Source organism: Mycobacterium sp. IDUB_5, assembly GCF_055419565.1.
Genome location: NZ_JBVAXX010000004.1, coordinates 56,996 through 168,811, shown reverse-complemented (window position 1 = coordinate 168,811; position 111,816 = coordinate 56,996). Strand labels below are relative to the sequence as shown.

The window sequence follows — 111,816 nt, the reverse complement described above, 5'->3', positions numbered from 1 at the left end:
GGAGTGTTTTGGGTGCACGCCACGCCCTGCCGTAGACTCGTCCCGCCCGACCAGGCCGCCTTAGCTCAGTCGGTAGAGCGATTCACTCGTAATGAATAGGTCGGGGGTTCGATTCCCCCAGGCGGCTCCACATTTCTCGTCGTCGTTCCCTGGCGTCCACGGCCCCCGTGGGGTCAGCCCAGGGCGGCCATGATCTCCGGAATCGGTCGCAGGTGCTCGTCGAGCAGGGTGCTGACCAGGTCGACGTCGTTGTCGGCCAGCGCCGCGACGATGGCGCGGTGCTGAGCGTCGATCTCCGGTGCGCGTTGCGGGCGAATCTGCATGGCGCGCACCGCAACTCGTTGCTGGCGTGAGCGCAGCGCGTCGTACAGTTCCACCAGCACCGAGTTGCGGTGTGCATCGACGATCGCGCGGTGGAATTCGCGATCCAGTTGGGCGACGGTGAACCAGTCCTGCTCGCGGCCGGCCTCTTCGATCGCCGTCGCCAGGGTCGGGAGGGTGAGGGGTGCGCCCGCGCTCGCGGCGCACAGTGCGCGTGCGGCGTGGCCTTCGATGAGCCGCCGCGCCGCGTAGACCTCTTCGAGTTCGCGGCCGGTGACACTGCGGACCTGTGCGCCGCGGCGAGGGAGAAGGTCGATGAACCGTTCGGAGTGAAGGCGGTGAAACGCCTCCCGCACCGGCGTGCGGGACGTCCCGACGGATTCGGAGATCCACGCCTCGTCGAGGAACCTCCCCGCGGGCAGGGTGCCGCGGATGATCTGGTCGCGCACCCATTCGTAGGCGCGCTCCCGCGCGGACTGATTCGAGCTGGGCTCGCTGACTGTCATCGACACTGACAACCTCCTCGTGACCGTCCACATTAATGGACACACGACGTATACCTGTGTATACAACAAATGTACGCAAGGACCGTGCCGGCCGCCGCAGCGTGGTCACGAGGAAGGAGAACCGACCCGATGTTCCAGACGACACCTCCCGATCGCCGCTACGCCGTGTGGTTGTCCGGTCCGAACACCGCCGCCGCTGAGATAGCCCGTCAGGTGGGGTACGGCGCGGCCGTGCTGGACATCGAACACGGCACCTTCGACCTCGCTGCGCTCGAACACTTCATCCCGCTGTGCAAGGCCATCGGTCTCGAGGTGATCGCCAAGGTGCTCGGTCCCGAGCGCGGCCCGATCCAGCAGGCCCTCGACTTCGGCGCCGATGTGGTGGCGATCCCGCACGTGGAGAACGCCGCCCACGCCCGCGCCGTCACCGCCTTCGCGAAGTTCCCGCCGCTGGGCGACCGCAGTTTCGCCGGGGGCCGGACATCGGCCTACGGTGGCTTCACCGACGACTGGGTGCGTGAACAGGACTCCCGCACCCGGTGCTACCCGATGATCGAGGACGCAGGGGCCATCGAGCAGATCTCCGACATCCTGGCGCTGGACACCGTCGACGGAGTCTTCATCGGCCCGTCGGATCTGTCCCTGCGCCGCGGCCGGGGCGCCTACACCCGAGACGACGGCGACTTCGCCGACCTGGCTCGGGTCGCGACGGCCGCGAAGGCAGCGGGCAAGCCGTGGCTACTGCCGGCCTGGTCGTCGGCCGAGAAGCGGTTCGCCGTCGAGAACGGCGCCGATCAGCTGGTCCTGACCATGGAGCACGGTGCGCTGCTGGCCGGCTTCAGCGTCGCCCATGCCGAGGCGGCCGACCTCGATCGCGTGCCGAGCCTCGCCGGGACGGCGCCGTGACCGAGATCCGGGAGGGCACAGACGCCGCCACCGCGGCGCCGTCGGGGATCGGCCGCACCCGCTGGTACATCGGCGGGCTGCTCGGTGCCGGCATGTTCGTCAACTACATCGACCGGGTCAATCTGTCGGTCGCCACCCCGGCGATCATGGCCGACTTCGACATCTCGGCCGCGCAGATGGGCGTCGTCGCGTCGGCGTTCCTGTGGACCTACGCGATGCTGCAGATGCCCATCGGCACGATCGTCGACAAGATCGGCGTGCCCTGGGTCAACCGCGTCGGCGTGTTCCTGTGGGCACTGGCCTCGTTCCTGTCCGCGGCAGCCGGCGGGCTCGGCCTGTTGATCGTCGCTCGGCTGCTGCTGGGCATCGGCGAGGCGCCCGCGGTCCCGGCGGGCTGGAAGGCGATCGGTCAGTGGTTCCCCAAGCACGAAAGAGGAACTGCTACCTCGATTTTCGACGGCTGCGCCAAGCTGTCCAATGTCATCGGCATCCCGATCATGGCCTTCCTCGTCTCGACGTGGAGCTGGCATGCTGCGTTCCTGTTCACCGGCGTCCTGAGTGTCGTGTACCTGGTGGCGTGGTGGCTGCTGTACCGATCGCCGGCCGCCGCGGTGGCCGAGGGCAAGATGTCGACCGCCGAACTGGCCTACCTGCGCGCGGGTGAGGCCGAAGACGAGAACGCCCAGGGCGCAGGGTCGCTGGCCGGGGTGGGATACCTGCTGCGTCGCCGCAAGACCTGGGGACTGGCCCTGGGCTACGCCTCCTACACCTACGCCTACTACGTGCTCCTGACGTGGCTGCCCGGCTACCTCGAGAAGGAATTCGGGGTGAACCTGCTCAAGGGTGGCATCTACAGCATGATCCCCTGGTTGGTCGCGGTGCTCGCCCAGTTCCTCATCGCGGGCGTCCTGATGGATCGATGGACGCGGCGCACCGGTGACATCACCAGGGTGCGACGGATCGTGCTGGTCACGAGCATGCTGGCCTCGTTGGCCGTCACGGGTGCCGCCTACGCCGACACCATCGAGGTCGCGGTCGTCTTCCTGTCGATCGGCGCCGCCGGGCTGGCGGTCTCGGTTCCGGCGGGCTCGAGCATCGTGTCCTTGATCGCGCCGCACGGTTACACCGGGTCGTTGGCGGGCATCGTCAACTTCGTCGCCAACCTGATCGGCATCGCGGCGCCTATCGTGACAGGTATGGTCGTCGACCGCACCGGCTCCTTCGCGGGCGCCTTCATCGCCACCGGGGTGATCCTGGTCGGCGGAATCTTCTGCTACACACTGGTTCTCGGCCGTATGGACCGGATGTCCGCGCCCGAGTCAGGAGACAAGGAGTTCTCATGACGACGTCGGTCACCGTTGCCGTGGCGCAGTTCGCGCCCGGTGAGGACAAGGACGCCAACCTCCAGGCCGTCACGGGCTACGTCACAGACGCAGTGGCCCACGGCGCGAACCTGGTGGTGTTCCCCGAGTACGCGATGTTCACCGCGCCCGCCATGGACGAGAGGTTCCTCGCCTCGGCCGAGTCGCTGGACGGTCCGTTCGTGGCGGCGCTGCAGGACCTCGCCCGGCGCGAGGGCGTGACGGTCGTCGCGGGCATCAACGAAACCACCGACAGCGCCGATCAGATCCACAACACCCTGCTCGCCGTCGACGACGGCGGCAAGGTCGCGGCCACCTACCGCAAGCTGCACCTGTACGACGCGTTCGGCTACACGGAGTCCAGCTTCGTGCGCGCCGGAACCGTCGCCGCGCCCGAGACCTTTCGCGTCGGCGCCCTCACCTTCGGTATGCAGACCTGCTATGACCTGCGCTTTCCCGAGGCGACTCGGCGTCTGGTCGACGCCGGCGCCGACGCCGTGCTGATCCCCGCGGAATGGGTGCCCGGCCCGCTGAAGGAGAACCACTGGACGACGCTGGTGCGTGCGCGGGCGATCGAGAACACCATCTACGTCGCCGCCGCCGACCAGTGCGGTGCCCACGGTGCGGGCAACAGCATGATCGTCGACCCGATGGGTGTGGTGCTGGCCTCGCTCGGCGAGGACGCCGGGGTCGTGTCCGCGGCGTTGAGCCCGTCGCGTATCGAGCAGGTCCGCGCGAAGAACCCGGCGTTGGCCCTGCGCCGGTTCAGCATCGTCGAACGCTGAGGGGTCGAACGCTGAGGGGTCGAGCGCTGACTCCTCAGCGCGGCGCGAGGAACCCGACCGGGCCTGCGGCCACGCACACCGACAGCGCCGCGGTGTTGGCGTGCACGGTGATCGCGTCGCCCGCGCCGGGCAGCCGGACGAACACTCGGTTCAGTCCTGGCCGCACCGGCACCTTGACCTCGTCCCCCTCGCTGAGCCGAACCAGCATCGAACCGTCGGAATTGGCAAGGTAATTCAGCTCCACGGTCCAGTCCGCCGGCAGTAGCGGTCCGTCCAGCGGCATGCGGACGGGAAAATCGGGCTGTGCCAGGTATCCGCACCGGGGATCCGGGCCGGGCCGGATGCTACGCACCCACGTGACGACAGCGTCGACGAGCCGGCCTGAAGAATCGAGCATTCTCAGATCCGTTGTCGACGAACTGAACTCGGGGCGATCGGGCAGTAGTGCGAACATGTGCGAAGTCAGGTTCTCCGGAAACGCCACCCGCTGCAGCACCAGCGGATCGACTTCCTGGTCCAGCATCGGCGCACTCGAGGAGGCCTGCGCAGCGGCCAGCCCGGCACGGGCGTTGAGCAGGTAGGCCTTGGTCGGATTGTCGCGCCAGCTGGTCAGGAACGTCGACGTCGAATAGAGGCTGCTGGCCACGAAAAGCGTTGCCGCGCAGACAACCACGGGCCGCCGCCACCCTGCGGCCGGTCGGCGCGCGGGTGCCAGCAGCCCGATCGCGGCCAACAGTGCCAGCACCACCACCAGGTCGGGCAGATAGCGCAGCGTCTGCGCGAGTTCCAGCGCGGTGAAGCGCGAGGACCGCATCAGATAGATGGGTACCTGGCAGGCCACCGCGTAGCCCAGCGCGACCGCCCACACCACGCCCATGCGGTGCCGACGCGCCACCGTCACCGCCACCACGGCGGCCAGCGCCACCCATCCGAGCACCATCACGGTCACCGGCGGGGTGGCCCACGGCGAGGCAGGCGCCCACCGCTGCCACTGCCACGGGCCACCCACCAGGCCGGGCACGATGCCGTGAGTCATTGAGCGCCACAGCAGATCCCACGTCATCGCGAGATCGAAACTCCACCGCTGCTGGTCGACCACCGCGAGGTAGACACCGACCCAGGCCGCGGTCAACGCGAGGCACGCCAGCCACAGGGGTCGGGCGCGGCGCCACACCTGCGCCACATTCGCCTCGGCGGTCACGTGGCCGTACACCGCGGCGATCGCGAACGCCGCGAACGGGATGATCGCCGCCTTCTCGAAGAACAGCAGCCCGCCGAAGAACGCGACGGTGCCGGTCACCGCGTAGCGGCGGGGGCCGGTGCGCACCAACTGGATCGCATCGGCGCACACCCATGCCAGCGCGGCCAGCATCGGCAGCGAGTTCAACCCGGCCGCCCACCACGCGAAGCTCGGCACCGCCAACGGGGTGAACAGCGCGAACGTCAACGGGAGCAACAGTGCCGGACGCCAGCCGAGGATCACGTGCAGCGCACGCAGCAATGCGAGCGAGGCGACAAGCGCCAGTACCACCAGGCTCAGGGCCGGGCCGATCCAGTCCAGCGGCGCGATCCGCGTGATGAGCCCGGCCACCAGGAATGCGCCGGGCATGACGTGCCCGTCGTGGTCGTCGAACAGGTATTCGGGCGAGAGCAGCGGCTGGGTGCCGGCGCGGCCGACGAGGATCAGGTCGTCCCAGTAGAAGTAGCCGCCGAACGCGAGCACCGCGCGGACGGCCAGATGCAGCGCGATGAGGGCGACGGCAGTGCGGGCGACCCATCTCATGACGACTGCGACTGTAGGTGATGCGCGGGATCCGAAGTCGCCGCCGGTATGGTGACCCGGTGCGCACACTGGTCACCGGGGCCGCCGGTTTCATCGGATCGACACTGGTCGACAGGCTGCTGGCCGAGGGCCACTCGGTGATCGGGCTCGACGATCTGAGCTCCGGGAGCAGTGAGAACCTGGGCCCGGCCGAGCGCAGTAACACCTTCGACTTCGTCAAGGCCGACATCGTCGACGCCGACCTGGTGGCGCTTCTGGCCGACGTCAAGCCGGAGGTCATCTTCCACCTGGCCGCCCAGATCTCGGTCAGCCGCTCGGTCACCGAGCCGGTGTTCGATTCCAGCGTCAACGTCGTCGGGACGGTCCGCCTCGCCGAGGCCGCCCGGCTGGCGGGCGTCCGCAAGGTCGTGCACACCTCGTCGGGCGGGTCCGTCTACGGCGCCACGCCCCGCTATCCCACCGACGAGAACAACCCCCTCGACCCGGCGTCGCCGTATGCGGCCAGCAAGGTCTGCGGTGAGGTCTACTTCGGCATGTTCCGCAACCTGTACGGCCTGGACTGCAGCCACATCGCACCCGCGAACGTGTACGGGCCGCGCCAGGATCCGCACGGGGAGGCCGGTGTCGTGGCGATCTTCTCCCGAGCGCTGCTCGCGGGACGGCCGACCAAGATCTTCGGCGACGGCAGCGACACGCGCGACTACGTGTTCGTCGACGACGTCGTCGATGCGTTCGTGCGCGCCGCCGGGGAGGCAGGTAGCGGGCAGCGCTTCAACATCGGCACCGGGGTGGAGACCTCGACGCGGCAGCTGCACACCGAGATCGCACGTGCGGCCGGCACATCCGATGAGCCCGAGTTCCACCCGCCGCGCCTGGGCGACGTGCGCCGGTCCTGCCTGGACAACAGACGCGCCGGCGAGGTGCTCGGCTGGCAGCCGCGGGTACAGCTCCGCGACGGGATCGCCCGCACTGTGGACTACTTCCGCAGCGAAATCTGATCGCCCGGTTCATTCACTTCCGGGTTCGCGCGCGTTCTGCAGTGCCACGGCGCGGGCCAGCCGGGTGTACTTCAGCTCGATGTCCTTGAACCGCATGTAGGTCGACAGCGTCGTGAACGCGAACGCGATGATCAGCACGTACTCGAGCAGATCGGTGCCGCGGTCCACGCCGAGCCAGTTCGCGACGACGGTGGTGTCGTCGGGGCGCAGGATCGCGTAGATGCCGGCGATCACGAACAGCACGTAGCCGACCTTCACCCACGCCTTGGACCGGGCGCTGGAGCGTGAGCGCAGCAGGTACACCAGCAGCGCCAGCACCGACGCGATCAGCAGGACCTGAATCCAGTTCATCGGGTGGTCCTCCTGCGCAGCAGACCGTCGAAGACGATGTTGACCCCGTTCAGCAGCGGCTGGCCCTTGGCCTTCGAGTAGTCCGTGTACCGGATGTCGACGGGCACTTCGGCCACCCGCCAACCCTTTTCGTGGGCCAGTGCGATGAATTCGCCGGCATGACCCATGCCGCTGATGGTCAGGTCCAGTTCGTCGGCGACGCGCCGGTTGAACACCCGCAACCCGTTGTGGGCGTCGGTCAGTCCGAGGCTGCGGCTGCGGCGGCTCAGGGTGGCCGCGCTGCGCAGGATCAGACGCTTGAGCGCAGGGGTCTGGGTCGGGCCGCCGGCGAAGCGGCTGCCGACGACCAGGTCGACGTCTGCGGCGCGCAGGCGGTCGATCATCGCGACGACGTCGTCGACGCGGTGCTGCCCGTCGGCGTCGAACGTCGCGAACAGCGCGGCCCCGGGCCGGGCTCGGGCGTACTCCACACCCGTCTGGATGGCCGCGCCCTGACCGAGGTTGACCGGGTGGGTGACGACGTGCGCGCCGGCGCTGCGCGCGGCGTCACCGGTGCCGTCAGTGCTGCCGTCGTCGACGCAGACCACGTTCGCGAACACGGCGCGGACCTCACCGATGACGTCGGCGATCACGGTCGCTTCGCGATAGGCGGGGATCACGATCCACACATCGCGGCACTGCTGGTCGGAGGTGTCCGGAGACATGATGGGCAACAAAGTACACGCCCTAACGTGGCGGAACCTTGGCAAGGGCGACCAGGTGAACGGCGATGCCCAGCAGCGGGCCGCACAGCAGTGCCACCACGGTCCGCACCTCGAGCTCGAGCGGGAGAGCCAGCAGCGCCGCCGCGGCGACCGTCGCCGATACCCAGCCGATGGCGTAGGCGCGGTGCAGGGCCGCGGCGACCGCTGCGGCCCCGGTGAGTGTGAGCAGCGCGATCATCACCGCCGCGGCGGTCAGCCAGCCCAACAGGACACCGTCGGCCACGTAGTCGGCGCCGAAGGCCTCCCGCAGCAGCCACGGACCGAACGCCGCGGCCGCGGCCACGCCGATCGCGCCGAGCACCAGCACGGCCGCTGCGGGCACGACCAGTGCCCGCAGTCGGTGTGCGCGCTGGTCCACGAAGTGGGCGATCAGGTTGCCCTGCATCGCGGTCAGCGGCACCAGCAGCGGTGCGCGCGTCAGCGTGACCGCGAGGATCACCACGCCGCCCGCGGCGCCGAGATCACCCGAGGTGGCCTTCAGCAGCACCGGAAAGCCCATCACCAGCACGGCGCTGGCGCCCGCCGCCGCGATCGAGTGCCCGGCGCCGCGCAGGAACGTGGCGGTGGTGCCGGGGGTGTGGCGCCGTGCGGCGGCACGTGTGACGGGGGAGGTGGCGAGCATCAGCAGCCAGCCCACCGATCCCGCGACGGTCGCCCACAGGTAGCCGCCGAGCCCCCAGCCGAGCGCGAAACTGCCGGCGGCGACCGCAACCCGCAACAGCGCGTCGGCGACCATCAGCGCGCCGTACTCCGACCAGTGGTCGCTCCCGGCGAGCAGGCCCAGCAGCGTGGTGTGCACGCAGAACCCCGCGAGCCCGACAGCGAGCAGGACGACGCTGAGTAGCCGCGCGTCGGCGAACACGTGGCCGGCCCACAGCGGTGCGGTGACGGCGATCGCGGCCGCGGCGGTCAGCCCCACCCCGACGCCGATGCGTACCGGGCGGGTGCGCTGCCCGCCCGGGGCGGCTGTCCTGGCTTGGCGCACCTCTCGCGTCGTCTCCTGCAGGAGTCCGAACGCGGCGCCGCTGGCGAGGCCGAAGGCGCCCCAGAACACCCCGAACACCGAGAAGCCGGCGGGCTCGAGGTCGCGGGCGGCCAGGTAGAGCACGGCGTATCCGCACATCGCGGACACCGCGGTGGCCGCCCCGACGCGCACGACGCTGCTGCGCGTGACGGCGCCGGGGCCGACGGTGGCGTCGGTCACGGGTCCAGGGGCGGTACGTCGGTCTCGTACAGCCATGCCGTCCACAGCGGGCGCAGCGATGCGTCGGTGTAGCCGGCGGCAAGGCCGATGAAGTCGTCGGTGACCACGCTCGCGTGCCGGTGCTTCGTCGCCCAGTCCTTGAGCAGGGCGAAGAAGTTCTTGTCGCCCAACCTCTTTCGCAGAGCGTGGAGGGTGAGGGCGCCCCGCTTGTAGACGCGGTCGTCGAACATGTCACGCGGCCCGGGGTCCGCGAGGACCAGATCCTGCGGGGAGTGGGTCAGCCGGTGATGGTAGTGCCGGGCCCACTCGTCGGCGCTGCGCTGCCCGCAGTGTTCGGACCACAACCATTCGGCGTAGCAGGCGAACCCTTCGTGCAGCCAGATGTGCCGCCACCGCTGCACCGTGACGGAATTGCCGAACCACTGGTGGGCGAGCTCGTGGGCGATCAGCCGTTCCGCGCCCCGCTCGCCGTCGCAGTGGTTGGCGCCGAAGATCGAGATGCCTTGAGCCTCCAGCGGGATCTCCAGCTCGTCGTCGGTGATCACCACTGTGTAGCCGGTGTCGAGTGGGTAGGGGCCGAAGAGCTTGGTGAACAACTTCATCATCTGGCCCTGTCGACCGAAGTCGTGGGCGACGGTGTCGCGCAACCGCTCCGGGGCGACCGCGTGGATCGAGGCCCCGTTCTTGGCGATGCGGTGCCGCTCGTAGGGCCCGATCTGCAGCGTGATCAGGTACGTCGACGTCGGTTCGGTCTGCTCGTAGGTCCAGGTCGTCATCGCCGCGCGCACCCGCTTGTGCAGCAGCTTCCCGTTGGCCAACGCGAAATACGGGCTCTCCGTGCTGATCTGGATGCCGAAGCTGGCCTTGGCGCTGGGGTGGTCGTCACAGGGGAACCACGACGACGCGCCGTTGGGCTGGCCCGCCACCAGCGCACCCTCGGTGAGTTCCTCGAATCCGACCTCACCCCACAGGGATCGGACCGGGCGGGGGGTGCCGCCGTAGCGCACCACGATCGTCATCGCAGCGCCGGCGCGCAGACGGTCGGACAGGCTGATGTGCAGCTTGCCGTTGGACGTGCGGAAGTTGTTGGGCCGCTTGCCGTTCACCGTCACCTTGGACACCGACAGCGCCGCAGACAGATCGAGGGTGAAGGTCTGCAGTTCGGCGAGCGTGACCGCGGTGATGGTGGCCGTGCCGGTCAGCCGGTTGATCGCCACCTTGTACTCGAGGTCGAGCTCGTAGCGCGAGACCCGGTAGCCGAAGTTGCCGGTGCCGGGCAGGTACGGGTCGATGACCGGCGGCGACCCCGACTTGCGCGCCTGCTTGCGTGCCCTCACGCCGCAGCCGGCTTCTTCGCCTTGCCGCCGGTGTCCGCGCGTTTCTTGCGCGGCGGCAGCCACGGCGCGATCGGGTTGCCCTGCCAGCGTGTCGACGGCGGCACCTCGTCACCGCGCACCACCAGCGACGCCGGGCCCACGGTGGCGCCCGCGCCCAGCCGCGCCGCGGGCAGCGCCACACAGTGCGGGCCGAGCGTCGCGCCCGCCTCCAGCACCACCGTGTCCATCCGCATGATCCGGTCGTGGAACAGGTGCGTCTGCACCACGCAGCCGCGATTCACCGTCGCGCCGTCGCCGAGTGTCACCAGATCGGCCTCGGGCAGCCAGTACGTCTCACACCACACTCCGCGTCCGATCGTCGCGCCCAGTCCGCGCAGCCACAGGTTCATCACCGGTGTACCCGACGCGGCACGGGCGAACCACGGCGCCGCGACCGTCTCGACGAAGGTGTCCGACACCTCGTTGCGCCAGACGAACGAGGACCACAGCGGATGTTCGATCGCGGTGATGCGGCCCACCAGAAGCCATTTCGCTCCGATGGCGATCCCGCCGGCGACCGCGCCCGCGACCAGCAGCACCAGCCCTGTCAGGAGCGCGGCGCCCAGCCAACCGACCGTCCCCGCCAGCGCCTGCGCGGCCACCAGCACGCCGACGCCGATCGCGAACGTGACGACGACGGGCACGAACCGGAACGTCTCGACCACCGCGCGCAGGATGCGTAACCGCGGCGACGGATGGAACGTGCGCAGCGCGTCGGCTGCGGTCGGCTGGCGGCGCAGCCGCATCGGCGGACTGCCGAGCCACGACGAGCCGGCCTTCGCCTTGTGCGGGGTCGCCGAGAGCACCGCGACCAGCCCGTCATCGGGCACCCGCCGGCCCGGCTGGGTGATGCCGGAGTTGCCGAGGAATGCGCGCTTGCCCACGGTCGCCCGGGCCACGTGGATCCAGCCGCCGCCCAGCTCGTAGGAGGCGACCATCGTGTCGTCGGCGAGGAACGCGCCGTCTTCGACGACGGTGAAGTTGGGGATCAGCAGCGCGGTCGAGATCTCGGTGCCCTTGCCGATCTTCGCCCCGAGCAGGCGCAGCCACCACGGCGTCGCCAGCCCGGCGTAGATGGGGAACAGGTAGGTGCGCGCCCCGTCCATCAGTCGCTCGGTCGCCCACAGCTGCCACCCCGACCGGCTGCGCACCGGGTGATAGCCCTCGTGCAGGCCGACGGCGAGCAGGCGCACTCCGACCACGGTCAGCGCGGCGTAGACCAGCATCGCCGCCGCGGTCGCCGGTACCGTCCACGCCAGCGCGGGCAGCAGTGCGTCGCGCACGGTCGCCGTGCCCTGCACGGCCCAGCCGATCACGGCGAGCCCCGCGGCGAGCGCCGCGAGCGGCAGCGCGCCGAGCAGCATCGAGGTCACGCCGTAGACCGCCACCCACACGGGGGCACGCGGCGGGCGATGGTCGGGCCACGGGTGCTTGGCCTTACCGGACTTGACGGCCGGCGAGCCCTTCCAATACTGCCCGTTCTTGACCTTGCCGACGACACCGGAACCCGGCGCCACGTCGGCGTTCTTGCCGACGACCGCGCCGGGCAGCAGCGTCGTGCGCGCGCCGATCGTCGAGTCGTTGCCGATGGTGATGGGGCCGACGTGGAACAGGTCGCCGTCGATCCAGTGCCCGGTCAGGTCGACCTCGGGTTCGATCGAGCAGCGGTGCCCGATCCGCAGCATCCCGGTCACGGGCGGCGCGGAATGCAGGTCGACCCCGTTGCCCACCGAATTGCCCAGGGCGCGTGCGTAATACACCAGCCAGGGGGCGCCGGCCATGTTCTCCGCGCCGCTGGCGTCGGCGAGCCGCTCGGCCAGCCAGACGCGCAGGTGCACCGATCCGCCGCGCCGGTAGGTGCCCGGTGTCAGCGTGCCGACGAGGACGCGCGCGCCGAACACCGCGATGCCCATCCGCCCGGGTGGGGAGACGAACACCAGGAAGCCGGCGAGGATCCACCACCAGCTCAGCGGCCGCGCCCATCCCACCAGGTCGATCGCGACGGCAAGGTTGTTGGCCGCCGCCAGCCACACCACCCACTGCATGCCGGTCAGGATCGCCAGCGGCACTGTCAGCGCCACCTGGATCGCCTGGGTCACCCGCGCGACGGGACGCACGGTGCGGATCTCCACGGCCGGCGGCGGTTCCAGCTCGTCGAGGTACCCGGCGAGCGACCCGAGGCGGGGATGGTCGTAGAGGTCGGCGACGGTCACCTGCGGGTAGCGCTGGCGCAGCACCGCGATCAGCTGAGCGGCCGACAGGGAGCCGCCGCCGAGGGCGAAGAAGTCGGCGCCTGGACCGTCGACCGGGGCGGCGAGCACGTCGCGCCACAGTCCGGCGAGCCAGCCGAGTGTGCCGCCGAGCTCGGCCGTGGTGTCCTCCTCGCCCCCGCCCACCGGCCAGGGCAGTGCGTCGCGGTCGACCTTGCCGGACGTGCGGGTCGGCAGCTCGTCGACGACCACCAGCCGGGGCACCAGCGCGGCGGGCAGTGACTCGCTCAGCCGGGCACGCGCGGACGCCAGGTCGAATGCCCCTCCGGGGGCGGCGACGACGTAGCCGACGAGCAGCGGGGTGCCGCTCGCGGTGCGGCGGACGGCCGCCGCGCCTCCGCTGACCCCCGGCAGGTGCACGAGCGCGGTGTCGACCTCGCCGAGTTCGATGCGCCTGCCGCCGACCTTGACCTGGTCGTCGGCGCGTCCCATGAAGTAGAGCCCGTCGTGTTCGAGCCGGACCAGATCGCCGCTGCGGTAGGCGCGGCTCCACGCCAGCGTCGGGAGGGCGCCGTACTTCTCGGCGTCCTTCTCCGGGTCGAGGTAGCGCGCCAGCCCGACCCCGCCGATCACGAGCTCGCCGACCTCGCCGGGGCGCACCGGGTTGCCGTCGGCGCCGACGACCGCGAGATCCCACCCGGGCAGCGGCAGCCCGATGCTCACGGCGCCCAATGCCCTCCCCGAGTCGCTGCGCTCCTGCCCGCCGGTGCCGGTCAGGCGCGCCGCGCAGGCCACGACGGTCGCCTCGGTGGGGCCGTAGGTGTTCCACACCTCCCGGCCCTCGACCGCGAGGCGCGCGGCCAGCTCCGGGGGACACGCCTCACCGCCGAAGATCAGCAGCCGCACAGCTTCGAGCGCCTCGGCCGGCCACAGCGAGGCCAGCGTCGGCACGGTGGACACCACCGTGATGTCGCGTGACACCAGCCACGGCCCCAGGTCCATACCGCTGCGCACCAGCGAGCGCGGCGCGGGCACCAGGCAGGCGCCGTGTCGCCACGCCAGCCACATCTCCTCGCACGAGGCGTCGAACGCCACCGACAGCCCGGCCAGCACCCGGTCGCCAGGCCCCAGCGGGTTGTCCTGCAGGAACATCTCGGCCTCGGCGTCGACGAAGGCGGCCGCGTTGCGATGGGTGACGGCGACACCCTTGGGGGTCCCGGTCGATCCGGACGTGAAGATGATCCAGGCGTCGTCGCGGCTGAGCGGGGCCGCCGCGCGCCACCCGCGTGACGTTCCGGGACCCCGGATCAGGCCGCGCTCGGTGATCACGCCGACGACCTCGGCTTCGGTGAACACCAGCTCGGCACGTTCGGGCGGGTCGTCGGCGTCGACGGGCACGTAGGCCGCGCCCGCGGCGAGGGTGGCCAGGATCGCCACGTAGAGCGCGTAGGTGCCCGACGGCATCCGGATGCCGATCCGGTCGCCGCGGCCGATGCCGCGCGCGGCCAGCCACGCCACACTGTCCTCGACGTCGGCGATCAGTTCGGCGTAGGTGAGCTGCACGGTGCCGTCGTCCAGAGCGGTGGCGTCGGGATGGCGTCGCGCGGTGTCGTAGAGGACGTCGATGAGCGTGCGCGCCGGCGGAGCCTGCTGGGACAACAGGTACTGCCGGGGGATCTCCGAGGTTGGATCCGGTGCCGTCACGGGTACAAACTACTCACTGCGCGAGGCCACTTCTCGCCGTCGGGTGGCCGCTGATTCGCGTGTCGACGGCACGACTGGCAGAATCACCCGCTTGGAGGGGAGTATTCCTTTCGCCACAGTGTCGTCATCACGTCGCCCGCATACGGGCGACCGGTGCTGCGGGCCGGATGCCGGAAGCGGTGACGGTGGAAGAGACCTCCGGCGTTGACTCGACGACCGGAGGTTAGATGAACGTCAGTGCTCTCGAGTGGGGGATCACGCTCAGCGTGACCATCGCGATCCTGCTCTTCGATGTGATCGTGATCGGGCGCCGCCCGCACGAGCCGTCCCGCCGCGAGACGGGCACCGCGCTGACGATCTACGTCGGCCTCGCGATCGCGTTCGGGATCTGGACCTGGTTCTTCCACGGCAGCCAGTACGGCGTCGAGTTCTTCGCCGGCTGGCTCACCGAGTACAGCCTGTCGGTGGACAACCTGTTCATCTTCTTGATCATCATGGCGAGCTTCAAGGTGCCGCGGGTGTATCAGCAGCAGGCCCTGCTGGTCGGCATCATCCTCGCGCTGATCTTCCGCGGCATCTTCATCGCCCTCGGCGCTGTCGCGATCGAACAGTTCTCCTGGGTCTTCTACCTGTTCGGCGCGTTCCTGGTCTACACGGCGATCAAGCTGGTGCGCGACACCGACCATGACGACGACGGCGAGAACGGCGTGGTCCGCTTCGCGCAGAAGCACCTGAAGTTCACCGATCAGTGGGACGGCCTGAAGCTGTGGGTGAAAGACAGTGGCGCCGGACGTCTGATGACGCCGATGTTCCTGGTCATCATCGCCCTCGGTACGACCGACCTGCTGTTCGCGCTGGATTCGATCCCGGCGATCTACGGCCTGACTCGCGAGCCGTACCTGGTGTTCGCGGCCAACGTGTTCGCGCTGATGGGGCTGCGGCAGCTGTACTTCCTGCTCGGCGATCTGCTCAAGCGGCTGGTGTACCTGTCGCAGGGGCTCGCGTTCATCCTGGGCTTCATCGGCGTGAAGCTGCTGCTGCACGCGCTGCACGAGAACGAGGTGCCGTTCATCAACGGTGGCGAGCCGCTCAAGGTGCCGGAGATCCCGACGCTGGCCAGCCTCGGCGTCATCGTCGTCACGCTGGCGATCACCACCGTGGCGAGCCTCTACAAGACCCGGGTGCACGATGTCCGCAAGAACGGCGACAGCGCCGGCGACGAGACAGCCGAGGAGACGGCCGGAGAGACCCCGGACCCTGCGGATCCGGCGGCCGGCACGTCCCGGTGATTCCCTTGGGATCGCGCTGATCGCAACGGGGACGGCCGCGTGCGGCGGTGGTTAGCGTGGCCCGATGCGGATCTTCCTCGAAGACGACGACGCCGGTCTGCGGGAGCTCACCGATGGTGGGCGGCCGGTCATCCGCGTGTCCGCGCCCGACCTGCAGCGGGCTCGGCAGGTCCGGTCGCGGATCCGGTCGGGCCCGGGTGACGCCGCGGTCATCCTCGACGTGATGGTCGCGGTCGGCCGGGACTTCCGGGCGGCGCGCGGCGCGTTCGGTGAGGCGGGGGCCCAGTCCGGCGACACCATCCGCTACGCGGGCACCGTCGCTGGGCTGGCAGGACTCATCGGCGACATCGAGACGGCCGGGGTCGCCGACGGGGTGACGCTGATCGGCGCGTCAGCGCAGCAGGATGTCGAGCGCATCGGGCGCGAGGTACTGCGGGCCTTGGCGGCCGGCCATCAGGCCCGCGCGTCCTGAAGCGCCTCGTCGATGAGCCGGGCGTAGCGCAGGGAGCGGGTGGTGCCCGTCGTCCCCGCACCCATCTTGTTCATCACGTAGGCGAAGGTGGCCCGTCGGTCGAGGTCCATCACGACCAGCGAGCCACCCCAGCCACCCCACCAGCAGACCCTGCCCGCGGGGACAGCGGGCACGCTCTCGGGCGTCGGCAGTCCGAAACCGAGTCCGAAGCGCAGCGGGATGCCGAGCACCAGGTCGGTGCCTTGCGACTGCTCGACGAAGATCTTCTCGATGGTGGACGGAGAGAGGACCCGGACGCCGTCGACGGTGCCGCCCAGCGCGATCGGACGCAGCGCACGCACCAGACCGCGCGCGTTGCCGTGGCCGTTGGCACCGCCGATGTCGGCGCGCCGCCAGGGCTCGGTCTCGGCGACCGCCACACCGTAGGCGCCGGGCGGGAACGCCGCGAACGTCCGGACCGCAGGGTGGTCGGGGCCGAGCCGCTCCAGGCCGCGGTCGCGAGGCGGAGGAGCGACCAGTTCGGCGATGCGCGGCTCGTCGGCTTCGTGCGCCCCGATCTGCACGTCGGCGTGCAGCGGCTCTGACACGCGTTCGCGGACGACGTCTTTGGGAGTGCTACCCGTGATGCGGCGGATCACCTCGCCGATCAGGTGGCCGTAGTTCATCGCGTGGTAGCCCGACGCGGTGCCCGGCTGCCACCACGGGGCCTGATCCGCCAGATGGGCGGTGGCTTTCTCCCAGTCGTAGATGTCCTCGACATCGAAGGGCACCTGCCAGCCCGACACTCCCGAGGTGTGCGCGAGCAGGTGGCGGACCTCGATGCCGCCTTTGCCGTTGGCGCCGAACTCCGGCCAGTACCTGGTGACGGGCGCACCGGGATCGAGGTCGCCGGTGTCGACGAGCAGCAGTGCGGCCAGCGCGGTCAGCGTCTTGGTGCACGACCAGAAGTTGACGATCGTATCGTGTTGCCAGGCTACGGTTTCGGCGCGATCGGCGAAGCCGCCCCAGATGTCGGCGACCAGTTCACCGTCGACGTCGACAGCCAGCGACGCACCCAGCTCCTCGCCCGTCTCGAGTTCCTCGGCCAGAGCGGCGGCGAGGCGGTCGAAGCGGGGCTCCCAGTGACCGTGCACGGCACCACGCATAGGGGCGAGCCTAGGTGGTGGCCCCGGTGATCCCAATGGTCACCAGTTGTCGTAACCGCCCTCGGGTCCGAGCATGCGTTCCAGCCGGGTGCGGTTGATCCGGGCCAGTTCGTTGCGCACGATCTTGCGCTCGGTCTCGTAGTCGTTGAGCAGACGGTCACCCATCGTGGCCAGCACGGTGTCGGCGCTGTAGCCGTTGACGTACATCACGAAGCCGAAGCCGAAATGGTCCAGATAGGTCTTCGAGGCGTCGGCCAGCTGGGCCATCATCTCGGGCCGCGCGTCGGCGATCGCGCACTGCTCGGCCGCGGACTTCTCGCTGCCGGGCCGGCGGCCGACGTCGGGGTAGGCCTGCAGGATCGAGTCGATCGAGTCCTCGCCGAGGGCGAAGAGCAGCGAGTCGGCGCAGCGGAACAGTTGCTCGTGGGACTGGAACGGACGCTGCCGGGCCAGGTCGGCAGCCAGCGGCACGCTGCAGCAGCATTCGTACACGGCGTGCACGGCACGGCGCATCGGCAGCGCGTTGAACGCCTCCAGACCGATCCCCTGATGCAGCAGCACACCGCCATGATCGAACGGGCAGACGGCGGGCACGTAACGCCGTGTTACAGGCAGGTCAATTCCGGCGAGAAGACACGAACTCGGGTGTTTCTCCGCGTGTCGGCGGGAGTTCGCGTCTGGTCGCGGCAGAAAAACTCGCCCGGAAGAACTAGTGGCCCTCGGTCGTGAACCGCTCGATCGACCGGTTCACCTCGGCCTCGGCCTCCTCGCGGCCCACCCAGTCCGCGGCGTGCACGAACTTGCCCGGCTCGAGGTCCTTGTAGTGCACGAAGAAGTGCTTGATCGCGTCGAGCTCGAACTCCGAGACGTCCCCGATGTCCTGGATGTGGTCCCACCGCGGGTCGGCGAGCACACAGAGCACCTTGTCGTCGCCGCCCTTCTCGTCGGTCATGCGGAACATGCCGACCGGGCGGGCTTCGACGATGCATCCCGGGAACACCGGCTCGGGCAGCAGCACCAGCGCGTCCAGCGGATCGCCGTCCTCGCCGAGGGTGTCCTCGATGTAGCCGTAGTCGGTCGGGTAACCGAACGCGGTGAACAGGTAGCGGTCCAGTTTCACCTTGCCGCTGTCGTGGTCGACCTCGTACTTGTTGCGTGAACCCTTCGGGATCTCGATGAGAACGTCGAACTGCACCGGGGAGGCTCCTTACGCATGGCGGGCGATCAACAGGCCGGAACCACCTTAATGGGGAGCGATACCCTGCACTACGGGGGTGGCTTCGGTAATCGAGCGACAGGGGAACTATGCGGCCGACTCGATGGCGGCGGTCCACGTACGCCCTGGTCGGCCTCGCGGTCGTGGTCGTGGTGACCGGTCTGGTGGTGGCGGCTGCGCTGATCGTCGGCCGGCAGCCGTCGCAGGCCGTGGCCGTCAAGGCCGCACCGGCCCCCGCGTCCGCCGATCCGGGCGTGGTCCCCGTGCCCGACACCGCTGACGTGCCGACGCCCGCCGGACTGGCCACTGTGCTGCGCCCGGTGCTCGCCGATCCGAACCTGGGCCAGTTCACCGGACGTATCACCGACGCGATCACCGGTGACGAGCTGTGGTCCCAGGGCCCGCACGTGCCGATGCAGCCCGCGTCGACGAACAAGCTGCTCACCACCGCGGCGGCGTTGTTGACTCTGGACCGCGACGCCCGACTGACGACGACGGTGATGGCCACCTCGCCGGGGACGGTGGTCCTGGTCGGCGGTGGCGATCCGACGCTGTCGGCCGCGCCGCGCGGCACCGACACGTGGTATCGCGACGCCGCCCGGATCGTCGACCTCGCCGACCAGGTGCGCCGCAGCGGCACCACCGTGCGCACGGTCGCGGTCGATGTCAGCGCCTACAGCGGCCCGACGATGGCGCCGGGCTGGGATCCGCTGGACATCGACGGCGGTGACATCGCCCCGATGGAGTCGGTGATGCTCGACGGTGGCCGCACCCAGCCCGTCACCGTGGACTCGGCGCGCTCACGAACCCCCGCGCTGGACGCCGGGCGTGCGTTGGCCGTCGCTCTCGGGGTCGACCCGCAGAGGGTGACGGTCCTGCCGTCGGCCGCTCGCGGCCGTGAGATCGCCTCGGTCCAGTCGCCCCCGCTGATCCAGCGGCTGCGCGACATGATGAACGCCTCGGACAACGTGATGGCCGAGTCGACGGGCCGGGAGGTCGCCGAGGCAACGGGCCGCCCGCAGAGCTTCGCCGGCGCGGCCGGCGCTGTGCTCGACGCCCTCGACGACGCCGGGATCGACACCGGTGAGGCGCACCTGTTGGATTCCAGTGGGCTCTCGGTGGACGACCGGCTGACCGCCGAGACGCTCGACGAGGTCGTGGGCGCGGCCGTCGGCGACGATCACGCCCGGCTGCGCCCGCTGGTGGACCTGCTGCCGATCGCCGGCGGCAGCGGCACGCTGTCCAACCGCTACCTCGACACTCCGGCCGGCCGTGATGCCACTGGTTACCTGCGCGCGAAGACCGGTTCGCTGACTGCGACCAATTCACTGGCCGGCTTCGTGACCGACTCCAACGGCCGGGTGCTGACGTTCGCGCTGCTGTCCAACCAGGCCGGCCCGAGTGGACGCACGGCGCTCGACGCGTTCGCCGCGACGCTACGGTCGTGCGGGTGCCGCACATGAGTCAGACGTTCTCGGTTGGCAGCGCGGTGGACTGGAACCTCGCCGCCTCGTTCGGCGGCAAGCTGGCCCGCCCCGAGCCGCCGGCCTCCGAATACACCCGCACGCAGGTGATCGCGCAGCTGGCAGATGCGGCGCGCGCGGCCGAGGTTCCGGTGCGTGAGGTCACAGGTCTGGCCGAAGGTGCGGACATCCCGGAGGCCCGGATCGTCAACCGGCCGGAGTGGATTCGCGCGGCCGCCCGTTCGATGCGGGCGATGACGGGCGGGGACGCCGACTCGAAACCGCGCGCGATCAGCGGGCGGATCGCCGGGGTGCAGACGGGCGCGGTGCTGGCGTTCGTGTCGTCGGGGATTCTGGGGCAGTACGACCCGTTTGCTTCCGGAGGGCAGGAGCGGGGGGACCCCGCCCGAAGGGCAGGGGACGACCCGGGAAATGACACAGCCGGCGGCGAGCTGCTGCTCGTCTATCCGAACGTCATCGCGGTCGAGCGGCAGTTGCACGTGCAGCCCGCCGACTTCCGGATGTGGGTCTGTCTGCACGAGGTCACCCACCGGGTCCAGTTCCGCGCCAACCCGTGGCTGGCCGGCCACATGTCCGACGCGCTCGGCGTGCTGACCCAGGATGCCGGCGACGACGTGACCCAGGTGGTGGGTCGGCTGGCCGACTACGTCCGCCAGCGGCGTTCGGGCGATGCGGCAGAAGCGAATTCGGCGGGCATCCTCGGTCTGGTGCGTGCGGTGCAGTCCGAGGCCCAACGTGAGGCGCTGGACCGGTTGCTGGTGTTGGGCACGCTGCTCGAAGGCCACGCCGATCACGTGATGGACGCGGTGGGGCCTGCGGTCGTGCCGTCGGTGGCCACCATTCGCCACCGGTTCGACCAGCGCAGGCAGCGCCGTCAGCCGCCGGTGCAGCGGCTGCTGAGGGCGCTGCTCGGGATCGACGCCAAGATGGACCAGTACACGCGGGGCAAGGCGTTCGTCGATGCCGTGGTGTCGACGGTGGGCATGGCCCGGTTCAACACGATCTGGACCGGCCAGCACACCCTGCCGCTGCCCGAGGAGATCGACGAGCCGCAGCGATGGATCGACCGGGTGCTGTAGCGCAGCTGCGCCTTGCGCTGCGCCGGTTCGTGGCCGAGCACGATCTCGAGGGCGAGCGCTGGTGCGTCGCGCTGTCCGGCGGGCCGGACTCGCTGGCGTTGGCCGCCGTCGCCGCTGAGCTGCGACCGACCACCGCGCTGATCGTCGACCACCGGCTGCAAGCCGGCTCCGACACCGTCGCCGCGACGGCCCGCGAGCAGGCTTTGTCATTGGGATGTGTTGATGCGCAGGTACTTTCGGTCGATGTCAGGTCCAAGGGCGGGCCGGAGGCGGCCGCACGTGCCGCGCGGTACGAGATGCTGGAGCAGGCGCGTGCGGGGGCGCCGGTGCTGCTGGGCCACACGCTCGACGATCAAGCCGAGACCGTGCTGCTGGGGCTTGGTCGCGGATCGGGCGCCCGCTCGATCGCCGGCATGGTGCCCTACGACGCGCCGTGGTGCCGGCCCCTGCTCGGTGTGCGCCGCACCGTCACCCACGCCGCGTGCGCCGAGTTGGCGCTGACTCCGTGGCGGGACCCGCACAACGAGGATCCCCGGTTCACCCGGGTGCGGCTGCGGACCGAGGTGCTGCCGCTGCTCGACGACGTGCTCCAGGGCGGGGTCGCCGAGGCGCTGGCTCGTACAGCCACTGCGCTGAGGGAGGACACCGACGCACTCGATGCGATCGCCACCGATGTCGCTACGGACATCGCGATCGGCCCCGATCTGGCGGTCGAGACGCTGACGGTGTTGCCCGCCGCGGTGCGCCGCCGCGTGATCCGGCACTGGCTGCTCGAGGGGGGTGCGGCGGGCCTGTCCGACGCGCAGATCCGGTCGGTCGACGCGCTGGTGAGCGCGTGGCGCGGGCAGGGCGGGGTCGCGATCCCGAGCGAGATGACACGACGCCGGTTGTTCGCGGGCCGGCGCGGTGGGGTGCTGACGCTCTACCGCGAGCCGGTCGCCGACTGAGCACCGCTAGGCTCTAGGCGTGCCAGTTCATGGTGGGGAGATGTATCCCGGGGACATCAAGTCGGTGTTGCTGTCGGAGGAGCAGATCCGCGCCAAGACCGCCGAGCTCGCCGACCTGATCGCCGCCGACTATCCGACGCCGGGTGAGGGGCAGCAGGATCTGCTGCTGATCACCGTGCTCAAGGGTGCGGTCATGTTCGTCACCGACCTGGCCAGGGCGATTCCGCTGCCCACGCAGCTGGAGTTCATGGCGGTCAGTTCGTACGGCTCGTCGACGTCGTCCTCAGGTGTGGTGCGCATCCTCAAGGACCTCGATCGCGACATCAACGACCGCGATGTGCTGATCGTCGAGGACATCGTCGACTCCGGGCTGACGCTGTCGTGGCTGCTGCGCAACCTGGCCACCCGTGGGCCACGGTCGCTGCGCGTGTGCACGCTGCTGCGCAAGCCCGAGGCCGTGCGCGCCGACGTCGACATCACCTATGTCGGGTTCGACATCCCGAACGAGTTCGTCGTCGGCTACGGCCTGGACTACGCCGAGCGCTACCGCGATCTGCCCTTCATCGGCACGCTCGACCCCAAGGTCTACGCCGACTAATCCGCCCAAACCAACGTTCGGGCGGGAAAGCGCGAGAAGTTCTCGCCATTTCGTCGATCTGGACGCAGGATCGAAGCCATGACCGACACCGCGTTGCGCATCTGCCCCTTCTGCGAAGCCACCTGCGGCCTGACGCTGACCATCGACGCCGACCGCGTGGTCAGCGCCCGGGGCGACCGCGACGACGTGTTCAGCGCCGGATTCATCTGCCCCAAGGGTGCGAGCTTCGCCGAACTCGACAACGACCCCGACCGCTTGCAGACGCCGCTGGTGCGACGCGACGGCGTGCTGACCGAGGCGACGTGGGAGGAGGCGTTCGCCGCGGCCGCCGACGGGCTGGGTGCGGTGATCCGTGAGCACGGCGGCGCGTCGGTGGGCATGTATCTCGGAAATCCCAACGCGCACACGGTGGCCGGCGCGCTGTATCCGCCGCTGATCATCCGCGGGCTGGGCACCCGGCAGGTGTTCTCGGCGAGCACGCTCGACCAGATGCCCAAGCACGTGTCGCTGGGCCTGATGTTCGGCAGCCCGGTGGCGTTCACGGTGCCCGACCTCGACCGCACCGACTACCTCGTGATCATCGGCGCGAACCCGCTGGTGTCCAACGGCAGCGTGACCACCGCCCCCGACTTCGGCGGCAAGATGCGCGACATCCGCCGCCGCGGCGGCCGGATCGTCGTCATCGACCCGGCCCGCACTCGCACCGCGGAGCTCGCGGACCGCCACCTCGCGCCCCGCCCCGGCACCGACGCCGCACTGCTGTTCGCCGTCGCCCACGTGCTGTTCGAGGAGGACCTGGTCGACCTGGGCGACCTCGCCGACCATGTCGCCGGACTCGACGACGTGCGGGCCGCGGCGCGCGACTTCGCCCCCGACGCCGTCGCCGACTACTGCGGCGTCGACGCCGACGAGATCCGCACGCTGGCCCGTGAACTCGCCGCAGCACCCAGCGCGGCCGTCTACGGCCGGATCGGCACGTCGACCGTCGAGTTCGGCACCCTGGGCAGCTGGCTCGTCGATGTCGTCAACATCCTGACCGGCAACCTGGACCGGCCCGGCGGTGCAATGTTCCCCTGCTCCCCGGTGGCGCCGGCCCCGCGCGGGCACCGGCCCGGCAAGGGGTTCCGCACCGGCCGCTGGCACAGCCGCGTCTCCGGCCGCCCCGAGGTGCTCTCCGAACTGCCCACCACCGTGCTCGCCGAGGAGATCGAGACCCCGGGGGACGGGCAGATCAGGGCGATGATCACGATCGCCGGCAACCCGGTGCTGTCCGCGCCCGACGGCGACCGGCTCGGCAAGGCACTCGACAGTGTCGCGTTCATCGTCAGCGTCGACCCCTACCTGAACGAGACGACCCGGCACGCCGACGTCATCCTGCCGCCCCCGCCGCCGTCGCGGTCCCCGCACTTCGACGTCGCGCTGAACGCGCTCGCGATCCGCAACAACGCCCGCTACTCACCTCCGGCGCTGCCGCTCGACGGCAGGCCCAGCGAGGCCGAGATCCTGTCCCGGTTGGCCCTGGTCGTGTTCGGTATGGGCCAGGACGCCGACCCTGCGTTGGTCGACGAGCAGGTCATTGCCACCACTCTGGCCAAGGAGACCGCCGACCCCGGTTCACCGGTCGCCGGCCGCGCCGTCGACGAGCTCACCGCGATGCTGCCCGCCGGCCCCGGGTACGAGCGCCGGCTGGACATGATGCTGCGCCTCGGGGCCTACGGCGACGCGTTCGGCGCCCACCCCGACGGCCTCACCTTGCAGCGGCTCAAGGACGCACCGCACGGTGTCGACCTGGGCCCGCTGCAGCCGCGGCTGCTCGACGTGCTGCGCACGCCGTCGGGCCGGGTCGAACTGGCGCCGCCCGCCCTGATCGACGACGCGGCCCGGCTGCGCGAGGCCATGGCCCGTCCCGCCGAGGGGTTCGTGCTGATCGGACGCCGGCATCTGCGCAGCAACAACAGCTGGATGCACAACCTGCCCGCACTCTCAGGCGGCACCAACCGGTGCACGCTGCGGATGCATCCCGACGACGCCGCGGAACTCGGCGTCACCGACACCGCGGTCGTCAAGGGCTCGGGCGGCGAGCTGGTGGTGCCCGTCGAGATCACCGACGGCATCCGGCGCGGGGTGCTGTCCCTGCCGCACGGCTGGGGGCACGACCGTCCCGGCACCGGGCAACAGCTGGCCGCCGATCAGCCGGGCGTCAACGTCAATCAGCTCAACGACGGCTCGCTGCTCGATCCGCTGTCGGGCACCGCGGTGCTCAACGGCGTGCCCGTCACCGTCGGACCGACTGACTCTGATCCCACCTAGCCGAGCTGCCACACCACCGTCACGGAGAACCCGACGGTCTGCTGACCCGGCTCCAACGGCACCGAGGCCTCCATCGCGCGCGGCATCGCGGGCATCGGCACCGGCGGGGTGGGCGAGGCGGCCTCGGAGATCGAGATGACATCGCCGAGGTCGAGCCCCGACAGTTGTGCGTACTGGTTGGCGCGGTCCTTGGCGTCGTTGAACGCGCGGGCGCGGGCGTCGCGGACCAGCTGGGAATCGTCGTCGATCGAGTAGTTGATCGAGTTGATGCGCGTGGCGTTGCCGCCGGTGCTGACGATCAGGCCGAGCGCATCCGACGCCTTGGCCAGATCGCGGAGCGTGACGGTGATCGAGTTGGTGGCGCGGTACGCGGAGATCGTGGTGCTGTCGCTGCCGTACTGCGGCTGCAGATCGGCTGCGGTGGTGGCGATGTCCTTGCGGTCCACCCCGGCGCCGACAAGGGCGTCGATGACGGCCTGCTGGCGTTCGTTGGTCTGGCTCATCGCGCCGGTGGCGTCGGCGGCCTGGAATTCCATGGAGGCGTTGACGGTCAACGTGTCCGGGGTGCCCTTGACCTGACCTTCACCGACGACGGTGACCTGCCGAGCATCGGTGCCGGGCGCAGCGGCCGGGCCGGACCGGGAATCGCAGGCGGTCGCCGATGCCGCGACGACGCCCGCGGCGGCGACGGCGAGAACACTCCGGACTACGTGGGCGCGGACTGAGTGAGGCATGGCTGGCACACTAACCCGCCACGCGTCGCATCCGGTGTCACTCGTCGCGGTGGCGTCCCCAGCCCTTGCGTGTCTTCTTGGTGGGTGTGCTGGCCGCGGCGCCGTCGCCCGCGGGTGGGGCGGTGACCGCGGGCGTGTCGACGGCGGACGTCGGCTGGGCGTCGTCGGACCGGTCCGGCTTCTGTCGAGGAGTGTCCTCATCGTCTGCTGAAACATCCTCGGCGACAGCGTGTTTGGCGAACAACGTGCGGCGCTTGGGAGTCACGGGCTCGGGTGCCGATTCGGTGGCCGCGAGGACCGTCTTCTCGGGTTCCGGCGCGACGACGGGCGCAGGCTCGGGGGAGTCCAGATACGGTCGGTCGTAAGCCTTTTCGATGATCTCGGTGAGCGGCGTGTTCAACTTCGCAGCCAGCTCGTCGAACCCCAGGGCGCGCAGCGGTTTGAGCAGCGGCAACTCCGTCGTCGGGACGAAGACGTAGGTGGTGTTGCCCTCGGTCCACACGACGTTGTTCGGATCGTCGAGATCCACGCCGCGGTAGTCCAGATGCATCGGTGAGAGCATGCCGGCCGCGACGTTGGCCAGCGCCAGCAGGTTCAGCCGGTCGGGGAAGTCGGCCATGGGGTCGTACTGCCGGACGATGTCGATCACGTGGTAATCCGTCGGCTCGATCGGCGGCATCAGGCCGCCGTAGGCCCGTCGCGGATTACCGATCAGGACGAACGACACCTCGTCCGGGGACGGCGCGCCCACGACGCCGGCGTGCTCGGCCATCCACTCCTCGGCCACGCCGGCGCCGTTGCTGAAGCCCAGTACGACGGTCGGACCGGCGCCGGTGGCCTGCGACGCCGACGTCAACTGCGACAGCTGCCGGTCCAGCGCCCGCACCCCGTTGCCCGTCGCGAACGGCACATAGTCCAGCCGGTTGCACGTGCCGGCGGCGCACAGCGACCCCTGCAGAGCGGTGTCGAGTGACCAGATCGGCCACAGCGGGCTGATCGTCACCACCGAGGAAGGCGCGGCGGGAGGCGGGTCCACCGACGCGGCGGTCGACGGGGGTGCCGCGGCCAGGGAGAACACCGCGGCCGCCGCCACGGCCGGTGGGACGACGTATCGCGCGGACAGGCGCGGAAAGCGCAAGGGCGGGCGGACGGCCGGTTCGGGCTCGCGCAGCGACTGTTCGAGATCGTCGAGGACCGCGACGAGCAGCCCGTCACGGTCGCCGAAATGGCTGTACAGGTCGTCGGTGCTGACCCCTGCCGCGTCGGCGATGTCGGCCATGCTCGCGGTCGGCCCGAGATCGGCGAACGTCTGACGCGCCGACGCGACGAGATCCCCGCGATCACGCCGGTCATCGACACAAGAACGCTTTGCTGTGAAGTTCACGTCAATTTCCCCCCGGTGGCGCGGCGCCCCAACCCGCAGCAAACATACCCGTCACTATCGGAAATCACACCTCAAACCGCAAGGAACTCGATCAACAATTGGCTCAGCTGCTCCGGCCGCTCCTCGGTCAGCCAATGCCCGGCCCCGTCGAGCATCACCTCCCGATAGGGTCCACTGACCAGTTCGCTGGCGCGGTGCCGCGGGGTGTACTTCAGGGTGGCGTCGGCGCTGCCTCCGACGAACAGCGCCGGCACGGCGATCGTCGCCGCCGGCGGGTCCGCGGTGAGCTCCCAATTGCGGTCGAAACAGCGGTACCAATTCAGCGGCGCGGTGAATCCGCCGCGCGTGAACGCGGCAACGTAGACGTCGAAATCGGCGTCGTCGAGCCAGCCCGGCAGACCGCCCGGTTCGGGGAGGCGGTCCAGGAAGCCGGCGGGTCCGGGCTCGAGCATGCGCAGGGCGCTGGCCTCGTCGTCGGCGGACGGCGTCGCGAACAGCTTGCGCATCGTGGTCGCGGGGTCGCGGGCGAGCTCCACGTCGGCGGGTCCGGGCTCCTGGAAGTAGAGGATGTAGAAGAAGTGGTCGCCGAACAGCTTCCGGAACGCCTGCGTGGTCGGGACCCGGGGCCGCGGCACAGGCGGCAGGCTCACCCCGGCCACGGCGCGGAATCGGTCCGGCGCCAGCAGCGGCGCCGCCCACGCCACCACGGCGCCGAAGTCGTGGCCCACCACTGCGGCCTGCTCGGAGCCGACGTCGTCGAGCAGCCCCACCACGTCGCCGACCAGCGCGTCGACGGCGTAGGCCTCGACCGCGGCAGGTTTGTCGGAGTCCCCGTAGCCGCGCTGATCAGGCGCCAGGACGTGGAAGCCGGCATCGGCGAGCGCACGGATCTGGTGACGCCACGAGTAGGCCAGTTCGGGGAATCCGTGCAGCAGGACGACGACGGGTGCGCCGGGGTCACCGGCCTCGGTCACCTGCAGCGTCACCCCGTTGGTGTGGACTCCTCGTGTGCGCACGGCGTCCAGCTTGGCGCGAAGGTGCGCTCAGCGTCGTGCCAACCGCGTAATCACGACGGGGAGAGCACTCTCGCGATCTGGGGAACGCTCGGGAACTCCCGGGGCTGCCGAACGTTGGTCTAGCGGTAGCCTTGAGGTTTCCAGCTGGCGTTATTGGAAGGATTTCGGCCGGGTTCTGTCTCCCGGCTGCACACACATCGATGAACCGGACCAACGCATGAATCGTAAGAATGTGATCCGCACGCTCACGGTGATCGCCGTGGTCCTGCTGCTCGGGTGGTCTTTCTTCTACTTCAGCGACGACACGCGCGGCTTCAAGCCCGTCGACACCTCGGTGGCGATGTCACAGATCACCAGCGGCAACGTGACCAGCGCGCAGATCGACGACCGCGAGCAGCAGCTGCGGCTGGAGCTCAAAGACGGCAACGGTGACACCGAGAACAGCACCAAGATCATCACCAAGTACCCGACCGGGTACGGCGTGAGTCTGTTCGAGGCGCTGCAGGGCAAGAACGTCAAGACCAACACCGTGGTCAACCAGTCCAGCGTGCTGGGCTCACTGCTGATCTACATGTTGCCGCTGCTGTTGCTGGTCGGTCTGTTCGTGCTCTTCTCCCGGATGCAGACCGGCGGGCGGATGGGCTTCGGCTTCGGCAAGTCGCGCGCCAAACAGCTGTCCAAGGACATGCCCAAGACCACGTTCGCCGACGTCGCGGGCGTCGACGAGGCCGTCGAAGAGCTCTACGAGATCAAGGACTTCCTGCAGAACCCGACCCGCTACCAGGCGCTGGGCGCCAAGATTCCCAAGGGTGTGCTGCTCTACGGCCCGCCCGGAACCGGCAAGACGCTGCTCGCGCGCGCCGTCGCCGGCGAGGCGGGCGTGCCGTTCTTCACGATCTCGGGCTCGGACTTCGTCGAGATGTTCGTCGGTGTCGGCGCCTCTCGCGTGCGCGACCTGTTCGAGCAGGCCAAGCAGAACAGCCCGTGCATCATTTTCGTCGACGAGATCGACGCGGTCGGCCGCCAGCGCGGTGCAGGACTCGGCGGTGGGCACGACGAGCGTGAGCAGACGCTCAATCAGCTTCTCGTGGAGATGGACGGCTTCGGTGACCGCCAGGGCGTCATCCTGATCGCCGCGACCAACCGGCCCGACATCCTCGATCCGGCGCTGCTGCGGCCGGGCCGCTTCGACCGCCAGATCCCGGTCTCCAGCCCCGACCTGGCCGGCCGCCGCGCCGTGTTGAAGGTGCACTCGCAGGGCAAGCCGATCGCCCCCGACGCCGACCTCGAAGGGCTGGCCAAGCGGACCGTCGGCATGTCGGGTGCCGATCTGGCCAACGTCATCAACGAGGCGGCGCTGCTGACCGCCCGGGAGAACGGCACCGTGATCACCGGACCCGCGCTCGAAGAGGCGGTCGACCGTGTGGTCGGCGGGCCGCGCCGCAAGAGCCGCCTGATCAGCGAGCACGAGAAGAAGATCACCGCCTACCACGAGGGCGGGCACACGCTGGCGGCGTGGGCGATGCCCGACATCGAGCCCATCTACAAGGTGACGATCCTCGCTCGCGGGCGCACCGGCGGCCACGCGATGGCCGTGCCGGAAGACGACAAGGGTCTGATGACGCGCTCGGAGATGATCGCGCGCCTGGTCTTCGCGATGGGCGGCCGCGCGGCCGAGGAGCTGGTGTTCCGCGAGCCCACCACCGGCGCGTCGTCGGACATCGACCAGGCCACCAAGATAGCCCGCGCGATGGTCACCGAGTACGGCATGAGCTCCAAGCTGGGCGCGGTGCGCTACGGCAGCGAGCACGGCGACCCGTTCCTGGGCCGCACCATGGGCAACCAGGCCGACTACAGCCACGAGGTCGCCCAGATCATCGACGACGAGATCCGCAAGCTCATCGAGGCGGCCCACACCGAGGCGTGGGAGATCCTCACCGAGTACCGCGACGTCCTCGACGTGCTGGCGGGCGAGCTCCTGGAGAAGGAGACGCTGCACCGCAAGGAGCTGGAGCAGATCTTCGGCGACGTGAAGAAGCGCCCGCGGTTGACGATGTTCGACGACTTCGGTGGCCGCGTGCCCTCGGACAAGCCGCCGATCAAGACACCCGGCGAGCTGGCCATCGAGCGCGGTGAGCCCTGGCCCAAGCCGGTGCCGGAGCCCGCGTTCAAGACTGCGATCGCGCAGGCGTCCCAGGCTGCCGCCGAGGCCGCACACCGGAACGGCGGCAACGGGACCAACGGTGCGCACGGTGTCGGTCAGGGCGGCCCGACCCAGCCCGACTACGGCGCCCCGGCAGGGTGGCATGCCCCCGGCTGGCCGCCCCCGCCGCAGCAGCAGGGCGGCCCGCAACAGCCGCAGCAGCCGCAGCCCGGCTACTGGTATCCGCCGTCGGGATATCAGGGCGCACCGGCGCACCCGCAGCCGCCGTACTATCCGCCGTATCAGCAGCAGTATCCGCAGCCTGCGCCGCCCGACCAGAACGGCGGTCAGGACCACGGCGGGCACGGCCACAGCGGTCAGGAGAACGGCCGTCACGACAGCGGCCGAGGCGAGAACGGGCACGGCACCCCGCCGGGCAACGGGTAACGGAGGAGACCTCGATGACGCGGTCGCAGGACGCATCGGCCACGCTCACCACCCCGGAATTCGATCAGGCCCGCGCGGAGGCCGCCGTGCGCGAGCTCCTGCTCGCCATCGGTGAGGATCCGGAGCGGCACGGCCTGCTCGACACCCCGGCGCGAGTGGCCCGCGCCTACAAGGAGATGTTCGCGGGCCTCTACACCGATCCCGACGAGGTGCTCAACACGACGTTCGACGAGCAGCACGACGAGCTCGTGCTGGTCAGGGACATCCCGATGTACTCGACGTGTGAGCACCACCTGGTGTCCTTCCACGGTGTCGCGCACGTCGGCTACATCCCGGGTAAGGACGGCCGGGTGACCGGTCTGTCCAAGCTGGCCCGCGTGGTCGACCTGTACGCCAAGCGGCCCCAGGTCCAGGAACGACTGACCTGCCAGGTCGCCGACGCGCTGATGCGCAAGCTCGATCCTCGCGGAGCGATCGTGGTGATCGAGGCCGAGCACCTGTGCATGGCCATGCGTGGCATCCGCAAGCCCGGCGCCCGCACCACGACGTCGGCGGTGCGCGGTCAGTTCAAGACCGACAAGGCCTCCCGCGCTGAAGCTCTGGATCTGATCCTGCGTTCGTGAGCGCCTCCGACCTTCCGCCCTCCGCACCGGCCGGCGTGGCCGTGATGGGGGTCGTCAACGTCACCGATGACTCGTTCTCCGACGGCGGGTTGTTCCTGGATCGGGACCGCGCGGTCGCCCACGGTGTCGAGCTGGTGGCCCAGGGCGCGGCGATCATCGACGTCGGTGGCGAGTCCACCCGGCCCGGCGCCACGCGCGTCGACGCGGAAGTGGAGACCGCCCGCATCCTGCCCGTCGTCGCCGAGCTCGCCGCCCGCGGCATCACCGTCAGCGTCGACACCATGCACGCCGGCGTGGCCAGCGCCGCCCTGGAGACCGGGGCCCGCATCGTCAACGACGTGTCGGGCGGCAGGGCGGATCCGGACATGGTGCGGGTGGTCGCCGACGCGAAAGTGCCCTGGGTGCTGATGCATTGGCGCTCGGTCGACAGTGAGCGACCGCACGAGCCGCCCGCCTACGGCGACGTGGTGGCCGAGGTGCGCGACGAGTTGATGGCCGGTGTGGATGCCGCCGTGGCTGCCGGCGTGGACCCCGATCGGCTGATCCTCGATCCGGGGCTCGGTTTCGCGAAGACGGCGCAGCACAACTGGGCGCTGCTGGCGGCGCTGCCGGAGTTCGTCGCCACCGGAATCCCGATCCTCGTCGGCGCGTCGCGCAAACGCTTCCTCGGCACCTTGCTCGCCGATGACGACGGGACGCCGCGGCCGCCGGGCGGCCGCGAGACCGCGACAGCGGCCATTTCGGCGCTGGCCGGGTGGCATGGGGCGTGGGGTGTGCGGGTGCACGACGTGCGTGCGTCGGTGGACGCGCTTGCGGTGGTGTCTGCATGGAAGACGGCGGGGCAGGATGGCTGATCGAATCGAGTTGCGCGGCTTGCGGGTTCGCGGCAATCACGGGGTCTTCGACCACGAGCGTCGCGATGGGCAGGACTTCGTCGTCGACATCACGGTGTGGATCGATCTGGCCGACGCCGCGGCCAGCGACGACCTGGCCGACACACTCGACTACGGATCGCTGGCTCAGCGGGCCGCTGCCATCGTCGCCGGCCGGCCGCGGCAGCTGATCGAGACGGTGGCCGGGGAGATCGCCGAGGACGTCATGTCCGACGAGCGGGTACATGCCGTCGAGGTGGTCGTGCACAAACCGGCCGCGCCGATCCCGCTGGACTTCGCCGACGTCGCGGTGGTCGCGCGCCGTTCGCGCCGCGGCGGGCGCGCGGCGGAGCCGCGATGACGTCGGTGGTGCTGTCGATCGGGTCGAATCTCGGTGACCGGTTGGCGCATCTGCAGTCGGTGCTCGACGGACTCGGCGACTCGGTCACCGCGGTGTCGCCGGTCTACGAGACGGCGGCGTGGGGTGGCGTCGAGCAGGGTGCCTTCCTCAACGCCGTGGTGCTGGCCGACGACGCGTCGATGGGTCCCCACGACTGGCTCCACCGCGCGCACGAGTTGGAGGCCGCCGCCCAGCGTGTACGTGAACAGCATTGGGGGCCAAGGACACTCGATGTCGATCTGGTGGAGGTCCGCGACGGCGACCGCGAGATCACCGTCGACGACGACGTGCTGACGCTGCCGCACCGCTACGCACACGTCCGGGCGTTCGTCCTCGTCCCCTGGCTCGCCGCCGTCCCCGCAGCCACGGTGACGGTGGAGGGCCGGCCCACCCCCGTCGCGGAGCTACTGGCCGCCCTCGATCCGGCCGAACGCGCCGGTGTGCACCGTACGGAGCATGCCCTGACGGTGCAGACACCCCGCTGATGGGACCGACTCGCACACGCGATCTCGTCGCCGGGGCCGTCGCGGCCGCGGTGCTGGGTTATCTGCTGGTTCGCGCCACCTACCGGTACTTCCCGCCGATCACGGTGTGGACGGGTGTGTCGCTGCTCGGTGTCGCGGTCGCGCTCGCGGGCTGGGGCTTCTACGTCCGGGCCCGCATCCGCGATGGTGAGATCGGTGTCGGGCGCAGCCGGCTGCACCCGCTGGCGGTGGCCCGTTCGGTGGTGATCGCCAAGGCGGCGGCGTGGATGGGCGCGGTCGTGCTGGGGTGGTGGGTGGCGGTCTCGGCCTACGTGCTGCCACGCCGGGACGCCCTGCGGGTGGCCGCCGCCGACAGCCCGGGAGCAGTCGTCGCGGGCCTGTGCGCGTTGGCGCTCGTCGCGGCGGCACTGTGGCTACAGCATTGCTGCCGATCACCCGAAGACACTCCGCCCGACGCGGATCCGGCACCCGGCTGAGGCTGCCCGCGGCTTCGTGACCGAATCGCCGCAAGGGTCGACACGCGTGGCGACCTGTGGCGGGTACAGTCGCCCCATGACCGAACCGACCCGCGGCGCCCGCATGCGTCGGGGCGGTCGGCGGCCCGGTTGGATCTTGATGACGGCGTTGCTGGTGCTTGCCATTGCCGCCAGTTCTGCCTTGGTTTTCACCGATCGCGTGGAGTTGCTCAAGCTTGCTGTGATCCTCGCTCTGTGGGCTGCGGTGGTCGCCGCGTTCGTGTCGGTGATCTACCGCAGACAGAGCGACAGCGACCAAGCGAAGGTGCGGGATCTCAAGCTGGTGTACGACCTGCAACTGGAACGGGAGATCTCGGCCCGCCGCGAGTACGAGCTGACCGTCGAGAGCCATCTGCGCCGCGAGCTGGCGGGTGAACTCCGGGCGCAGTCGGCCGACGAGGTGGCCGCGCTGAGGGCCGAGTTGGCCGCTTTGCGGGCGAACCTCGAGTACCTGTTCGACACCGACCTGTCCCATCGGCCGGCCATCGAGAACGACCGCGCCGAGGCGGCTTCACTGCCCGCCGCCGGACGGGTCAGCAGCAGCCGCATCGACACCGAGGACGCCGACGCCCGCCGCGCAGCACTGCGGATGGACGACACCGACGAGCACTCCCCGGATACGGAGGAGAGCCCGATCATCGACGTTCCCGCCGAACCGCACCCGGACGAACCCTGGCCGCGGGTCCCCGAGCCGGCCGCACAGGCCGGTGGTGCGCACCGGCGCGCGGGGGAGCCGACCGGGCCCTGGGTGCCTCCGACACCCCCGACAACGCCTCAGCAGGCCGGCCCGCAGTTCCCGTGGCTGCCGCCGCAGGCCGCACCGCGGCAGCCGCCACCGCCGCCTCAACCGGCGCACCAGAACGGCCCCGCGTCGTCGGGATCATGGCGGCCCGCGCCGGCCGAAGGACGGTTCATTCCCGCTGGTCAACCGGGTTCGCACTGGTCGTCCCCTCCGCCACCTACGCCGCAGCCTGAGCCTGAGGCTGAGCCGCCGCAGCCGGAGACCCAACCGGAGCCCGAGCCGGCCCCCGAGCCCCAGCCCGACACCGCATCCGGGTACGTGGGGCGTCGACGCGCGCCGGATTCGACCGACGCGCCGTCCGAACCACCCCGGGGCCGGCATTCGTCGTCATCGGAACCGGAGCCGCCCGTCCCCGATGTCCCCGATGTCTCTGATGTCCCCGATGTCTCCGACGTACCCGAGGACCAGGACGAGGACGAGAACGGCGGCGCGCACGCCGGTGGTCAGTCGGTCGCCGAACTGTTGGCTCGGTTCCAGGCGACCCCGTCGGGTGGAGGACGGCGCCGCCGCCGCGAGGACTGACCGCCGCGCTGGGCTAGGCTGTGCCCGACCGGTACCCGCCGAGCGGGACCGGACCGACGTCAGAATTCAGCGAGGGCGAACGCGATGGTTGCGATGGTGCAGCCCCCGATCGGTGGGAGTGCTCCCCATGACGGACTCCGCCCCGCCCGGCTGACCGTCGGAGTCGTCTCTGCAGGCAAGGTGGGCGCCGCGCTGGGCGCGGCACTGGAACGGGCCGAGCACGTGGTCGCCGGGTGCAGCGCGGTGTCGCGTGCCTCCCGCACCCGGGCAGCCAGATGGCTGCCCGACACCCCGGTGCTGTCGGTCGACGACGTCGCAGCGCGTGCCGAGCTGCTCCTGATCGCCGTGCCCGACGCCGCGCTCGCCGATGTGGTGAGAGGACTCGCGGCCTCGGGCGCGGTGCGATCCAACACGATCGTCGCGCACACGTCGGGGGCCAACGGCATCGGCATTCTGGCGCCGCTGGCCGAGCGCGGGTGCATCACGATGGCGATCCATCCGGCCATGACGTTCGCCGGCACCGACGAGGACGTGGATCGGTTGCGCGGCACATGCTTCGGCATCACCGCCGCTGACGAGATCGGCTATGCGATCGCCCAGTCGCTGGTCCTCGAGGTGGGTGGTGAGCCGTTCCGGGTGCGGGAAGACGCGCGCACGCTGTATCACGCGGCTCTGGCCCACGGCAGCAACCACGTCGTCACCGTCGTGCTCGATGCGCTGGAGGCGCTGCGGGCCGCTCTGGCCGGGCAGGAGCTGCTCGGCCAGGACATCGTGGCCGAGCACCCCGGCGGGCTGGCCGAGCGGATCATGGGTCCTCTCGTCAGGGCCTCAGTGGACAACGCGCTGCAGGCGGGTCAGCGTGCGCTGACCGGGCCGGTGGCCCGCGGGGACGCCGACGCGGTGGCCGGTCACCTGGACGCCCTCGAAGAGGTCAATCCTGCTCTGGCGCAGGCGTATCGATCGAATTCCCACCGGACGGCGCAGCGTGCCGACGCACCCCGCGCCGTCTTCGATGTACTGGCGGAGGCCGAGTGACCACCCGAAAACCGACGTTCTCACCGAGTGAGCTGAACATCTACGCCCGCCCGCACGAGGTGTCCGACGTGACTCGGGCGTTGCGGGCCACCGGGCGCCGCATCATGCTCGTCCCGACGATGGGCGCCCTGCACGAGGGCCACCTCACGCTGATCCGCACCGCCAAGCGGGTGCCGGGTGCGGTGGTGGTGGTGTCGATCTTCGTCAATCCCTTGCAGTTCGGGGCCGGTGAGGACCTCGACGCGTACCCGCGCACCCTCGCCGCCGATCTCGACGCAATGCGCGCCGAGGGCGTGGAGATCGCCTACACCCCGACCGCTCAGGACATGTATCCGGAGGGTCAGCGCACCACCGTGGTACCGGGACCGCTCGGCGCCGACCTCGAAGGTGCCTCGCGGCCAACCCATTTCGCCGGGGTGCTGACCGTCGTCGCCAAGCTGTTCAACATCGTGCGTCCCGACCGGGCGTACTTCGGGGAGAAGGACTACCAGCAGCTGACGCTGATCCGGCAGATGGTCACCGACCTGGATCTCGGCGTGCAGATCCAGGGCGTGCCGATCGTGCGCGAGGCCGACGGCTTGGCGATGTCCTCGCGCAACCGCTACCTCGATACGGTCCAGCGCGAGCAGGCCGGTGCCCTCTCGGCTGCCCTGCTCGCCGGTATGTACGCCGCGGCCGGCGGCGTGCCCGCGGCACTGGATGCCGCACGCGCCGTCCTCGACGAGGTGCCCGCGCTGATGGTCGACTATCTGGAGGTGCGCGACCCGATGCTCGGGCCCGCACCCGTCGAGGGGCCGGCTCGAATGCTGGTGGCCGTCAAGCTCGGAACCACCCGGCTGCTCGACAACATCGCGATCGACGTCGGCGCCAGTGCCGGCATCGACGGTCACCCTCGCACCCCGAGCGGTGCGAGCCACGAGCTGCCCTGGAGAAACTGAGTGCTCCTCGTCATCGACGTCCGCAACACTCACACCGTCGTCGGGCTGATCTCTGGAGCCGGCGATCACGCGAAGGTGGTGTCGCACTGGCGTATTCGCACCGAGTCGGAGGTCACCGCGGACGAACTGGCGCTCACTATCGACGGGCTGATCGGTGACGACGCCGAACGGCTGACCGGTGCGGCGGGCCTGTCCACCGTGCCGTCGGTGCTGCACGAGGTCCGCGTGATGCTCGAGCAGTACTGGCCCTCGGTGCCCCACGTGCTGATCGAACCGGGGGTGCGCACCGGTATCCCGCTGCTGGTCGACAACCCGAAAGAGGTGGGTGCCGACCGCATCGTCAATTGCCTTGCGGCATATCAGAAGTACGGTACCGCGGCGATCGTCGTCGACTTCGGGTCGTCGATCTGTGTGGACGTGGTCTCGGCCAGAGGCGAGTTCCTGGGTGGTGCCATCGCGCCCGGTGTGCAGGTGTCTTCCGATGCAGCAGCCGCCCGCTCGGCGGCGCTGCGGCGGGTGGAGCTGACCCGGCCCCGGTCGGTGATCGGCAAGAACACCGTCGAGTGCATGCAGGCGGGCGCGGTGTTCGGGTTCGCCGGTCTGGTCGACGGCCTGGTCAGCCGGGTGCGTTCGGACGTCGACGGTTTCGGCGGCGACGACGTCGCGGTGGTGGCGACGGGACACGGTGCACCGCTGGTGCTCGCCGACCTGCGGACGGTTCAGCACTACGACCGTCATCTGACACTCGACGGGCTGCGCTTGGTGTTCGAGCGCAACCGCGACGGCCAGCGCGGCAAGCTCAAGGGCGCCCGCTAGCCCATCTGAGCGAATTCGGGGGCGGTGGGCTGGTCATTTAAGCTGGCACGTCGTGACCGACGAATCCGGCAGCCCCGATCTCGACCGTGACATCGCCACGGACATCTCGGACGACATCCCCGAGCAGTTCCGGATCCGTCAGGCGAAGCGTCAGAAGCTGCTCGACGAGGGTCGGGACCCCTATCCCGTCGAGGTGGCCCGCACGCACACCCTGGCCGAGGTGCGCCAGGCATTTCCCGACCTGGCCGCCGACGAGACCACCGGTCAGGTCGTCGGGGTGTCGGGCCGCGTCATCTTCGCCCGCAACTCCGGCAAGCTGTGTTTCGCCACGCTGCAGGAGGGAGACGGGACCCAGCTGCAGGCGATGGTCAGCCTGAATCAGGTGGGCCAGGAGTCGCTGGACGCCTGGAAGGCCGATGTCGACCTCGGGGACATCGTGTTCGTCCACGGCGAGGTGATCAGTTCCCGCCGCGGTGAGCTCTCTGTGCTGGCCGACTCGTGGCAAATCGCCGCCAAGTCACTGCGCCCGTTGCCCGTGGCCCACAAGGAGATGAGCGAGGAGTCGCGGGTCCGGCAGCGCTACGTGGACCTGATCGTGCGCCCGGAGGCCCGCACCATCGCCCGGCAGCGCGTCGCCGTCGTGCGCGCGGTGCGATCGGCGCTGGAGCGGCGCGGCTTCCTGGAGGTGGAGACGCCGATACTGCAGACCCTGGCCGGTGGCGCGGCGGCGCGGCCGTTCGTCACGCACTCCAACGCGCTCGACGCCGATCTGTATCTGCGGATCGCGCCGGAACTTTTTCTCAAACGGTGCGTGGTGGGTGGATTCGACAGAGTCTTCGAGATGAATCGGGTGTTCCGAAACGAAGGCGCGGATTCGACGCATTCGCCCGAATTCGCGATGCTCGAGACATATCAGGCATACGGCACTTATGACGATTCCGCGGTCATGACGCGCGAGCTCATTCAAGAAGTCGCCGACGAGGCGATAGGGACGCGGCAGGTTCCATTGCCAGACGGCAGCACCTATGACCTGGACGGCGAATGGGACACGATTCAGATGTATCCCTCATTGTCCGACGGGCTCGGTGAGGAGATCACGCCGGCGACCAGTGCCGAACAATTGTGGCAGATCGCGGACCGGCTCGGTGTGGAAATTCCGCGCGATCGCGGTTACGGCCACGGGAAATTGGTGGAGGAACTGTGGGAGCACGTGGTCGGCGACACATTGTGGGCGCCAACCTTCGTCCGGGATTTCCCCGTGGAGACCACGCCGCTGACCCGCGCCCACCGCAGTATCGAGGGGGTCACCGAGAAGTGGGACCTCTACGTCCGTAATTTCGAGTTGGCCACCGGATATTCGGAATTGATCGACCCGGTGATCCAACGCGAACGTTTCGAATCGCAGGCCCGCGCGGCCGCCTCGGGCGATGACGAGGCGATGAGCCTCGACGATGATTTCCTTTCCGCCCTCGAGTACGGGATGCCTCCGACCACCGGAACGGGAATGGGCGTGGATCGCTTGCTGATGGCACTGACCGGCTTGTCCATTCGGGAGACGGTTTTGTTTCCGATTGTTCGGCGGCACAGTTAGACGCCGGTCTTAGGCGGCCCAGTTCGTCGATCCGTCTACTACGCCGTCGATTCACGCGGTGTCTCGCGTTGTTGAATGAAAAGCGCATTTATGGCACATTGATGCCGGGGTTCGGGGTTCGAATAGCAGCGGGGCAGCGCAGAGAAGGGCACTGAGCCATGGCGAAAAAGGTCACCGTCACTCTTGTCGATGATTTCGACGGTGAAGGCGCTGCGGACGAGACCGTGGAATTCGGTCTCGACGGAGTGAGCTACGAGATCGATTTGTCGGCCAAGAACGCCGCCAAACTCCGCAATGATGTGAACAAGTGGGCCGAGGCAGGCCGCCGTGTCGGTGGCCGTCGCCGTGGCCGGTCGGCCGGTACGGGTCGGGGCCGCGCCGCCATCGACCGTGAGCAGAGCGCGGCGATCAGGGAGTGGGCGCGCCGCAACGGGCACAACGTCTCCACCCGCGGTCGCATCCCCGCCGACGTCATCGACGCCTTCCACGAGGCCACCTAGGAGGCGACCGGCGGCAACGGCGCACGCCGTTGCCGGGGTCCATCCCGCCCGGTTCGTTCGCTATCGGCGAAGCCGCCGACCCTGCTCCCTCGAAACGATTCCGCCCGTCGCGGCGTTGCATCTACACAGCGTCAGGCCGTCACGCTCCGTTCAGCCCTCGGAGAACCCACTCCTTCACGGGCAGACAGGCGGGGCACCTGAGGCCGCCGCCCATTACAGTGGACGGCAGGTGCGGGCACGTCTTTTGCGTGCGGCACCCATCTATGCGATGGAGAGCAGGTAACCACGGATGTTCGAAAGATTCACCGACCGTGCACGTCGGGTTGTCGTCCTGGCTCAGGAAGAAGCCCGGATGCTCAACCACAACTACATCGGCACCGAGCACATCCTGCTGGGACTCATTCACGAGGGTGAGGGAGTGGCCGCCAAGTCACTCGAGTCGCTGGGCATCTCCCTCGAGGGTGTGCGCAGCCAGGTCGAGGAGATCATCGGTCAGGGCCAGCAGGCGCCGTCCGGGCACATCCCCTTCACCCCGCGTGCCAAGAAGGTTCTGGAACTGAGCCTGCGCGAGGCGCTGCAGCTCGGCCACAACTACATCGGCACCGAGCACATCCTGCTCGGTCTGATCCGCGAGGGTGAGGGCGTCGCCGCCCAGGTGCTCGTGAAGCTCGGCGCCGAACTGACCCGGGTGCGCCAGCAGGTCATCCAGCTGCTGAGCGGCTACCAGGGCAAGGAAACCGCCGAAGCCGGCACCGGTGGGCGTAGCGGCGAGGCGGGCAACCCGTCGACGTCGCTGGTGCTCGACCAGTTCGGCCGTAACCTGACCGCCGCCGCGATGGAGGGCAAGCTCGACCCCGTCATCGGCCGCGAGAAGGAAATCGAGCGGGTCATGCAGGTGCTGAGCCGCCGCACCAAGAACAACCCCGTCCTCATCGGCGAACCGGGCGTCGGCAAGACCGCCGTCGTCGAGGGGCTGGCCCAGGCGATCGTGCACGGCGACGTGCCCGAGACCCTCAAGGACAAGCAGCTCTACACCCTGGACCTCGGTTCGCTGGTCGCGGGCAGCCGCTACCGCGGTGACTTCGAGGAGCGCCTGAAGAAGGTGCTCAAGGAGATCAACACCCGCGGCGACATCATCCTGTTCATCGACGAGCTGCACACGCTCGTCGGTGCCGGTGCCGCCGAGGGCGCGATCGACGCGGCGAGCATCCTGAAGCCGAAGCTGGCCCGCGGCGAGCTGCAGACCATCGGCGCGACCACTCTCGACGAGTACCGCAAGTACATCGAGAAGGACGCCGCTCTGGAGCGCCGGTTCCAGCCGGTCCAGGTCGGCGAGCCGACGGTGGCGCACACCATCGAGATCCTCAAGGGTCTGCGCGACCGCTACGAGGCGCACCACCGCGTCTCGATCACCGACGGTGCGATCGCGGCCGCCGCCACGCTGGCCGACCGCTACATCAACGACCGCTTCCTGCCCGACAAGGCGATCGACCTGATCGACGAGGCGGGCGCCCGGATGCGCATCCGCCGGATGACCGCGCCGCCGGACCTGCGCGAGTTCGACGAGAAGATCGCCGACGCGCGCCGGGAGAAGGAGTCCGCGATCGACGCGCAGGACTTCGAGAAGGCCGCGAACCTGCGCGACAAGGAGAAGCAGCTGGTCGCCCAGCGCGCCGAGCGTGAAAAGCAGTGGCGCTCAGGCGATCTCGACGTGGTGGCCGAGGTCGACGACGAGCAGATCGCCGAGGTGCTTGGCAACTGGACCGGTATCCCGGTCTTCAAACTCACCGAGGAGGAGACCACGCGTCTGCTCCGCATGGAGGACGAGCTGCACAAGCGGATCATCGGCCAAGAGGATGCAGTGCGTGCTGTCTCCAAGGCGATCCGCCGCACCCGTGCCGGTCTGAAGGACCCCAAGCGTCCGTCGGGCTCGTTCATCTTCGCCGGCCCGTCCGGTGTCGGTAAGACCGAGCTGTCGAAGGCGTTGGCCAACTTCCTGTTCGGCGAGGACGATGCGCTCATCCAGATCGACATGGGCGAGTTCCACGACCGCTTCACCGCGTCGCGGCTCTTCGGTGCTCCTCCGGGATACGTCGGCTACGAGGAGGGCGGCCAGCTCACCGAGAAGGTGCGCCGCAAGCCGTTCTCCGTGGTGCTGTTCGACGAGATCGAGAAGGCCCACCAGGAGATCTACAACAGCCTCCTGCAGGTCCTCGAGGACGGTCGTCTCACCGACGGTCAGGGCCGCACGGTCGACTTCAAGAACACCGTGCTGATCTTCACGTCGAACCTCGGAACGTCCGACATCTCCAAGGCGGTGGGCCTCGGCTTCACCCAGGGTGGTGGCGAGAACAACTACGAGCGGATGAAGCAGAAGGTCAACGACGAGCTGAAGAAGCACTTCCGCCCGGAGTTCCTGAACCGTATCGACGACATCATCGTGTTCCACCAGCTGACACAGGACGAGATCATCAAGATGGTCGACCTGATGATCGGCCGGGTCGGCAACCAGTTGCGGGCCAAGGACATGACGATGGACCTGACCGATCGGGCCAAGGCGCTGCTGGCCAAGCGCGGCTTCGATCCGGTGCTGGGAGCGCGTCCGCTGCGGCGCACCATCCAGCGCGAGATCGAGGACCAGCTGTCGGAGAAGATCCTCTTCGAAGAGGTCGGACCCGGCCAGCACGTCACCGTCGACGTCGAGAACTGGGACGGCGAGGGTCCGGGCGAGGACGCGGTGTTCACCTTCCAAGGTGGGCCGAAGCGCGCCGAGCCCGCCGAGGCGGACCTGGCTCAGGCCGGCGCAGCCGAGTAAGCAGCGCGCCGAAGAAGCGACACACGAACGGGCGGTCACCTGCGGGTGGCCGCCCGTTCGTCGTTCCTGGCCTCCCTGCGAGTGTGCGGTGTCCTTCGCGACTCGCCGTCCCGGGCGGATGGCGATTCACACTCGCGTGGCGGTCGGCGCCCGCGGTGGACCCGGGCGCACTATGATCCGTATGTCAATCGACGGATGTCGGAATCTGGTGAGAATCCAGAACGGTCGCGCCACTGTGACAGTCAGACCCGACGCCGTCGGCACCCGCCGACTGGGACGCGACATCCCGGAAAGGACCCCTCATGACCACTCCTGAAGCTCCTGGAACACGGGCCGCACACCCACGGGCGACGCCGATCGACTTCTCGGCCACCAAGGCCGCGCTGTGGCTGTCGCTGACCGCCTTCCTGGCGCTCGTCGTGCTGTACTTCGTCGGCCTCGACCAGGGTGCGACGTCTGTCTTCGGTGCCAACACCGACATCCACGAGTTCCTGCACGACGCCCGCCACCTCCTCGGCTTCCCCTGCCACTGATGGAACGCCAGATCATCGGGCGCGGCCTCCTGGCCGGCGCCATCGCAGGTGTGCTCGGATTCCTGTTCGCGCGTGTGTTCGTCGAACCCCAGATCCAGAAGGCGATCGCCTACGAGGAGGGGGTGGGCGAGGCCCACGAAGCCATGGCTCACGGCGGCCACAGTCACGGTGAGGCCGGCGGCGGGTTCAGCCGCGCCATCCAGATGAACATCGGGATGGGCCTGGGCGTGCTGCTGTTCACTGTCGCGGTCGGCGCGTTGTTCGCCATCGTGTTCGCGGTGGCCTACGGCCGGGTGGGCGATATCTCCGCCCGGCTGCTGTCGCTGGCGATCGCCGGCGGCATGCTGCTGTGCCTCTACGTGGTGCCGTTCCTGAAGTACCCCGCCAGCCCTCCTGCGTTGAGCCTGGACGAGACGATCACCCAGCGCACCCTGCTCTACCTGCTGATGGTGGCGGCCTCGGCGGCGCTGCTGATCGGTGCGGTGGTGCTGGGTCGGCGGCTCGTGGGCAGGCTGGGGACCTGGAACGCCACGCTGGCTGCGGCCGGCGCGTACGTGGTGGCGATCGCGGTGGTCATGCTGGTGCTGCCGACCATCGACGAGACGCCTGGTCCGCTGATGGGAGACGACGGAACCATCCTCTACGACGGCTTCCCGGCCGACGTGCTCTACGACTTCCGGTTGTATTCGCTGGGCACCCAGGTCGTGGTCTACACGGCGCTGGGGCTGGTGTTCGGCGCGTTGACGGCCCGGTTGTTCGAACGGAAGCAGGTCGTCACCGCATCGTGAGTGAGGTCGTCCGGCTGACCCTCGTGTCGCACGGTATGACCGACGCGATGGCAGCCGGACGATTTCCGACCGACGAACCGCTCAACGCGCTCGGCCGCAAGCAGGTGGCCGGTGCGCGCGACGGCGTCAAGACCGCCGATCGGGTCCACTGCGGCCCGGAGGCGCGCGCCATCCAGACCGCCGACCTGCTCGGTGTGCGAGCCGACGTCGAGCCGAAGCTGGCCGACCTGGATTGCGGGCGGTGGCGCGGTGAGGTGCTGGGCCGGGTCCAGCCCGCCGAACTGGCGATCTGGCTGACCGATCCCACCCAGGCTCCGCACGGCGGCGAGCGCATCATGGATCTGATCGCCCGGGTACGGACGTGGATGGAGTCGCTGACCTCCGAGCACGTCCGCGTCGTGGCCGCGACGCATCCTGCCGTCATTCGCGCGGCCATGCTGGTGGTCCTGGATGCGCCGCCGAAGTCGTTCTGGCGCATCGACGTCGCGCCGGCCAGCGCCACGGTGCTGCACTTCCGCGGGCACGCCTGGACGTTGCGGACCTGAGCCCTGAGTCGGGGTCGGACTCTCAGGGTTGAACCAGGCCGAACATCTGCCGCGCGATCGACAGCAGCCAGGACGCCGCGGTCGAGCTGCGGTACTGCGACCAGTTGGTCTGCATGCTGACCACCCAGCTCTGGCCGGTGCGGTCGGTGGCGAACCAGCTGAACGTCAGGTCGCCGGGCAGGTTGCCCGCTTTCGCCGCGATGTAGGGCCACACGGTGCGGTCCAGGTCGATGCCCGGCACCGCGGAGAGGATGTCGTGCACCGGAGCGGCCTCGGCGGTCGCGTTGCGCTGCAGCGCGGCGTGCAGGCGGCAGATGTCAGCGGCGCTGGCGTACCACTCGGCGCCGATGTCCGACGCCGGCATGTGGGTGCGCTGCGGATCCGGTTCGTAGGGCCGCGAATTGGTCTGCCGCAGCAGCTGTGCGCGCCCGGCCGGGGTGGCCTGCTTCCACTGCTCGCGCAGGTTCGGCTCGCCCCAGCCCACGGAGAACATCTCGTGCATCGTCGGGAACGGTGTCATGCTCGACGGGTCATGGTGGCCGGCGGCGACCAGCGCTCGCTCGATCGCGCCCGGGCCCAGCCGGCCGATCAGCAGATCAGTGGCCATGTTGTCGCTGGCCGAGATCATCTGCTGGGCCGCATCGCGCACCGACACCGTCGAGCCTGGAGGCAGTTTGTCGAAGCCGGACGAGCCGACGGCCTTGGCCTCTGCGGTGATCGTCAGCGGATCGGTCCACGACACTGTGTGCGCTTTGACCGCATCGGAGAGTGCATAGAGCACGTAGAGCTTGAAGATCGACGCCAACGGCAGCGACATCTCGGTGTTTGTCCCCGCGACCTTCTCGCAGCGGCCGTCGATCACCTTGGACACCTGATAGGAGTACTTCGCGCCCGTCTTGGTGATCTCGGAGTCGACGTCGGAGAAGGACGTGATCCGCGGCGGCACGAGTTCGACGGAGAAGCGGTCCACCATGCCGGCGTCGTCGGTGCGTAGTTCGATGGTCTGCGCGACCCCGTAGGAGGTGAGGATGTGCAACGTCGCGTTGCCTGCGCCGACGTCGATCTTGGTGACGGTGAAGGGGCGGTCCCACCACATCCGGTCCATCGTCACGCCGACGGCTTCGACGACCTGGGGGGCGGCCAGCGTGCGGATGCCGGTTTCCCCGATGGGCCAGTCGCTGTTGAGCATGTCCATCGTCTGCTTGGCGCGCAGGCCCTGCGGGGTGTTGATCTGGATCGGGACGCCGTAGGCGGCGTCGGCAGGAGCGGGCCGGGTGGCGGCGCAGCCGTTCACCAGCGCTGCGACCGCGATCAGTGCGGTCGCGCAGGTGAGCGCTCTACGTCGCGCCCCGGCGCTCCTACGCCTGCGTGCGGGTTCCTGCAACGTCGAGCACAACCTCGAACTCCAGCAGTGACGCGCCCTTGGCCACCGGATTGGCGCGTTCCCCGGCGTGCGCCTCGATGGCCGGTCCGGTGGCCCAGGCCTGGAACGCCTCTTCGGACTCCCACTGGGTGACGACGAAGTACCGGTCGTCGCCCTTGACGGGGCGCAGCAGCTGAAACCCGAGGAAGCCGGCCTGGTTGTCGACGGCGTGGGCGCGGTGGGCGAACCGCTTCTCCAGCTCTGGTCCGGCACCGGGCGGGACCTCGATCGCGTTGATCTTGACCACCGGTGTGGTGTTCACGTTCTGCTCGGACATGGCGTTCAGGCTACCGCGCGCTCGAGGGCATGATGACCGCATGGAGCTGCTCACGGCCCACGGTGGTGCGGGGCGCCCGCTGGTGCTGGTACACGGGCTGATGGGGCGGGGCACGACGTGGTCGCGGCAGCTGCCCTGGCTCGCCGAGCACGGTCGGGTTTTCACCTATGACGCTCCGTGGCACCGGGGGCGTGAGGTGCCCGACGCCCACCCGATCTCGACCGAGCGTTTCGTCGATGACCTCGCCGCCGCGGTGTCGGCGCTGGGCGAACCGGCGGTGTTGATAGGACATTCGATGGGCGGTCTGCACGCGTGGTGTGTGGCAGCCCGGCGTCCAGAGCTGGTCGACGCGGTGGTGGTCGAGGACATGGCGCCGGACTTCCGCGGCCGCACCACCGGTGCGTGGGAGCCGTGGCTCTACGCACTTCCGGCGGAGTTCGAATCGGAGGCGCAGGTGGTCGCCGCGTTCGGGCCGGTCGCGGGGCGCTATTTCCTGGAGGCGTTCGATCGCACCGCCACGGGATGGCGGTTGCACGGAGAGCCGGCCCGCTGGATCGAGATCGCGGCCGAGTGGGGGAGGCGGGACTACTGGACGCAGTGGCTGGCCGTCGACGTGCCGACCCTGCTGATCGAGGCGGGGGACTCGGTGACGCCGCCGGGGCAGATGGCGGAGATGGCGCGCACGGGCAGGCAGACGACGTACGTCACGGTGCCCGGTGCCGGTCACCTGGTCCACGACGACGCCCCGATGAAATATCGGGGCGCCGTCGAGACGTTTCTATCGACGTTCACCGGTGGCGGTTGAGCTGGGCCAGCTCGGGTTCCGTTCGAAGCGGGTCCGGATGGCGTCGACGTCGTGCGTCACGCGGGTGAGGTCACGGTCGTCGGTGAACAGCCGCCCCGCCAGCGGTGCGGCGATGCGGAATTGCTCGCGGTGCAGGCGCAGCACGCCGGTGCGGTGGGCTGCCCAGGTGAGACCCGCAGCGAGGGCGAACGGTGCGGCCAGGATCAGGAAGGTCAGTGCGATACTCATGGCAGTAATGCTCCGCCTACGAAAGATCATGCCACCAGTGGCAGAAGTGACATCTGCCATTAAGATGCTGCCATGACGATACGGACGGTGTCGGCGCTGGTCCTCGACGGGCTGGCGGTGTTCGAGTTCGGCGTGATCTGCGAGGTGTTCGGCATCGACCGCTCCGCCGACGGTGTACCGAACTTCGACTTCAAGGTCTGCGGACCCGAACCCGGCAAGCCGCTGCGCACGTCGGTCGGCGCGACGATCATTCCCGACCACGGCCTCGACGACCTCATCGGCGCCGACCTCGTGGCTGTTCCCGCGATCGGTGGCGGTGACTACCTGCCCGAGGCTCTCGACGCGATCCGCCGGGCCGCAGAGTCGGGGTCCATCATCCTGACCGTGTGCTCGGGGGCGTTCGTCGCCGGCGCGGCCGGTCTGCTCGACGGGCGGCCCTGCACCACACACTGGATGCACGCGGACGAGCTCGCGCGCATGTATCCGACCGCTGAGGTGGACCGCAACGTGCTCTTCGTCGACGACGGGAACCTGATCACCAGTGCGGGCACCGCGGCGGGTATCGATGCGTGCCTGCACCTGGTGCGTCGCGAGATGGGCAGCGAGATCACCAACAAGATCGCCCGCCGAATGGTGGTGCCACCGCAGCGCGACGGCGGCCAGCGGCAGTACATCGATCAGCCGATTCCGGTGCGATGCTCCGAACGCTTTGCCCCGCACCTGGATTGGATTCTCGCCAACCTCGATAAGCCGCACACCGTGACGTCGCTGGCTCGCCGGGCCCACATGTCGGGCCGCACGTTCGCGCGCCGCTTCGTCGACGAGACCGGCCGCACCCCGATGCAATGGGTGACCGACCAGCGTGTGCTGTTCGCCCGCCGGCTGCTCGAGGAAACCACTCTGGACATCGACAACATCGCCGAGCAGTCCGGGTTCGGCAACGCCACGCTGCTGCGCCACCACTTCCGGCGCGTCATCGGCGTCACCCCGTCGGACTATCGACGACGATTCGCTTCTGCCGCAGCAGAATCCGAGGTAGCCGCCACTGCCTGATTGCCGGCTTCGCCGGCTAGCGCGCACCCTCGCCGGGGAGGGCGAAACTGCCGTCCTCGGTCTGCTCCACCAACCCGTCGACCAGCAGCGAATCCAGGCAGCGGTCCCGCTGAGCGGTGTCCGTCAGCCACGCCACGTCGAGTTGCGCGCGAGTGACCGGTGTGTCGCTGCCGCGCAACACATCCAGCAGCTTGCCCCGCACCTGACGGTCGGTGCCTGCGAACTTCTGCACCTTGCGCGCCGGACCGGTGCCGGCGGGAAAGCCGAGCGAACGCCACGTGCAGTGCGACAGCGGGCAGACACCGCACTTCGGGGAGCGCGCCGTGCACACGATCGCCCCCAGTTCCATCAGCGCCACCGAGAACGTCGGCGCCCGCTCGTCGTCCGGCAGCAGCGCCGCCACGTCGTCGAGGTCGCGCACCGATGCCGCCGCGGCGTCGTCACGCCCGTGCACCGCCCGCGCGACGACGCGGCGAACGTTGGTGTCCACCACGGGCACTCGTTGCCGGTAGGCGAAACAGGCCACCGCCCGCGCGGTGTAGGTGCCGATTCCGGGGAGCGAGAGCAAGGTGTCGACATCATCGGGAACCACGTCGTCGTACTCGGTCGCGATCACGGTCGCGCATTCGTGCAACCGCTTGGCCCGCCGCGGGTAGCCCAGCTTGCCCCAGGCGCGCAGCACGTCGGCCGCACTTGCTGCCGCGGTGGCCGACGGCGTCGGCCAGCGGGCGATCCAGTCCCGCCAGATCGGCTCCACCCGGGCGACGGGCGTCTGCTGCAGCATGAACTCGCTGACCAGGATCTGCCACGCCGAGACGCCCGGTTGTCGCCACGGCAGATCGCGCTGCGCGAGGGCATACCAGTCGAGCAGCTCACCCGTGTCGATCATCGGTGCAGGTTGGGGCAGAATGACGGCCATGCCGAACACGAACCCGTTGACCGCGTGGAAAGCACTCAGAGAGGGTAACGAGCGCTTCGTCGCCGGGAAGCCGGAGCATCCGAGCCAGAGCATCGAGCACCGCGCCAGCCTGGCCGCCGCACAGAAGCCGACCGCGGTCGTGTTCGGGTGCGCAGACAGCCGGGTGGCCGCGGAGATCATCTTCGATCAGGGTCTCGGCGACATGTTCGTGGTGCGTACAGCCGGCCACGTCATCGACAGCGCTGTGCTCGGCTCGATCGAGTACGCGGTCGCGGTGCTCAACGTGCCGCTGATCGTCGTGCTCGGACACGACAGCTGCGGCGCGGTGGGGGCGACGCTGAAGGCGCTGGACGACGGTTCGCTGCCCGGCGGCTACATCCGCGACGTCGTCGAGCGGGTCACGCCCTCGATCCTCGTGGGCCGCCGCGAGGGCCTGACCCGGGTCGACGAGTTCGAGGCCCGCCACGTCACGGAGACGGGCAGGCAGCTGCGCAGCCGCTCGACCATCATCTCCGACGCGGTCGCCGAGGGCCGGCTTGCGATCGTCGGCTTGACCTACCATCTGGCCGACGGCCAGGTCGTGCTGCGCGACCACATAGGCGACATCGGCGAAAACTGAAAGGCAACACGCCGGGTGGCGTCGAACAAAGTCACCTGAGCTGGCCTTACCGTGATGTGGTGCTGGATTTGGAACCGCATGGGCCGCTGCCCCAACAGATCTACTGGCGACGCCGGATGTTGGCGCTCGGCGTGTCCGTGCTCGTCATCGGGATCATCGCGGCTGTCGTCGCGGTCGTCGTGATGAACAGCACCAGCACCGAGCAGCCCACCGCGAACGAGAACCAGGCCTCGCAGGCTGCCGCGCCGCCGACGCCGCTACCCGGTGACAATCCGCAGGTCAAGACGCCCATTCAGCCGCCTGCTCAGCAGGCGCCGCCCCCGACCGCGACCCCCACGGCTGCCGTGGTGCCGCCGCCGATCCTCAAAGAGGGCGACGACTGCCCGGACTCCACGCTCGCGGTCAAGGGCATCACCAACCAGCCGCAGTACGTCGTCGGCGATCAGCCGAAGTTCACGATGGTGGTGACCAACATCGGGCTGGTCGCCTGCCAGCGCGATGTCGGTGCGGCGGTGTTGGCCGCGTACGTCTACTCGCTGGACAACCAGCGGCTCTGGTCGAACCTGGATTGCGCGCCGTCGGCCGAGACGCTGATCAAGACGTTCCAGCCGGGTGAGCAGGTGACCACGGAGGTGACGTGGACCGGGATGGGTTCGGCGCCGAACTGCCCGCTGCCCCGCCAGCCGATCGGGCCGGGCACCTACAACCTCGTCGTCCAGCTGGGCAACCTGCGTTCGGCGACCGTGCCGTTCGTTCTGGCCCCGCCCCAGCAGCTACCGCCGGGCGCACCTGCCGAGGTGCCGCCGCCGGCTCCGGCTCCCGCGCCTGCCGGCTAGCCGATACGCCGGTGCTGGCGCTGCGCCCACCGCCGCACCGCTGAGGGCCGCAGCGGCCCGCCGTGGCCGACGTGGATCACCGAAAGGTCGTGCCGCAGAACAGCATCGAGGCTCGCGAGGTTGAGTCGGCGATCCTGGTGGAACGGCGGATCGGCGGGTTTGCGGCGGATGGCACCGAGGAACGACCCGGCTATCAGGTCGGCCGCGATGAGCTCTCCGCTGCCGGTGAGGACCGATATCGACCCTGGCGTGTGGCCGGGAGTCAGCAGGATGCGGGCGTCGACGCCGTAGTCCTCGAGGGAGATCTCGGTGTCGACGACAACGTCGGGCGAGAACCCCTCCGTGCGGGCATGGGCGGGCGGGAGCGCGCCGAACAGTCGGCCGAACGGGCCTGTCGGGCGCAACGATCCTTCGAGGCTGCGGCCCGAGGCGTAGGCCTTGGCGTCTGCACCATGGGCGAGGATCGGCACCCCCAGCGCGTCCCGTAGTGCGACCGCCGAACCGAAATGGTCGATGTGCCCGTGGGTCACGACGATCGCCGTGACGTCGGCCCGGTCGACGCCGAACGTGTCCATCGCCGCGAGTATCCGCGGGCCGCTGCCCGGCACACCGGTGTCGACCACCACCGTTCGACGACCCACGAGCAGGAACACATTGACGATCGCCCTGCCGGTGACCGGCACGTGCACCACTCTCGTTGGCGTCACGACGCCCTGTCGCCCCAACCGGCATCGTCGACCAGATCGAAGAAGGTCGCTGCGGGCCCGCCCGTCACCATGGTGTGCAGCAGCCGGGGGAAGGTCAGCGGTGGACCCTTCTGCGGGTTCTGCTCGACGTGTGCTGCGATGACATCGGCGAGTGCGACGCCCAGCTTCAGCCGCGGCCATTGCGTGTGAACCTGGTCGACGAACGCCGGATCGAGCAGCTCGCGGCCCACGCCCACGACGTCGGTGGAGATGCCGAGGTGCGCGACAGCAGCGACCGGTCCGAACCGGTGCGCGATCCCCACGCTGGTGTGCAAGGCGATGGCCTGCCACACCGTGGTGATGCGTTGCTCGTCGACACCCTGCTCACGCAGGAAATGCGCGGCGGCGTCCGCGCCGTCCACCTCGAAGCGCTGCTCGCCGTTGGCGTGGTCGGTGAGTCCGAGATCGTGCAGCACGCAGCTCAGGTAGACCAGCTCGTCGTCGTAGTCGACATCGGCATGCAGCCCCTTGGCGGCGGCGCCCGCGCGGGCGAACAGGTAGCTGCGCACGGCGTGGTTCGTCACGACGGTCGGCGATACCGATGCCACGAATCGGTGTGCAGCGACCGCGAGTTCGGAGTCCGGCAGTGTGGGCAGCGTCGACGTCATACCGTCACCCTGCGCCCGCGAGAGTTCGACGACCAGTGGCCAGATCGACATATTGCTTTAAGATCTGGCCATGATCGTCGCGGTGCTGGCACAAGACGGTGTGATGGGCTTCGAGCTGATGATCCCGGGCATGGTGTTCGGGATGGCCAACGACGCGGCTGGGACGTCGCGCTACGAGGTGCGGGTGTGCAGTCGTGGGCGCCGCGCTGTCACCGCGGCGCCCTGGGGCGGCGTCGAATTCCGGACCGAGCACGGGCTCGACGGGCTCGTCCGCGCGGACGTGGTGATCGTGCCAGGCGTGGAAGCGTGTCTGGAACCGCCGCACCCTGCGGTGGTGACGGCCTTGCTGGCTGCTTCCGCGTCCGGCGCGCGCATCGCCTCGATGTGCGTGGGCGCGTTCACCCTCGCCGCGACGGGCTTGCTCGACGGCCGCCGCGCGACCACCCACTGGCAATGGGCCGACGAACTGGCCCGCCGTTTCCCCGACGTCGACGTCGACCCCAGTGTGCTGTTCATCGACGACGGGCCGGTGCTGACAGCCGCCGGGGTGGCGTCCGGCCTGGATCTCTGTCTGCATCTGATCCGCAGTGACGCCGGCCCCGCGCTGGCCGGTGCGGCGGCCCGTCGGGTGGTGATCCCGGCGTGGCGCGACGGCGGGCAGGCGCAGTACATCGAACACGCCGCCCCCGCCGGCGCCGGTCATCCATTGCAGCCGACCATCGACTGGATGCGAGAGCACGCCACCGAGGCACTGGACCTGTCGACCATCGCCGCGCATGCCGCCGTGAGCGTGCGCACCCTCAATCGGCAGTTCCGCGACCACGTCGGCACGACCCCGCAGGGCGTGCTGACAGCCATGCGGGTCGACCTGGCCCGGCGGCTGCTGGAGGGTACTGCGCTGCCGGTCGACCGGGTCGCCGAGGAGTCCGGGTTCGGTTCGTATGCGTCGCTGCGCCATCACTTCCTGCGCACCGTCGGGGTCTCGCCGCAGAAATACCGGCAGAACTACCGTCGGCACCAGGTGAGCGACCTGGATGCGACAGCCTGATCAGGCCAGCCGGTCGGCGATCGTCGACTCGGCGAGCTGCGACAGACCTTCCCGGATGTGGCGCGCCCACATCGAGCCGATCCCGTCGACCGATTGCAGATCGCTCGCGCTCGCCGCCAGCAGGCCCTGCAGGGAACCGAAGTTGCGGACCAGCAGGTCGACGTGCGCGAACTGCAGGCGCGGTATCCCCGACATGGCCCGGTAGCCGCGGGAACTCATCGCCGAGTCCTGCGCCTCGGCCGTCGACGGGTACCCGAAAACCCTTGCCAGCGTGGTGAAGTCGAGCAGCTCGCTGTCGGAGAGCCCGTCGAGCTCCTCCAACGTCGCGGTGACCTGCGCCGCGGTGGGCGGGTCGGGGTTGGCGTGGTAGTCGCGCACGATCAGCTCGCGGTCGATGTCGTTGTCGCCCACCAGCTCATCGAGCTGCAGCTTCAGCTGCCGGCCGTCGGTGCCGAGTTCGACGACGTCGGAGTCGATCTCGAGGCTGATGCGACGCACCATCTCGAGCCGCTGCACCACGGTCATCACGTCGCGCAGTGTCACGAAGTCCTCGATCTCGGCCATCGAGAGCTGCTTGCTGACTTCGTCGAGGCGGGTCTTGTAGCGCTCCAGTGTGTCGATGGTCTGGTTGGCCCGCGACAAGATGGTCGCCGATTCGGGGACGACGTGCCGCTCGCCGGCCACATACACCGTCACGATGCTCATCGAGTGGCTGACCGAGATCACGGGGTAGCCCGTCTGGATCGCGCTGCGCTCGGCGGACCGATGCCGCGTTCCGGACTCCTCGGTCGGTATCGACGGGTCGGGCACCAATTGCACGTTGGCGCGCAGGATTCGGCTGCCGTCGCTGGAGAGCACCACGGCGCCGTCCATCTTCGACAACTCACGCAGCCGGGTCGGCGCGTACCGCACGTCCAGGGAGAAGCCGCCGTCGCAGATGGCCTCGACGCTGTCGTCGAACCCGATGACGATCAACGCGCCTGTCCGCCCTCGCAGGATGCGCTCCAGGCCGTCGCGCAGCTGAGTTCCCGGCGCGAGCCGGGCGATCGTCTCCCGCATCGTCGGACGGGCCAACGGCACGACCGTGCGCGTGCTGCGTCCCGTCGATTTCACGGCCATCCGATCCCCTCGAGAAGTGCCTCAGTTCGCGTCATTCTGGCTGATCTGCCGCAACACCTGCAATGCCGAGGTGATGTTGTCCGCCTCGAAGGTCCTCAAGCCCGCGGGTGCCGACGTCAGGCCGGCGGGCACGACGGCGGTGGTGAATCCGAGTCGGACCGCTTCGGCCAGCCGGCGATCCATCCCTGTCACCCGCCGCAGGTCACCGGCCAAGCCGACCTCGCCGATCGCGATCGCCGACGTCGGCATCGCCAGATCGGTGAACGCCGAGGCGATCGCCAGCGCCACCGCGAGATCCGATGAGGAATCGGTGAGCCGCATGCCGCCGACGGTCGACAGGTAGATGTCGTTGGCGCCGACGGGCAACCGCGCCCGTTTCTCGAGCACCGCGGTGATCATCGCCGCGCGGGAGGAGTCGATGCCGCTGACGGCGCGGCGCGGGCTGCCGCTGGCCGGGGACCCGATCAGCGCCTGCACCTCGCCGATCATCGGGCGTTTGCCGTCGAGCGTGACGGTCACCGACGTGCCGGGCACCGGCTTCGGGCGCTGGTCCAGGAACAGGCCCGACGCATCCGCCACACCCTCGATTCCGTTGTCGTGCAACAGAAAACAGCCGACCTCGTCGGCGGCTCCGAACCGGTTCTTGATGCCTCGCACCATCCGCAACGCCGAGGCGCGGTCCCCCTCGAAGTGCAGCACGACGTCGACGAGGTGCTCCAGCGAGCGGGGTCCGGCGATCGCCCCGTCCTTGGTCACGTGGCCGACGAGCAGCATGGCCACCCCGGTGGTCTTCGCCGTCATGGTCAGGGCCGTGGTGATCGCACGAACCTGGGTGACTCCGCCGGTGACACCGTCGGCCTCGGTGGTCGACATGGTCTGCACCGAGTCGACGATGACCAGCGACGGCGACACCGCGTCGATGTGGCCGAGCGCGGTCTGCAGGTCGGACTCGGCGGCCAGGTACACCTCGTCGTGGGTGCATCCGGTGCGCTCGGCGCGCAGACGGATCTGACCGGCCGACTCCTCACCCGAGAGATACAGCGCACGGCGGCCCGTCTGCGCCCAGCGGTGGGCGACCTCGAGCAGCAGCGTCGATTTCCCGACGCCGGGATCGCCGGCGAGCAGCGTCACCGACCCGGGCACCACGCCGCCGCCGAGAACACGGTCGAGCTCGCTGATGCCGGTGTGGAAATGCCGCGTGGTGCCCGGGTCGATCGAGCTGATCGGCACGGCGGGGGAGGTGGGTGCGATGGCGCGCCGGATTGCCGTCCCGCCGACGGAGGCAAGGGCTACCTCGTTGACCGTGCCCCATGTCCCGCAGTCAGGGCAGCGACCCACCCATTTGGGCGTTTGGTGGTGGCATTCCGAGCAGCGGTATTGCGAACGTGTTTTCGAAGGCCGGGCCACGGATGCGACGGTATCGGCCCGCACCGACAACTGGTGGGCGCGGCGCGCCCGTGTCGGACGACTCAGTGTCCGCCGGAGTGCTCGCCCTCGGAGACGGCTGCGCCGCTGTCGGAGACCTCCCGGCGCGGGGCCTCGCCGGCCGAGATCGGCACCGTCACCGTGGTGTCGCCGGCCTTCTCGAAGGTGAACGTGAAGTCATAGGTCAGGCCGTTGGTGATCGGCTTGGACAGCGCGACACGCGCCGCGGACGCGTCAGCGGGTTCGACGGCCTCCAGCGGCGTGGTCTGTCCGTCCGGGGTGCCCACGACCAGGACGCCGTTGGCGGGCAGGTCCTTGCCGCCGGTCAGCGATACGGTGCCGACATCGGAGGTGATGCTGACCAGCTTGTCGTTCGTGTCGGGCGAGGTGTTGGCCGCGGTGAAGATCAGCTCGACGTCGCTACCCGGGCGGATGTAGTCCGACGACTGCTGGGCACGCAGGTGGACGTTGCGCAGCGCGATCGGGCCGGCTGTGGCACTCGTCCCGTTGATCGCCGGCTCCTGGGTGGCCGTCTGTGAGACCTGACCAGCACTGCAGCCGCTCAGCACGGCGGACAGCGCGATCGCGGCCGTCGCCACGGCGGTCGTGACAGAAGTGCGCCGATCCAAAGGGTTCACTCAGGTGCCTCCTGCTCGGCCGGCAACGCGACGTGACATGCCGGTCTCCATCGTTCGACTATGCAGAGTAGTAGGTCGCGATGACGGGCGGTAGCGCAGGGCGCTCGAGGCGCCCGCCTTGCACGGAATCGGCGGCCTGTCAACCCCCGATGTTGCCCGTCTGTGCCCCTGACCTGCAATGTTGGCGCACCCCCGAAGAGTGCGCGTGTTAAACTCGTCATGTGAAAGGGGCTCGAAACTGATGATTTTTAAGGTCGGAGACACCGTCGTCTATCCACACCACGGTGCTGCGTTGATCGAAGCGATCGAAACCCGAACCATCAAAGGCGAGCAGAGGGAATACCTCGTCTTGAAGGTCGCCCAGGGCGATCTGACGGTCCGCGTGCCTGCGGACAACGCCGAATACGTGGGTGTGCGTGACGTTGTCGGCCAGGAAGGCCTCGACAAAGTTTTCCAGGTTCTGCGCGCGCCGCATACCGAAGAGCCGACCAACTGGTCGCGCCGGTACAAGGCCAACCTCGAGAAGCTGGCTTCCGGGGACGTGAACAAGGTCGCCGAGGTCGTTCGTGACCTGTGGCGTCGTGATCAGGAGCGCGGCCTCTCGGCGGGTGAGAAGCGGATGCTCGCCAAGGCGCGCCAGATCCTGGTCGGCGAACTCGCGCTGGCCGAGAACACCGACGACGCGAAGGCGTCGATCATTCTCGAAGAAGCTCTCGCCGCCGCATCCTGACGTGATTCCTCGCGTCGGTCTCGGCACCGACGTCCATCCGGTCGAAGCGGGGCGGCCCTGCTGGCTGCTGGGTCTTCTGTTCGACGACGCCGACGGTTGTGCTGGTCACTCCGACGGTGACGTCGCCGCCCATGCCCTCTGTGACGCGCTGCTGTCCGCAGCGGGCATGGGCGACATCGGTGGAGTCTTCGGCACCGATCGTCCCGAGTGGCGAGGCGTGTCCGGCGCCGACATGTTGCGTCACGTGCGGTCGCTGCTCGAGGGGGCGGGACTGCGCGTCGGGAACGCCGCGGTGCAGGTCATCGGCAACCGTCCCAAGGTCGGCCCGCGTCGGGCGGAGGCCCAGGAGCTGTTATCCGAGCTCGTGGGCGCGCCGGTGTCGGTGTCGGCGACAACGACCGACGGGCTCGGGTTGACGGGGCGTGGAGAGGGTCTGGCGGCCCTGGCGACGGCCCTCGTTGTCAGCGATGCGGGTTCTGCCTGATCGGGCCGGTAAGCTGGCCCGTCGTGACCGAACGCCCTGCCGCGTCGATGCGGCTGTATGACACCCTGTCTGGCGGTGTGCGCGATTTCGCGCCACTGCGGCCCGGCCACGTGTCCATCTACCTCTGCGGTGCCACCGTGCAGGGTCTGCCCCACATCGGCCACGTGCGCAGCGGTGTCGCGTTCGACGTGCTGCGCCGCTGGCTCACCGCCAAGGGCTATGACGTGGCCTTCATCCGCAACGTCACCGACATCGACGACAAGATCCTCAACAAGGCCGCCGACGCGGGCCGGCCGTGGTGGGAGTGGGCGGCGACCTACGAGCGTGCGTTCTCGGCCGCCTACGACGCGCTGGGCGTGTTGCCGCCCTCGGCTGAGCCCAGGGCGACCGGGCACATCACCCAGATGGTCGAGCTCATCGAGCGCTTGATCGAGCGGGGTCACGCCTACACGGGCGCGGGTGACGTGTACTTCGATGTCGCGACGCTGCCCGATTACGGAAAGTTGTCGGGCCACCGCATCGACGACGTGCACCAGGGCGAGGGTGTCGCGACCGGTAAGCGGGATCAGCGCGACTTCACGCTGTGGAAGGGCGCCAAGCCCGGTGAGCCGTCGTGGCCGACGCCGTGGGGTAGGGGCCGGCCCGGCTGGCACACCGAGTGTGTGGCGATGGCTCACGAGTATCTCGGCGCCGAGTTCGACATCCACGCCGGCGGCATGGATCTGGTGTTCCCGCACCACGAGAACGAGATCGCCCAGGCCGAGGCGGCCGGTGACGGCTTCGCCCGCTTCTGGCTGCACAACGGCTGGGTCACCATGGGCGGGGAGAAGATGAGCAAGTCGCTCGGCAATGTGCTCGCGATTCCCGCTGTGCTGCAACGGGTTCGGGCCGCCGAGCTGCGCTACTACCTGGGCAGCGCGCACTACCGGTCGATGCTCGAGTTCTCCGAGACCGCGCTGGCGGACGCGGCGAAGGCCTACACCGGTATCGAGGATTTCCTGCACCGGGTGCGCAACCGCGTGGGTGCGGTGGTTCCGGGCGAGTGGACGCCCAAATTCGGCGCTGCCCTCGACGACGACCTCGCGGTGCCGATCGCGCTGGCCGAGGTGCACGCAGCCCGCGCCGAGGGTAACCGCGCGCTGGACGCCGGCGATCACGAGACCGCGCTGACGCACGCGATGTCGATCCGCGCGATGATGGGCATCCTGGGCGCCGACCCGCTCGACGAGCGCTGGGAGTCGCGCGACGAGACCTCCGCGGCGCTGGCGGCGGTGGACGTCCTCGTCCAGGCCGAGGTGCGACGCCGGGGTGAGGCCCGGGCGCGCCGTGACTGGGCCGAAGCAGATGCGATCAGGGACCGGCTCAAAGAGGCCGGTATCGAAGTGACCGACACCGCCGACGGTCCTCAGTGGTCACTCGTTGACGGAACGGACAAGTAGATGGCGGGCAACTCCCAGCGCCGCGGCGCGATACGCAAGTCGGGCACGAAGAAGGGCCCGACGGTCGGCTCCGGCGGGGTCCGCAGGCGCGGGCTCGAGGGCAAGGGCGCGACTCCGCCGGCACACGAGCGGCCCCATCACCCCGCGGCCAAGCGTGCCGCGAAGGCGGCGCGCCAGGCTCAGGGCAGGCACAAGAAGACCGACGACACCGAGACCGTCCTGGGCCGCAACCCGGTGGTGGAGTGCCTGCGTGCAGGCGTGCCCGCGACGGCGTTGTACGTCGCTCTCGGAGCGGACTCCGACGAGCGCCTCACCGAGGCCGTGCAGACCGCGGCAGACCGGGGCATCGCGATCCTCGAGGTGCCCAAGCACGATCTCGATCGGATCGCCGCCAACGGTCTTCACCAGGGCATCGCGCTGCAGGTGCCGCCGTATGCCTACGCCCACCCCGACGATCTGCTGGCGCAGGCGAAAAAGGACGTGACGCCGCCGCTGCTGGTGGCGCTCGACAACATCTCCGACCCGCGCAACCTCGGTGCCATCGTCCGTTCGGTCGCGGCGTTCGGCGGACAGGGTGTGCTGATCCCACAGCGCCGCTCGGCGTCGGTGACGGCGGTGGCGTGGCGCACCAGTGCCGGCGCGGCTGCGCGCACCCCGGTCGCGCGGGCCACGAACCTGACGCGCGCGTTGAAGCAGTACGCCGACGCGGGCATCCAGATCGTCGGGCTCGACGCCGGTGGTGACACCGAGATCGACGAGATCGACGGCACGGGCCCGATCATGGTGGTGGTCGGTTCCGAAGGGAAAGGCCTGTCGCGGTTGGTGCGGGAGACCTGCGACGCCATCGTGTCGATCCCGATGGCCGGACCCACCGAATCGCTCAACGCGTCGGTGGCCGCCGGAGTGGTGCTCGCCGAGATCGCCCGGCAGCGCCGCCGCGCTTAGGCGCCGATCACCTGCAGTCCCGCCCACAGCGCGACCACGGCGGCGACCAGCGTGAGCGGCGTGGTGACCAGCCCGACGCGGCTGAACTCGGCGAAGCTGGGGTTCATGTCCCGGCGGACGACGCTGCGCCACAACAGGTTCGCCAGCGATCCGACGTAGGTGAGGTTGGGTCCGATGTTGACGCCGATCAGCACGGCCAGGACCGCGGCCGGGCCGACCGGTGCCGCCAGTGGCAGCAGCACCAGCACCGCGGGCAGGTTGTTGACGATGTTCGACAGCACGGCGGCCACCGCAGCGATCCCCAGCAGTGCCAACAAGCCCTGACCGTCGGGCAGCACTCGGTGCATCGCCGGCTCCAGACCGTTACGCATCACCGCCGCGACGACCACACCGAGGCACAGCACGAACGCCAGGAACGGCAGGTCGATCGCCACGGCGATCCTGCGGACGGAAGTGCGGCGGGTGACGAGTCCACGCACGCCGAGGGCCACCGCCCCGGCCAGGGCCGCCCATGCCGGCGACAGGCCCACCAGCGAGGTGACGGCGAACCCGACCAGCGTGAGCCCGACGGTCACCAGGGCGAACAGGGGTAGTTCGACGGGTTCGCGAGGCGCCGGTTGCGGCTCGACGGCGAGGTCGGTGCGGAACAGCAGGCGCAACAGCACGTATTCGACCGCGATGGCGGCCAGCCACGGCAGCGACATCAACGCGGCGAAATGCAGGAAGGTGACCCCGGCGGCGCTGAACGCCAGCAGGTTGGTCAGATTCGACACAGGCAGCAGCAGCGAGGCGCTGTTGGACAGGTGCGCGGTCGCGTAGGCGTGCGGCCGCGCGGGTACCGCCAGCGTGCGCGCCATCGCCAGCACCACCGGGGTGAGCAGGACGACCGTCGCGTCCAGGCTCAGGATCGCGGTGACGGCGGCAGATACTCCGAACACCGAGAGCAGCAGCCGGTGCTGGCCGCCGGAGGTGGCGCGGGCCATCAACACACCGGTCGCGTGGAACAGGCCCTCGTCGTCGCACAGTCGCGCCAGCACCAGGACCGCGGCGAGGAAACCCACGACCGGTGCCAGTTCGCGGACCTCGGTCCACGCTCCCTGCCAGCTGATGGCGCCGGTGACGATGACGAGTACGGCGGCGGGCACGGCCACCACGGCCTCGGGCCAGCCGTGTGGACGCAGCAACGCGAAACCCAGGACCGCGACGAGCGCGGCCACCGACAGGATCAGAGCCACGGGTCGGCGCGCTGCCAGAGGGTTGGCAAGTGCAGGGGGACATCGTCCTCGGCGGCGAGCCTGCGCAGCACGCGTACGGACGCGTCGAGGTCGTCGACGGCGTAGGGCAGCGCCCGCAGAGGCTGGTCGAGCGGGCGGAAGAAGTCGTCCCAGTGGATGAGCACGACGCGGCGTGCCCCGACGGTCCGCACGGTCTCGGTCCAGTACTCGACGAGATAGCTCTCCGGTTGCAGCCCGAGTTGGCCCACCCCGAGGTAGGCGACATCGGCCCGCCGCCCGGCGAGTGCGCCCCGGCGGTAGCCGGCGCTGCCGACGACCAGCAGGGTCCGTCCGGCGGGGCGGTGGGTGATCAGCGTGGACCACGCTTCGCCGCAGCGGTACGCCGAGGCGCGGACCGGCGGCCGGACCGGCGCGGTGATCTCCCCGGGGAAGCGGTCGGGCGGGCAGTGGTGGCCCTCGATCAGGGTGACGTCGAAGGCTCCGGCGGTGACGGGTTCACCGGGCGTGACGACGTCGACGCGGTCGAGGTCGGCGCCGCGGCCGATCTGGGCGGCCGACGTCCCGCCGAGCAGCCGGGCCCCGGTTCTGGCGGCGACGACGGCGGAGTCCATCGCGTGGTCGAAGTGGGTGTGGACGGGGGTCACCGCGTCGAGGCGGGTGATGCCGAGCCGGGCGAGTGCGTCGCCGATGCGCGACGGCGACGGACGCAGGGGTCGGGTCGCGACGGTGAGCAGCCCCGGCCGGGAGAAGAAGCCGTCGGTGAGCACGGCGGACTGTCCATCGTCGACGAGGAGGGTGGTCACGCCGGCCCAGGTGACCGTCACGGCAGAGCCGGTGGTCGCCGCGGGTACGTCGAACCTGTCGGCGTAGGCGGCGAGGTCGGGCCTGCCGAGCTTGAGACGCATGACGGCCACCCTAGGGGGCGAGGCTGGGTGCGTCAGTAGCTGTACGTGTTCTTCGGCGGCGGGATCTGCTCCGCGGTGTAGATCGCCATGGTCGGGGTTGCGGCCGGAGTCGAAACATCTTGTGCGACGGGCACTGTGCCCTCGACGCGGATCCACGCGCCGTCGGGCAGACGGTCGACGGCCGCTGCGGCAGGTCCGTCGAGATCGATACGGGCCAGCTGGGCGTCGGCCGCACAGCAGATGATCACGACACGCCCCAGGGCGACACGGTCCCCGTCTTTCATCGTGAAGCCGCTGACGCTGACCACGCGGTCGCGCAGCGTGTCGGCCGAATCCTGGGCCAGCCGGATCAGCAGGTCCGGTAGCGACAACTCCGGGGCGCGGACATCGGGCAGCGGAGGAAAGGGCCGCCGCTGTGTGGTGTTCTCGCTCGCCGCGGTGGTCGGTCGGGCGGTCTGGGGGCCGATGGCGGGCGGAACCACGATGGCCAGCAGCGCAATGGGGACGAGCAGCAACCACGCGACGCCGGGGCGGTGTCGGTGGCCGTGCTCGTGGTCGGGGGCCCCGGAGCCGCGCCGGATGTCGCGGACGATCGCGGCGATGGCCAGCAGCGCCAGCACCACCCCGGCTGTGAGCAGCCATGGTTGCAGCGCGGGCTTGACGTAGCGGGTGTACGCGCCGCCTGCGGTGATGAGGACCGTGCTGACACCGACGAGCAGGAGTAGCGCGTTCTCGGTCTCGCGGCTCACCGGTTACCGACCACCAGCAGGCCGACGCCGGACGCCACCAGCGTCGCGACCGCGAACGTCAGGGGCGCGAAACGCACGGCGAAGGCGCGGCCGAACATGCCGACCTGCATGGCGAACAGCTTGAGGTCGATGGCGGGCCCCACGACCAGGAACACCAGGCGCGGCAGCAGCGGCAGCATCGACAGGCTGGCGGCCACGAAGGCATCGGCCTCCGAACACAGTGACAGCACCACGGCCAGCACAGCCATGACGGCGATGCCGAGGATCAGGTGGCCGGCGAGATGGTCGTACATCCAGCTGGGCACGACGATGTGCAGCGCCGCGGCCGCGGCCGCACCGAGGACGAGAAACGATGCCGCCTGCAGGAAGTCGTGCCGAGCCGCCTCGGTGAACACCGCCCAGCGCGACCCAACGCGCGCGTGCAGATCCGGTGTCCTGCGGGTGATCCAGCCTTCTCGCCCGAACCGCGCCCACAGCGCTCCCATCGTCACAGCCGTGAGGAATGAAGCGGCGCAGCGGGCGAGCACCATCGCAGGCTCACCGGGGAACGCGACGGCGGTCGCCACGAGCACGACGGGGTTGACCGCCGGGGCAGCCAGCATGAACGTCACTGCAGCGGCGCCGACGACGCCGTCGGAGTAGAGCCTGCGCGCGATGGGCACCGAGCCGCATTCGCATCCGGGCAGTGCCGCTCCGCCGACCCCGGCGGCCAGGATCGCCGCGGCAGGTCTGCGGGGCAGCCACCGCGCCAGCCGGTCGGGAGTCACGACCGCGGCGACGAGGCCGCTGACGAGAACCCCGAGAACGAGAAAAGGTAGTGCCTGCACGAAGATTCCGCAGAACACGGTGGCCGCGGTGGCGATCAGGGGCTGGGTAGCGACGACGTCGCGCAGCGCGGTGCCGGCGAGTGTGAGGGCCACGATCGTGAGCACGAGCACGTGCATCGAGGTGATGCGCCGACCTACCGGCTGCGTCCCGACGGTCACGCCGACAGTGTGCCAGCGGCGATCGTGATCACCCTGACCGTCACCGAGGAATCAGCTGCGGGCTGACTGTTGGCGCAACCCCGCCGCCGCGGCGGCCAGGCACGCCGCGGCCACTGCTCCGGCGAACCACGGGAACACCGCGGCCAGATCCCAGCGGGTGGCGGCCCACCCGGCGACCAGCGTCGGCACCGCCATCGCGGTGTAAGCCGCCAGGTAGAACGCCGACATCGTCTCGCCGCGTCGGCCGGCGGGCACCACGTCGGACAGGTGACGCAGCGACCCGCCGAAGCCGAGCCCGAACGTCGCGCCGAGCAGAGCTGCGGCCACGAACACCAGCTGCGGCTGGTGGGTGAGCAGCACCGGAATCGTCAGCAGCAGCGATACGGCCATCCCGATGTCGCCGATGATGGCCGAGTACTTGGCCGGCAACCGCGTTGCGGCGAGTTGGGCCAAGGCGGCGGCGAACGCGGTGCTGCCGACGACAGCTCCGCCGAACACCAGGTTGTCGATGTGGGTCTGGCGCGCGGCGAGCGACGGATACAGCGACAGCAGCACACCGAGCACCGACCAGGACGCCATCGCGCCCATTGCCGAGAACCAGAAGTCACCCCGGATCTCTTCCGGAACAGCGGGTTTCGCGATGCGGATGGGTCCGGCACTTCGGGCGGTGTGCGGCTCGCGCAATGCCAGCACACCCACGCCGACGATCAGGCACACCACCGCGACCACCGCGTAGGGGGTGCGCAGCGGATGCGGCGCGTACTGGGCGAGCAACGCGGAGCCGAGGATCGACACCGTCATGCCGACGTTGAAGCTGATCCCGGACAGCTGCCCGCTGCGGACGCCGTGGTCGGGGCGCAGGTCCAGCAGGGCGGCCGCGCCGGCGACGACGATCGAGCCGACGGCGGCACCGTGGATGGCGCGGGCGAGCAGCAGCAGGGCCATGTTGTCGGCGACCAGGAACACGCCCAGCCCGACGAGCAGCGCGATCAGCGCGCCGACGAGCACGGGCTTGCGTCCCACCACGTCGGAGATGCGCCCAGAGACCAGCACCGCGCCCAGCGCGGCGACCGCGTAGACGGCGAACACGATCGTGGTGGCCAGTGGCGACAGGTGCCAGTTCGACTCGTAGATGCCGTACAGCGGTGCGGGAACGCCGGAGACGCCGAGCGCCACTCCGCTGAGTACCAGCAGCAGCGGGTAGGCCCAGCGCTGCGTCTCGGTGACCGGACGGTCGATCGCCACCATGGGAGCCCTTCCTGCGTCGAGTACAGTACGACGGACATCGAACCCGCTCGAGCGTACGCTGGGTTTGACGATGATCAAACCCGACGTGGTGAAGGACACGCCATGCGCGTAGACACGCAACCGGTGGCCCCGGTGCAGCAGGTGCTGGCCGCCCTGCACGATCCGGTCCGGCTGGAGATCGTCCGCCGCTTGCACAACGCCGGCACCTCTGTGCAGTGCGGTGCCCTCTACGACGGCATCAACAAGTCGACAGCGACGCACCACTTCAAGATCCTGCGCGAGGCCGGGGTGACCGAGCGGCTGGTCGTGGACGGGCTGACCTACCAGCGCCTGCGCATCGACGAGGTGGAGGCCGCGCTGCCCGGTCTTCTGGACAGCATCGTGCGCGGCGCCAACCGCGCCGTCGGCGTCAGCTGAACGCGCTCAGCGCCACGCCCTCAGCCACCAGTCGTTCCCGAACGGCGGTGGCGATCTGCACCGCGCCGGGCGAATCACCGTGCACGCACACCGATTCAACTGAGATCGGGATCGTCGAACCGTCGACCGCGGTCACGCGTCCCCGCGTCACCATCGCGAGCACGCGATCGGCGATCTCGTCGGGATCGTGCAGCACCGCGTTGCGTTCACGCCGGGACACCAGCTGCCCGTCCGGGCGGTAGGCCCGATCGGCGAACGCCTCGGGCACCGTCCGGACGCCCGCCTCCTCGGCTTCGGTGAACAGCACCGACCCGGCGAGCCCGAGCACCGGCAACGCCGGGTCCACCGAATGCACCGCGGCGATGACTGCGCGGGCCTGCTCGCGATGGGTGACGACGGCGTTGTACAGCGCGCCATGGGGTTTGACGTAGGACACCGTCGAACCCGCCGCCGCGGCCAGCGCCGACAGAGCACCGATCTGGTACACCACGTCGGCGGTCAGATCCTCGGGCGGCACATCGATGAACCGGCGGCCGAAGCCGGCGAGATCCCGGTAGCTGACCTGCGCGCCGATCTGCACACCGCGCTCGGCGGCCAGCCGGCACGTGCGGGCCAGGGTGGCCGCGTCGCCGGCGTGGAAACCGCATGCCACGTTGGCGCTGGTGACGATGCCGAGCATCGCGTCGTCGTCGCCGAGCTGCCAGACCCCGAAGCTCTCGCCGAGATCGGCGTTGAGGTCGACGGTGCGGGTGGGTTGGCCTGGCACGCCTGCCAGCCTAGCGACGGCTGCCGATCAGCCAGCAGATCAGGAAGATCGCGAACGAGATCGTCGTGACGAACACCGACACCGGGACGCCGGGTGCCAGCGAGAGCACGAGGCCGCCGACGGCAGCTGTCTCGGCGAACACCACCGACGCGACCATCGCCTTCACCGGCGACGTGCACACCCGCGCCGCCGCGGCGGCGGGCGTGATCAGCAGGCTCATCACCAGCAGTGCCCCGACGATCTGTACGCCCTGGGCCGCCGTCACACCGACCAGCGCCGCGAACACGATGCCCAGTGCGCGCACCGGCACCCCACGTCCTGCGGCCACCTCGGGGTCGACGGTGGCGAACAGCAGCGGTCGGTAGCAGACGGCCAGTACCGCGATGACGACCACGGCGACCACGGCGAGTAGCGCCAGGCCGGAGTATCCGACGCCGACGATCTGGCCGGTCAGCAGCGCGAAGCTGGTTCCGGTGCGGCCGGGGTAGAGGTGGATGAACAGCACCGCCAGGCCCAGGCCGAAGGCCATCACGACGCCGATCGCGGAATCCCGCTCGCGCACGCGCTGGCCGAGGAAGCCGAACAGGATGGCGGCCAGAACGGAGCCCACGAGTGCGCCCACGCCGATGCTGAATCCGGTGAGCAGCGCGAAAGCCGCACCGGTGAGAGACAACTCGGCCGATCCGTGCACCGCGAACGACATCTGCCGCATGACGATCAGCGGGCCGATGACGCCCGAGACCAATGCGAGCAACATCGACGCCAGCAATGCCTGCTGAACGAAGTCGCGGCTCAGCAGGTCCGCGGTGGTCGAGAAGTCGAAGAAGTTGGCGAGGACCGCGGAGAGCTTGTCATTCACCGGGGTGCTCCACACGGTCGCAGTGGTGGTGTTGGTACTGGCTCTGGTCGCCGACGACGATGTAGCGCCCGCCGACCTCGATCACCTCGATGTCGGCGTGGTAGAGCTCGCTCAGCGTCGCCGAGTTCATCACCTCCGGCACGGTGCCCACCCGGAAGCGACCGTCGACGAGGTACACGACTAGGTCCACGTACGGCAGTACCGGATCGAGTTCGTGGGTGACGAACAGGACCGCGGTGCCTGCGTCGCGGCGGCGCCGGTCGATCAGCGCGGACACCAGGTTGGCGTTGGCCGGATCGAGGTTGAGCAGCGGCTCGTCGCAGAGGAGGAGTACCGGATCGGTCACCAGTGCCTGGGCCACCCGCACCCGCTGCAGTTCGCCGCCGGACATGACCCCGACCGAGGTGTGGGCGAGCGTGCCGCCGTTGACCTGGTCCAGCGCGTGCGACACGGCATGGCGACGGGCCTTGCGCGCGGCGGCGCCCCAGCCGGCGAAGCCCCATCGGTGTCCGTCGTATCCGAGCCCGACGAGGTCGCTGCCGCGCAGGGACAGGCCACGGTCCATCGAGCGGTGCTGAGGGACGTAACCGATCTGCCGGCTGCCTGCCGTCACGGCCTCACCGGCGACCGTGACGCTGCCTGCGCTCAGAGGAACCTGGCCGAGCAGCACCTTGAGCAGCGATGTCTTGCCGGTGCCGTTGGGGCCGAGGACGGCGATGAACTCGCCGGCGTGCACGGTGAGGTCGATGTCGTCCCACAGGGTGCGGTCGCCGAAGGCGAGGCGTGCTCCCTTCAGTTCGACGACGTCAGCTGTGGTCACGAGGGGTGATTATCGGCTGGGCGGGGCTGGACTATCCAGCGCGGCGGCCATGTCGTCGACGACCTTGCGCTGCCACTGCAGGTAGTCCATGCCCTCGGGCAGGGTTTCGGTGACGGTGACGACGGGGACCACCGCGCGTCGCGCCGCTTCCGAGAGCTGCTGGGTGACCGGGCCGGAGGTCTGGCTGTTCACCACCACGGCGGAGACCTCGCGCTTGTTGATCAGGTCGAGCACGGTGGCCAGGTCGGCCGGCGACGGGTCGCCGCCCTCCTCCATGGCGTTGGCGAACGACGGCGGTGTCTTGTCCGCGATCCCTGCGTTGCGCAGCGCGTAGTAGGCGACGGGCTCGGTGGACACCACCGAGGAGCCCGGATGGGCCTGTCCGATGCCGTGCTGAGCGAGGATCAGCGTGTCCAGATCCGAGCCGAACTTGTCGGCGTTGGCGCTGTAGTCCGCGGCGTGCTCGGCGTCGCTCTTGCCCAGTGTGTCGGCGATGTTCTCGGCGACGATCTTGACGGTGGGGAGGTCGTAGAACAGGTGCTCGTTCGCCGGTGGCTGGTCGGGTGACAGCGAGGCCGCGTCGATCGTCGGGATGTCGTGCGAGTCCTTCAACACGTCTTCCATCCAGTGGTCGTAGTGGTCACCGTTGTAGACGACCAACGAGGCGTCGGCGATCTGGGCTACCTGCGCGGGGCTGGCCTCGAAGGAGTGCGGGTCCTCCACGGTGCCGGTGACGATCGATGCCACGGTGGCGTGGTTACCGACGACGGTGGCCGCGACGCTGCCCCAGACGTCGGTGGACGCGACGACGTTGAGGGTGCCGTGTTCGGTGTTCGGGGGGCTCTGCGAACAGCCGGTCAGGGTGAGTAGGGCGGCCATCGCGACTGACGGCACGGCAACGAGGGCTCGCATGGGCAACTCCTGATACAAATGAAAATCGTTTCCAATAACCGGGGACCAATGTAGCGCATCGGCGCCGGTGCGTGCACACCGCCGGGTGGACGGTGATCCCACTAACTACGGCGATCCACTAACGTCTGAATGCATGTCCAGGTCTCCGGCGCCGCGCCGACGGGCGACCCTGGCCTCGCTGGCCGCCGAGCTCAAGGTGTCGCGCACCACGGTCTCGAACGCCTACAACCGCCCCGATCAACTCTCGGCCGAACTGCGGGAGCGCGTGCTCTCGACGGCCAAGCAGCTCGGTTATCCCGGGCCCGACCCGGTGGCTCGTTCCCTGCGGACCCGCAAAGCCGGTGCGGTGGGCCTGATCATCACCGAACCGCTGAACTACTCGTTCTCCGATCCGGCCGCGCTGGACTTCGTCGCGGGTCTCGCCGAATCGTGTGAGGGGGTCGGGCAGGGATTGCTGCTGGTGGCGGTCGGCCCGAACCGAAGCGTCAGCGACGGCACGGCCGCGGTGCTTGCCGCGGGCGTGGACGGGTTCGTCGTCTATTCGGCCTCCGACGACGACCCGTACCTGCCGGTGGTGCTGCAGCGTCACCTGCCCGTCGTCGTCGTCGACCAGCCCAAGGACGTCGCCGGGGCGTCGCGGGTCGGTATCGACGACAGGGCTGCGATGCGCGGCCTCGCCGAGCACGTGCTCGAACTCGGGCACCGCGAGATCGGGCTGCTGACCATGCGGTTAGGCCGCGACTGGCCACACGGTGACGTCCGGCCGGCTGTCGCCGACCCGGAGCGGGTCCGCAACCCGGAGTTCCAGGTGCAGAGCGAACGCATCCTCGGGGTCTACGACGCGTTGGCGGCCGCAGGTCTGGACCCGGGCGCGCTGACCGTGGTGGAGAGCTACGAGCACCTGCCGACCTCGGGCGGTGCGGGCGCCGACGTCGCGCTGGAGGCCAATCCCCGGATCACCGCGCTCATGTGCACCGCCGACGTTCTCGCCCTCTCGGCGATGGACCGGTTGCGGGCCCGCGGGGTGTACGTGCCGGGACAGATGACGGTGACGGGTTTCGACGGAGTGCCCGAAGCGCTGTCGCGTGGGCTGACCACGGTGCGCCAGCCGAGTGTCGAAAAGGGCAGGCGCGCAGGCGAATTGCTGCACCATCCGCCGCGTTCGGGGCTGCCGGCGGTGGAGATCCTCGACACCGAGTTGGTGCGCGGTCGGACGTCCGGGCCCCCGGCCTAACCTTCCGCGCGAACCGACAGCAGATACGCCAGCGCGGCAGCGACGTCCTCGGGCGCATCCACCCGGTACGCGGCTGCGGTCTCGCCCGGACCCACCTTGACCCCGATGTCGCCGTCGGTCAGCCGCCGGAACGCCTTCTCGTCGGTCACGTCGTCACCGAAGAACACCACGGCGTCGGCGCGGTGTTCGGCGCGCAAGATGTCCAGCGCCTCACCTTTGTCGGTGTCGATGACGGCGAACTCCAGCACCGCTTTGCCCGTCGTGACGTGCACGTCCCAGCTCTCGGCGGCGTCCCACGCCGCGGCCAGCGCCGCCTCGCCGTCGGCATCGGAGGCGTTGCGGACGTGCAGCGCGACGCTCGCGGGTTTGGTCTCGACGGTGACGCCCGGCTTGTCGGCGGCGACCGCCGACAGGGTCTCGGTGATGGTGGCCAGCAGGTCGGTGTCGATGTCGTGGGCGAACCCGGCGTCGAATTCCGCGCCGTGGCTGCCGACGAGGTGAACCTCGGTGGGCATCGACGAGAGCGTGCGCAGATCCCGCAGCGCGCGCCCGGAGATCAACGCCGCCTCGGTGTCCGGCAGCGCTGCCAACGCGATCAGCGCGTCACCGGCAGCGGGCAGCGGGCGCGCGTCGGCGGGGTTCGAGACGATCTCCGACAGCGTGCCGTCGAAGTCGGAGGTGACGAGCAGGCGCGGCGAGCGCGCAGCGGCGTCGAGGGCGGTGGACAGCTCCGGCGGCAGCACGCCTTCAGATCCTAGGTTGCTCGCCGTCTCCGATGAGCAGCCGCATCGCGAGGTCAAGACGCTTGCTGACGTCAGTGGCCGAGGCGCGGCGGGTCAACCAGGCCAACAGATTCGACAGCCACACATCGGAGATCACGCGGGCGATGTGGTACTGATCCTCGGTCGGCTCACCCTCGCTCATCGCCCGGGCGAACATGGAGTCCATCAGCTTGCCGACGTAGTCGACCTCCCCGGCGGCCGAGGCGTCGGCGAACACGAACGCCCGCGTCATCGCCTCGGTGAGCAGGGGGTTGCGCTGCATGGCGCGGTTGAGCTTGCCGACCATGATGTTGAGCCGCTGATAGGGCGTCGCGCCGGCGGCCAGCACGGAGCGGTCCGTCTTGGCGTCGATGCGTTCGAATTCGCGGCCCAGCGCGGAGACCAGCAGGTGGACCTTCGACGGGAAGTAGCGGTACAGGGTGCCCACGGCGACGTCGGCACGTTCGGCGACCGCCCGCATCTGCACGGCCTCGTAGCCGCCTTTCGAGGCGATCGCCAGGGTTGCGTCCAGGATGCGCTTGCGGCGTTCGCGCTGCGCCTCGGACCCCAACTCCGACTCCGCCAGCACGGCGACATTCATCACCTGTCGGGGGCGGGCGTCCGCTCCCGCACCGTCAGCGCGTGCCGACGGCCCTGTAGCGGACTGAGACGACCCGGACATGTGGCGTGGCTCCTTCGGTGTTCTGCTGTGGTGCGGCCTGCGATGCGACCGAGGAAAACGATACGCACACCAGTCGCGACTTTCTCGCCGCCCACCAGTGCCGCCAACGATCTGGTCTGCTGCGATGGCGGTCGACTTGACTGCCGAACGCTGGCACTATTAGAACACGTTCTAGTGGGAAGCACGGGGTTCTCACCCAAAGCCTAGGAGTCACGGTGCCGGCAACCATCAGCGACGATCAGTCCGCCGCACGGGAGCTGGTGCGCGATTGGGCGTCGGGGTCGACGTCGCTGGAGGCCGCTCGCGACGTCGAGCAGGGCTCTCCCGATGCGTGGCGCGCGCCCTTCGAGGCGCTGGCGGCGCTGGGCATCTTCGGGGTGGCACTGCCCGAGGATCTCGGCGGCGCCGACGGCACGATCTCCGATCTGTGCGCGATGCTCGAGGAGGCCGCCGCCGGTCTGATTCCCGGCCCGGTGGCCACGACCGCGCTGGCCACGCTGGTGCTCGACGGCTCCCACGGCGAGCTCGTCGAAGCGCTGGCGGCAGGAGCGCGGACGGCCGGTGTCGCGCTGCACGCCGAGCTGACGCTGACCGGCGAGACGGTGTCCGGCGTTGCTCCGACGGTGTTGGGCGCGACCGCCGACGGCGTGCTGCTGCTCCCTGCCGGTGAGGTGTGGGTGCTGGTCGATGCGGCGGCCAACGGGGTCGTCGTCGAACCGGTGAAGGCCACGGACTTCTCGCGCCCGCTGGCCCGGGTGACGTTCGACGAGGCGCCCGCCACGGTGATCGCCGTACCGGCGGGCAGGAGCGAAGCGACACGGGGAGTGGTATCTGCGCAGCGCGTGGTGGACCTCGCCGCGACGGTCGCGGCCGCCGAAGCCGCCGGGGTGGCCCGCTGGCTGCTGACGACCGCGACCGAGTACGCGAAGGTGCGCGAGCAGTTCGGCAAGCCGATCGGCAGCTTCCAGGCCATCAAGCACATGTGCGCCGAGATGCTGCTGCGCAGCGAGCAGGCGTCGGTGGCAGCAGCGGATGCGGCGCGGGCAGCCAGCCAGACCGACACCGACGACGAGCAGCTGTCAATCGCCGCGGCGCTGGCAGCGTCGGTGGGGATCGAGGCGGCGAAGGCCAACGCGAAGGACTGCATCCAGGTTCTGGGAGGTATCGGCATCACCTGGGAGCACGACGCGCACCTGTATCTGCGTCGCGCCTACGGCACCAGCCAGTTCCTCGGCGGCCGGTCGCACTGGCTGCGACGAGTGGCCGCGCTGACGCAGCAGGGGGTGCGCCGCGAGCTGCACGTAGACCTCGACTCGGTCGCAGATCTACGACCCGAAATCGCCTCCGCGGTGGCCGAAGTCGCCGCCGCACCGCAGGATCGCAGGCAGGTCGTGATGGCCGAGACGGGGCTGCTGGCACCCCACTGGCCACGGCCGCACGGCCGCGACGCGGGCCCGGCCGAGCAGCTGCTCATCGACCAGGAACTGGCCGCGGCCGGGATCATCCGGCCGGACCTCGTGATCGGGTGGTGGGCGGTCCCCACCATCCTCGAGCACGGCAGTGCCGAGCAGATCGAGCAGTTCGTCCCGCCGACGCTGCGCGGGGACCTGCAGTGGTGCCAGCTGTTCAGCGAGCCGGGTGCCGGCTCGGACCTGGCCGCACTGCGCACCAAAGCTGTTCGGGCCGAGGGCGGTTGGAAGCTCACCGGGCAGAAGGTGTGGACCTCGGCGGCGCAGAAGGCGCACTGGGGGGTGGCGCTGGCGCGTACGGACCCGGAGGCTCCGAAACACAAGGGCATCACGTACTTCCTGATCGATATGACGAGTCCGGGCATTGTGATCCGTCCGCTGCGTGAGATCACCGGCGACGAACTGTTCAACGAGGTCTTCTTCGACGACGTGTTCGTCCCCGACGAGATGGTGGTCGGCGCGGTCAACGACGGCTGGAAGCTGGCGCGCACCACGCTCGCCAACGAGCGGGTCGCGATGGCGCAGGGCACCGCGCTGGGCAATCCGATGGAGGAGCTGCTGCGCGCGCTGTCGGAAGCGGATGTCGATGACGCGCAACAGGATCGGCTCGGTGAGCTGATCGTCACCGCCCAGGTGGGCTCGCTGTTGGATCAGCGCATCGCCCAGCTCGCGGTCGGTGGTCGCGATCCCGGCCCGCAGGCCAGCGCTCGCAAGCTCATCGGCGTGCGGTATCGCCAGGCGCTGGCGGAGTTCCGCATGGAGCTGTCCGATGGTGCGGGCGCGGTGGAGAACCAGCAGGTGCACGACTTCCTGAACACACGGTGCCTGACCATCGCCGGGGGCACCGAGCAGATCCTGCTGACGATGGCGGGGGAGCGCCTACTCGGATTGCCGCGTTAGCCGAAGCGGGTCTGTGCGCAGGCGGTCGGCGTGGTCAGGTTGACCCCGCTGTAGACCACCTGGATCTGCGAGCACGCGATGAAATCGGCGCCGGTCGCGGGTAATCCGTTCTCCCACTGCGTGGGAACGGAGTCGCCGTCCGAGGTGAATCGCGCGATGTCTCCGCCGCCGAAGTAGGTGATGGACAGCTCGACGTCGTTGAGTGAGCGGTACATCTTGGACAGCACGTTCTCGTGGTTGGCGCCCTTGAGCTCGCGCGGGTTGCCCGACGGCGCGCTGTACCACGCCTGCTGCCAGACGTTGCGGTCCGAGCTGCGCAGCGTGACGGTCTGGCGCGCCCAGGTGTCACCGGGGAAGCCGGTGGGTCCGCTCGGGGTCAGCAGGCTCGCGGTGGTGGTGAAGAAGCACCGGGCCTGGGCTGAATCGCAGTTGGCCGAGACCTGCATCTGGATCGACGTGGCGGGGTCGACGGCGATCGAGCTGGTCTTGGTGTCCGATGCCGCGACGGCCGTGGCAGGCTGCACGAGGGCCGCCATCGTCAGGGCCGTCGCACCTACTATCGCGAGCCGCTTCATTCTGGCGAACCTAGCGCGCTGCTCACTCGTCATAGGTCACTTCGACCGAATCCGACAACGGGTGGGCCTGACACGCCAGGATCAGGCCCTCGTCGAGGTCCTGTTGTTCGAGGACGTCGTTGACCTCCATCTCGATGTCGCCCGCTTTCTTGACGACCGCACACGCTCCGCAGTGGCCCTCGCGGCACGAGAAGGGTGCGTCGAGCCCTTTGTCGAGCAGCACGTCGAGCAACTTCGCGCGTCGCGGCCAGCTCAGTTCGTGGGTGGTGCCGTCCAGCGTCACGACTGCGGTCGCGGGTCCCTCGTCGCCGTCATCGGTGTCGTCGAGTACCACCGCGGCGAACGGATCCGAGTCCAGGGACTTGAACACCTCGATGTGCACACGCTCGGGCGCCGCGCCGCACGCGGTCAGTGCGTCCTGCGCTGCCGCCATGAAGGGGCCGGGCCCGCAGAGGAACGCCTCGCGGTCGCGGTACGGGGCGAGCAGCGCCGCCAGCGCGGCAGCGCTGGGCAACCCCTGCACGGACTCCAGCCAGTGCACCATCGTCAAACGATCGGGATGCGCGGCCGCGAGCTCGCGCAGCGCCGCGGCGAAGATCACCGAGTCCTGGTCGCGGTTGGCGTAGACGAGGGTGACTTGCCCGCTGCCCTGATCCAGCGCGGATTTCAGGATCGCCATCATCGGCGTGATGCCGCTGCCCGCGGCCAGCAGCAGGAAGTCGGTGTCGAGATCCACGGGGACGAAGGTGCCCGACGGGGCCAGCACGTGCATGCGCATGCCGGCGTGGGCGTTGTCGCAGAGCCAGTTGGACGCGTATCCGTCGGCGGTGCGCTTGACGGTGACGGTGAGGGGGTCGCCGGTGAAGGGCGAGCTGCACAGCGAGTAGCAGCGGGCGACCGAGCCGGTCCGGTCGCTGGGCACCCGCAGGGTCAGGAACTGCCCCGGCCGGTACCGCAGCTTGTCGGCGGGCACCCCGTCGGTCGCGGTGAACACCAGCGAGCGGGCGTCGGCCGTCTCGTCGATCACCTCGGCGATCTCCAGCTCGAGCACGTGCGCACCCAAAGGCTCGTCGGTCACAGGCGGCTCTCTCTTCCACACCGTCGGGGGTCAATAACTAGAACAGGTTACAGAAATGAATGTCCGCAGGTCCAGCCGTCACAGGACACCGCTACTCGACACAAATCGTAACGTGTTCTAATCTTTGTGCAGGTCCCTACTCCTGGGAGGCAAAACCAGTGACGTCCATTGAACAGCGCGACGTGCAGTCCGTTCTCGCCGGCATCGATGATCTTCTGCCGCGCATCGCCAAGCGTGCCCCGGCCGCCGAGGAACTGCGCCGCCTGCCCGACGAGACCGTCGCCGAGCTCGACGAGGTCGGCTTCTTCAAGCTGCTCCAGCCGGAGCAGTGGGGCGGCTTGCAGTGCGATCCGACGCAGTTCTACGAGGCCGTGCGCCGCATCGCGAGCGCATGCGGGTCGACGGGCTGGGTGTCCTCCATCATCGGCGTGCACAACTGGCATCTCGCGCTCTTCGATCAGCAGGCCCAGGAAGACGTGTGGGGCGACGATCCCACGGTCCGGATCTCCTCGTCGTACGCGCCGATGGGGGCGGGCACCGTCGTCGACGGCGGCTACCTGGTCAGTGGTGCGTGGCAGTGGTCCTCGGGCTGCGACCACGCCACGTGGGCGTTCCTGGGTGGTCCGGTGATCAAGGACGGTCGCCCGGTCGACTTCGGCAGCTTCTTGATCCCGCGCTCCGACTACCGCATCGATGATGTGTGGAATGTGGTGGGGCTCAAGGCCACCGGCAGCAACACCGTCGTCGTCAAGGACATCTTCGTCCCGCGGCACCGGTTCCTGTCGTACAAGTCGATGAACGACGGCACCGCCGGTGGATATGAGACCAATTCGGCGCCGGTCTACAAGATGCCGTGGGGCACCATGCATCCGACCACGATCAGTGCGCCGATCATGGGCATGGCCTACGGCGCCTACGACGCTCACGTCGAACACCAGGGCAAGCGGGTCCGTGCCGCGTTCGCAGGCGAGAAGTCCAAGGAGGATCCGTTCGCCAAGATCCGGATCGCCGAGGCGGCCAGCGACATCGATGCGGGATGGCGTCAGCTGATCGGCAACGTCGGCGAGGAATACCGGTTGCTGCAGGCAGGACAGGAGATCCCGTTCTCTTTGCGCGCCTGTGCCCGACGCGACCAGGTACGCGCCACCAAGCGCGCCATCGAGTCGATCGACCTGCTGTTCGAGGCCTCCGGTGCCACGGCGCTCAATCTGGACCAGCCAGTGCAGCGGTTCTGGCGTGACGCGCATGCGGGCCGGGTGCACGCGGCCAACGAGCCCGAGCGCGCCTACCTGATCTTCGGCAACGACGCGTTCGGTCTCCCGCCCCAGGACACGATGGTGTGATGACCTCGTTCGCCGCCGAAGCTGCTGCGCAGCAGGAGATCACGTTCGAGTCCACCTCGCGTTACGCGCAGGTTCGAGACGACATGCGGCTGCACTACCACGAGGCGGGCGACCCGGCCTCGCCCACGGTGGTGCTGCTGCACGGCGGCGGGCCCGGCGCGTCGAGCTGGTCGAACTTCAGCCGCAACATCGGCGTGCTGGCCCGCCACTTCCACGTGCTGGCCGTCGATCAGCCCGGTTACGGGCATTCTGACAAGCACACCGAACACGAGCAGTACAACCGCTACAGCGCTACCGCGCTGCTCGGCCTGTTCGACCAGCTGGGCATCGAACGCGCTGCGCTGGTGGGTAATTCGCTCGGCGGCGGCACCGCGGTGCGTTTCGCGCTGGACAACCCGAAGCGGGCAGGCAGGCTGGTGCTGATGGGTCCGGGCGGGCTGAGCGTGAACCTCTTCGCTCCGGATCCGACCGAGGGCGTCAAGCTCCTGGGCCGCTTCGCCAACGACCCGACCCGAGAGAACATCGAGAAGTTCCTCCGCATCATGGTGTTCGATCAGTCGCTGATCACGCCCGAGCTGGTGGAGGAGCGCTTCCAGATCGCCAGCACCCCGGAATCGCTGGCCGCCACCAAGGCGATGGGAAAGTCGTTCGCGGGTGCGGACTTCGAGCTCGGCATGATGTGGCGCGACGTGTACAAGCTGCGCCAGCCCGTGCTGTTGATCTGGGGCCGCGAGGATCGGGTCAACCCGCTCGACGGCGCTCTGGTCGCACTGAAGCAGATCCCTCGCGTGCAACTGCACGTGTTCGGGCAGTGCGGGCATTGGGCGCAGTTGGAGAAGTTCGACGAGTTCAACAAGCTGACCATCGATTTCCTCGGAGGGTGACGTCGTGACGATCCGTTCGCTCGGATACCTGCGTGTCGAGAGCACCGACGTCGCCGCGTGGCGGGAGTACGGGCTCAAGGTGCTCGGCATGGTGGAGGGCTCCGGCCCCACCGAGGGGGCGCTCTATCTGCGGATGGACGAGTTCCCGGCCCGGCTGGTCATCGTGCCCGGCGACCACGACCGCCTCATGGTCTCCGGCTGGGAGACCGCGAACGCCGCTGCGCTGCAGGAGGTTCGGCAACGCCTCGACGTGCACGGCACGCCGTACAAGGAGGCCACCGCGAGCGAGCTCGCGGAACGGCGCGTCGACGAGATGATCGTGTTCGACGATCCGTCGGGGAACACGATCGAGGTGTTCCACGGGGTCGCGCTGGAGCACCGCCGCGTGGTCAGCCCGTACGGCCACAAGTTCGTCACCGAGGAGCAGGGGTTGGGGCACGTCGTGCTCACCACCCGCGACGACGTCGAGACGCTGCACTTCTATCGTGACGTGCTCGGCTTCAGCCTTCGCGACTCGATGAAGCTGCCGCCGCAGCTGGTCGGCCGCCCGGCCGACGGCGCGCCGGCGTGGTTGCGGTTCCTCGGGGTGAACCCGCGCCACCACAGCCTGGCGTTCATGCCCGGCGAGACACCAAGCGGCATCGTGCATCTGATGGTCGAGGTGGAAAGCGCCGACGACGTCGGCCTGTGCCTGGACCGTGCGTTGCGCCGCAAGGTCAAGATGTCGGCGACCCTCGGCCGGCACGTCAACGACAAGATGCTGTCGTTCTACATGAAGACACCGGGTGGGTTCGACATCGAATTCGGTTGCGAGGGGCTCGAAGTCGACGACCACAGCTGGGTGGCGCGGGAGAGCACCGCGGTCTCGCTGTGGGGACACGACTTCAGCGTGGGCTTCAAATAGCAGTGTCCGGCGCACCGATCGACCCGCGCACATTCCGCAATGTGCTGGGCCAGTTCTGTACGGGCATCACGGTCATCACGACGGTTCACGACGACGTTCCGGTGGGCTTCGCCTGCCAGTCGTTCGCCGCGCTGTCGCTGGACCCGCCGCTGGTCCTGTTCTGTCCGACGAAGGTCAGTCGGTCCTGGCAGGCCATCGAGGCCAGCGGGAAATTCTGCGTGAACGTCCTGCACGAGAACCAGAAGGACGTGTCGGCGCGCTTCGGGTCTCGTGAGCCGGACAAGTTCGCCGAGATCGATTGGTCGTTGTCGCCGTTGGGGTCGCCGATCATCGGCGGGACACTGGCCCACATCGACTGCACGGTGGCCTCGGTGCACGACGGTGGCGACCATTTCGTCGTGTTCGGGGCGGTGCACTCGCTGTCCGATGTGCCCCACAAGAAGCCGCGGCCGCTGCTGTTCTACCAGGGTCAGTACACGGGCATCGAGCCCGACAAGACGACGCCGGCGGACTGGCGCAACGACCTCGAGGCGTTCCTCACCGCCACCACTGACGACACCTGGCTCTAGCCTGCCCGCTCGGCCGCCCCCTGCAGCAGCGAGTCGACGAAATTCAGATGTGACGGCAGCGCTTTGGCCCACATCGCCCGAGCCACCGGGTGGGCCATCCGGGCGAAGGTGGCGAACTCGATCCCATCTCGGGTTACCCGCGTGACCAGCTGACCGGTCAGGCCGAGGGGTGAATCACCCTGGAGCAGTATGTAATCGGCGCCTCGATGGACTATGGGCCAGCCCGCGATTACGTCGCGTCCACGGTGATGCACCCGCAGTCCCAGCATCGTCCAGCCGGCTGTCAATCGTGCCCGCATCGCGGCCGGAGGCCCTTCGAGGATCTCGCGTGCCCACTGTTCGGGCGTTCTACCGCCGGCAGCGTCGGTGGACAGCAGGTGGGTGTCGACGTGGTCGATGCGGTCGAGAGTGCAGAACGCGCGCAGCGTGTCGGCATCGGGCTCCATAGATGCAGAACAGTACTGTATCTATTATGGCGCCACCAGTACGAACTTCTCGGGAACTCTGGATCGACACCGGGCTGGACCTGTTGGCCACTGACGGACCCGGCGCGGTCCGGGTGGAGGTGCTTGCCCAGCGGCTCGGCGTGACGCGCGGCGGCTTCTACCGACAGTTCGGAGGACGAGCGGAGTTGGTCGACGCGATGCTCGACACGTGGGAGGGTCGCAGCATCGACGACGTCCGCCGCCGTGTCGAGGCCGAGGGCGGGGACGCCGTCGTCAAGGCACGCAAGGCCGGAATGCTGACGTTCGCGCCTGATCTCCTTCCGACCGATCTGGCCGTGCGGGAGTGGGCGCGGCGGGATGCGGCGGTCGCGGCGCGGTTGCGTCGGGTCGACAACCGCAGGATGGACTACCTGCGGGAGCTGGTCTCCACGATGTCCGCTGACGCCGAGGACGTCGAAGCCCGGGCGATGCTGGCGTTCTCCTTGGTAATCGGTGACCACCTGATTGCGGCGGACCAATTCGTCGGAGGCCGGGCAGCGGTGCTGCGTGCTGCCACCCGGCTGGTCCTCGGCTGAATCACACGCCTGTCATTCATCCCCAATGTGGACAACCCTGTGGATGAACGAGACGATCGTGTCACTCACCTGCCGGTGAACGGTCTCGTTGAGGATGTCGTGCCGGGCACCGGAGAACTCGACCAGCTCTAGCGCCGCAATCGTCTCGGCATAGGCGCGGACGGCGCTGACCGGCGCGATCGGATCGTTGGCGCCGTGAACGGCAAGGGTCGGCAGCGCCAATGTCGGCAGCTCGGAGCCGAACCGGTCCCACGCCCGGTCCAGCTCACGGGCCAGGGCGCGGCTGTCGGCCTCGACGAAGGCAAGCGGGTCGTTGACCATCGAGTCGAGGTAGAACGGATCGGCCGACAGCCACGACGGGTCCAGGTCGAGCGACGTGTCCACGTCGAGCAGCTCGGGCACCGGCACCAGTGGCGCCCCGGAGATGACGGCGCCGGCGTACTCGTCGCCGTGCTCGAGCGCACGCACCAGCGTGACGACGGCACCGTAGGAGTGACCCTGCGCGATCACCGGGATACCGGGGTGTGCGTCAGTGGCGAGCTCGGCGAGGCTCTCGGCCAGCGCCGAGCTGTCCTCGATGGTGCCGACGTCACCGCGGTCGCCGCCGGTCAGACCGTGGCCGAACTGATCGACGGCCCACAGGTCGATGCCCGCCGCGTTGAGCGCGAACCCGTACCGGTGGTAGACCCCGGTGTGCTCTCCGAAACCGTGCAGGAAGACGACGGAGGCTTTGGGACCTTCGGCCGCCCAGTGCCGGTAGTAGGCGCGTCCGCGGGGATGGTCGCGGGGATGGTCGAGGAAGGGCATGCCTCACGCTAGACGGCGCCGAGCAGGACGTCGCGCTGGTCATCCATGCGCGCTCTGATCGCGTCGACGACGGCAGCCACTTCGGGCCTGCGCCGTGTCTCGGGCCGGGCGACGAGCCAGTAGGCGAGCCGGACAGACACGGTGTCGGGCAGCACCCGGACGAGATCGCCGTGCCGGTCGGCCATGAAGCAGGGCAGGAGACCGAGGCCGGCGGCTGCTCTGGTGGCCTCGACGTGGACGAACACGTTGGTCGAGGTGACTGATTCACGCATCGCAGGGGCGAAGCTGGTCGCCAGGTCCAGATCGTCGACCTGCAGCATGGAATCGATGAAGTACACCAGCGGGAAGCGGTGCAGGTCGGCCAAATCCGCGGGTGCTCCGTGCTCGGCGAGGTAGTCCCGCGAGCCGTAGAGGCCCAGGCAGTAGTCGCCCAGGCGCAGCGCGGTGGCCCGGTGCACCCGGGGCTCGCTCCCGGGTCCGGCGACCACCACCTCGAGGTCGAGTCCCGAGCGCTGCTGGGTGGCGCGCCGGGTCGCGGCCACGATCTCGACCGCGACCTTCGGGTGCCTGCGCTGCACCGAGGCGGCGGCGGGTGCGGCGATGTAGGCGGAGAACCCGTCGGTGGCCGACAACCGGACGACGCCTTCGAGCGCGCGGTTGCCTGCCGCGTCGACGGTCAGTGAGCGCACCGCCGATTCGACGGCCTCGGCTGCCGCCAGCGCGTCCCGGCCGAGCTCGGTGAGCTCCCAGCCGCCGGCAACCCGAGCCAACACCCGCCCGCCCATCGCTTGTTCCAGCGCGGTGATGCGACGGCTGATCGTCGTGTGGTTGAGGTTCAGCTCTTCCGCCGCCGTGGTGTATCGACCCGTGCGTCCGACGGCAAGGAGTACGAGCAGATCGTCGGCACTCGGTCGGCGCGCAGCTGGTGTCACTTCTGCATTTTTGCAGATCCGTGGTGCGGTTTTGACCATTGCTGCGGTGGGTAGCTGCAGGAATACTCATTGCCATCTGTGGTCGGCATCACAACAAAGGGGTGTGAATTGAGTACGCAACAGGACGCCGGGTCGGTCACGACCGGCCTCAAGCGCGTCGTCGCGGCATCGATGGCCGGCACTGTCGTCGAGTGGTACGAGTTCTTTCTCTACGCCACCGCGGCCACGCTGGTGTTCAACAAGGTGTTCTTCGCCGAGGGCACGAGTGAGGCGGCGGGGCTGATCGCGGCGCTGCTGACCTATGCGGTCGGCTTCATCGCCCGTCCGCTCGGCGGCATCGTCTTCGGGCACTTCGGCGACAAGTACGGTCGAAAGAAGCTGTTGCAGTTCGCGATCCTGCTCGTCGGCGTCGTGACGTTCCTGATGGGCTGCCTACCCACCTACGCGCAGATCGGGGTGTGGGCGCCGATCCTGCTCGTGCTGTTGCGATTCCTGCAGGGCTTCGCGGTCGGCGGTGAGTGGGGCGGCGCGGTACTGCTGGTTGCCGAGCACAGCCCGAGCAAGGACCGCGCGTTCTGGGCGAGCTGGCCGCAAGCCGCGGTGCCCGTCGGCAACATGCTGGCCACCGTGGTGCTGCTGGTGCTCACCGGCACGCTGTCCGACGAAGCGTTCCTGTCGTGGGGCTGGCGCGTGGCGTTCTGGCTGTCCGCGGTGGTCGTGCTCATCGGCTACTACATCCGCACCAAGGTCACCGACGCGCCGATCTTCGTGGAGGCGCAGCAGGAGGTCGAGCGCGTCAAGGCGGTCTCCTACGGCGTGTTCGAGGTGCTGAAGCGTTATCCCCGTGGGGTTTTCACGGCCATGGGACTGCGGTTCGCCGAGAACATCATGTACTACCTCGTCGTCACGTTCTCGATCGTCTACCTCAAGACCCATGTGGGCGCCGACACCGGCGACATCCTGTGGTGGCTGCTGGCCGCGCACTTCGTGCACTTCTTGGTCATCCCGCAGGTCGGCAAGCTCTCCGACCGATTCGGGCGCCGCCCTGTGTACATGGTCGGTGCCGCGCTCGCCGCGACGTGGGGCTTCTTCGCCTTCCCGATGATGAACAGTGGCGATTACCTGCTGATCATGGCGGCGATCATCCTCGGCCTGATGATCCACTCGCTGATGTACGCGCCGCAGCCGGCGATCATGGCCGAGATGTTCCCGACGCGGATGCGCTACTCGGGTGTCTCGCTGGGCTATCAGGTCACGTCGATCGTGGCGGGCTCGCTAGCGCCGGCCATCGCGACCTGGCTTCTCGACGACTTCGGGACCTGGGTGCCGATCGCGATCTACCTCGCCGGCGCCGCCGTCATCACCTTCATCGCTGCGTGGTTCACCCGCGAGACCAACGGCCTGGACCTCAAGACGCTCGACGAGGCCGACCGCGAGCAGCTGGCGAAGGCGGGCATCGCATGAGTGGGCCGGGCATGAGTGGGCCGGGCATGAGTGGGCCGGGCATGAGCGAGCTGCAGGGACGCACCGCTCTGGTGACGGGTGGAGCCAGCGGAATCGGCGCCGCGTGCGCACGCGAACTCGCCTCGCGCGGCGTGTCCGTCACGGTCGCCGACATCGACGACGTCGGCGCCAAGGCGCTGGCGCAGGAGATCGGCGGTACTGCGTGGTCGCTGGATCTGTCCGACGTCACCGCGCTCGAGGATCTGCGCCTCGAGGTCGACATCCTGGTCAACAACGCCGGCATCCAGAGCATCAGCGAGATCGCCGAGTTTCCGCCTGACCGCTTCCGCACAATGTTGGCGCTGATGGTGGAGGCGCCGTTCCTGCTGATCCGGGCGGCGCTACCGCACATGTACCGCGAAAGCTATGGGCGCGTCATCAACATCTCGTCCATCCACGGGCTGCGGGCCTCGCCCTTCAAGGTGGCCTACGTGACGGCCAAACATGCGCTCGAGGGGCTGTCCAAGGTGACCGCGCTGGAAGGCGGCCCGCACGGCGTCACCAGCAACTGCGTCAGCCCGGGTTACGTGCGCACCCCGTTGGTGACAAAGCAGATCGCCGATCAGGCGCGAACACATAACATCGCGGAAGATCAGGTCATCACGGACATCCTCCTCAAGGAGAGTGCTGTCAAGCGGCTCGTCGAGCCGGAAGAGGTGAGCGCATTGGTGGCATGGCTGGCGACACCGGCGGCGGGCATGGTGACGGGAGCGTCGTACACGATGGACGGCGGATGGAGCGCCCGTTGACGGCGACGACCGACGCGCCTCAGTGGGTGCCCTCCGACGACGACGTCAGCGGCGCCCGTGTCACCGATTTCGCGCGCTTCGCCGAAGGGCGGACGGGCGGTGCGTATCCGGACTACCACGCGCTGTGGCAGTGGTCGGTCGACGACATCGAGGGATTCTGGTCGGCGCTGTGGGACTACTTCGATCTCGGTGAGCGTGGTCCTAGCGTGCTCGAGAGCACCGATATGCCTGGCGCGCAGTGGTTTCCCGCAACGATGTGCAACTACGTCGACGTGATCGTGCGCAACGCCCGTTCCGATCGCCCTGCGATCATCTCGGTCAGCGAGAGCGGGCCGGACCGTGAGATGTCGTGGGACGAATTGCTGCGCCGCGCAGCGGCATTCGCGGACAAGCTGCGTGCCAGTGGCGTGACGGCCGGCGACCGGGTGGTCGGGTATCTGCCCAACATCGCCGAGGCGGTGATTGCCTTTCTCGCTACGGCGAGCATTGGCGCGGTATGGAGCGCGTGCGGTCAGGACTACTCGGCGAAGGCCGCGCTGGATCGTCTCGGCCAGCTGGAGCCGACTGTGCTCGTGGCCGCCGACGGCTATCACTTCGCCGGCAAGTATCGAGACAAGCAGGCCGATGTGGCAGCCCTGCGTGACGGATTGCCTACGCTGCGTGCCACGTTCACGCTGGCCGATCTCGAGGAGAAGAGCCCGCACGGTCTCGACAGCGTCGCGGTGCCGTTCGACCACCCGCTGTGGATCCTGTTCTCCTCGGGCACCACGGGATTGCCGAAGGGCATCATGCACGGTCATGGCGGCGTCGTCGTCGAGCATTTGAAAGCCGTTGCGCTGCAGTCTGACATCGGACCCGATGACACCTTCTTCTGGTACACCAGCCCCAGTTGGATGATGTGGAACTTCCAGGTGGCGGGTCTGCTGGTCGGCGCGACCATCGTCTGTTACGACGGCAGTCCGAATGCGCCGGAGCCCGACGCTCTCTGGGCTATCGCGGCTCGCGTCGGCGCGACGGTCCTGGGCACCAGTCCCGGTTATGTGCTGGGCTGCATCAAGGCCGACGTCCGCCCCGCTGCGACCCACGACCTCTCCGCGCTGCGCAGCATCGGCATCACGGGCTCGTCGCTGCCGGCGTCGTCGTCGCTGTGGTTGGCGGACAATGTCGGTGGCCAGATCGCCTCGATCAGCGGGGGCACCGATGTGGTGTCGGCGTTCATCGGTGGGGTCCGCACCGTCGCGGTGTGGCCGGGTGAGCTCTCGGTGCCGTTCCTCGGCGTGGCACTCGACTCCTGGGACGAATCGGGCGCACCCGTCCGCGGTGAGGTCGGCGAACTCGTCGTCACCAAGCCGATGCCGTCGATGCCGATCGCGTTCTGGAACGATCCCGACGGAAGTCGCTACCGCGACGCCTATTTCGACACCTACCCGGGGGTGTGGCGGCACGGAGACTGGATCACGATCACCGATCACGGCAGCGTCATCGTGCATGGGCGTTCCGACTCCACCCTGAACCGCCACGGCATCCGGATGGGCAGCTCCGACATCTACCAGGCCGTCGAGAGTCTTCCCGAGATCGCCGAGGCGCTGGTGATCGGCGCCGAACAACCCGACGGCGGTTACTGGATGCCCCTGTTCGTGGTCCTCGCCGAAGGAGCCGAGCTCGATGATGCTCTGCGACAACGCATCAACGACGCGATCCGCACTGAGGTCTCGCCGCGGCACGTCCCCGACGAGATAATCGTCGCGCCGGGCGTACCGCACACCCGCACCGGTAAGAAGCTCGAGGTCCCGATCAAGAAACTGTTCCAGGGCCGCGATGCAACCAAGGTCGTCGACCGCAGCGCCGTCGACGATCCGGACCTCCTCGATTGGTACGTCACGCAACGTCGCGCCTGACCAGGTCGATCGCAAGGATTCCTTCGACCACGCTGTAGCGGCGTCGTGTCGGTGGTCCGGGTAGTGGTGGTGCGGTGGAGTGGTAGGTCGCGCCGGTGGGGGTCCGGTAGTCGGCGCTGTGGTGGCCGTCGGTGTTGGTGGTGGTGACGTGCCAGCCGGGTGCTTCTTTGGCGTAGTTGCAGGCTGCGCAGGTGCCCAGCCCGTTGAGCGCTGAGGTGGGGCCACCCTCGCGGGCGGGGGTGGCGTGGTCGCGGTGCCGTATCGGGGCGTCGCAGTAGGGGGTGCGACAGGTCTGGTCGCGCAGCCCGATGAACATCGCCAACCCGGCCGGAAAGCGGCGGGCCGGTGATTCCATCGCGACCAGTTGCCCGCTCGACGGGTGGCGGTAGAGCCGCCGCAGCGTGGCCTTCGCGGCCTCGTCGGTGACGACATCCGACACCAGATCGCGCACCACCGCGGCCGGCACCGGGCCGTAGCCCTCGATCCAGCCGGGGCTGTCGTCGTCACCGAAGAGGGTGGTGTCGGCCATCACGAGGTTGACCGCGATCGGTACCGGCGCCTCGGCCGGGCGCGCGGTGACCCGGCGGTAGAGGGTGTCGGTCATGATTTGTCCGCGGGGGCGGCCATCGCCACACAGATCCGCCTCGCGTCGCAACGCTGCGTACACCCCGATGCCTTGGGATAGCGGCATCACCGCGGTCAGATACACCATCCCGTTGGGGGCCGGCCGGGTCGACACCGAGGCGCTCTGGGCGGCGCGTTCTTTGCGTTCGACGACCGCGGCGGCATCCAGGCGGGCGGCGATCGCGGCCGCGGCGGCCTCGATCCGGGCATTGCCCAACCCGACCAAGGCGCCCATGTCCGCACACATCTCTTCGTCGAGGGTGCGGCGATCCTCGACAGTGAGGCAGGCCGACTGTTTGACGATCAGGGTGGCCCGCCACTCGGTCAACACGCCGGCGTGCAGCGCGGCCAGGGTGTGGGGCATCTCCTCGACCAACGCCCGAGCGAACCCGAGATGTTGACCACCGCGGGCCGGGGAATCCAGGCGCGCCAACGCCACCTCCGAGGCCAACCCCCGACCCCGTCTCGCCGCCGGCATCCCCGCCGCGGTCTCAGCGGCGCGCCGCTTGGACGCCCATAACGCGGTGGCGCGGGCCTGCACCGCGGTAGCCTCCGCTTTGAGTCGTTCGCAGCGGGCGACAACCTCGCGCAGCTCAGCCTCCGTGGCCGACCCGTCGATATCGAACATCTGTGCGAACATGTCACCGACACTAGCGCGCCCCACCGACAAGTTCCGTCTGCGATTCCCGCTAGCTGTACCTGACACATGGCGGTCAGCCATGGCGACGACGGCGCGGCCGCGCGCGACGATCGAAGAGTCACGATCCGCCACGTCAGGAGAACGCTATGACCACGAAGGTCGCCCTCACCGCCGCCGTCGCAGGCCTGCTGATCGCCTTGGCACCCGCCGCTGCCGCGGACCCCACCGCCATGGCCGACGGGCGTTCGGGCGGTCCCGGTCAGCCCGTCGGCGCCGACCCGCTCATCCCGTTCGGCACGCTACCGATATCGCCGGTGCGGCTGGGCTACGTCGACAGCGACCATGACGAGGCCAACACCTCTGGCGGCGGAGTCGACACACCGTTCTGAGCGCCTGTCCCGTCAGGACCGCGCTGGATCCGCCAACACAGGAGCGAATGCCAGCTCGGCAGCCCCGATGACGACGGTCTCGCGACCCAGCGTCGCCGGCATGATGCGCACGAGATCGCGGGGGCCGCCCATGCTGCGGCGGCCCAACTCCTCCCGCAGGATCTCGCCCGCGTAGGCGGGGAAGGCACGTAGGAACCCGCCCAGCACCACCAGTCGCGGGTTCAGCATGTTGATCGCATTACCCAGCGCGATAGCCAACGCCCGGGCCTGTCGATGCAGCACTTCGCGTTCGGCATCGGTCGGGCACGGTTGAGCATCGCCGGGTCGGACTCTTTCCAGTTCGGCGATCAGCCGGGCCAAAGGCGCCTGTGTCACTTCGGTTTCCAGGCACCCCGTGCTGCCACAGTGGCAGCTCTCCGCTCCGCCGGTGAAGGTGTGGCCCAGTTCGCCCGCGTACCCCGCGACTCCCTCGAGAAGTCCACCGGCGACGACGAATCCGGCGCCGATGCCCGTGGTTCCCCCGTTGACGTAGATGAGGTGATCGGCGCCCTGGTGCTGCCCGAACAGATGCTCCGCGATGGCCCCGGCATTGGCGTCGTTGGCCGCGTACACAGGTAAACCTGTTGCGGTGCTGAGGAGTTCACCGATCTTGACATCGTGCCAGTCCAGATTCGGCGCGAGCTGGACCGTCGACTCCGGAGCGTGCACGAGCCCCGGTACCGCGACGCCGATCGCGGTGAGCGCGCTGGTATCCGGCAGCTCGCGCGCGACGCGGTCCACCACGTCGGCGGCCAACGCCACGGTCTCGGCCGGTGTCGGCACGCCCTTCGTCACGCAGCGAACCACCTCCAGCACGTTGCCGCCCATGGCCACCACCCCCACCGTGACGGCGTCGAGTTCCGGAATCACGGTGGCAGCCAGGACGCGCCTGCCGGGGCGCACCACAGGGCTGGGTCGACCCACCTGCGACAGCGGAGCGGCCGGCAGTTCCTCAGCCAGCCCGCGGGCCACCAGCTCCTCGACCAGATCCTTGATGGTCGACCGCGACAACGCCGTGCGGCGGGTCAGTTCGGCGCGGCTCAGCGCACCGTGACGATGCACGAGCGTCAACACGTTCGAAAGGTTCCGCTGCCGCACACCGTCGGCCCCCGCGCCTGGGCGAGTCGATGTCACAGGTCACCTCCCGGCCTTGACAGTGGCACAGGCCACATCTTATGTTCGCGCAGAGAACAAACTACCGTCTCCGAAGGGATTCGACATGACCTTGGTGGAGTCCGGGGCCGAAACGACCCAGAGTCTCACGCCGACAGCGGCGGACAAATTCTCTTTCGGGCTCTGGACGGTTGGCTGGACGGCCAGCGATCCGTTCGGCGTGCCGACCCGCCCGGCACTCGATGTGGTCGAAGCGGTCGAGCGGCTCGCCGAACTCGGCGCCTACGGCCTGACGTTCCACGACGACGATCTGTTCCCGTTCGGTTGTTCCGATGCCGAGCGCCGACGGATGATCGACCGGCTCACCGCCGCACTGTCGGCGACGGGCATGACGGTGCCGATGGTGACCACGAACCTGTTCAGCCAGCCGGTGTTCAAGGACGGCGGGTTCACCAGCAACGACCGTGCGGTGCGCCGCTTCGCGTTGCGCAAGGTGTTGCGCAACCTCGATCTGGCCGCCGAACTCGGCGCGCGGACATTCGTGTTGTGGGGTGGGCGCGAGGGCAGCGAATACGATTCCTCCAAGGACGTCCAGGCCGCCTTCGAACGCTATCGCGAGGCACTGAATCTGTTGTGCGAGTACGCCATCGACCAGAAGATGCAGCTCCGCTTTGCGATCGAACCCAAACCGAACGAGCCGCGCGGTGACATCCTGCTGCCGACGGTCGGGCATGCGTTGGCCTTCATCGACACGCTGGCTCACCCGCAGATGGTGGGGGTCAATCCGGAGGTGGGTCACGAGCAGATGGCCGGCCTGAACTTCATGCACGGCATCAGCCAGGCGCTCTACAGCGGCAAGCTGTTCCACATCGACCTCAACGGTCAGCGCGGCATCAAGTTCGACCAGGACCTCGTGTTCGGTCACGGCGATCTCGCCAATGCGTTCGCCCTCGTCGACCTCTTGGAGCACGGCGGTGTCGACGGCGCTCCCGCCTACACCGGTCCGCGCCACTTCGACTACAAGCCCAGCCGGACCGAGGACGTCGACGGCGTCTGGGCCTCCGCGGCGGCCAACATGCGGATGTATCTGTTGCTCAAAGAGCGGGCGGCGGCATTTCGCGCCGATCCCGCGGTGGCCGAGGCGATGGCGCAGGCAAAGGTCGGTGAGTTGCGAACGCCGACACTGAATCCCGGCGAAACCTACGCCGATCTGCTGGCCGATCGCTCGGCCTATGAAGATTTCGACGCTGACTCCTACTTCGGTGCAAAGGGTTTCGGCTTCGTCGCACTACATCAGCTGGCGCTCGAACATCTCATTTGCGCACGCGGAGGCTATGGACGGTGACGTGCATCACGTTATAAGTTGCCCACGACAACAAAACTGCACCGGAGGCGAATCCCGTGAAACGATCGAGCGCTCTGCTGTCTGCCTTGCTCACCACCACCGTGGTGGCGGCCACCCTCACCGGGTGTAGCAGCTCCGACTCCGGAGGCAACAACGCCCAGGGCGGGCCCGGCAAGATCGGCGTCATCCTGCCCGACACCAAGTCCTCGGTCCGGTGGGAGTCCAAGGACCGCCCCGCGCTCGAGGCCGCGTTCAAACAGGCCGGGGTGCAGTACAACATCCAGAACGCCGAGGGCTCGGCCGATCAGATGGCCACGATCGCCGACGGCATGATCGCCGACGGCGTGACCGTCCTGGCGATCGTCAACCTCGACTCCGACAGCGGCGCCTCCATCCAGCAGAAGGCAGCCGCCCAGGGCGTGAAGACCATCGACTACGACCGGCTCACCCTCGGTGGTTCGGCCGACGCCTACGTCTCGTTCGACAACACCAAAGTCGGTGAGCTGCAGGGCCAGGGACTCGTCGACTGCCTCGGCGGCAAGCCGGCCAACGTCGTGTTCCTCAACGGCTCGCCCACCGACAACAACGCCACGCTGTTCTCCTCCGGTGCGCACTCGGTGATCGATGCCACGCCGAGCATCACCAACGTCGGCGAGCAGGCGGTGCCCGATTGGGACAACGACAAGGCGGTCACGATCTTCGAGCAGCTCTACACCGCGGCTGGCGGCAAGGTCGACGGTGTGTACGCCGCCAACGACGGCCTCGCCGGTTCCGTGATCTCGATCCTGGACAAGAACAAGCGGGCCGGACAGGTGCCGGTCACCGGTCAGGACGCCACGGTCGAGGGGCTGCAGAACATCCTCGCCGGGACGCAGTGCATGACGGTGTACAAATCCGCCACCGAGGAGGCCGGTGCGCTGGCCAAGGTGGCGATCGCCCTCGCCAACGGCCAGAAGCCGGAGACCAACGGCACATCGCGCGACGATCAGGGCAACCGTGACGTGCCGTCGGTGCTGCTGACCCCGAAGTCGATCACCAAGGACACCGTCGACGTCGTGTTCACCGACGGCGGGCAGTCCAAGGACGAGGTGTGCGCGGGGCAGTTCGCGGCGATGTGCTCGGCGGCAGGGGTCTGAGCACACATGAGTGACGGGCTCTCGCGGAACGAGCCGATCCTCGAACTGCGCGGCGTCAACAAGAGTTTCGGCGTCGTGCATGTCCTGCACGACATCGACTTCCGGGTCTATCCCGGGCAGGTCACCGCCCTCGTCGGAGACAACGGCGCCGGCAAGTCGACATTGGTGAAAGCCATCGCCGGGATCCACCCCATCGACAGCGGCACGTACCTGTTCGACGGCAACCCGGTCACCGTGCACGGACCCACCGACGTCTCGGCGCTCGGGGTCGAGGTGGTCTACCAGGATCTCGCGCTGTGCGACAACCTCGACATCGTGGAGAACATGTTCCTGGGGAGGGAACTCACGCGGCGCGGGATGCTGGACGAGGCGCGGATGGAGACCATGGCGCGTGACGCACTCACGTCGCTGTCGGTGCGGACGGTCGCCTCGGTGCGGCAGACCGTGGCGAGTCTGTCGGGTGGCCAGCGGCAGACCGTTGCGATCGCGAAGTCGGTCCTGTGGAACTCGAAAGTGGTTCTGCTGGACGAGCCGACGGCAGCACTCGGGGTCGCGCAGACCCAGCAGGTGATCGAGCTGGTGCGTCGCCTGGCCGATCAAGGGGTGGGGGTCGTGCTCATCTCCCACAATCTCGCCGACGTGTTCGCGGTCGCTGACCGGATCTGTGCGCTGTACCTGGGTCGGGTCGCCGCCGACGTCAAGGCCAGCGAGGTCACCCATGGCCAGGTGGTCGAGTTGATCACCGCCGGCCGGTCGGGCTCTCTCGGGCTGGCCCCGGCCGAAGCCGCCGAATCTCTGTGACACCCGGGAAGGACACCACCGCCATGGCGACAGTCACCGGCGCCACCTCGCACTCGGACTTCGCGATCGACGCGCGCTCAGATGCCGGTTTCGCGGACGCGGTGCGCTCTTATGTCCGCCGGGTCCGCGGCGGTGACATGGGTTCTTTGCCTGCGGTTCTCGGCTTGATCGTGCTTTTCGTCGTCTTCGGCCTCGCCAACGACCGGTTCATGTCGGCGTTGAACCTGGCGAATCTCATCACCCAGGCCGGCGCCATCTGCGTGCTCGCGATGGGCCTGGTGTTCGTGTTGCTGCTCGGCGACATCGACCTGTCTGCCGGTGTCGCGGGCGGGGTGTCGGCGTGTGTGATGGCGCTGATGATCGTCGATCTGCGCTGGCCGTGGTGGGCTGCGGTGCTCGCCGGCATCATCTGCGGTGCGGTCATCGGGCTGTGCATCGGGGTGCTGCGGGCCAGGCTCGGAATCCCCTCCTTCGTCGTCACATTGGCGTTCTTCCTCGGTTTGCAGGGTGTGACGCTCAAGCTCATCGGCGAAGGCGGTTCTGTTCGGGTCGACGATCCGGTGATCCGCGGGCTGACCATCGCCAACCTGGCGGTTCCGGTGGGCTGGACGATCGCCGGACTCGTCGTGGTGGGGTTCGCCGCGCTCGAAGTGGTTCAGTACCAACGGAAACGCTCACTGCACCTGGCGCATGCGCCGCTCGGGGTGGTCGCGGCCCGGGTCGTTGCGGTCGCGGCCGTGGTGCTCGGAGTGACGCTCGTCATGAGCGTCAACCGCAGCGTCAACCCGAACGTGCAAATCCGCGGGGTGCCCTACGTCCTGCCGTTGATCGTGGTCCTGCTGATCGTCATGACGTTCGTGCTGCGGCGCACCTCCTACGGCCGGCATGTCTATGCGGTCGGCGGTAACGCCGAAGCTGCTCGCCGCGCCGGCATTTCGGTGAACCGCATCCGTGTGTCGGTGTTCATCGTCTGCTCGTCGATGGCGGCGCTCAGCGGCATCATCGCGGCGTCCTACGCCGGTAAGGTGTCGGCATCCTCGGGCGCGGGCAACACGCTGCTCTACGCGGTCGGCGCCGCGGTGATCGGCGGCACGAGCCTGTTCGGCGGGCGCGGTCGCGCCGTCGACGCGGTGATCGGCGGCGTCGTGGTGGCGACCATCGCCAACGGTCTCGGCCTGCTCAACCAGTCGTCCTACATCAACTTCCTGGTCACGGGTGGTGTGCTGCTGCTCGCCGCGAGCGTGGATGCGATCTCGCGGCGACGACGCTCGTCGACCGGGCTGGGCTGAGCCTCACCGCAGCCACGCGCCGATGCGCCGCAGCGCTTCCTCGATGTCGGCGGTCGGGCCGGCGAAGGACAGCCGCACCGATGCGCCACCGCGCACCGTGTCGAAGTCGACCCCCGGTGCGATGGCAACGCCGGTGTCGGACAACAGCGTCGAGCAGAAGCGCAGCGATTCGGTGGTCAGGTGGGAGATGTCGGCGTAGACGTAGAACGCGCCGTCGGTGGGCGCAAGCCGATCGATGCCGAGTGCACGGAGGCCGTCGAGGAGCAGTGTGCGATTGGCCGCGTAGCCGTCGAGCAACGCCTCGGACTCGGCGATGGACTGCTCGGTGAACGCGGCGACGGCCGCCAGCTGCGGAAGGACCGGCGGGCAGATGGTGAAGTTCCCGGTCAGGCGGTCCACCGCCCTGCGCAACTCCTCAGGCACCAGGAGCCACCCCAGCCGCCACCCGGTCATCGCGAAGTACTTCGAAAAGCTGTTCGCCACAACGGCTTCCCGCGACGTCTCCCATGCGCAACTGGTCTCGGGCGCACCGGGGTACACCAGGCCGTGATACACCTCGTCACTGATCAGGCGCACGCCGGAGCCGGCGCACCACGCCGCGATCGCCGCGAGTTCCGCCGGCGGGATCACGGTCCCCGTGGGGTTGGCGGGGCTCGCCACGATCACTCCGGCGACGGGCGGGTCGAGAGCGGTGAGCATCTCCAGTGTCGGCTGGAACCGGGTGTCGGGTCCACAGGGCAGTTCCACGACCTCGCACCCCAGCGCGGTGAGGATGTTGCGATAGCAGGGATAGCCGGGGCTGGCGATGGCGACGCGATCACCGGCGTCGAAACAGGCCAGGAACGCCAGCAGGAATCCGCCCGAGGAGCCGGTCGTGATCACCACGTCGTCGGGATCGACCGCGAGGCCGTGGCGGTGGTCGTAGGTCGCCGCGATCGCCGTGCGCAGCTCGGGGATACCGAGGGCGACGCTGTATCCGAGCCGGTTGTCGTGAAGCGCTGCAACGGCCGCGTCGCGGACCGCGCTCGGCGCGCCCGCGCTGGGCTGCCCGGCGGACAGGTTGACGAGATCCCCGTGTGTGCGCTGCCGCTCGGCCGCGGCCAGCCAGACATCCATCACGTAGAACGGGGGGATGCCGGACCGCAGGGACACGCTCATCCCGTCAGGCTAGAACAGTTCCGATTCGAGGCGACGCACCTGTTCTCGCACAGACCCGAGCAGCTGCGCGCTCCCGTGGGCGCGCTTGAAGTACAGCTGGATATCGCTCTCCCAGGTGATCGCGATTCCGCCGTGCATCTGGACGGCCTCGGCAGCGACTCCGGTGAGCGCCTCGCTGGCGGCCAGCCGGGCGCGCGCTGCCGATACCGGGGACGGCCCCCGGGTGCACTCCTGGACGGCCTCGTCGACGATCGCGCGCGCCGCCTCCACGGCAACGTACTGATCGGCCATCCGGTGCTTGAGCGCCTGGAAGCTTCCGATCGGCCGACCGAACTGCACCCGGTCTTTGGTGTAGGCGACGGTCAGGTCGAGGCAGCGCGACGCGGCGCCCACCTGTTCGGCGGCGACGAGGATGGCGGCCAGGTCGGCCAACCCGGGGTCGGGTCCGAGAACCACGGTGTCCGAGGGGGTCACGGCCGCGAGCGGGCGGGTGATGTCCATCGCCACCGCCGGGGTGGTGCTGACAGTCCGCCAGTGAGTGAGCTTCTCCCCGTCGGCGGCGATCACGACGTCGGCGACGTTGCCGTTGACGACGTAGCCCGGGTCGAACACGACGGTGCCGATGGAGCGTCCTTCGGCCAGCGCCTCGAGCAGATCTGCCGGCGGCTCGTCGAGGGACAGCAATGCGAGCTGGGCGAGCGTGGTGCCCAGCAGCGGCGTGGGCACCAGCCGCTTACCCAGTTCACCCAGCACCACCGCCGCGTCGGCGAGTTCACCGCCGGCGCCGCCGAGTTCCTCGGGTACCACCAGCGCCGCTGCGCCGACCTGCTCGCACAGCATGGTCCACAGCGCCTCGTCGTACCCGCGTTCCGATGCGGCCGCCGTGCGGACCGCCTCTGGGGAGGCGTGTTTGTCGATCAGTGCTGCGACGGTGTCGCGCAACAACTCTCGTTCGTCACTCGACGTCACAATGCCTCCAACAGTCGTCGACGATGCCACGTGGGGTCACCCCAGGCCGGCCGCAGGGCCTGCGCCCGCAGCAGCAGCAGCGACAGGTCGTGTTCCTGGGTGTATCCGATCGCGCCGTGGGTCTGCAGAGCCGACCGCGCGGCGAGCAGTGCTGCGTCCGCCGCGGCGACTTTCGCGGCGCTGACATCGCGCGCCGTATCGGGTGAACTGTCGGCCAGGGCCAGCGCGGCCCCGTACAGAAGGGGGCGCGCCATCTCGACGGCGATCAGCACGTCGGCCAGCTTGTGTTTGATCGCCTGGTAGGTACCGATGACGGCGCCGAATTGGCTGCGCTGCTTGGCGTAGGAGACCGAAGCGTCCAGCATGGCCTGCGCCGCTCCCACCAGCTGCGCGGCGGTCGCCAGAGCCCCGAACTCGAATGCGCGCGCCACGTCGGCGGGGCGTGTGTCGCCCGCCGCGGTCACCTCGAACAGGTGCCGGCTCGGGTCGACGGATGCGTGCCGCTCACCGGGTGTGCTGTCCCCGACAGTCCCGTCGGCCGCCAGCAGCACGAGCCCGGCGGTGTCGGCGTCCACGGCGCGGGGGACCCGCGGTGGTGTGGCGACCGTGGCGATCAGTTCACCAGAGGCCAGTGCGCCCGAGCGCTCGTCGGCGGCGAGCAGAATCGGGGCGACGGCAATGGATTCGGTGACCGGTCCGGGAACGTTCCACCGGCCCAGGCGTTCCAGCGCCACCACGAGGTCCACCGGGTGGGCGTCGATGCCGTCGTACTGTTCGGCCACCATCAACGCGGTCACGCCCAGATCGGACAGCTGCGCCCAGATCTTGCGGCCGGGTGCGGTGTCACCGGCCGCCCACGCTCGGACAGCGTCCGGAATGTTGGCCGCACCCAGGGCGGCGTCGATACTCGCGGCGAAGTCCCGCTGCTGGTCGTCGATCTCGAAGTTCACGTCTCGTCTACTTTCGGGGCAGGCCTAGCAGCCGCTCGGCGATGATGTTGCGCTGGATCTCGTTGGTGCCCGCGTAGATCGGGCCGCCGAGCGCGAACAGCAACCCCTCGGTGACGCTGTCCATCAGCTCTCCGTCCGCACCCCGCAGGTCCAGCGCCGTCTGGTGCAGTGCCACGTCCAGGTCGGACCAGAACACCTTGGTGATCGACGACTCGGCGCCGAGCTCGCCGCCCGCCGCCACCCGTGTCACGGTGCCGAACGTGTGCAGCCGGTAGGCCTGCGCCTTGATCCACGCGTCGGCCACGCGATCGATGAACTCCGGCTTCGGATCGTTCTTCCACTGCGCCACAAGACGTTCGGCGGGCGCGAGGAACCGTGCGGGGCTGCGCAGCGACATGCCGCGCTCGTTGCTCGACGTGCTCATCGCGGCGCGCCAGCCGTCGTGCACACCGCCGATGACGTCCTCATCGGGGACGAACACGTCGTCCAGGAAGATCTCCCCGAAGCCCGTGGCACCGCCGAGTTGCGCGATCGGCCGTACCGTCACGCCGTCGGCCTTCAAATCGAACATCACGTACGTCAGGCCCTTGTGCCGCTGTGCCTCGGGATCGGAGCGGAACAACCCGAACGCGCGCTCCCCGAACACCGCGCGCGAACTCCAGATCTTCTGGCCGTTGAGCAGCCAGCCGCCGTCGGTGCGGGTGGCGGTCGAGCGCAGTGACGCGAGGTCACTGCCCGATTCCGGCTCCGACCATGCCTGGGCCCAGATCTCCTCGCCGCTGGCCATTTTCGGCAGGATGCGCTTCTGTTGCTCTTCGGTGCCGTGCGCGAACAACGTGGGCGCGAGCATCGAGGTGCCGTTGGCGCTGGCCCGTCCCGGCGCTCCGGCGCGGAAGTACTCCTCCTCGAACACGATCCACTGCAGCAGTGTGGCGTCGCGGCCGCCGTAGCTCTGCGGCCAGGTGATCACCGACAGTCCGGCGTCGAACAGGATCTTGTCCCAGCGGCGGTGCTGTTCGAATCCCTCGGCGATGTCGTAGGACTCGGTGGGGAAGTCGCCCGTGTGGGCCTCGAGGAACTCGCGGACCTCGGCGCGGAACGCCTCGGTGTCCTCATCGATGTGGAGGTCCATCAGTTCCTCTCTCGCAGTTGCGGTTTGACCACCTTGCCGCCCGGGTTGCGCGGTAGCGCGTCGAGAAACTCGACCGAGCGTGGGGTCTTGAAGTTGGCGAGGTGGGCGCGCGCGTGGTCGATCACCGTCTGAGCGTCCAGCGCGGCGCCGGGCAATGTCACGACAAAGGCCTTGCCGACCTCGCCGAGACGCTCGTCGGGCACGCCGATGACGGCGACCTCGGCGACACCGGGAAGCCGCGCGAGGACCTGCTCGATCTCGGCGGGGTAGACGTTGAAGCCGCCGCAGATGTACATGTCCTTGAGACGATCGGTGATCTTGAGGTTGCCGGCGTCGTCCAGCTCGCCGACGTCTCCGGTGTGCAGCCACCCCTCGGCGTCGATCGCCGCGGCGGTCGCATCCGGATCGTCGAGGTATCCGAGCATGACGTTGGGTCCGCGGAGCAGCACCTCTCCGTGGTCGGCGATCCGCAGGTCGAAGTCGGCGATCGGGCGGCCCGAGGTGGTCGCGACCGTCACCGCGTCGTCGTCGGCGCGGCACATCGTCCCGAAGCCGGCCGCCTCGGTGAGCCCGTACGCGGTCAGGACGATGTCGATGTCGAGTTCGTTCTGCATCCGCTCGATCAGCACGACCGGGATGGTGGCGGCGCCGGTGACCGCGAAACGCAGAGAACCCATGTCGAATTCGGCACGACGAGGGTGGTCGAGCAGGGTCTGGTAGATGGTCGGCGGCCCGGGCAGCACGGTGATGCGGTGTTCCTCGACGGCTCGCATCGCGGCCTCGGGGTCGAAGGTCAGGGCGGGGAACAGGGTGGCGCCGGTCTGCAGGCAGGCCAGGATGCCGGCCTTGTAGCCGAAGTTGTGGAAGAACGGGTTGATGCAGAGGTATCGATCGGCGCTCGTGAGCTGTCCGCATGCCGCCCATGCCGCCGATGCGTCGAGCGACTGTCGGTGCGCGCAGCGCACACCCTTGCTGCGTCCGGTGGTGCCGGAGGTGAACAGGATGTCGGAGACGTCGTCGGCGCCGACGGCTGCCGCACGCGCGTCGACGTCGGCCAGATCCGTTCCGGTGGCGACGAACTCGTCCCAGGTGCCGTCGTCGGTGTCGATCGGGATGCGGACGACGTTGCGCAACGCAGGCAGTGCCGGACGCTCGATGCTCGCGGCCTTGTCCGCGCCGAGGAACTGACCCGAGGCGAACAGCAGCGGCGCGGCAGTGCGCGCCAGGATGTCGGTGGCCTCGCTGGCGGTGTAGCGGGTGTTCAACGGGACGAGCACGCCGCCGGCGTGGTGGATCGCCAGACAGGCGACCACCCAGTGCCACGTGTTCGGTGACCAGATCGCGACGCGGTCGGCCGTCTCGATGCCGGCTGCGATCAGCGCGGCTGCAGCCTGGCGGACCTCGGTGCGCAACTGCGCGAATGTCAACGTTCTGGCGGGCGTGACCACCGCGGGGTGGTCGGGGAGTTCGCGTGCGATGTGGTCCAGAACCGCGGGAGTGGTTCTCGCGGCGGTGGTCATGGAACTCCTTGGGGATCGGTTACCCGAGCAAGTGCTTGGTAGGTTAGCCTACAGGGGTGATTGAGGTCCAGGAGTTCAGGGCGCAGGTCCGCGACTGGCTGGCCGAGAACCTGGTCGGCGACTACGCGGCACTCAAGGGGCTGGGCGGTCCGGGTCGCGAGCACGAGGCCTTCGAGGAACGGCTGGCCTGGAACCGGCATCTGGCGGCCGCGGGTCTGACGTGTCTCGGCTGGCCGGAGGAGCACGGCGGCCGCGGGCTGTCGGTCGCGCACCGCGTCGCGTTCTACGAGGAGTACGCGAAGGCCGATGCGCCCGACAAGGTCAACCACCTCGGCGAGGAGCTGCTCGGCCCGACGCTGATCGCCTACGGCACCCCCGACCAGCAGCAGCGCTTCCTTCCGAAGATCCTCGACGTCACCGAGTTGTGGTCGCAGGGCTACTCCGAGCCCGGCGCGGGCAGCGATCTGGCCAATGTGTCGACAACGGCCGTGCTCGACGGTGACCACTGGGTCCTCAACGGGCAGAAGGTGTGGACGTCGCTGGCGCACTGGGCGCAGTGGTGTTTCGTCGTCGCGCGCAGCGAGAAGGGGTCCAAGCGGCACGCTGGACTGTCCTTTCTCCTGGTGCCGCTGGATCAGCCGGGCGTCGAGATCCGCCCGATCATCCAGCTCACCGGCGACTCCGAGTTCAACGAGGTGTTCTTCACCGACGCCCGCACCGATGCCGACCTCGTGGTCGGCGAACCCGGTGACGGGTGGCGGGTGGCGATGGGATTGCTGACGTTCGAGCGCGGGGTGTCCACCCTGGGACAGCAGATCCGTTATGCGCGTGAGCATTCCAACCTGGTCGAGGTGGCAAAGAAGACCGGCGCCGCCGACGATCCGCTGATCCGGGAGCGGCTGACCCGGTCGTGGGCGGGGCTGCGCGCGATGCGCTCGTACGCGCTGGCCACGATGGACGTCGGACAGGACAGCCAGGCCGCCGGAAAAGACTGTGTATCGAAGCTGCTGTGGGCCAACTGGCATCGCGAGCTGGGGGAGATCGCGATGGACGTGGTCGGAATGGCGGGCCTGACGCTGCCCGAGGGAGAATTCAGCGAGTGGCAACGGCTGTTCCTGTTCTCGCGCGCCGACACGATCTACGGCGGCTCCAACGAGGTGCAGCGCAACATCATCGCCGAGCGTGTGCTCGGCTTACCCAGAGAGGCCAGACCCTGATGGACCTGTCCGTCGCCCCGGCGGAGATCGAGGGGCACAACCTGCTGGCCGGCAAAGTGGTCCTGGTCACCGCTGCTGCGGGCACCGGGATCGGGTCGACGACTGCCCGGAGGGCGCTGGCCGAAGGCGCCGACGTCGTCGTCTCCGACTATCACGAGCGCCGATTGGGGGAGACCCGCGACGAGCTGGCCGCTCTGGGGCTCGGCTCGGTGCACTCGGTGGTCTGCGACGTGACGTCCACCGAGGCGGTCGATGCGCTGATCGCCGGTGCCGTCGAGAAGGCGGGACGTCTCGATGTCCTGGTCAACAACGCCGGGCTCGGGGGCCAGACCCCGGTGGTCGACATGACCGACGACGAGTGGGACCGCGTTCTCAACGTGACGCTGACGTCGGTGATGCGCGCGACGCGCGCCGCGCTGCGCCACTTCCGCGACGCCGGGCACGGCGGTGTGATCGTCAACAACGCCAGCGTGCTGGGCTGGCGGGCGCAGCACTCCCAATCCCATTACGCCGCAGCCAAAGCTGGTGTCATGGCGCTGACGCGCTGTAGCGCGATCGAGGCGGTCGAGTACGGCGTGCGCATCAACGCGGTGTCGCCGAGCATCGCCCGGCACAAGTTCCTCGAGAAGACGTCGAGCTCCGAGCTGCTCGATCGACTGTCGCAGGGTGAGGCGTTCGGCCGGGCCGCCGAACCGTGGGAGGTCGCAGCCACCATCGCGTTCCTGGCCAGCGACTACTCCAGTTACCTCACCGGCGAGGTGATCTCGGTGTCGAGTCAGCACCCATGAGCGCAGGAGCCACCAACACCCGTCGCGACGAGCTCCTCGCGCTCGCCGCGACGATGTTCGCCGAACGTGGGCTGCGCGCCACCACAGTTCGCGACATCGCCGACTCTGCAGGGATCCTCTCGGGCAGCCTCTATCACCACTTCTCGTCGAAAGAGGAGATGGTCGACGAGGTGCTGCGCGGGTTCCTCGACTGGCTCTTCGACAGGTACCGGGAGATCGTCGAAACCGAGACGAACCCGCTCGAACGGCTCAAGGGGCTGTTCATGGCGTCGTTCGAAGCCATCGCGACCCGGCACGCCGAGGTGGTGATCTACCAGGACGAGGCCAAGCGGCTCTCCGCGCAACCCCGATTCGCCTACGTCGAAGAGCGCAACAAAGAGCAGCGCAAGATGTGGATCGACGTCCTCACCCAAGGCATCGAGGAGGGGTGCTTCCGCCCCGACGTCGACGTCGACCTCGTCTACCGATTCATCCGCGACACCACCTGGGTGTCGGTCCGGTGGTATCAACCGGGCGGCCCGCTGACCGCGCATGAGGTTGGCCGGCAATACCTTTCGATCGTTCTCGGTGGTATCACCCCCACAGAAGGAGTTCACAATGGCTGAAGCGTATGTCATCGACGCCGTCCGCACCGCCATCGGCAAGCGCAACGGATCGTTGGCCGGGGTACATCCGGTCGACCTCGGTGCAGCCGGATGGCGCGGCCTGTTCGACCGCAACGACGTCGATCCCGGCGCGGTCGACGACGTGATCGCCGGCTGCGTCGATGCGATCGGCCCGCAGGCCGGCAACATCGCGCGGCTGTCGTGGTTGGCGGCCGGATTCCCCGAGGAGGTGCCGGGCGTGACCGTCGACCGGCAGTGCGGGTCCAGCCAGCAGGCCATCTCGTTCGGAGCGCAGGCGATCATGTCGGGCACCGCGGATCTCATCGTGGCCGGCGGCATGCAGAACATGAGCCAGATCCCGATCAGCTCGGCGATGACCGTCGCCGAGCAGTTCGGATTCACCTCGCCCACCAACGAATCCAAGAGCTGGCTGCATCGCTATGGCGACCAGGAGATCTCCCAGTTCCGCGGGGCCGAGCTGATCGCCGAGAAGTGGGACATCAGCCGCGAGGACATGGAGCAGTTCGCGCTGACCAGTCATCAGCGCGCGCAGGCCGCGATCCGCGCCGGTCATTTCGACAACGAGATCCTCGACGTCAAGACCGATGGGGGTGGCTTCCGGGTGGACGAGGGACCGCGCGACACGTCCCTGGAGAAGATGGCCACACTCAAGACGCTCGTCGACGGTGGCCGGCTGACCGCGGCGATGGCCAGCCAGATCTCCGACGGCGCCAGTGCGGTGCTGCTCGCCTCAGAGCAGGCGGTGAAGGACCACGGGTTGAAGCCCCGTGCGCGCATCCATCACATCAGCGCACGCGGCGCCGATCCGGTGTTCATGTTGACCGGCCCGATACCCGCGACCCGCTATGCGCTGGACAAGGCGGGGCTCTCGATCGAGGACATCGACACGGTCGAGATCAACGAGGCGTTCGCGCCGGTGGTGCAGGCCTGGCTGAAGGAGACCAAGGCCGACCCCGAGAAGGTCAACCCCAACGGCGGGGCGATCGCGCTCGGTCACCCGCTCGGTGCCACGGGGGCAAAGCTTTTCGCGACCATGCTGAACACGCTGGAGCGCACCGGCGGCCGCTACGGCCTGCAGACGATGTGCGAGGGCGGCGGCACGGCCAACGTCACGATCATCGAGCGGCTCTGACCGCACGCCACACCCTCGCCGGCGTCATCGGAAGTCGGTGCAGCCGTGCGCCGGTCGCGCGTGCGATGGCGTTGGCGATCGCGGGGGCGACGGGGTTGTAGGGCGATTCACTCATCGACTTGGCGCCGAAGGGTCCCAGGGTGTCGTAGGTGTCGGCGAAGTAGACCTCCGTCACCGGTACGTCGGCCAGCTGCGGCAGATGGTAGTTGCGCAGGGTGGTCGTCGACACCGCACCGTCGGGACCGACGTGCATCTCCTCGTACAGTGCGGAGCCGATGCCCTGTGCCACACCGCCTTCCACTTGACCGCGGCACTGCTGAGGGTTCATCACCACCCCGGCGTCGGCGGCCTGCACATTCTGCAGGATGCGCACCTCACCGGTCTCGACGTCGACGGCGACGCGGACGGCGTGCACGTTGAACGCGACGGAGCGGGGGGTTCCGCCGTGCCGCCCGTGGCCGACCAAAGGCACTGGCAGTTCCGCGAAGTCGATCAGCTGCCCCGCGCAGTGCACCCCGTTTCGGGTCAGTGCGCACGCACCGCGAGGAACGCCGGTGAGCTCCGAGGCGGCCGCCTCCAGCTGGGAGCGCAGCTTCTGCGCGGCCACGAGCGTGGCCTGTCCCGCCACCACTGTTCCGGCGGAGCCGAACGCACCGGTGTCGTATCCGGTTGTCGCCGTGTTGGATTGATCGATCCGGATGTTGCCGACGACGGTGTTGAGCGCGGTTGCCGCGATCTGTGTGTGCACGGTCGTGGTGCCGTTGCCGAACTCGGCGGTCCCGACACGCAGCGTGTAGATCCCGTCTGCGTCTATGCTCACCGCGGCCTCGGCGTGGTGGCCCCGCGGCGGGATCGTGGCGATCATCGCGATCGCCATTCCCTCACCCGTGCGCCACTGCGGCCCGGTCGGCGTGGGGACGCCGTTGCCGCGGCGCAGCGCCGCCTGAGCGAGATCGAGGCACTGGTCGAGCCCGTAGCTACCGAAAATCAGGTCGTCGTCGAGCACGTGGGCGTCGACGAAGTCGTCGCCCGGCACGACCACGTTGCGTCGGCGGAAGTCGAACGGATCGATGCCGAGGCGCTCGGCGAGCTGGTCCATCGCGGATTCGATCGCGAAGATCAGCTGACCCAGCCCGTAGCCGCGGAAGGCACCCGACGGCAGGTTGTTCGTGTACACCGCGCGAGCGTCGACTCGCTTGTTCGCGCACCGGTAGACCGACATCGATTCCCCGCAACCGTGGAACATCACACCGGGGCTGTGGTTGCCGTAGGCGCCGGCGTCGAGGAGCACGTCGACCGCGAGTGCGGTCAGTGTGCCGTCGGCGTCGGCGGCCGCGGTGACGTCCACCCGGAACGGGTGCCGGCACGGCGCGGTGGTGAATTCGTCGCTGCGAGTGAATTCGTAGCGCACCGGCTCGCCCAATCGCAACACCGCCAACGCGACCAGGTCCTCGACGAGCATCTCCTGCTTGCCGCCGAATCCGCCGCCGATGCGTTTGGTGAACACCTGCACCTCGTCGGTGGGCAGCCCGAACAGGTGGCATAGTTCGTCGCGCACCAGGAACGGGACCTGTGTGCTGGTGCGGATCACCAGCCGGCCGGTGTCGTCGCGCCATCCGGTGCAGCCGTGAGTTTCCAAGTGGGCGTGCTGGACCCGTTGCGTGTGCCAGCGGCCGCGCACCACCGCACCGCCGTGCGCTGCCGTCAGTCCGGCGTCGATGTCGCCGACCCCGCCGTGCAGCTCGGCGACCAGGTTGCGGCCCGGGTCGGCGATCCTGGAGTCCGCCCCCTTGTCGCCGTGCAGCAGCGGGGCACCGGGTGCCGTGGCCTGCTCGGGGTCGAGCACGGTGGGCAACTCCTCGTAGGTGACGACGAGTGCGCGACAGGCCTTTTCAGCCGCAGCCGGGGTCTCCGCCACCACCGCGGCCACCCGTTGCCCGACGAATCTGACGACGTCGTCGAGCAGCACCGTGTCGTCTGGATCGTCCTCACGGTTCTCGTGTCGCGCGGTTGAGAAGCGCACCGGAGGACTGTCGGCGTGGGTCAGCACCAGTCGGACACCGGGAACGGCTTCGGCAGCGGAGGTGTCGATGGCCACGATGCGCGCATGCGGCACCGGGCTCGTCAGCACCGCAAGGTGCAGCAACCCCGGCGGCGCGAAATCCATGGTGTATTCCTCGGTTCCGGTGACCACCCGCACCGCAGCCGGTGCGCTGATCGACCGTCCGGCGTCCTGGCCGTCGGATTTCTCAACGTTCACCGTCCCCGCGAGCGCATCGGTGATCGCCCGATATCCGGTGCAGCGGCAGAGATTGTTCTTCAGCTGCTGAGGGAGTTGCCCGGGGTCCGCGGTCGGCAGCGAGGCGGCGGTGGTCACCATGCCGGCCGTGCAGAAACCGCACTGGAACCCGGCTGCCTCGACGAAGCGGCGCTGCATCGGATGCAGGTCGCCGGGGTCGCCGAGACCCGCTGCGGTGGTCACCTCCCGACCGGCCGCCCGGAACGCCGGATACACGCATGAATGCACGGCCGCGCCGTCGACGAGCACCGAGCACGCTCCGCAATCGCCGGCGTCACAGCCTTTCTTGACCTCGAAGTGGCCTCGCTCCCGCAGAAAGGTGCGCAGGCACTGCCCGGGGCGCGGATCGTCTTCGTGGGCGCGGCCGTTGACGGTGACGCTCATGTCAGCTCAGCGACGATCTGGTCGGCCAGCTGCTGTGTCATCGCGGCCCGCCAGTCGGGATCACCATGGGCGTCACGGGTCCACGCGTCGTCCGGGATCACCGACAGCGCTGCGCGCAGCGCGTCGGGAGGTGGCGAGGTGGCGAACCGGATGACGTATGGCCGGACCGTCGAGGCCGTCACCGAGATCGTGAGTGCGCCGCCGTCGGCCGGGGTGTCGCGGCGACCGATGACGACCACACCGGAGCGCCCCAGCGGTGACGTCGCCAGCTTGCGGTACGCGACCCGGCCGCGCAGCGCCGCTGCGGGGATGTGCACCGAGCGCAGGATCTCGCCGGTGTGCAGCACGTTGGTGGTGACGCCGGTGACGAAATCGGCGACGGGCACGGTACGGGTGTCGCCGCCCGGCCGCCAGATCAGCGCTGTGGCGTCCAGCGCCGTGGTCAGCGAGATCATCGAGCCTGCGGGCAGAGACAGGCAGATGTTGCCACCGACCGTTGCGGTGCGCCAGATCTTGAATCCGGCCACCAGTGCGGTGCAGCACTGCGCGAACAGCGGCGCAGCGGTCCAGTCGTCGGGCAGGGTGGTCGACGACCTCGCGGACAATTCGGTGACCTCTGCCAGGGTGGCTGTGGCGGCGACCTCGATGCCGTTGTCGGACAGGGTGATCGGTGGCCACCTCAGCGCGGTGATGTCGATCAGACGGGTGACGTGCGGCTGTGGTTCGGAGAAGAGCCACGTGCCGCCGGCGAGGATCGCGTCCGTGGGCCCCAGCGGCCACACCTCGTCGCGCGATCGCGGGGTGTGCACCGCCTCGACGGTGTTGAGGTCCATGACTGCACCGTAGATCGCGGGGGGTCGCGGTGCAGGCCAAGCCGCCGAACTGCGGGGATGCGGCAACGCTGGGACAATCGGAGGTGTGCGTGCCTATCGCGGTCATCTGGTGCACGTCGGCGGCGCGCCCCAGCTCGGGGAGGCGAGCGAGCATCTCGTGTCGGTGCCCGACGGCGTGCTGGTCGTCGACGACGACGGTGTCATCGTGTTCAGCGGTGCGTACGCGCGACTGCCTGCGGAGGCGGCCGGCGCGGACGTGATCGACTGCCGGCCGGGTTTCCTGCTGCCGGGGTTCATCGACACACACATCCATTTCCCGCAGACCTACTGCACCGACTCCTACGGCGGCGGGCAACTGCTGGACTGGTTGCAGCGCTGCATCTTTCCCGCTGAGGCGAGGATCGCGGACGCGGAACTGGCCCGCCGGACGGCGCGCGACTTCTGTCGGCGCAGAGTCGAGGTCGGGACCACGACGGCGCTGGTGTTCGGGTCGGCCTTCCCCGACGCGCAGGACGCCTTGTTCGAGGAGTCCCTGCGGGTCGGGCTGCGCACCATCTCCGGTCGCGGTATCCAGACGGTGGGTCCCGACGCGGCGGGCCCGCTGCTCACCGACGAGTCGACCGCGATCGAGCTGTCGGCGAGGGAGATCGACCGGTGGCACGGGGCCCATCCGCTGCTGCAGGTCGCCGTGGTGCCGCGATTTGCGCTGTCGGTGACCGCGCAGACCCTGGCGGCGCTCGGCGAGCTCTACGATTCGGTGCGCGCAGCGGGGGTGTACTTCCACAGTCACCTGTCCGAGAACCTCCTCGAGATCGATGCTGTCCGTACCTCGTTGGACGTGTCCTGCTACCTCGACGCCTACGACGGGCGGATCGGCCGGACGGGCGCGCCGACGCTGCTCGGGCCACGCAGCGTGCTCGCGCACGGCGTGCACTGCACCGACGGCGAGTTGGCCCGGCTGGCCGACACCGGCACCTCGATCTCGCACTGCCCGACCTCGCAGCAGTTCCTGGGGTCGGGCACCATGCCGTGGCAGCGGACCACTGGGAGCGGGGTGACGGTGGCGTTGGGCAGCGATGTCGGCGCCGGCGACGAGTGGTTGATGGCCCGCGTCGCCAACGACTGCTTCAAGGTGCACATCAGCGAGCCGGGGGCGGCAGGGCTGTCGATCCCGCCGGCTCAACTGTTGTTCACGGCCACTCTGGCGGGGGCCAGGGCTCTTGACATCGAGGATCGCGTGGGCAATCTGGATGCCGGCAAGCAGGCCGACTTCCTGGTGATCGATCCGCAGCGCCAGCCGCTGCTGCCCGAGCTGCTCGAGCGGGTGGACCCCGAGGATGCAGACCGGCTGCTGTTCACCCTGCTGCTCGGCATGCGGGAGGCCGCGATCGCGGAGGTCTTCGTGCAAGGTCACCGGCTCATGGCGGACGCGTCGATGCCTACCGCGTGAGGGGCCCACCCATGATGTTCCCCACGATCCCGCGAATGATGTTGCTGCCGTCCTCGTTTCGGAGCTCGTCGTACCAGGCGGCGGTTGCTTCCGGATCTTTGGCGTGGGTCACGTCGCACCGGCGCCGCGCACGCAGCACCAGATCCCCGGCCCGCTCGCTGCGCGCGTACTGGTAGGACAGCAGTGCGGTGTGCACATCGCCGGGGTGGTCACGCAGCGCCCACTGCAGCGCCACCGCGTCCTCCATCGCCGAGCAGCCGCCCTGCCCGATGTCCGGTGTCGTGTTGTGGGCGGCGTCGCCGAGCACCGCTACGCGCCCCTTGACCCAGGTGTCGAAGGGGTCGAGGTCGAGAATCTCCACGCGATTGGTGGTGGCGGGATCGAGGACGTCGATCAGCCGGTGCACTCCGGGCGCCCAGCCTTCGAAGTGCCGTCGCAGCATCTCCTTGACGTCGCCGCCGATCGCGGATGGCTCTCCGACGATGTCGAAGAAGAAGTAGAACCGGCCACCGGCCACAGGCATCACCGAAACCCGTTGTCCGTCAGCCACATAGGTGGTCCACTCGGTGGCCGGGCCGATCTCCGCGTCGACCGGTACGAGCCCGTTGACGTTCACGTAGCCGGCGTAGCGGCGGGTGACCGGCCCGCCCAAGACGTACTCGCGGGTGATGGAGTTCGCGCCGTCGGCACCGATGATCAAGTCCGCGGAGACGGTGGTCCCGTCGGCGAACGTCGCTACCGCGGCATCGACCCCGTCCTCGACGGACACCATCTTCATGCCGAATGCGATGTCGTCCATGCCGTAGTGATTCATCAGCATCGACTGCAGCTCCGCGCGGGCGATGGGGTAGGGCCGCTGTCCCACCTCGTCGATCAGCGGTTGCATCGAGAATCGGCACATGGTCGCCCCGCTGTGCCCGTCGATGTAGCTCATCGTCTCGACGCGCCCGCCCAGGGCGGCCGTCTCCTCGGCCAGGCCCAGGTAGTTCAGGCACTTGACGCCGTTGGACCACACCGAGATCGCCGCGCCGACGGGCTTGTTCTCGGTGACGCGCTCGTAGACGTGGGTCTCGACGCCGATCTCCCTCAACGCGATCGCCGCGCTCATGCCACCCATCCCCGCACCGATGATCACGGCTTTCACAACTGATCAGCTCCCTCTGTAGGTGGAGTAGGCGTACGGCGACAGCAACAGCGGAACGTGGTGGTGGGCCTGGGCGTCGGTGACCTCGAAAGTGATCACGACCTCGGGGTAGAAGCCGGTAACTCCCTGAGCGGTGAAATAGCCTGCGGTGTCGAACCGTAACCGATACGTACCGGCCTCGAGGTCGGCGGCCAGCTCCCCGATGCGGCCGTCGTCGTCGGTCACGCCGGCGAACACCTCGCCACCGGAGCTGCGTAGCGTCACCGCGACGCCGGTGGCGGGCCGGCCCGTGGTGGCGTCGAGGACGTGGGTGGAAAGACTCATGGGATCAGCATCCCCGATCGGGGCTCATGCGGGCGGCTCGCTGAGCAGACGTTCCAGCCGGAGCCGATTGATCTTCGCCAGCTCGCTACGCATGACCCGGCGTTCGGTGTCCGGGTCGTTGTGCAGCCGCTCGGTCAGGATGTCCAGCAGCTCCTCGGCCGAACGCCCGCTGGCGCACACGAGGTACACGTATCCGAACCGGTCTTCGTATTCGCGATTCTTGGCCGCCAGCTGCGCCTTGATGTCGGCGTCGGCGCCGGCGACACGGGCCTGCTCGCGGGCCGACGACGGGTTGTCCACGGCGGCACCGATCCGCGGATGGCCGTCCAGGGCGGCGTCGAGTTCGGCGTCCGGTAGCTCGGCCAGTACCCGATCGGCACGGTCGTAGAGGGCATCGGCGTCGCGAAACGGTGCGGCGGCCAGCACCCGTCGCGCCCAGATCGGTGACGAGCACACTTCGAACAGCAGATGCATCTGCGCTCGCTCCGAGGCCGCGTTGAAGTGCGTCAGCCCGACGGCCCTCACGAGAGTTCGTTGAGCCTGCTGAAACGCGCAGCGGCAACGGGATTGGCGTCGGCGACCAGGTCGGTGAACCGGTGGTTGACGATCTTGGCGACTTCGATCAGGGCGAACGCCTTCTCCGCCGACGGCGAGTTGTCCATCCGGGACCAGCCGTTGCGCAGGACGCGGTCGAAGCGCTCGGTCTCCTTGGCGCAGATGATCAGCGGGAAGCCGAAATGGCTGCGGTAGGCGGTGGCCAGCTCCACGACGTCATTGTGGTCGTCGTCGTCGAGGTTGGACAGGGCCACGTGGTCCACGGCGAGCACCTGGCCCGTCTCGTCTTCGGCGCCCAGATCGGGGAACGCGCCCAGCAGCTCGGCCTGCTGCTCGGACGAGCCGGTGAGCACCGCGTCCTGGAAGGCTTCACGCAGCGCGGTGGTGTCGGCGAACGGCCGCTGGTCGTAGGCGCGTTCGACGGCCCACGGCACGTCCTGGAGGACGTGGCCGAACACCTCGGTGAACCGCTCCTTGGTCATCGCGTTGACCTCACCGAGCGTGATGGAGCCGCCGCCGGCCACTCGCGGGCCGCCCGAACCGGTGTGGAAGAACACGATGTTCAGCAGGATCGCGCTGACCGCGCCGATGCTGATACCGCTGCCGAAGATCAGGTCGACCCCGGTGGGCATGGCCTTGGCGATGTCCGGGTAGGCCGTCACCCACAGCGCGAGCGCCAGGCTCGTGGTCACGATGATCAGGTTGCGGTGGTCGGTGAAGTCGACTTTGCCCAGGGTCTGGATCCCGACGACGGCGACCGTCGCGAACAGCGTCAGCGCGGCGCCGCCCAGCACGGGATTGGGGATCGAGGCGACCACGGCGGCGACCTTGGGCAGGAAGCCGAGCAGGATCATGAACACCCCGGCGGCCGCGACCACCCAGCGGCTCTTGATGCCGGTGAGCCGGACCAGGCCGACGTTCTCGGAGAACGCGGTGTAGGGGAAGGAGTTGAAGACACCGCCGATGGTGGTCGCCACCCCGTCGGCGCGCAGCACGTTGCCGATGTCGGAGGCCTTCACTCGCTTGCCGACGATCTCGCCGGTGGCGATGGTGGAACCCGTCGATTCCACGGCGGTGATCATCAGCACGATGATCATCGTCAGGCAGGCGACGAAGTCGAACTTGGGCATGCCGAAGAGGAACGGTGGCGTGAAGCCGATCGCCGACGCTTCGCCGACCCGATCGAAGTTCATGTCGCCCAGCGCGAATGCGACCGCGCAGCCGACCACCAGACCGAGCAGGACGGCGATGGTCGCCAGGAAGCCGCGGAAGATCCGCTGGATCGCGACGATGATCGCGATGGTGCCGACGGCGTAGAGGAACCACCGGATGTTGGTCGGGTCGGGTTCGTGGGTGTTGGGGTTGGTGACGGCGTCCATGGCGCCGACGGGCACCAGGCACAGGCCGATGATCGTGATCAGGGTGCCGGTGACCACGGGTGGGAAGAATTTCAGCAGTTTGATGAACACCGGCGCGATCAGGAACGTGAACACGCCGGCGACGATCACCGCCCCGTAGACGTAGAGCATGCTCGACGCGCCGCCGCCGTGAGCCAAGCCGATCGCGATGATCGGCGACACCCCGGCGAACGTGACGCCCTGCAGCAGCGGCAGGCGGACACCGACGTTACGGAACCCGACGGCCTGGATGATCGAGGCGATACCGCAGGTGAACAGGTCCGCCGTGATCAGCTTGACGAGTTCTTCCTGGGACAGTCCGACCGCCCCGGCAATGATGATCGGCACGAGGACCGCGCCGGCGTAGAACGCGACGACGTGCTGGAACCCATAGGTGGCGAGCTTCGGGACGGGCAGCACCTCGTCGACGGGGTGAGTGCGCTTGCTCGTGCCGCGGGCGGTCGGTGTCGACATCGGATCAGAATCCGACAGGTTCGCTCACTTCCAGTGACGCGCACGTTTCCGGGATGTTGCAGGTCCCGTTTTTTTCTCGCGAACAGACGCGATCTCGCGCGTGTCGCCCCCGAAACGCCCGAGATCGCGTCTGGTCGCCGGTCAGTGGTCGTGCAGGATCACGCCCCGCACGTTGCGTCCGGCGCGCATGTCCTCGTAGCCCTCGTTGACCTCGGCCAGCTTGTACT

Annotated in this window: 109 protein-coding genes and 1 tRNA gene (1 of these 110 running past the window's edge); 58 read left to right on the top strand and 52 right to left on the bottom strand. The window is 69.0% G+C overall.

The window, feature by feature from the left end:
- Window positions 1-54 precede the first annotated feature (54 nt).
- Window positions 55-130 (top strand) — tRNA-Thr (locus tag ACZY1G_RS13870).
- 43 nt (window positions 131-173) lie between these two features.
- On the opposite strand, the gene ACZY1G_RS13865 is transcribed toward ACZY1G_RS13870, so the two are convergent.
- Window positions 174-827: a GntR family transcriptional regulator gene (locus tag ACZY1G_RS13865; protein ID WP_463812439.1), complete on the bottom strand. Its 654-nt coding sequence runs from the start codon at window positions 825-827 to the stop codon at window positions 174-176.
- A 129-nt stretch (window positions 828-956) separates the two neighbouring features.
- Between ACZY1G_RS13865 and ACZY1G_RS13860 the strand changes: the two genes are divergently transcribed.
- The 3 genes from ACZY1G_RS13860 to ACZY1G_RS13850 are packed head-to-tail and all read left to right on the top strand — an operon-like array spanning window position 957 to window position 3,879.
- Window positions 957-1,733, top strand: a complete 777-nt coding sequence (locus ACZY1G_RS13860) for an HpcH/HpaI aldolase family protein (protein ID WP_463812438.1) — start codon at window positions 957-959, stop codon at window positions 1,731-1,733.
- Window positions 1,730-3,076, top strand: coding sequence for an MFS transporter (locus ACZY1G_RS13855; RefSeq protein ID WP_463812437.1), 1,347 nt, complete (start codon window positions 1,730-1,732; stop codon window positions 3,074-3,076). The genes ACZY1G_RS13860 and ACZY1G_RS13855 overlap by 4 nt, the downstream gene beginning before the upstream one ends.
- Window positions 3,073-3,879, top strand: a complete 807-nt coding sequence (locus tag ACZY1G_RS13850) for a carbon-nitrogen hydrolase family protein (protein ID WP_463822714.1) — start codon at window positions 3,073-3,075, stop codon at window positions 3,877-3,879. Before ACZY1G_RS13855 ends, ACZY1G_RS13850 begins: the two co-directional genes overlap by 4 nt.
- A gap of 34 nt (window positions 3,880-3,913) precedes the next feature.
- On the opposite strand, the gene ACZY1G_RS13845 is transcribed toward ACZY1G_RS13850, so the two are convergent.
- The gene (locus tag ACZY1G_RS13845) at window positions 3,914-5,662 is read right to left on the bottom strand and encodes a hypothetical protein (protein WP_463822713.1); all 1,749 of its coding nucleotides are present in this window, start codon (window positions 5,660-5,662) and stop codon (window positions 3,914-3,916) included.
- A gap of 59 nt (window positions 5,663-5,721) precedes the next feature.
- Here ACZY1G_RS13845 and ACZY1G_RS13840 point away from each other — a divergent pair, with 59 nt between their 5' ends.
- A complete protein-coding gene (locus ACZY1G_RS13840) occupies window positions 5,722-6,660 on the top strand; it encodes a GDP-mannose 4,6-dehydratase (RefSeq protein WP_463822712.1) in 939 nt (312 codons plus the stop codon).
- Window positions 6,661-6,669: 9 nt separating this feature from the next.
- On the opposite strand, the gene ACZY1G_RS13835 is transcribed toward ACZY1G_RS13840, so the two are convergent.
- Genes ACZY1G_RS13835 through ACZY1G_RS13815 form a run of 5 tightly spaced genes read right to left on the bottom strand, consistent with a single transcriptional unit; the run spans window position 6,670 to window position 14,269 of the window.
- Window positions 6,670-7,011: a DUF2304 domain-containing protein gene (locus ACZY1G_RS13835; protein WP_463812433.1), complete on the bottom strand. Its 342-nt coding sequence runs from the start codon at window positions 7,009-7,011 to the stop codon at window positions 6,670-6,672.
- The gene (locus tag ACZY1G_RS13830) at window positions 7,008-7,715 is read right to left on the bottom strand and encodes a glycosyltransferase family 2 protein (protein WP_463812432.1); all 708 of its coding nucleotides are present in this window, start codon (window positions 7,713-7,715) and stop codon (window positions 7,008-7,010) included. Before ACZY1G_RS13830 ends, ACZY1G_RS13835 begins: the two co-directional genes overlap by 4 nt.
- A gap of 22 nt (window positions 7,716-7,737) precedes the next feature.
- Complete coding sequence (locus ACZY1G_RS13825; RefSeq protein WP_463822711.1) at window positions 7,738-8,979, bottom strand: polysaccharide biosynthesis protein; 1,242 nt, start codon at window positions 8,977-8,979, stop codon at window positions 7,738-7,740.
- Entirely contained in the window at window positions 8,976-10,316 is a 1,341-nt protein-coding gene (locus tag ACZY1G_RS13820) for a M1 family metallopeptidase (protein WP_463822710.1), read from the bottom strand. The genes ACZY1G_RS13825 and ACZY1G_RS13820 overlap by 4 nt, the downstream gene beginning before the upstream one ends.
- Window positions 10,313-14,269 carry a Pls/PosA family non-ribosomal peptide synthetase gene (locus ACZY1G_RS13815; RefSeq protein WP_463822709.1) on the bottom strand — a complete coding sequence of 1,319 codons (3,957 nt, stop codon included), beginning with the start codon at window positions 14,267-14,269 and terminating at the stop codon, window positions 10,313-10,315. The genes ACZY1G_RS13820 and ACZY1G_RS13815 overlap by 4 nt, the downstream gene beginning before the upstream one ends.
- A gap of 227 nt (window positions 14,270-14,496) precedes the next feature.
- On the opposite strand from ACZY1G_RS13815, the gene ACZY1G_RS13810 reads away from it, so the two are divergent.
- Window positions 14,497-15,558: a TerC family protein gene (locus tag ACZY1G_RS13810; RefSeq protein ID WP_463822708.1), complete on the top strand. Its 1,062-nt coding sequence runs from the start codon at window positions 14,497-14,499 to the stop codon at window positions 15,556-15,558.
- Window positions 15,559-15,622: 64 nt separating this feature from the next.
- A complete protein-coding gene (locus tag ACZY1G_RS13805) occupies window positions 15,623-16,030 on the top strand; it encodes a hypothetical protein (RefSeq protein ID WP_463812427.1) in 408 nt (135 codons plus the stop codon).
- On the opposite strand, the gene ACZY1G_RS13800 is transcribed toward ACZY1G_RS13805, so the two are convergent.
- From ACZY1G_RS13800 to ACZY1G_RS13790, 3 genes are all read right to left on the bottom strand, one after another.
- A complete protein-coding gene (locus ACZY1G_RS13800; protein ID WP_463822707.1) occupies window positions 16,012-17,175 on the bottom strand; it encodes a serine hydrolase domain-containing protein in 1,164 nt (387 codons plus the stop codon). The genes ACZY1G_RS13805 and ACZY1G_RS13800 overlap by 19 nt on opposite strands.
- Before the next feature lie 39 nt (window positions 17,176-17,214).
- Window positions 17,215-17,736 (bottom strand): 2-oxo-4-hydroxy-4-carboxy-5-ureidoimidazoline decarboxylase, encoded by a 522-nt coding sequence (locus ACZY1G_RS13795; protein ID WP_463812425.1) that lies wholly within the window; start codon window positions 17,734-17,736, stop codon window positions 17,215-17,217.
- Window positions 17,737-17,884: 148 nt separating this feature from the next.
- Window positions 17,885-18,370, bottom strand: a complete 486-nt coding sequence (locus tag ACZY1G_RS13790) for an inorganic diphosphatase (RefSeq protein WP_241204587.1) — start codon at window positions 18,368-18,370, stop codon at window positions 17,885-17,887.
- 110 nt (window positions 18,371-18,480) lie between these two features.
- Between ACZY1G_RS13790 and dacB the strand changes: the two genes are divergently transcribed.
- The 5 genes from dacB to ACZY1G_RS13765 all read left to right on the top strand — a co-directional run bounded on the left by dacB (window position 18,481) and on the right by ACZY1G_RS13765 (window position 24,809).
- A complete protein-coding gene (dacB, locus tag ACZY1G_RS13785; RefSeq protein WP_463812424.1) occupies window positions 18,481-19,854 on the top strand; it encodes a D-alanyl-D-alanine carboxypeptidase/D-alanyl-D-alanine endopeptidase in 1,374 nt (457 codons plus the stop codon).
- The gene (locus ACZY1G_RS13780; RefSeq protein WP_463822706.1) at window positions 19,851-20,954 is read left to right on the top strand and encodes a zinc-dependent metalloprotease; all 1,104 of its coding nucleotides are present in this window, start codon (window positions 19,851-19,853) and stop codon (window positions 20,952-20,954) included. Before dacB ends, ACZY1G_RS13780 begins: the two co-directional genes overlap by 4 nt.
- Window positions 20,933-21,901, top strand: a complete 969-nt coding sequence (gene tilS, locus ACZY1G_RS13775) for a tRNA lysidine(34) synthetase TilS (RefSeq protein ID WP_463822705.1) — start codon at window positions 20,933-20,935, stop codon at window positions 21,899-21,901. The genes ACZY1G_RS13780 and tilS overlap by 22 nt, the downstream gene beginning before the upstream one ends.
- A 40-nt stretch (window positions 21,902-21,941) precedes the next feature.
- On the top strand, window positions 21,942-22,499 hold the full coding sequence (gene hpt / locus ACZY1G_RS13770; protein ID WP_463823000.1) for a hypoxanthine phosphoribosyltransferase: 558 nt from the start codon (window positions 21,942-21,944) through the stop codon (window positions 22,497-22,499).
- A 78-nt stretch (window positions 22,500-22,577) separates the two neighbouring features.
- Window positions 22,578-24,809, top strand: coding sequence for a molybdopterin oxidoreductase family protein (locus ACZY1G_RS13765; protein ID WP_463822704.1), 2,232 nt, complete (start codon window positions 22,578-22,580; stop codon window positions 24,807-24,809).
- On the opposite strand, the gene ACZY1G_RS13760 is transcribed toward ACZY1G_RS13765, so the two are convergent.
- From ACZY1G_RS13760 to ACZY1G_RS13750, 3 genes are all read right to left on the bottom strand, one after another.
- On the bottom strand, window positions 24,806-25,543 hold the full coding sequence (locus ACZY1G_RS13760) for an SIMPL domain-containing protein (protein WP_463812420.1): 738 nt from the start codon (window positions 25,541-25,543) through the stop codon (window positions 24,806-24,808). The genes ACZY1G_RS13765 and ACZY1G_RS13760 overlap by 4 nt on opposite strands.
- A gap of 37 nt (window positions 25,544-25,580) precedes the next feature.
- Window positions 25,581-26,927: a PE-PPE domain-containing protein gene (locus ACZY1G_RS13755; protein ID WP_463822703.1), complete on the bottom strand. Its 1,347-nt coding sequence runs from the start codon at window positions 26,925-26,927 to the stop codon at window positions 25,581-25,583.
- 71 nt (window positions 26,928-26,998) lie between these two features.
- Complete coding sequence (locus ACZY1G_RS13750; protein ID WP_463814740.1) at window positions 26,999-27,952, bottom strand: alpha/beta fold hydrolase; 954 nt, start codon at window positions 27,950-27,952, stop codon at window positions 26,999-27,001.
- A 208-nt stretch (window positions 27,953-28,160) separates the two neighbouring features.
- Between ACZY1G_RS13750 and ftsH the strand changes: the two genes are divergently transcribed.
- From ftsH to ACZY1G_RS13670, 16 genes are all read left to right on the top strand, one after another.
- On the top strand, window positions 28,161-30,533 hold the full coding sequence (gene ftsH / locus ACZY1G_RS13745) for an ATP-dependent zinc metalloprotease FtsH (RefSeq protein ID WP_463822702.1): 2,373 nt from the start codon (window positions 28,161-28,163) through the stop codon (window positions 30,531-30,533).
- A 14-nt stretch (window positions 30,534-30,547) separates the two neighbouring features.
- Entirely contained in the window at window positions 30,548-31,156 is a 609-nt protein-coding gene (gene folE, locus ACZY1G_RS13740; RefSeq protein ID WP_463812417.1) for a GTP cyclohydrolase I FolE, read from the top strand.
- Window positions 31,157-31,200: 44 nt separating this feature from the next.
- Window positions 31,201-32,010, top strand: coding sequence for a dihydropteroate synthase (gene folP / locus ACZY1G_RS13735; protein WP_463814739.1), 810 nt, complete (start codon window positions 31,201-31,203; stop codon window positions 32,008-32,010).
- The gene (gene folB, locus ACZY1G_RS13730; protein ID WP_463822701.1) at window positions 32,003-32,389 is read left to right on the top strand and encodes a dihydroneopterin aldolase; all 387 of its coding nucleotides are present in this window, start codon (window positions 32,003-32,005) and stop codon (window positions 32,387-32,389) included. Before folP ends, folB begins: the two co-directional genes overlap by 8 nt.
- Window positions 32,386-32,913 carry a 2-amino-4-hydroxy-6-hydroxymethyldihydropteridine diphosphokinase gene (gene folK, locus ACZY1G_RS13725; protein ID WP_463812416.1) on the top strand — a complete coding sequence of 176 codons (528 nt, stop codon included), beginning with the start codon at window positions 32,386-32,388 and terminating at the stop codon, window positions 32,911-32,913. Before folB ends, folK begins: the two co-directional genes overlap by 4 nt.
- Window positions 32,913-33,389, top strand: a complete 477-nt coding sequence (locus ACZY1G_RS13720; protein WP_463812415.1) for a DUF3180 domain-containing protein — start codon at window positions 32,913-32,915, stop codon at window positions 33,387-33,389. The genes folK and ACZY1G_RS13720 overlap by 1 nt, the downstream gene beginning before the upstream one ends.
- Window positions 33,390-33,465: 76 nt before the next feature.
- Window positions 33,466-34,752 (top strand): DUF6779 domain-containing protein, encoded by a 1,287-nt coding sequence (locus tag ACZY1G_RS13715; RefSeq protein WP_463812414.1) that lies wholly within the window; start codon window positions 33,466-33,468, stop codon window positions 34,750-34,752.
- Between the two features lie 93 nt (window positions 34,753-34,845).
- On the top strand, window positions 34,846-35,787 hold the full coding sequence (locus tag ACZY1G_RS13710) for a Rossmann-like and DUF2520 domain-containing protein (protein ID WP_463812413.1): 942 nt from the start codon (window positions 34,846-34,848) through the stop codon (window positions 35,785-35,787).
- Window positions 35,784-36,725: a pantoate--beta-alanine ligase gene (gene panC, locus ACZY1G_RS13705; RefSeq protein ID WP_463822700.1), complete on the top strand. Its 942-nt coding sequence runs from the start codon at window positions 35,784-35,786 to the stop codon at window positions 36,723-36,725. The genes ACZY1G_RS13710 and panC overlap by 4 nt, the downstream gene beginning before the upstream one ends.
- The gene (locus ACZY1G_RS13700) at window positions 36,726-37,541 is read left to right on the top strand and encodes a type III pantothenate kinase (protein WP_463812411.1); all 816 of its coding nucleotides are present in this window, start codon (window positions 36,726-36,728) and stop codon (window positions 37,539-37,541) included.
- Window positions 37,542-37,632: 91 nt separating this feature from the next.
- Window positions 37,633-39,132, top strand: coding sequence for a lysine--tRNA ligase (gene lysS, locus ACZY1G_RS13695; RefSeq protein WP_463814738.1), 1,500 nt, complete (start codon window positions 37,633-37,635; stop codon window positions 39,130-39,132).
- A 158-nt stretch (window positions 39,133-39,290) separates the two neighbouring features.
- The gene (gene lsr2 / locus ACZY1G_RS13690; protein WP_335331865.1) at window positions 39,291-39,632 is read left to right on the top strand and encodes a histone-like nucleoid-structuring protein Lsr2; all 342 of its coding nucleotides are present in this window, start codon (window positions 39,291-39,293) and stop codon (window positions 39,630-39,632) included.
- A gap of 289 nt (window positions 39,633-39,921) precedes the next feature.
- On the top strand, window positions 39,922-42,447 hold the full coding sequence (gene clpC1, locus ACZY1G_RS13685; RefSeq protein WP_463812410.1) for an ATP-dependent protease ATP-binding subunit ClpC: 2,526 nt from the start codon (window positions 39,922-39,924) through the stop codon (window positions 42,445-42,447).
- Window positions 42,448-42,749: 302 nt separating this feature from the next.
- Entirely contained in the window at window positions 42,750-42,980 is a 231-nt protein-coding gene (locus tag ACZY1G_RS13680) for a CbtB domain-containing protein (RefSeq protein WP_463812409.1), read from the top strand.
- Window positions 42,980-43,768: a CbtA family protein gene (locus ACZY1G_RS13675; protein ID WP_463812408.1), complete on the top strand. Its 789-nt coding sequence runs from the start codon at window positions 42,980-42,982 to the stop codon at window positions 43,766-43,768. Before ACZY1G_RS13680 ends, ACZY1G_RS13675 begins: the two co-directional genes overlap by 1 nt.
- The gene (locus ACZY1G_RS13670) at window positions 43,765-44,313 is read left to right on the top strand and encodes a histidine phosphatase family protein (protein ID WP_463822699.1); all 549 of its coding nucleotides are present in this window, start codon (window positions 43,765-43,767) and stop codon (window positions 44,311-44,313) included. The genes ACZY1G_RS13675 and ACZY1G_RS13670 overlap by 4 nt, the downstream gene beginning before the upstream one ends.
- Before the next feature lie 22 nt (window positions 44,314-44,335).
- On the opposite strand, the gene ACZY1G_RS13665 is transcribed toward ACZY1G_RS13670, so the two are convergent.
- Entirely contained in the window at window positions 44,336-45,697 is a 1,362-nt protein-coding gene (locus ACZY1G_RS13665) for a serine hydrolase (RefSeq protein WP_463822698.1), read from the bottom strand.
- Complete coding sequence (gene mhuD, locus ACZY1G_RS13660; protein WP_463812405.1) at window positions 45,672-46,013, bottom strand: mycobilin-forming heme oxygenase MhuD; 342 nt, start codon at window positions 46,011-46,013, stop codon at window positions 45,672-45,674. Before mhuD ends, ACZY1G_RS13665 begins: the two co-directional genes overlap by 26 nt.
- A 40-nt stretch (window positions 46,014-46,053) precedes the next feature.
- On the opposite strand from mhuD, the gene ACZY1G_RS13655 reads away from it, so the two are divergent.
- Entirely contained in the window at window positions 46,054-46,818 is a 765-nt protein-coding gene (locus tag ACZY1G_RS13655; protein WP_463812404.1) for an alpha/beta fold hydrolase, read from the top strand.
- Here the strand turns inward: ACZY1G_RS13655 and ACZY1G_RS13650 are convergent.
- Window positions 46,792-47,046 carry a hypothetical protein gene (locus ACZY1G_RS13650; RefSeq protein WP_463812403.1) on the bottom strand — a complete coding sequence of 85 codons (255 nt, stop codon included), beginning with the start codon at window positions 47,044-47,046 and terminating at the stop codon, window positions 46,792-46,794. The genes ACZY1G_RS13655 and ACZY1G_RS13650 overlap by 27 nt on opposite strands.
- A gap of 72 nt (window positions 47,047-47,118) precedes the next feature.
- Between ACZY1G_RS13650 and ACZY1G_RS13645 the strand changes: the two genes are divergently transcribed.
- Window positions 47,119-48,099, top strand: coding sequence for a helix-turn-helix domain-containing protein (locus ACZY1G_RS13645; protein WP_463822697.1), 981 nt, complete (start codon window positions 47,119-47,121; stop codon window positions 48,097-48,099).
- 16 nt (window positions 48,100-48,115) lie between these two features.
- Here ACZY1G_RS13645 and ACZY1G_RS13640 read toward each other — a convergent pair whose 3' ends face one another.
- On the bottom strand, window positions 48,116-49,018 hold the full coding sequence (locus ACZY1G_RS13640; protein ID WP_463822696.1) for an HhH-GPD family protein: 903 nt from the start codon (window positions 49,016-49,018) through the stop codon (window positions 48,116-48,118).
- Between ACZY1G_RS13640 and ACZY1G_RS13635 the strand changes: the two genes are divergently transcribed.
- Both ACZY1G_RS13635 and ACZY1G_RS13630 read left to right on the top strand, forming a co-directional pair.
- Window positions 49,017-49,637 (top strand): carbonic anhydrase, encoded by a 621-nt coding sequence (locus ACZY1G_RS13635; protein ID WP_463812400.1) that lies wholly within the window; start codon window positions 49,017-49,019, stop codon window positions 49,635-49,637. The genes ACZY1G_RS13640 and ACZY1G_RS13635 overlap by 2 nt on opposite strands.
- Before the next feature lie 59 nt (window positions 49,638-49,696).
- On the top strand, window positions 49,697-50,473 hold the full coding sequence (locus ACZY1G_RS13630; protein ID WP_463822695.1) for a hypothetical protein: 777 nt from the start codon (window positions 49,697-49,699) through the stop codon (window positions 50,471-50,473).
- Here the strand turns inward: ACZY1G_RS13630 and ACZY1G_RS13625 are convergent.
- Together ACZY1G_RS13625 and ACZY1G_RS13620 are read right to left on the bottom strand one after the other, a co-directional pair.
- Complete coding sequence (locus ACZY1G_RS13625) at window positions 50,470-51,156, bottom strand: MBL fold metallo-hydrolase (protein ID WP_463822694.1); 687 nt, start codon at window positions 51,154-51,156, stop codon at window positions 50,470-50,472. The genes ACZY1G_RS13630 and ACZY1G_RS13625 overlap by 4 nt on opposite strands.
- A gap of 20 nt (window positions 51,157-51,176) precedes the next feature.
- Window positions 51,177-51,878 carry an HD domain-containing protein gene (locus tag ACZY1G_RS13620; RefSeq protein ID WP_463822693.1) on the bottom strand — a complete coding sequence of 234 codons (702 nt, stop codon included), beginning with the start codon at window positions 51,876-51,878 and terminating at the stop codon, window positions 51,177-51,179.
- A 19-nt stretch (window positions 51,879-51,897) separates the two neighbouring features.
- Here ACZY1G_RS13620 and ACZY1G_RS13615 point away from each other — a divergent pair, with 19 nt between their 5' ends.
- Window positions 51,898-52,875, top strand: coding sequence for a GlxA family transcriptional regulator (locus ACZY1G_RS13615; protein ID WP_463822692.1), 978 nt, complete (start codon window positions 51,898-51,900; stop codon window positions 52,873-52,875).
- Here the strand turns inward: ACZY1G_RS13615 and disA are convergent, their stop codons facing one another.
- The 3 genes from disA to ACZY1G_RS13600 all read right to left on the bottom strand — a co-directional run bounded on the left by disA (window position 52,876) and on the right by ACZY1G_RS13600 (window position 56,057).
- Entirely contained in the window at window positions 52,876-53,994 is a 1,119-nt protein-coding gene (gene disA, locus ACZY1G_RS13610; protein ID WP_463812395.1) for a DNA integrity scanning diadenylate cyclase DisA, read from the bottom strand.
- A gap of 21 nt (window positions 53,995-54,015) precedes the next feature.
- A complete protein-coding gene (gene radA, locus ACZY1G_RS13605) occupies window positions 54,016-55,401 on the bottom strand; it encodes a DNA repair protein RadA (protein ID WP_463812394.1) in 1,386 nt (461 codons plus the stop codon).
- Window positions 55,402-55,463: 62 nt separating this feature from the next.
- Window positions 55,464-56,057 carry a copper chaperone PCu(A)C domain-containing protein gene (locus ACZY1G_RS13600; RefSeq protein ID WP_463822691.1) on the bottom strand — a complete coding sequence of 198 codons (594 nt, stop codon included), beginning with the start codon at window positions 56,055-56,057 and terminating at the stop codon, window positions 55,464-55,466.
- A gap of 241 nt (window positions 56,058-56,298) precedes the next feature.
- On the opposite strand from ACZY1G_RS13600, the gene carD reads away from it, so the two are divergent.
- Genes carD through rlmB form a run of 4 tightly spaced genes read left to right on the top strand, consistent with a single transcriptional unit; the run spans window position 56,299 to window position 59,655 of the window.
- Window positions 56,299-56,787 carry an RNA polymerase-binding transcription factor CarD gene (carD, locus tag ACZY1G_RS13595; protein ID WP_463812392.1) on the top strand — a complete coding sequence of 163 codons (489 nt, stop codon included), beginning with the start codon at window positions 56,299-56,301 and terminating at the stop codon, window positions 56,785-56,787.
- A 1-nt stretch (window position 56,788) separates the two neighbouring features.
- Window positions 56,789-57,271, top strand: a complete 483-nt coding sequence (gene ispF / locus ACZY1G_RS13590; RefSeq protein WP_463822690.1) for a 2-C-methyl-D-erythritol 2,4-cyclodiphosphate synthase — start codon at window positions 56,789-56,791, stop codon at window positions 57,269-57,271.
- Between the two features lie 47 nt (window positions 57,272-57,318).
- Complete coding sequence (gene cysS, locus ACZY1G_RS13585) at window positions 57,319-58,710, top strand: cysteine--tRNA ligase (protein WP_463814737.1); 1,392 nt, start codon at window positions 57,319-57,321, stop codon at window positions 58,708-58,710.
- Window positions 58,711-59,655 carry a 23S rRNA (guanosine(2251)-2'-O)-methyltransferase RlmB gene (gene rlmB, locus ACZY1G_RS13580; RefSeq protein WP_463812390.1) on the top strand — a complete coding sequence of 315 codons (945 nt, stop codon included), beginning with the start codon at window positions 58,711-58,713 and terminating at the stop codon, window positions 59,653-59,655.
- Here rlmB and ACZY1G_RS13575 read toward each other — a convergent pair.
- From ACZY1G_RS13575 to ACZY1G_RS13555, 5 genes are all read right to left on the bottom strand, one after another.
- Entirely contained in the window at window positions 59,652-60,890 is a 1,239-nt protein-coding gene (locus ACZY1G_RS13575) for an SLC13 family permease (protein WP_463822689.1), read from the bottom strand. The genes rlmB and ACZY1G_RS13575 overlap by 4 nt on opposite strands.
- Window positions 60,881-61,795 (bottom strand): MBL fold metallo-hydrolase, encoded by a 915-nt coding sequence (locus tag ACZY1G_RS13570; protein WP_463822688.1) that lies wholly within the window; start codon window positions 61,793-61,795, stop codon window positions 60,881-60,883. Before ACZY1G_RS13570 ends, ACZY1G_RS13575 begins: the two co-directional genes overlap by 10 nt.
- Before the next feature lie 32 nt (window positions 61,796-61,827).
- Window positions 61,828-62,544 carry a TIGR03943 family putative permease subunit gene (locus tag ACZY1G_RS13565; protein ID WP_463822687.1) on the bottom strand — a complete coding sequence of 239 codons (717 nt, stop codon included), beginning with the start codon at window positions 62,542-62,544 and terminating at the stop codon, window positions 61,828-61,830.
- Window positions 62,541-63,488, bottom strand: coding sequence for a permease (locus ACZY1G_RS13560; RefSeq protein ID WP_463814736.1), 948 nt, complete (start codon window positions 63,486-63,488; stop codon window positions 62,541-62,543). The genes ACZY1G_RS13565 and ACZY1G_RS13560 overlap by 4 nt, the downstream gene beginning before the upstream one ends.
- 93 nt (window positions 63,489-63,581) lie before the next feature.
- Window positions 63,582-64,778 (bottom strand): MFS transporter, encoded by a 1,197-nt coding sequence (locus ACZY1G_RS13555; RefSeq protein ID WP_463822686.1) that lies wholly within the window; start codon window positions 64,776-64,778, stop codon window positions 63,582-63,584.
- A gap of 102 nt (window positions 64,779-64,880) precedes the next feature.
- On the opposite strand from ACZY1G_RS13555, the gene ACZY1G_RS13550 reads away from it, so the two are divergent.
- The gene (locus ACZY1G_RS13550) at window positions 64,881-65,195 is read left to right on the top strand and encodes an ArsR/SmtB family transcription factor (protein WP_463822685.1); all 315 of its coding nucleotides are present in this window, start codon (window positions 64,881-64,883) and stop codon (window positions 65,193-65,195) included.
- Here ACZY1G_RS13550 and ACZY1G_RS13545 read toward each other — a convergent pair.
- From ACZY1G_RS13545 to ACZY1G_RS13530, 4 genes are read right to left on the bottom strand one after another with little or no spacing between them, the layout of a single operon-like run.
- Window positions 65,188-65,961, bottom strand: a complete 774-nt coding sequence (locus ACZY1G_RS13545; protein ID WP_463822684.1) for a LamB/YcsF family protein — start codon at window positions 65,959-65,961, stop codon at window positions 65,188-65,190. The genes ACZY1G_RS13550 and ACZY1G_RS13545 overlap by 8 nt on opposite strands.
- A gap of 10 nt (window positions 65,962-65,971) precedes the next feature.
- A complete protein-coding gene (locus ACZY1G_RS13540) occupies window positions 65,972-66,820 on the bottom strand; it encodes a metal ABC transporter permease (protein ID WP_463812384.1) in 849 nt (282 codons plus the stop codon).
- Window positions 66,813-67,640 carry a metal ABC transporter ATP-binding protein gene (locus ACZY1G_RS13535; RefSeq protein ID WP_463822683.1) on the bottom strand — a complete coding sequence of 276 codons (828 nt, stop codon included), beginning with the start codon at window positions 67,638-67,640 and terminating at the stop codon, window positions 66,813-66,815. Before ACZY1G_RS13535 ends, ACZY1G_RS13540 begins: the two co-directional genes overlap by 8 nt.
- Before the next feature lie 9 nt (window positions 67,641-67,649).
- The gene (locus ACZY1G_RS13530) at window positions 67,650-68,552 is read right to left on the bottom strand and encodes a metal ABC transporter solute-binding protein, Zn/Mn family (RefSeq protein WP_463812382.1); all 903 of its coding nucleotides are present in this window, start codon (window positions 68,550-68,552) and stop codon (window positions 67,650-67,652) included.
- 133 nt (window positions 68,553-68,685) lie between these two features.
- On the opposite strand from ACZY1G_RS13530, the gene ACZY1G_RS13525 reads away from it, so the two are divergent.
- Window positions 68,686-69,786, top strand: a complete 1,101-nt coding sequence (locus ACZY1G_RS13525; RefSeq protein WP_463812381.1) for a LacI family DNA-binding transcriptional regulator — start codon at window positions 68,686-68,688, stop codon at window positions 69,784-69,786.
- Here ACZY1G_RS13525 and otsB read toward each other — a convergent pair.
- Window positions 69,783-70,529 carry a trehalose-phosphatase gene (gene otsB, locus ACZY1G_RS13520; protein ID WP_463812380.1) on the bottom strand — a complete coding sequence of 249 codons (747 nt, stop codon included), beginning with the start codon at window positions 70,527-70,529 and terminating at the stop codon, window positions 69,783-69,785. The genes ACZY1G_RS13525 and otsB overlap by 4 nt on opposite strands.
- 4 nt (window positions 70,530-70,533) lie before the next feature.
- Window positions 70,534-71,148 (bottom strand): cholesterol catabolism transcriptional regulator KstR, encoded by a 615-nt coding sequence (kstR, locus tag ACZY1G_RS13515; protein WP_463814735.1) that lies wholly within the window; start codon window positions 71,146-71,148, stop codon window positions 70,534-70,536.
- A 296-nt stretch (window positions 71,149-71,444) separates the two neighbouring features.
- Between kstR and ACZY1G_RS13510 the strand changes: the two genes are divergently transcribed.
- Window positions 71,445-73,598, top strand: a complete 2,154-nt coding sequence (locus tag ACZY1G_RS13510) for an acyl-CoA dehydrogenase family protein (RefSeq protein WP_463812379.1) — start codon at window positions 71,445-71,447, stop codon at window positions 73,596-73,598.
- Here the strand turns inward: ACZY1G_RS13510 and ACZY1G_RS13505 are convergent.
- Window positions 73,595-74,173: a hypothetical protein gene (locus ACZY1G_RS13505; protein WP_463812378.1), complete on the bottom strand. Its 579-nt coding sequence runs from the start codon at window positions 74,171-74,173 to the stop codon at window positions 73,595-73,597. The two genes, ACZY1G_RS13510 and ACZY1G_RS13505, sit on opposite strands and share 4 nt — an antisense overlap.
- Window positions 74,174-74,195: 22 nt before the next feature.
- Window positions 74,196-75,251 (bottom strand): 2Fe-2S iron-sulfur cluster-binding protein, encoded by a 1,056-nt coding sequence (locus ACZY1G_RS13500; RefSeq protein ID WP_463822682.1) that lies wholly within the window; start codon window positions 75,249-75,251, stop codon window positions 74,196-74,198.
- A 158-nt stretch (window positions 75,252-75,409) separates the two neighbouring features.
- Between ACZY1G_RS13500 and hsaA the strand changes: the two genes are divergently transcribed.
- Genes hsaA through hsaB form a run of 4 tightly spaced genes read left to right on the top strand, consistent with a single transcriptional unit; the run spans window position 75,410 to window position 78,951 of the window.
- Window positions 75,410-76,594: a 3-hydroxy-9,10-secoandrosta-1,3,5(10)-triene-9,17-dione monooxygenase oxygenase subunit gene (gene hsaA / locus ACZY1G_RS13495; protein WP_463822681.1), complete on the top strand. Its 1,185-nt coding sequence runs from the start codon at window positions 75,410-75,412 to the stop codon at window positions 76,592-76,594.
- Window positions 76,594-77,478 carry a 4,5:9,10-diseco-3-hydroxy-5,9,17-trioxoandrosta-1(10),2-diene-4-oate hydrolase gene (gene hsaD / locus ACZY1G_RS13490; protein ID WP_463822680.1) on the top strand — a complete coding sequence of 295 codons (885 nt, stop codon included), beginning with the start codon at window positions 76,594-76,596 and terminating at the stop codon, window positions 77,476-77,478. The genes hsaA and hsaD overlap by 1 nt, the downstream gene beginning before the upstream one ends.
- A 4-nt stretch (window positions 77,479-77,482) precedes the next feature.
- Window positions 77,483-78,382: an iron-dependent extradiol dioxygenase HsaC gene (gene hsaC / locus ACZY1G_RS13485; RefSeq protein WP_463822679.1), complete on the top strand. Its 900-nt coding sequence runs from the start codon at window positions 77,483-77,485 to the stop codon at window positions 78,380-78,382.
- Between the two features lie 2 nt (window positions 78,383-78,384).
- A complete protein-coding gene (hsaB, locus tag ACZY1G_RS13480; protein ID WP_463822678.1) occupies window positions 78,385-78,951 on the top strand; it encodes a 3-hydroxy-9,10-secoandrosta-1,3,5(10)-triene-9,17-dione monooxygenase reductase subunit in 567 nt (188 codons plus the stop codon).
- Here hsaB and ACZY1G_RS13475 read toward each other — a convergent pair.
- Complete coding sequence (locus tag ACZY1G_RS13475; protein ID WP_463822677.1) at window positions 78,948-79,397, bottom strand: hypothetical protein; 450 nt, start codon at window positions 79,395-79,397, stop codon at window positions 78,948-78,950. The two genes, hsaB and ACZY1G_RS13475, sit on opposite strands and share 4 nt — an antisense overlap.
- A 26-nt stretch (window positions 79,398-79,423) precedes the next feature.
- Between ACZY1G_RS13475 and ACZY1G_RS13470 the strand changes: the two genes are divergently transcribed.
- On the top strand, window positions 79,424-79,972 hold the full coding sequence (locus ACZY1G_RS13470) for a TetR/AcrR family transcriptional regulator (RefSeq protein WP_463822676.1): 549 nt from the start codon (window positions 79,424-79,426) through the stop codon (window positions 79,970-79,972).
- 12 nt (window positions 79,973-79,984) lie between these two features.
- Here the strand turns inward: ACZY1G_RS13470 and ACZY1G_RS13465 are convergent, their stop codons facing one another.
- Together ACZY1G_RS13465 and ACZY1G_RS13460 are read right to left on the bottom strand one after the other, a co-directional pair.
- Complete coding sequence (locus tag ACZY1G_RS13465) at window positions 79,985-80,779, bottom strand: alpha/beta fold hydrolase (RefSeq protein ID WP_463822675.1); 795 nt, start codon at window positions 80,777-80,779, stop codon at window positions 79,985-79,987.
- A gap of 8 nt (window positions 80,780-80,787) precedes the next feature.
- A complete protein-coding gene (locus ACZY1G_RS13460; protein ID WP_463822674.1) occupies window positions 80,788-81,750 on the bottom strand; it encodes a LysR family transcriptional regulator in 963 nt (320 codons plus the stop codon).
- Between the two features lie 132 nt (window positions 81,751-81,882).
- Here ACZY1G_RS13460 and ACZY1G_RS13455 point away from each other — a divergent pair, with 132 nt between their 5' ends.
- Genes ACZY1G_RS13455 through ACZY1G_RS13445 form a run of 3 tightly spaced genes read left to right on the top strand, consistent with a single transcriptional unit; the run spans window position 81,883 to window position 85,861 of the window.
- Window positions 81,883-83,175, top strand: coding sequence for an MFS transporter (locus ACZY1G_RS13455; RefSeq protein ID WP_463814734.1), 1,293 nt, complete (start codon window positions 81,883-81,885; stop codon window positions 83,173-83,175).
- Between the two features lie 41 nt (window positions 83,176-83,216).
- Entirely contained in the window at window positions 83,217-83,963 is a 747-nt protein-coding gene (locus tag ACZY1G_RS13450) for a 3-hydroxybutyrate dehydrogenase (protein ID WP_463822673.1), read from the top strand.
- Complete coding sequence (locus tag ACZY1G_RS13445) at window positions 83,948-85,861, top strand: acetoacetate--CoA ligase (protein WP_463822672.1); 1,914 nt, start codon at window positions 83,948-83,950, stop codon at window positions 85,859-85,861. The genes ACZY1G_RS13450 and ACZY1G_RS13445 overlap by 16 nt, the downstream gene beginning before the upstream one ends.
- Here the strand turns inward: ACZY1G_RS13445 and ACZY1G_RS13440 are convergent.
- Window positions 85,842-87,125, bottom strand: a complete 1,284-nt coding sequence (locus tag ACZY1G_RS13440) for an HNH endonuclease (protein WP_463822671.1) — start codon at window positions 87,123-87,125, stop codon at window positions 85,842-85,844. The genes ACZY1G_RS13445 and ACZY1G_RS13440 overlap by 20 nt on opposite strands.
- 146 nt (window positions 87,126-87,271) lie before the next feature.
- Here ACZY1G_RS13440 and ACZY1G_RS13435 point away from each other — a divergent pair, with 146 nt between their 5' ends.
- Window positions 87,272-87,514 carry a hypothetical protein gene (locus ACZY1G_RS13435; protein ID WP_463818294.1) on the top strand — a complete coding sequence of 81 codons (243 nt, stop codon included), beginning with the start codon at window positions 87,272-87,274 and terminating at the stop codon, window positions 87,512-87,514.
- A 12-nt stretch (window positions 87,515-87,526) separates the two neighbouring features.
- On the opposite strand, the gene ACZY1G_RS13430 is transcribed toward ACZY1G_RS13435, so the two are convergent.
- Window positions 87,527-88,627: an ROK family transcriptional regulator gene (locus ACZY1G_RS13430; protein ID WP_463822670.1), complete on the bottom strand. Its 1,101-nt coding sequence runs from the start codon at window positions 88,625-88,627 to the stop codon at window positions 87,527-87,529.
- A 145-nt stretch (window positions 88,628-88,772) separates the two neighbouring features.
- On the opposite strand from ACZY1G_RS13430, the gene xylA reads away from it, so the two are divergent.
- Genes xylA through ACZY1G_RS13410 form a run of 4 tightly spaced genes read left to right on the top strand, consistent with a single transcriptional unit; the run spans window position 88,773 to window position 93,237 of the window.
- Complete coding sequence (xylA, locus tag ACZY1G_RS13425) at window positions 88,773-90,011, top strand: xylose isomerase (RefSeq protein ID WP_463822669.1); 1,239 nt, start codon at window positions 88,773-88,775, stop codon at window positions 90,009-90,011.
- A 56-nt stretch (window positions 90,012-90,067) separates the two neighbouring features.
- Window positions 90,068-91,147: a sugar ABC transporter substrate-binding protein gene (locus tag ACZY1G_RS13420; RefSeq protein ID WP_463818297.1), complete on the top strand. Its 1,080-nt coding sequence runs from the start codon at window positions 90,068-90,070 to the stop codon at window positions 91,145-91,147.
- Between the two features lie 6 nt (window positions 91,148-91,153).
- Window positions 91,154-91,948 carry an ATP-binding cassette domain-containing protein gene (locus ACZY1G_RS13415; RefSeq protein ID WP_463818298.1) on the top strand — a complete coding sequence of 265 codons (795 nt, stop codon included), beginning with the start codon at window positions 91,154-91,156 and terminating at the stop codon, window positions 91,946-91,948.
- Between the two features lie 23 nt (window positions 91,949-91,971).
- Complete coding sequence (locus ACZY1G_RS13410; RefSeq protein WP_463818299.1) at window positions 91,972-93,237, top strand: sugar ABC transporter permease; 1,266 nt, start codon at window positions 91,972-91,974, stop codon at window positions 93,235-93,237.
- 3 nt (window positions 93,238-93,240) lie between these two features.
- Here ACZY1G_RS13410 and ACZY1G_RS13405 read toward each other — a convergent pair whose 3' ends face one another.
- From ACZY1G_RS13405 to fadD3, 5 genes are read right to left on the bottom strand one after another with little or no spacing between them, the layout of a single operon-like run.
- On the bottom strand, window positions 93,241-94,395 hold the full coding sequence (locus tag ACZY1G_RS13405) for a pyridoxal phosphate-dependent aminotransferase (RefSeq protein WP_463818300.1): 1,155 nt from the start codon (window positions 94,393-94,395) through the stop codon (window positions 93,241-93,243).
- Window positions 94,396-94,404: 9 nt separating this feature from the next.
- The gene (gene ipdE2 / locus ACZY1G_RS13400; protein WP_463822668.1) at window positions 94,405-95,364 is read right to left on the bottom strand and encodes an acyl-CoA dehydrogenase IpdE2; all 960 of its coding nucleotides are present in this window, start codon (window positions 95,362-95,364) and stop codon (window positions 94,405-94,407) included.
- Window positions 95,361-96,314 carry an acyl-CoA dehydrogenase family protein gene (locus ACZY1G_RS13395; RefSeq protein ID WP_463822667.1) on the bottom strand — a complete coding sequence of 318 codons (954 nt, stop codon included), beginning with the start codon at window positions 96,312-96,314 and terminating at the stop codon, window positions 95,361-95,363. Before ACZY1G_RS13395 ends, ipdE2 begins: the two co-directional genes overlap by 4 nt.
- A 7-nt stretch (window positions 96,315-96,321) precedes the next feature.
- Window positions 96,322-97,446, bottom strand: coding sequence for an acyl-CoA dehydrogenase family protein (locus ACZY1G_RS13390; RefSeq protein ID WP_463818303.1), 1,125 nt, complete (start codon window positions 97,444-97,446; stop codon window positions 96,322-96,324).
- Complete coding sequence (gene fadD3 / locus ACZY1G_RS13385; protein ID WP_463822666.1) at window positions 97,446-98,966, bottom strand: 3-((3aS,4S,7aS)-7a-methyl-1,5-dioxo-octahydro-1H-inden-4-yl)propanoate--CoA ligase FadD3; 1,521 nt, start codon at window positions 98,964-98,966, stop codon at window positions 97,446-97,448. The genes ACZY1G_RS13390 and fadD3 overlap by 1 nt, the downstream gene beginning before the upstream one ends.
- Window positions 98,967-99,022: 56 nt before the next feature.
- Here fadD3 and ipdE1 point away from each other — a divergent pair, with 56 nt between their 5' ends.
- Genes ipdE1 through fadA6 form a run of 4 tightly spaced genes read left to right on the top strand, consistent with a single transcriptional unit; the run spans window position 99,023 to window position 102,729 of the window.
- Entirely contained in the window at window positions 99,023-100,183 is a 1,161-nt protein-coding gene (ipdE1, locus tag ACZY1G_RS13380) for an acyl-CoA dehydrogenase IpdE1 (RefSeq protein ID WP_463818305.1), read from the top strand.
- Entirely contained in the window at window positions 100,183-100,971 is a 789-nt protein-coding gene (gene ipdF / locus ACZY1G_RS13375) for a (5R,7aS)-5-hydroxy-7a-methyl-1-oxo-2,3,5,6,7,7a-hexahydro-1H-indene-carboxyl-CoA reductase (protein ID WP_463822665.1), read from the top strand. Before ipdE1 ends, ipdF begins: the two co-directional genes overlap by 1 nt.
- A complete protein-coding gene (kstR2, locus tag ACZY1G_RS13370) occupies window positions 100,968-101,576 on the top strand; it encodes a TetR family transcriptional regulator KstR2 (RefSeq protein ID WP_463818307.1) in 609 nt (202 codons plus the stop codon). The genes ipdF and kstR2 overlap by 4 nt, the downstream gene beginning before the upstream one ends.
- Window positions 101,569-102,729, top strand: a complete 1,161-nt coding sequence (fadA6, locus tag ACZY1G_RS13365; protein WP_463822664.1) for a steroid 3-ketoacyl-CoA thiolase FadA6 — start codon at window positions 101,569-101,571, stop codon at window positions 102,727-102,729. The genes kstR2 and fadA6 overlap by 8 nt, the downstream gene beginning before the upstream one ends.
- Here the strand turns inward: fadA6 and ACZY1G_RS13360 are convergent.
- Both ACZY1G_RS13360 and ACZY1G_RS13355 read right to left on the bottom strand, forming a co-directional pair.
- Window positions 102,713-105,412 (bottom strand): molybdopterin-dependent oxidoreductase, encoded by a 2,700-nt coding sequence (locus tag ACZY1G_RS13360; protein WP_463822663.1) that lies wholly within the window; start codon window positions 105,410-105,412, stop codon window positions 102,713-102,715. The genes fadA6 and ACZY1G_RS13360 overlap by 17 nt on opposite strands.
- The gene (locus tag ACZY1G_RS13355) at window positions 105,409-106,245 is read right to left on the bottom strand and encodes an FAD binding domain-containing protein (protein ID WP_463822662.1); all 837 of its coding nucleotides are present in this window, start codon (window positions 106,243-106,245) and stop codon (window positions 105,409-105,411) included. Before ACZY1G_RS13355 ends, ACZY1G_RS13360 begins: the two co-directional genes overlap by 4 nt.
- An 85-nt stretch (window positions 106,246-106,330) precedes the next feature.
- On the opposite strand from ACZY1G_RS13355, the gene ACZY1G_RS13350 reads away from it, so the two are divergent.
- Window positions 106,331-107,695, top strand: a complete 1,365-nt coding sequence (locus ACZY1G_RS13350; protein ID WP_463822661.1) for a guanine deaminase — start codon at window positions 106,331-106,333, stop codon at window positions 107,693-107,695.
- Here the strand turns inward: ACZY1G_RS13350 and hpxO are convergent.
- The 5 genes from hpxO to ACZY1G_RS13325 form a co-directional block, all read right to left on the bottom strand.
- The gene (hpxO, locus tag ACZY1G_RS13345; protein ID WP_463822660.1) at window positions 107,685-108,839 is read right to left on the bottom strand and encodes an FAD-dependent urate hydroxylase HpxO; all 1,155 of its coding nucleotides are present in this window, start codon (window positions 108,837-108,839) and stop codon (window positions 107,685-107,687) included. The genes ACZY1G_RS13350 and hpxO overlap by 11 nt on opposite strands.
- A 6-nt stretch (window positions 108,840-108,845) precedes the next feature.
- On the bottom strand, window positions 108,846-109,163 hold the full coding sequence (gene uraH, locus ACZY1G_RS13340; RefSeq protein WP_463822659.1) for a hydroxyisourate hydrolase: 318 nt from the start codon (window positions 109,161-109,163) through the stop codon (window positions 108,846-108,848).
- Window positions 109,164-109,187: 24 nt separating this feature from the next.
- Entirely contained in the window at window positions 109,188-109,688 is a 501-nt protein-coding gene (uraD, locus tag ACZY1G_RS13335; RefSeq protein WP_463818314.1) for a 2-oxo-4-hydroxy-4-carboxy-5-ureidoimidazoline decarboxylase, read from the bottom strand.
- Complete coding sequence (locus ACZY1G_RS13330; protein WP_463822658.1) at window positions 109,685-111,589, bottom strand: solute carrier family 23 protein; 1,905 nt, start codon at window positions 111,587-111,589, stop codon at window positions 109,685-109,687. The genes uraD and ACZY1G_RS13330 overlap by 4 nt, the downstream gene beginning before the upstream one ends.
- A gap of 141 nt (window positions 111,590-111,730) precedes the next feature.
- Window positions 111,731-111,816, bottom strand: partial view of an NDMA-dependent alcohol dehydrogenase gene (locus ACZY1G_RS13325; protein WP_463822657.1) — the final stretch only. 1,027 nt of this gene lie beyond the right edge of the window; the window shows 86 of its 1,113 coding nt (coding positions 1,028-1,113); the start codon falls outside the window, past its right edge; the stop codon is at window positions 111,731-111,733.

Coding starts and splice junctions, on each gene's coding strand:
- ACZY1G_RS13865 (WP_463812439.1), bottom strand. CDS start 827: ATGACAGTCAGCGAGCCCAGCTCGAATCAGTCCGCGCGGGAGCGCGCC.
- ACZY1G_RS13860 (WP_463812438.1), top strand. CDS start 957: ATGTTCCAGACGACACCTCCCGATCGCCGCTACGCCGTGTGGTTGTCC.
- ACZY1G_RS13850 (WP_463822714.1), top strand. CDS start 3,073: ATGACGACGTCGGTCACCGTTGCCGTGGCGCAGTTCGCGCCCGGTGAG.
- ACZY1G_RS13845 (WP_463822713.1), bottom strand. CDS start 5,662: ATGAGATGGGTCGCCCGCACTGCCGTCGCCCTCATCGCGCTGCATCTG.
- ACZY1G_RS13835 (WP_463812433.1), bottom strand. CDS start 7,011: ATGAACTGGATTCAGGTCCTGCTGATCGCGTCGGTGCTGGCGCTGCTG.
- ACZY1G_RS13830 (WP_463812432.1), bottom strand. CDS start 7,715: ATGTCTCCGGACACCTCCGACCAGCAGTGCCGCGATGTGTGGATCGTG.
- ACZY1G_RS13810 (WP_463822708.1), top strand. CDS start 14,497: ATGAACGTCAGTGCTCTCGAGTGGGGGATCACGCTCAGCGTGACCATC.
- ACZY1G_RS13805 (WP_463812427.1), top strand. CDS start 15,623: ATGCGGATCTTCCTCGAAGACGACGACGCCGGTCTGCGGGAGCTCACC.
- ACZY1G_RS13800 (WP_463822707.1), bottom strand. CDS start 17,175: ATGCGTGGTGCCGTGCACGGTCACTGGGAGCCCCGCTTCGACCGCCTC.
- dacB (WP_463812424.1), top strand. CDS start 18,481: ATGCGGCCGACTCGATGGCGGCGGTCCACGTACGCCCTGGTCGGCCTC.
- ACZY1G_RS13780 (WP_463822706.1), top strand. CDS start 19,851: ATGAGTCAGACGTTCTCGGTTGGCAGCGCGGTGGACTGGAACCTCGCC.
- tilS (WP_463822705.1), top strand. CDS start 20,933: ATGGATCGACCGGGTGCTGTAGCGCAGCTGCGCCTTGCGCTGCGCCGG.
- hpt (WP_463823000.1), top strand. CDS start 21,942: ATGTATCCCGGGGACATCAAGTCGGTGTTGCTGTCGGAGGAGCAGATC.
- ACZY1G_RS13765 (WP_463822704.1), top strand. CDS start 22,578: ATGACCGACACCGCGTTGCGCATCTGCCCCTTCTGCGAAGCCACCTGC.
- ACZY1G_RS13760 (WP_463812420.1), bottom strand. CDS start 25,543: ATGCCTCACTCAGTCCGCGCCCACGTAGTCCGGAGTGTTCTCGCCGTC.
- ftsH (WP_463822702.1), top strand. CDS start 28,161: ATGAATCGTAAGAATGTGATCCGCACGCTCACGGTGATCGCCGTGGTC.
- folE (WP_463812417.1), top strand. CDS start 30,548: ATGACGCGGTCGCAGGACGCATCGGCCACGCTCACCACCCCGGAATTC.
- folP (WP_463814739.1), top strand. CDS start 31,201: ATGGGGGTCGTCAACGTCACCGATGACTCGTTCTCCGACGGCGGGTTG.
- folB (WP_463822701.1), top strand. CDS start 32,003: ATGGCTGATCGAATCGAGTTGCGCGGCTTGCGGGTTCGCGGCAATCAC.
- folK (WP_463812416.1), top strand. CDS start 32,386: ATGACGTCGGTGGTGCTGTCGATCGGGTCGAATCTCGGTGACCGGTTG.
- ACZY1G_RS13720 (WP_463812415.1), top strand. CDS start 32,913: ATGGGACCGACTCGCACACGCGATCTCGTCGCCGGGGCCGTCGCGGCC.
- ACZY1G_RS13715 (WP_463812414.1), top strand. CDS start 33,466: ATGACCGAACCGACCCGCGGCGCCCGCATGCGTCGGGGCGGTCGGCGG.
- ACZY1G_RS13710 (WP_463812413.1), top strand. CDS start 34,846: ATGGTGCAGCCCCCGATCGGTGGGAGTGCTCCCCATGACGGACTCCGC.
- lsr2 (WP_335331865.1), top strand. CDS start 39,291: ATGGCGAAAAAGGTCACCGTCACTCTTGTCGATGATTTCGACGGTGAA.
- clpC1 (WP_463812410.1), top strand. CDS start 39,922: ATGTTCGAAAGATTCACCGACCGTGCACGTCGGGTTGTCGTCCTGGCT.
- ACZY1G_RS13680 (WP_463812409.1), top strand. CDS start 42,750: ATGACCACTCCTGAAGCTCCTGGAACACGGGCCGCACACCCACGGGCG.
- ACZY1G_RS13675 (WP_463812408.1), top strand. CDS start 42,980: ATGGAACGCCAGATCATCGGGCGCGGCCTCCTGGCCGGCGCCATCGCA.
- mhuD (WP_463812405.1), bottom strand. CDS start 46,013: ATGTCCGAGCAGAACGTGAACACCACACCGGTGGTCAAGATCAACGCG.
- ACZY1G_RS13655 (WP_463812404.1), top strand. CDS start 46,054: ATGGAGCTGCTCACGGCCCACGGTGGTGCGGGGCGCCCGCTGGTGCTG.
- ACZY1G_RS13650 (WP_463812403.1), bottom strand. CDS start 47,046: ATGAGTATCGCACTGACCTTCCTGATCCTGGCCGCACCGTTCGCCCTC.
- ACZY1G_RS13645 (WP_463822697.1), top strand. CDS start 47,119: ATGACGATACGGACGGTGTCGGCGCTGGTCCTCGACGGGCTGGCGGTG.
- ACZY1G_RS13635 (WP_463812400.1), top strand. CDS start 49,017: ATGCCGAACACGAACCCGTTGACCGCGTGGAAAGCACTCAGAGAGGGT.
- ACZY1G_RS13640 (WP_463822696.1), bottom strand. CDS start 49,018: ATGGCCGTCATTCTGCCCCAACCTGCACCGATGATCGACACGGGTGAG.
- ACZY1G_RS13620 (WP_463822693.1), bottom strand. CDS start 51,878: ATGTCGATCTGGCCACTGGTCGTCGAACTCTCGCGGGCGCAGGGTGAC.
- ACZY1G_RS13615 (WP_463822692.1), top strand. CDS start 51,898: ATGATCGTCGCGGTGCTGGCACAAGACGGTGTGATGGGCTTCGAGCTG.
- disA (WP_463812395.1), bottom strand. CDS start 53,994: ATGGCCGTGAAATCGACGGGACGCAGCACGCGCACGGTCGTGCCGTTG.
- carD (WP_463812392.1), top strand. CDS start 56,299: ATGATTTTTAAGGTCGGAGACACCGTCGTCTATCCACACCACGGTGCT.
- cysS (WP_463814737.1), top strand. CDS start 57,319: ATGCGGCTGTATGACACCCTGTCTGGCGGTGTGCGCGATTTCGCGCCA.
- rlmB (WP_463812390.1), top strand. CDS start 58,711: ATGGCGGGCAACTCCCAGCGCCGCGGCGCGATACGCAAGTCGGGCACG.
- ACZY1G_RS13570 (WP_463822688.1), bottom strand. CDS start 61,795: ATGCGTCTCAAGCTCGGCAGGCCCGACCTCGCCGCCTACGCCGACAGG.
- ACZY1G_RS13560 (WP_463814736.1), bottom strand. CDS start 63,488: ATGCACGTGCTCGTGCTCACGATCGTGGCCCTCACACTCGCCGGCACC.
- ACZY1G_RS13555 (WP_463822686.1), bottom strand. CDS start 64,778: ATGGTGGCGATCGACCGTCCGGTCACCGAGACGCAGCGCTGGGCCTAC.
- ACZY1G_RS13550 (WP_463822685.1), top strand. CDS start 64,881: ATGCGCGTAGACACGCAACCGGTGGCCCCGGTGCAGCAGGTGCTGGCC.
- ACZY1G_RS13530 (WP_463812382.1), bottom strand. CDS start 68,552: ATGCGAGCCCTCGTTGCCGTGCCGTCAGTCGCGATGGCCGCCCTACTC.
- ACZY1G_RS13525 (WP_463812381.1), top strand. CDS start 68,686: ATGTCCAGGTCTCCGGCGCCGCGCCGACGGGCGACCCTGGCCTCGCTG.
- kstR (WP_463814735.1), bottom strand. CDS start 71,148: ATGAATGTCGCCGTGCTGGCGGAGTCGGAGTTGGGGTCCGAGGCGCAG.
- ACZY1G_RS13505 (WP_463812378.1), bottom strand. CDS start 74,173: ATGAAGCGGCTCGCGATAGTAGGTGCGACGGCCCTGACGATGGCGGCC.
- hsaD (WP_463822680.1), top strand. CDS start 76,594: ATGACCTCGTTCGCCGCCGAAGCTGCTGCGCAGCAGGAGATCACGTTC.
- ACZY1G_RS13475 (WP_463822677.1), bottom strand. CDS start 79,397: ATGGAGCCCGATGCCGACACGCTGCGCGCGTTCTGCACTCTCGACCGC.
- ACZY1G_RS13470 (WP_463822676.1), top strand. CDS start 79,424: ATGGCGCCACCAGTACGAACTTCTCGGGAACTCTGGATCGACACCGGG.
- ACZY1G_RS13465 (WP_463822675.1), bottom strand. CDS start 80,779: ATGCCCTTCCTCGACCATCCCCGCGACCATCCCCGCGGACGCGCCTAC.
- ACZY1G_RS13460 (WP_463822674.1), bottom strand. CDS start 81,750: ATGGTCAAAACCGCACCACGGATCTGCAAAAATGCAGAAGTGACACCA.
- ACZY1G_RS13455 (WP_463814734.1), top strand. CDS start 81,883: ATGGCCGGCACTGTCGTCGAGTGGTACGAGTTCTTTCTCTACGCCACC.
- ACZY1G_RS13450 (WP_463822673.1), top strand. CDS start 83,217: ATGAGCGAGCTGCAGGGACGCACCGCTCTGGTGACGGGTGGAGCCAGC.
- ACZY1G_RS13445 (WP_463822672.1), top strand. CDS start 83,948: ATGGAGCGCCCGTTGACGGCGACGACCGACGCGCCTCAGTGGGTGCCC.
- ACZY1G_RS13440 (WP_463822671.1), bottom strand. CDS start 87,125: ATGTTCGCACAGATGTTCGATATCGACGGGTCGGCCACGGAGGCTGAG.
- ACZY1G_RS13435 (WP_463818294.1), top strand. CDS start 87,272: ATGACCACGAAGGTCGCCCTCACCGCCGCCGTCGCAGGCCTGCTGATC.
- xylA (WP_463822669.1), top strand. CDS start 88,773: ATGACCTTGGTGGAGTCCGGGGCCGAAACGACCCAGAGTCTCACGCCG.
- ACZY1G_RS13415 (WP_463818298.1), top strand. CDS start 91,154: ATGAGTGACGGGCTCTCGCGGAACGAGCCGATCCTCGAACTGCGCGGC.
- ACZY1G_RS13410 (WP_463818299.1), top strand. CDS start 91,972: ATGGCGACAGTCACCGGCGCCACCTCGCACTCGGACTTCGCGATCGAC.
- ACZY1G_RS13405 (WP_463818300.1), bottom strand. CDS start 94,395: ATGAGCGTGTCCCTGCGGTCCGGCATCCCCCCGTTCTACGTGATGGAT.
- ACZY1G_RS13390 (WP_463818303.1), bottom strand. CDS start 97,446: ATGGACCTCCACATCGATGAGGACACCGAGGCGTTCCGCGCCGAGGTC.
- fadD3 (WP_463822666.1), bottom strand. CDS start 98,966: ATGACCACCGCCGCGAGAACCACTCCCGCGGTTCTGGACCACATCGCA.
- ipdF (WP_463822665.1), top strand. CDS start 100,183: ATGGACCTGTCCGTCGCCCCGGCGGAGATCGAGGGGCACAACCTGCTG.
- kstR2 (WP_463818307.1), top strand. CDS start 100,968: ATGAGCGCAGGAGCCACCAACACCCGTCGCGACGAGCTCCTCGCGCTC.
- fadA6 (WP_463822664.1), top strand. CDS start 101,569: ATGGCTGAAGCGTATGTCATCGACGCCGTCCGCACCGCCATCGGCAAG.
- ACZY1G_RS13360 (WP_463822663.1), bottom strand. CDS start 105,412: ATGAGCGTCACCGTCAACGGCCGCGCCCACGAAGACGATCCGCGCCCC.
- ACZY1G_RS13355 (WP_463822662.1), bottom strand. CDS start 106,245: ATGGACCTCAACACCGTCGAGGCGGTGCACACCCCGCGATCGCGCGAC.
- uraH (WP_463822659.1), bottom strand. CDS start 109,163: ATGAGTCTTTCCACCCACGTCCTCGACGCCACCACGGGCCGGCCCGCC.
- ACZY1G_RS13330 (WP_463822658.1), bottom strand. CDS start 111,589: ATGTCGACACCGACCGCCCGCGGCACGAGCAAGCGCACTCACCCCGTC.